104 protein-coding genes and 2 pseudogenes (1 of these 106 running past the window's edge) are annotated in these 107,246 nt (G+C 73.2%); 63 read left to right on the top strand and 43 right to left on the bottom strand.

Translation table 11 applies throughout. The features are described from left to right. Positions 1–197: 197 nt before the first annotated feature. The 3 genes from ACZ7LY_RS21945 to ACZ7LY_RS21935 form a co-directional block, all read right to left on the bottom strand. Positions 198–1,517, bottom strand: coding sequence for a S28 family serine protease (locus ACZ7LY_RS21945; RefSeq protein WP_471626337.1), 1,320 nt, complete (start codon positions 1,515–1,517; stop codon positions 198–200). Positions 1,518–1,695: 178 nt separating this feature from the next. Next, entirely contained in the window at positions 1,696–2,187 is a 492-nt protein-coding gene (locus tag ACZ7LY_RS21940; protein ID WP_471626336.1) for a peptidylprolyl isomerase, read from the bottom strand. Between the two features lie 111 nt (positions 2,188–2,298). After that, the gene (locus ACZ7LY_RS21935) at positions 2,299–2,760 is read right to left on the bottom strand and encodes a DUF4188 domain-containing protein (protein WP_471626346.1); all 462 of its coding nucleotides are present in this window, start codon (positions 2,758–2,760) and stop codon (positions 2,299–2,301) included. A gap of 87 nt (positions 2,761–2,847) precedes the next feature. On the opposite strand from ACZ7LY_RS21935, the gene ACZ7LY_RS21930 reads away from it, so the two are divergent. The 6 genes from ACZ7LY_RS21930 (at position 2,848) to ACZ7LY_RS21905 (ending at position 8,584) form a co-directional block, all read left to right on the top strand. After that, on the top strand, positions 2,848–3,489 hold the full coding sequence (locus tag ACZ7LY_RS21930; RefSeq protein WP_471626335.1) for a MerR family transcriptional regulator: 642 nt from the start codon (positions 2,848–2,850) through the stop codon (positions 3,487–3,489). A gap of 659 nt (positions 3,490–4,148) precedes the next feature. Further along, the gene (locus ACZ7LY_RS21925) at positions 4,149–5,846 is read left to right on the top strand and encodes a sensor histidine kinase (RefSeq protein WP_471626334.1); all 1,698 of its coding nucleotides are present in this window, start codon (positions 4,149–4,151) and stop codon (positions 5,844–5,846) included. Positions 5,847–5,960: 114 nt separating this feature from the next. Further along, positions 5,961–6,380 carry a roadblock/LC7 domain-containing protein gene (locus ACZ7LY_RS21920; protein WP_471626333.1) on the top strand — a complete coding sequence of 140 codons (420 nt, stop codon included), beginning with the start codon at positions 5,961–5,963 and terminating at the stop codon, positions 6,378–6,380. Next, positions 6,377–6,739, top strand: a complete 363-nt coding sequence (locus ACZ7LY_RS21915) for a DUF742 domain-containing protein (protein ID WP_471626332.1) — start codon at positions 6,377–6,379, stop codon at positions 6,737–6,739. Before ACZ7LY_RS21920 ends, ACZ7LY_RS21915 begins: the two co-directional genes overlap by 4 nt. Beyond that, positions 6,720–7,337 (top strand): GTP-binding protein, encoded by a 618-nt coding sequence (locus ACZ7LY_RS21910; protein WP_471626331.1) that lies wholly within the window; start codon positions 6,720–6,722, stop codon positions 7,335–7,337. The genes ACZ7LY_RS21915 and ACZ7LY_RS21910 overlap by 20 nt, the downstream gene beginning before the upstream one ends. 8 nt (positions 7,338–7,345) lie before the next feature. Next, positions 7,346–8,584, top strand: coding sequence for a cytochrome P450 (locus tag ACZ7LY_RS21905; protein WP_471626345.1), 1,239 nt, complete (start codon positions 7,346–7,348; stop codon positions 8,582–8,584). 42 nt (positions 8,585–8,626) lie between these two features. Here the strand turns inward: ACZ7LY_RS21905 and trpS are convergent, their stop codons facing one another. The 3 genes from trpS to ACZ7LY_RS21890 form a co-directional block, all read right to left on the bottom strand. Continuing rightward, positions 8,627–9,763 (bottom strand): tryptophan--tRNA ligase, encoded by a 1,137-nt coding sequence (gene trpS, locus ACZ7LY_RS21900; protein WP_471626330.1) that lies wholly within the window; start codon positions 9,761–9,763, stop codon positions 8,627–8,629. A 190-nt stretch (positions 9,764–9,953) separates the two neighbouring features. Next, complete coding sequence (locus ACZ7LY_RS21895) at positions 9,954–11,177, bottom strand: cytochrome P450 (protein ID WP_471626329.1); 1,224 nt, start codon at positions 11,175–11,177, stop codon at positions 9,954–9,956. 135 nt (positions 11,178–11,312) lie between these two features. Next, complete coding sequence (locus ACZ7LY_RS21890) at positions 11,313–12,353, bottom strand: NAD(P)-dependent alcohol dehydrogenase (protein ID WP_471626328.1); 1,041 nt, start codon at positions 12,351–12,353, stop codon at positions 11,313–11,315. Positions 12,354–12,659: 306 nt separating this feature from the next. On the opposite strand from ACZ7LY_RS21890, the gene ACZ7LY_RS21885 reads away from it, so the two are divergent. The 4 genes from ACZ7LY_RS21885 (at position 12,660) to ACZ7LY_RS21870 (ending at position 16,220) form a co-directional block, all read left to right on the top strand. Further along, positions 12,660–13,646: a Dyp-type peroxidase gene (locus ACZ7LY_RS21885; RefSeq protein WP_471626327.1), complete on the top strand. Its 987-nt coding sequence runs from the start codon at positions 12,660–12,662 to the stop codon at positions 13,644–13,646. Positions 13,647–13,651: 5 nt separating this feature from the next. Next, complete coding sequence (locus ACZ7LY_RS21880) at positions 13,652–14,452, top strand: family 1 encapsulin nanocompartment shell protein (RefSeq protein ID WP_471626326.1); 801 nt, start codon at positions 13,652–13,654, stop codon at positions 14,450–14,452. A gap of 268 nt (positions 14,453–14,720) precedes the next feature. Continuing rightward, positions 14,721–15,989, top strand: coding sequence for a cytochrome P450 (locus tag ACZ7LY_RS21875; RefSeq protein ID WP_471626325.1), 1,269 nt, complete (start codon positions 14,721–14,723; stop codon positions 15,987–15,989). 33 nt (positions 15,990–16,022) lie between these two features. After that, positions 16,023–16,220 carry a ferredoxin gene (locus tag ACZ7LY_RS21870; RefSeq protein WP_471626324.1) on the top strand — a complete coding sequence of 66 codons (198 nt, stop codon included), beginning with the start codon at positions 16,023–16,025 and terminating at the stop codon, positions 16,218–16,220. Positions 16,221–16,229: 9 nt separating this feature from the next. Here the strand turns inward: ACZ7LY_RS21870 and ACZ7LY_RS21865 are convergent, their stop codons facing one another. Together ACZ7LY_RS21865 and ACZ7LY_RS21860 are read right to left on the bottom strand one after the other, a co-directional pair. After that, entirely contained in the window at positions 16,230–17,102 is an 873-nt protein-coding gene (locus ACZ7LY_RS21865) for a universal stress protein (protein WP_471626323.1), read from the bottom strand. 49 nt (positions 17,103–17,151) lie between these two features. Beyond that, positions 17,152–18,429: a polysaccharide deacetylase family protein gene (locus ACZ7LY_RS21860; RefSeq protein ID WP_471626322.1), complete on the bottom strand. Its 1,278-nt coding sequence runs from the start codon at positions 18,427–18,429 to the stop codon at positions 17,152–17,154. A gap of 389 nt (positions 18,430–18,818) precedes the next feature. On the opposite strand from ACZ7LY_RS21860, the gene ACZ7LY_RS21855 reads away from it, so the two are divergent. Beyond that, positions 18,819–19,679 (top strand): RNA polymerase sigma factor SigF, encoded by an 861-nt coding sequence (locus tag ACZ7LY_RS21855; protein ID WP_471626344.1) that lies wholly within the window; start codon positions 18,819–18,821, stop codon positions 19,677–19,679. 46 nt (positions 19,680–19,725) lie between these two features. On the opposite strand, the gene ACZ7LY_RS21850 is transcribed toward ACZ7LY_RS21855, so the two are convergent. After that, positions 19,726–20,178 (bottom strand): ATP-binding protein, encoded by a 453-nt coding sequence (locus ACZ7LY_RS21850; RefSeq protein WP_471626321.1) that lies wholly within the window; start codon positions 20,176–20,178, stop codon positions 19,726–19,728. A 165-nt stretch (positions 20,179–20,343) separates the two neighbouring features. Between ACZ7LY_RS21850 and ACZ7LY_RS21845 the strand changes: the two genes are divergently transcribed. The 3 genes from ACZ7LY_RS21845 to ACZ7LY_RS21835 all read left to right on the top strand — a co-directional run bounded on the left by ACZ7LY_RS21845 (position 20,344) and on the right by ACZ7LY_RS21835 (position 24,735). Further along, entirely contained in the window at positions 20,344–21,891 is a 1,548-nt protein-coding gene (locus tag ACZ7LY_RS21845; RefSeq protein ID WP_471626320.1) for an SDR family oxidoreductase, read from the top strand. 95 nt (positions 21,892–21,986) lie between these two features. Further along, complete coding sequence (locus ACZ7LY_RS21840; RefSeq protein ID WP_471626319.1) at positions 21,987–23,402, top strand: cryptochrome/photolyase family protein; 1,416 nt, start codon at positions 21,987–21,989, stop codon at positions 23,400–23,402. A gap of 100 nt (positions 23,403–23,502) precedes the next feature. Continuing rightward, positions 23,503–24,735, top strand: coding sequence for a GNAT family N-acetyltransferase (locus tag ACZ7LY_RS21835; protein ID WP_471626318.1), 1,233 nt, complete (start codon positions 23,503–23,505; stop codon positions 24,733–24,735). Positions 24,736–24,880: 145 nt separating this feature from the next. Here ACZ7LY_RS21835 and ACZ7LY_RS21830 read toward each other — a convergent pair whose 3' ends face one another. Then, positions 24,881–25,300 (bottom strand): hypothetical protein, encoded by a 420-nt coding sequence (locus tag ACZ7LY_RS21830; protein ID WP_471626317.1) that lies wholly within the window; start codon positions 25,298–25,300, stop codon positions 24,881–24,883. Positions 25,301–25,556: 256 nt separating this feature from the next. Here ACZ7LY_RS21830 and ACZ7LY_RS21825 point away from each other — a divergent pair, with 256 nt between their 5' ends. Then, on the top strand, positions 25,557–26,057 hold the full coding sequence (locus ACZ7LY_RS21825) for a mycothiol transferase (RefSeq protein ID WP_471626316.1): 501 nt from the start codon (positions 25,557–25,559) through the stop codon (positions 26,055–26,057). 16 nt (positions 26,058–26,073) lie between these two features. Here ACZ7LY_RS21825 and ACZ7LY_RS21820 read toward each other — a convergent pair whose 3' ends face one another. Beyond that, complete coding sequence (locus ACZ7LY_RS21820; RefSeq protein ID WP_471626315.1) at positions 26,074–26,370, bottom strand: DUF1905 domain-containing protein; 297 nt, start codon at positions 26,368–26,370, stop codon at positions 26,074–26,076. 230 nt (positions 26,371–26,600) lie between these two features. Between ACZ7LY_RS21820 and ACZ7LY_RS21815 the strand changes: the two genes are divergently transcribed. Beyond that, positions 26,601–28,316, top strand: coding sequence for a chitinase (locus tag ACZ7LY_RS21815; protein ID WP_471626314.1), 1,716 nt, complete (start codon positions 26,601–26,603; stop codon positions 28,314–28,316). A 63-nt stretch (positions 28,317–28,379) separates the two neighbouring features. Here the strand turns inward: ACZ7LY_RS21815 and ACZ7LY_RS21810 are convergent, their stop codons facing one another. Together ACZ7LY_RS21810 and ACZ7LY_RS21805 are read right to left on the bottom strand one after the other, a co-directional pair. Beyond that, positions 28,380–28,820, bottom strand: a complete 441-nt coding sequence (locus tag ACZ7LY_RS21810) for an OsmC family protein (RefSeq protein WP_471626313.1) — start codon at positions 28,818–28,820, stop codon at positions 28,380–28,382. Positions 28,821–28,909: 89 nt separating this feature from the next. Continuing rightward, positions 28,910–29,401, bottom strand: coding sequence for a cupin domain-containing protein (locus tag ACZ7LY_RS21805; RefSeq protein WP_471626312.1), 492 nt, complete (start codon positions 29,399–29,401; stop codon positions 28,910–28,912). 239 nt (positions 29,402–29,640) lie between these two features. On the opposite strand from ACZ7LY_RS21805, the gene ACZ7LY_RS21800 reads away from it, so the two are divergent. From ACZ7LY_RS21800 to pgm, 3 genes are all read left to right on the top strand, one after another. Further along, positions 29,641–30,675 carry an aldo/keto reductase gene (locus ACZ7LY_RS21800; protein WP_471626311.1) on the top strand — a complete coding sequence of 345 codons (1,035 nt, stop codon included), beginning with the start codon at positions 29,641–29,643 and terminating at the stop codon, positions 30,673–30,675. A gap of 75 nt (positions 30,676–30,750) precedes the next feature. Beyond that, positions 30,751–31,485, top strand: a complete 735-nt coding sequence (locus ACZ7LY_RS21795; protein WP_471626310.1) for a Clp protease N-terminal domain-containing protein — start codon at positions 30,751–30,753, stop codon at positions 31,483–31,485. Positions 31,486–31,638: 153 nt separating this feature from the next. After that, a complete protein-coding gene (gene pgm / locus ACZ7LY_RS21790; RefSeq protein WP_471626309.1) occupies positions 31,639–33,258 on the top strand; it encodes a phosphoglucomutase (alpha-D-glucose-1,6-bisphosphate-dependent) in 1,620 nt (539 codons plus the stop codon). Here pgm and ACZ7LY_RS21785 read toward each other — a convergent pair. Both ACZ7LY_RS21785 and ACZ7LY_RS21780 read right to left on the bottom strand, forming a co-directional pair. Continuing rightward, on the bottom strand, positions 33,251–33,946 hold the full coding sequence (locus tag ACZ7LY_RS21785; protein WP_471626308.1) for a phosphonatase-like hydrolase: 696 nt from the start codon (positions 33,944–33,946) through the stop codon (positions 33,251–33,253). The two genes, pgm and ACZ7LY_RS21785, sit on opposite strands and share 8 nt — an antisense overlap. After that, positions 33,943–34,746: a GntR family transcriptional regulator gene (locus ACZ7LY_RS21780; protein ID WP_471626307.1), complete on the bottom strand. Its 804-nt coding sequence runs from the start codon at positions 34,744–34,746 to the stop codon at positions 33,943–33,945. The genes ACZ7LY_RS21785 and ACZ7LY_RS21780 overlap by 4 nt, the downstream gene beginning before the upstream one ends. 126 nt (positions 34,747–34,872) lie before the next feature. Between ACZ7LY_RS21780 and ACZ7LY_RS21775 the strand changes: the two genes are divergently transcribed. Further along, a complete protein-coding gene (locus ACZ7LY_RS21775; RefSeq protein ID WP_471626306.1) occupies positions 34,873–36,048 on the top strand; it encodes a TIGR03364 family FAD-dependent oxidoreductase in 1,176 nt (391 codons plus the stop codon). 104 nt (positions 36,049–36,152) lie between these two features. Here ACZ7LY_RS21775 and ACZ7LY_RS21770 read toward each other — a convergent pair whose 3' ends face one another. From ACZ7LY_RS21770 to ACZ7LY_RS21760, 3 genes are all read right to left on the bottom strand, one after another. Continuing rightward, the gene (locus ACZ7LY_RS21770; RefSeq protein ID WP_471626305.1) at positions 36,153–36,500 is read right to left on the bottom strand and encodes a VOC family protein; all 348 of its coding nucleotides are present in this window, start codon (positions 36,498–36,500) and stop codon (positions 36,153–36,155) included. 120 nt (positions 36,501–36,620) lie between these two features. Continuing rightward, positions 36,621–36,854, bottom strand: coding sequence for a hypothetical protein (locus tag ACZ7LY_RS21765; RefSeq protein WP_471626304.1), 234 nt, complete (start codon positions 36,852–36,854; stop codon positions 36,621–36,623). A 191-nt stretch (positions 36,855–37,045) separates the two neighbouring features. Then, on the bottom strand, positions 37,046–37,582 hold the full coding sequence (locus ACZ7LY_RS21760; protein ID WP_471626303.1) for an SRPBCC family protein: 537 nt from the start codon (positions 37,580–37,582) through the stop codon (positions 37,046–37,048). 169 nt (positions 37,583–37,751) lie between these two features. Between ACZ7LY_RS21760 and ACZ7LY_RS21755 the strand changes: the two genes are divergently transcribed. From ACZ7LY_RS21755 to ACZ7LY_RS21740, 4 genes are all read left to right on the top strand, one after another. Beyond that, positions 37,752–38,723, top strand: coding sequence for a glutathione S-transferase family protein (locus tag ACZ7LY_RS21755; RefSeq protein WP_471626302.1), 972 nt, complete (start codon positions 37,752–37,754; stop codon positions 38,721–38,723). A gap of 37 nt (positions 38,724–38,760) precedes the next feature. Next, a complete protein-coding gene (locus tag ACZ7LY_RS21750; RefSeq protein WP_471626301.1) occupies positions 38,761–39,927 on the top strand; it encodes a dihydrofolate reductase family protein in 1,167 nt (388 codons plus the stop codon). Further along, positions 39,924–40,373, top strand: a complete 450-nt coding sequence (locus tag ACZ7LY_RS21745) for a protein-tyrosine phosphatase family protein (protein ID WP_471626300.1) — start codon at positions 39,924–39,926, stop codon at positions 40,371–40,373. The genes ACZ7LY_RS21750 and ACZ7LY_RS21745 overlap by 4 nt, the downstream gene beginning before the upstream one ends. 158 nt (positions 40,374–40,531) lie before the next feature. After that, complete coding sequence (locus tag ACZ7LY_RS21740) at positions 40,532–41,179, top strand: DUF4230 domain-containing protein (protein ID WP_471626299.1); 648 nt, start codon at positions 40,532–40,534, stop codon at positions 41,177–41,179. Between the two features lie 50 nt (positions 41,180–41,229). Here the strand turns inward: ACZ7LY_RS21740 and ACZ7LY_RS21735 are convergent, their stop codons facing one another. Next, complete coding sequence (locus ACZ7LY_RS21735; RefSeq protein WP_471626298.1) at positions 41,230–41,613, bottom strand: hypothetical protein; 384 nt, start codon at positions 41,611–41,613, stop codon at positions 41,230–41,232. 168 nt (positions 41,614–41,781) lie between these two features. Further along, the gene (locus ACZ7LY_RS21730; RefSeq protein ID WP_471626297.1) at positions 41,782–42,588 is read right to left on the bottom strand and encodes a putative protein N(5)-glutamine methyltransferase; all 807 of its coding nucleotides are present in this window, start codon (positions 42,586–42,588) and stop codon (positions 41,782–41,784) included. 310 nt (positions 42,589–42,898) lie between these two features. Between ACZ7LY_RS21730 and ACZ7LY_RS21725 the strand changes: the two genes are divergently transcribed. After that, a complete protein-coding gene (locus ACZ7LY_RS21725) occupies positions 42,899–43,906 on the top strand; it encodes a slipin family protein (RefSeq protein ID WP_471626296.1) in 1,008 nt (335 codons plus the stop codon). 170 nt (positions 43,907–44,076) lie between these two features. Then, positions 44,077–44,796 carry a dienelactone hydrolase family protein gene (locus tag ACZ7LY_RS21720; RefSeq protein WP_471626295.1) on the top strand — a complete coding sequence of 240 codons (720 nt, stop codon included), beginning with the start codon at positions 44,077–44,079 and terminating at the stop codon, positions 44,794–44,796. A gap of 19 nt (positions 44,797–44,815) precedes the next feature. Here the strand turns inward: ACZ7LY_RS21720 and ACZ7LY_RS21715 are convergent, their stop codons facing one another. From ACZ7LY_RS21715 to ACZ7LY_RS21705, 3 genes are read right to left on the bottom strand one after another with little or no spacing between them, the layout of a single operon-like run. Further along, positions 44,816–46,282 carry an MFS transporter gene (locus tag ACZ7LY_RS21715; RefSeq protein ID WP_471626294.1) on the bottom strand — a complete coding sequence of 489 codons (1,467 nt, stop codon included), beginning with the start codon at positions 46,280–46,282 and terminating at the stop codon, positions 44,816–44,818. Next, positions 46,279–46,734, bottom strand: a complete 456-nt coding sequence (locus ACZ7LY_RS21710; RefSeq protein WP_471626293.1) for a MarR family winged helix-turn-helix transcriptional regulator — start codon at positions 46,732–46,734, stop codon at positions 46,279–46,281. Before ACZ7LY_RS21710 ends, ACZ7LY_RS21715 begins: the two co-directional genes overlap by 4 nt. Positions 46,735–46,776: 42 nt before the next feature. Then, positions 46,777–47,427, bottom strand: a complete 651-nt coding sequence (locus tag ACZ7LY_RS21705) for a TetR/AcrR family transcriptional regulator (protein WP_471626292.1) — start codon at positions 47,425–47,427, stop codon at positions 46,777–46,779. Between the two features lie 132 nt (positions 47,428–47,559). On the opposite strand from ACZ7LY_RS21705, the gene ACZ7LY_RS21700 reads away from it, so the two are divergent. Then, positions 47,560–49,023, top strand: coding sequence for a cytochrome P450 (locus ACZ7LY_RS21700; protein WP_471626291.1), 1,464 nt, complete (start codon positions 47,560–47,562; stop codon positions 49,021–49,023). A 39-nt stretch (positions 49,024–49,062) separates the two neighbouring features. Here ACZ7LY_RS21700 and ACZ7LY_RS21695 read toward each other — a convergent pair whose 3' ends face one another. Then, complete coding sequence (locus ACZ7LY_RS21695; protein ID WP_471626290.1) at positions 49,063–49,809, bottom strand: MgtC/SapB family protein; 747 nt, start codon at positions 49,807–49,809, stop codon at positions 49,063–49,065. A 94-nt stretch (positions 49,810–49,903) separates the two neighbouring features. Here ACZ7LY_RS21695 and ACZ7LY_RS21690 point away from each other — a divergent pair, with 94 nt between their 5' ends. The 3 genes from ACZ7LY_RS21690 (at position 49,904) to ACZ7LY_RS21680 (ending at position 52,457) form a co-directional block, all read left to right on the top strand. Next, complete coding sequence (locus tag ACZ7LY_RS21690) at positions 49,904–50,161, top strand: hypothetical protein (protein ID WP_471626289.1); 258 nt, start codon at positions 49,904–49,906, stop codon at positions 50,159–50,161. Between the two features lie 326 nt (positions 50,162–50,487). Further along, positions 50,488–51,672, top strand: coding sequence for a cytochrome P450 family protein (locus tag ACZ7LY_RS21685; protein ID WP_471626343.1), 1,185 nt, complete (start codon positions 50,488–50,490; stop codon positions 51,670–51,672). Between the two features lie 5 nt (positions 51,673–51,677). Next, positions 51,678–52,457, top strand: a complete 780-nt coding sequence (locus ACZ7LY_RS21680; protein ID WP_471626288.1) for an arylamine N-acetyltransferase family protein — start codon at positions 51,678–51,680, stop codon at positions 52,455–52,457. Positions 52,458–52,567: 110 nt separating this feature from the next. Here ACZ7LY_RS21680 and ACZ7LY_RS21675 read toward each other — a convergent pair whose 3' ends face one another. Together ACZ7LY_RS21675 and ACZ7LY_RS21670 are read right to left on the bottom strand one after the other, a co-directional pair. Then, on the bottom strand, positions 52,568–53,152 hold the full coding sequence (locus ACZ7LY_RS21675; protein ID WP_471626287.1) for a TetR/AcrR family transcriptional regulator: 585 nt from the start codon (positions 53,150–53,152) through the stop codon (positions 52,568–52,570). Next, positions 53,149–54,642, bottom strand: a complete 1,494-nt coding sequence (locus tag ACZ7LY_RS21670) for an MFS transporter (RefSeq protein WP_471626286.1) — start codon at positions 54,640–54,642, stop codon at positions 53,149–53,151. Before ACZ7LY_RS21670 ends, ACZ7LY_RS21675 begins: the two co-directional genes overlap by 4 nt. A gap of 256 nt (positions 54,643–54,898) precedes the next feature. On the opposite strand from ACZ7LY_RS21670, the gene ACZ7LY_RS21665 reads away from it, so the two are divergent. From ACZ7LY_RS21665 to ACZ7LY_RS21620, 10 genes are all read left to right on the top strand, one after another. Continuing rightward, entirely contained in the window at positions 54,899–55,828 is a 930-nt protein-coding gene (locus ACZ7LY_RS21665; protein WP_471626285.1) for a Gfo/Idh/MocA family protein, read from the top strand. An 804-nt stretch (positions 55,829–56,632) separates the two neighbouring features. Then, on the top strand, positions 56,633–57,454 hold the full coding sequence (locus ACZ7LY_RS21660; RefSeq protein WP_471626284.1) for an MmyB family transcriptional regulator: 822 nt from the start codon (positions 56,633–56,635) through the stop codon (positions 57,452–57,454). A 143-nt stretch (positions 57,455–57,597) separates the two neighbouring features. After that, on the top strand, positions 57,598–58,638 hold the full coding sequence (locus ACZ7LY_RS21655) for a type III polyketide synthase (protein ID WP_471626283.1): 1,041 nt from the start codon (positions 57,598–57,600) through the stop codon (positions 58,636–58,638). A gap of 70 nt (positions 58,639–58,708) precedes the next feature. Then, positions 58,709–59,404: a TetR/AcrR family transcriptional regulator gene (locus ACZ7LY_RS21650; protein WP_471626282.1), complete on the top strand. Its 696-nt coding sequence runs from the start codon at positions 58,709–58,711 to the stop codon at positions 59,402–59,404. After that, complete coding sequence (locus ACZ7LY_RS21645) at positions 59,401–60,222, top strand: SDR family NAD(P)-dependent oxidoreductase (RefSeq protein ID WP_471626281.1); 822 nt, start codon at positions 59,401–59,403, stop codon at positions 60,220–60,222. Before ACZ7LY_RS21650 ends, ACZ7LY_RS21645 begins: the two co-directional genes overlap by 4 nt. A 130-nt stretch (positions 60,223–60,352) precedes the next feature. Next, positions 60,353–61,447 (top strand): acyltransferase family protein, encoded by a 1,095-nt coding sequence (locus ACZ7LY_RS21640; RefSeq protein ID WP_471626280.1) that lies wholly within the window; start codon positions 60,353–60,355, stop codon positions 61,445–61,447. A 183-nt stretch (positions 61,448–61,630) separates the two neighbouring features. Continuing rightward, a complete protein-coding gene (locus ACZ7LY_RS21635) occupies positions 61,631–63,208 on the top strand; it encodes an FMN-binding glutamate synthase family protein (protein WP_471626279.1) in 1,578 nt (525 codons plus the stop codon). An 89-nt stretch (positions 63,209–63,297) separates the two neighbouring features. Beyond that, positions 63,298–63,585 carry a hypothetical protein gene (locus ACZ7LY_RS21630; RefSeq protein ID WP_471626278.1) on the top strand — a complete coding sequence of 96 codons (288 nt, stop codon included), beginning with the start codon at positions 63,298–63,300 and terminating at the stop codon, positions 63,583–63,585. Positions 63,586–63,681: 96 nt separating this feature from the next. Then, positions 63,682–64,464: a VanZ family protein gene (locus ACZ7LY_RS21625; protein WP_471626277.1), complete on the top strand. Its 783-nt coding sequence runs from the start codon at positions 63,682–63,684 to the stop codon at positions 64,462–64,464. A 4-nt stretch (positions 64,465–64,468) separates the two neighbouring features. After that, positions 64,469–64,873, top strand: coding sequence for an ATP-binding protein (locus ACZ7LY_RS21620; protein ID WP_471626276.1), 405 nt, complete (start codon positions 64,469–64,471; stop codon positions 64,871–64,873). A gap of 144 nt (positions 64,874–65,017) precedes the next feature. Here ACZ7LY_RS21620 and ACZ7LY_RS21615 read toward each other — a convergent pair whose 3' ends face one another. Both ACZ7LY_RS21615 and ACZ7LY_RS21610 read right to left on the bottom strand, forming a co-directional pair. Further along, the gene (locus ACZ7LY_RS21615) at positions 65,018–65,677 is read right to left on the bottom strand and encodes an MBL fold metallo-hydrolase (protein ID WP_471626275.1); all 660 of its coding nucleotides are present in this window, start codon (positions 65,675–65,677) and stop codon (positions 65,018–65,020) included. Continuing rightward, a complete protein-coding gene (locus ACZ7LY_RS21610; RefSeq protein WP_471626274.1) occupies positions 65,677–66,762 on the bottom strand; it encodes an S-(hydroxymethyl)mycothiol dehydrogenase in 1,086 nt (361 codons plus the stop codon). The genes ACZ7LY_RS21615 and ACZ7LY_RS21610 overlap by 1 nt, the downstream gene beginning before the upstream one ends. Before the next feature lie 178 nt (positions 66,763–66,940). Here ACZ7LY_RS21610 and ACZ7LY_RS21605 point away from each other — a divergent pair, with 178 nt between their 5' ends. Next, positions 66,941–67,732 (top strand): ABC transporter permease, encoded by a 792-nt coding sequence (locus tag ACZ7LY_RS21605; RefSeq protein WP_471626273.1) that lies wholly within the window; start codon positions 66,941–66,943, stop codon positions 67,730–67,732. 25 nt (positions 67,733–67,757) lie between these two features. Next, entirely contained in the window at positions 67,758–68,252 is a 495-nt protein-coding gene (locus ACZ7LY_RS21600) for a glutathione peroxidase (RefSeq protein WP_471626272.1), read from the top strand. 118 nt (positions 68,253–68,370) lie between these two features. On the opposite strand, the gene ACZ7LY_RS21595 is transcribed toward ACZ7LY_RS21600, so the two are convergent. Then, positions 68,371–68,826 (bottom strand): SsgA family sporulation/cell division regulator, encoded by a 456-nt coding sequence (locus ACZ7LY_RS21595; protein WP_471626271.1) that lies wholly within the window; start codon positions 68,824–68,826, stop codon positions 68,371–68,373. A gap of 240 nt (positions 68,827–69,066) precedes the next feature. Between ACZ7LY_RS21595 and ACZ7LY_RS21590 the strand changes: the two genes are divergently transcribed. From ACZ7LY_RS21590 to ACZ7LY_RS21550, 9 genes and pseudogenes are all read left to right on the top strand, one after another. Then, a complete protein-coding gene (locus tag ACZ7LY_RS21590; RefSeq protein WP_471626270.1) occupies positions 69,067–70,707 on the top strand; it encodes a sigma factor in 1,641 nt (546 codons plus the stop codon). 94 nt (positions 70,708–70,801) lie between these two features. After that, positions 70,802–72,352 (top strand): annotated as a pseudogene (locus ACZ7LY_RS21585) (ATP-dependent DNA ligase); the annotation flags it as partial. A 239-nt stretch (positions 72,353–72,591) separates the two neighbouring features. Beyond that, positions 72,592–73,077: a cation:proton antiporter regulatory subunit gene (locus tag ACZ7LY_RS21580; protein WP_471626269.1), complete on the top strand. Its 486-nt coding sequence runs from the start codon at positions 72,592–72,594 to the stop codon at positions 73,075–73,077. 4 nt (positions 73,078–73,081) lie between these two features. Further along, on the top strand, positions 73,082–74,341 hold the full coding sequence (locus tag ACZ7LY_RS21575; protein WP_471626268.1) for a cation:proton antiporter: 1,260 nt from the start codon (positions 73,082–73,084) through the stop codon (positions 74,339–74,341). Between the two features lie 151 nt (positions 74,342–74,492). Then, a complete protein-coding gene (locus ACZ7LY_RS21570; protein WP_471626267.1) occupies positions 74,493–76,025 on the top strand; it encodes an MFS transporter in 1,533 nt (510 codons plus the stop codon). 72 nt (positions 76,026–76,097) lie between these two features. After that, positions 76,098–76,574 (top strand): NUDIX hydrolase, encoded by a 477-nt coding sequence (locus ACZ7LY_RS21565; protein ID WP_471626266.1) that lies wholly within the window; start codon positions 76,098–76,100, stop codon positions 76,572–76,574. Between the two features lie 124 nt (positions 76,575–76,698). Further along, positions 76,699–78,093, top strand: a complete 1,395-nt coding sequence (locus ACZ7LY_RS21560) for an NADP-dependent succinic semialdehyde dehydrogenase (protein ID WP_471626265.1) — start codon at positions 76,699–76,701, stop codon at positions 78,091–78,093. Positions 78,094–78,277: 184 nt separating this feature from the next. Then, positions 78,278–80,779 (top strand): polysaccharide lyase 8 family protein, encoded by a 2,502-nt coding sequence (locus ACZ7LY_RS21555; protein WP_471626264.1) that lies wholly within the window; start codon positions 78,278–78,280, stop codon positions 80,777–80,779. Positions 80,780–81,325: 546 nt separating this feature from the next. After that, positions 81,326–82,675 carry an esterase-like activity of phytase family protein gene (locus ACZ7LY_RS21550; RefSeq protein ID WP_471626263.1) on the top strand — a complete coding sequence of 450 codons (1,350 nt, stop codon included), beginning with the start codon at positions 81,326–81,328 and terminating at the stop codon, positions 82,673–82,675. A gap of 51 nt (positions 82,676–82,726) precedes the next feature. Here the strand turns inward: ACZ7LY_RS21550 and ACZ7LY_RS21545 are convergent, their stop codons facing one another. Then, a complete protein-coding gene (locus ACZ7LY_RS21545; protein ID WP_471626262.1) occupies positions 82,727–83,209 on the bottom strand; it encodes a hypothetical protein in 483 nt (160 codons plus the stop codon). A 284-nt stretch (positions 83,210–83,493) separates the two neighbouring features. Here ACZ7LY_RS21545 and ACZ7LY_RS21540 point away from each other — a divergent pair, with 284 nt between their 5' ends. The 5 genes from ACZ7LY_RS21540 to exaC all read left to right on the top strand — a co-directional run bounded on the left by ACZ7LY_RS21540 (position 83,494) and on the right by exaC (position 89,961). Then, positions 83,494–85,023, top strand: coding sequence for an APC family permease (locus ACZ7LY_RS21540; protein ID WP_471626261.1), 1,530 nt, complete (start codon positions 83,494–83,496; stop codon positions 85,021–85,023). 136 nt (positions 85,024–85,159) lie between these two features. Continuing rightward, complete coding sequence (locus ACZ7LY_RS21535; RefSeq protein ID WP_471626260.1) at positions 85,160–86,182, top strand: acetamidase/formamidase family protein; 1,023 nt, start codon at positions 85,160–85,162, stop codon at positions 86,180–86,182. Positions 86,183–86,295: 113 nt separating this feature from the next. Further along, positions 86,296–86,892: an N-acetylmuramoyl-L-alanine amidase gene (locus ACZ7LY_RS21530; protein WP_471626259.1), complete on the top strand. Its 597-nt coding sequence runs from the start codon at positions 86,296–86,298 to the stop codon at positions 86,890–86,892. Between the two features lie 168 nt (positions 86,893–87,060). Continuing rightward, positions 87,061–88,353 (top strand): GAF domain-containing protein, encoded by a 1,293-nt coding sequence (locus ACZ7LY_RS21525; protein ID WP_471626258.1) that lies wholly within the window; start codon positions 87,061–87,063, stop codon positions 88,351–88,353. Positions 88,354–88,437: 84 nt separating this feature from the next. Beyond that, on the top strand, positions 88,438–89,961 hold the full coding sequence (gene exaC / locus ACZ7LY_RS21520; RefSeq protein ID WP_471626257.1) for an acetaldehyde dehydrogenase ExaC: 1,524 nt from the start codon (positions 88,438–88,440) through the stop codon (positions 89,959–89,961). Positions 89,962–90,123: 162 nt separating this feature from the next. On the opposite strand, the gene ACZ7LY_RS21515 is transcribed toward exaC, so the two are convergent. Further along, positions 90,124–90,333 (bottom strand): hypothetical protein, encoded by a 210-nt coding sequence (locus ACZ7LY_RS21515; RefSeq protein ID WP_471626256.1) that lies wholly within the window; start codon positions 90,331–90,333, stop codon positions 90,124–90,126. Positions 90,334–90,611: 278 nt separating this feature from the next. Here ACZ7LY_RS21515 and ACZ7LY_RS21510 point away from each other — a divergent pair, with 278 nt between their 5' ends. Further along, a complete protein-coding gene (locus ACZ7LY_RS21510; RefSeq protein ID WP_471626255.1) occupies positions 90,612–91,436 on the top strand; it encodes an MBL fold metallo-hydrolase in 825 nt (274 codons plus the stop codon). 156 nt (positions 91,437–91,592) lie between these two features. Here the strand turns inward: ACZ7LY_RS21510 and ACZ7LY_RS21505 are convergent, their stop codons facing one another. The 4 genes from ACZ7LY_RS21505 to ACZ7LY_RS21490 all read right to left on the bottom strand — a co-directional run bounded on the left by ACZ7LY_RS21505 (position 91,593) and on the right by ACZ7LY_RS21490 (position 93,728). Beyond that, positions 91,593–92,057 (bottom strand): proline dehydrogenase, encoded by a 465-nt coding sequence (locus ACZ7LY_RS21505; RefSeq protein WP_471626342.1) that lies wholly within the window; start codon positions 92,055–92,057, stop codon positions 91,593–91,595. Next, entirely contained in the window at positions 91,984–92,589 is a 606-nt protein-coding gene (locus ACZ7LY_RS21500; protein WP_471626254.1) for a transposase family protein, read from the bottom strand. The genes ACZ7LY_RS21505 and ACZ7LY_RS21500 overlap by 74 nt, the downstream gene beginning before the upstream one ends. Before the next feature lie 29 nt (positions 92,590–92,618). Further along, positions 92,619–93,092, bottom strand: coding sequence for an aminoglycoside 6'-N-acetyltransferase (gene aac(6'), locus ACZ7LY_RS21495; RefSeq protein WP_471626253.1), 474 nt, complete (start codon positions 93,090–93,092; stop codon positions 92,619–92,621). Between the two features lie 297 nt (positions 93,093–93,389). Beyond that, positions 93,390–93,728, bottom strand: coding sequence for a helix-turn-helix domain-containing protein (locus ACZ7LY_RS21490; RefSeq protein WP_471626252.1), 339 nt, complete (start codon positions 93,726–93,728; stop codon positions 93,390–93,392). A 91-nt stretch (positions 93,729–93,819) separates the two neighbouring features. Between ACZ7LY_RS21490 and ACZ7LY_RS21485 the strand changes: the two genes are divergently transcribed. Further along, positions 93,820–94,557 (top strand): YoaK family protein, encoded by a 738-nt coding sequence (locus ACZ7LY_RS21485; protein WP_471626251.1) that lies wholly within the window; start codon positions 93,820–93,822, stop codon positions 94,555–94,557. A gap of 45 nt (positions 94,558–94,602) precedes the next feature. Here the strand turns inward: ACZ7LY_RS21485 and ACZ7LY_RS21480 are convergent, their stop codons facing one another. Then, on the bottom strand, positions 94,603–94,665 hold the full coding sequence (locus ACZ7LY_RS21480; protein ID WP_471626341.1) for a hypothetical protein: 63 nt from the start codon (positions 94,663–94,665) through the stop codon (positions 94,603–94,605). Positions 94,666–94,681: 16 nt separating this feature from the next. Between ACZ7LY_RS21480 and ACZ7LY_RS21475 the strand changes: the two are divergent. Beyond that, positions 94,682–94,978: pseudogene (locus tag ACZ7LY_RS21475) on the top strand (alpha/beta fold hydrolase); the annotation flags it as partial. A gap of 35 nt (positions 94,979–95,013) precedes the next feature. Here ACZ7LY_RS21475 and ACZ7LY_RS21470 read toward each other — a convergent pair. Together ACZ7LY_RS21470 and ACZ7LY_RS21465 are read right to left on the bottom strand one after the other, a co-directional pair. After that, entirely contained in the window at positions 95,014–96,015 is a 1,002-nt protein-coding gene (locus ACZ7LY_RS21470; RefSeq protein ID WP_471626250.1) for a dihydroorotate dehydrogenase, read from the bottom strand. Positions 96,016–96,038: 23 nt separating this feature from the next. Beyond that, positions 96,039–96,902, bottom strand: a complete 864-nt coding sequence (locus ACZ7LY_RS21465; protein WP_471626249.1) for a dihydroorotate dehydrogenase electron transfer subunit — start codon at positions 96,900–96,902, stop codon at positions 96,039–96,041. A gap of 204 nt (positions 96,903–97,106) precedes the next feature. Between ACZ7LY_RS21465 and ACZ7LY_RS21460 the strand changes: the two genes are divergently transcribed. Then, positions 97,107–97,748, top strand: coding sequence for a carbonic anhydrase (locus tag ACZ7LY_RS21460; protein ID WP_471626248.1), 642 nt, complete (start codon positions 97,107–97,109; stop codon positions 97,746–97,748). A 181-nt stretch (positions 97,749–97,929) separates the two neighbouring features. Here ACZ7LY_RS21460 and ACZ7LY_RS21455 read toward each other — a convergent pair whose 3' ends face one another. Together ACZ7LY_RS21455 and ACZ7LY_RS21450 are read right to left on the bottom strand one after the other, a co-directional pair. Beyond that, entirely contained in the window at positions 97,930–98,928 is a 999-nt protein-coding gene (locus ACZ7LY_RS21455; RefSeq protein ID WP_471626247.1) for an L-threonylcarbamoyladenylate synthase, read from the bottom strand. A 10-nt stretch (positions 98,929–98,938) separates the two neighbouring features. Continuing rightward, complete coding sequence (locus ACZ7LY_RS21450) at positions 98,939–99,556, bottom strand: GNAT family N-acetyltransferase (protein WP_471626246.1); 618 nt, start codon at positions 99,554–99,556, stop codon at positions 98,939–98,941. A 224-nt stretch (positions 99,557–99,780) separates the two neighbouring features. Between ACZ7LY_RS21450 and thpR the strand changes: the two genes are divergently transcribed. Next, positions 99,781–100,392, top strand: a complete 612-nt coding sequence (gene thpR / locus ACZ7LY_RS21445; RefSeq protein ID WP_471626245.1) for an RNA 2',3'-cyclic phosphodiesterase — start codon at positions 99,781–99,783, stop codon at positions 100,390–100,392. Positions 100,393–100,455: 63 nt separating this feature from the next. Here thpR and ACZ7LY_RS21440 read toward each other — a convergent pair whose 3' ends face one another. From ACZ7LY_RS21440 to ACZ7LY_RS21430, 3 genes are all read right to left on the bottom strand, one after another. Beyond that, a complete protein-coding gene (locus ACZ7LY_RS21440) occupies positions 100,456–101,352 on the bottom strand; it encodes a geranyl diphosphate 2-C-methyltransferase (RefSeq protein ID WP_471626244.1) in 897 nt (298 codons plus the stop codon). 4 nt (positions 101,353–101,356) lie between these two features. Continuing rightward, complete coding sequence (locus ACZ7LY_RS21435) at positions 101,357–102,940, bottom strand: family 2 encapsulin nanocompartment cargo protein terpene cyclase (RefSeq protein ID WP_471626243.1); 1,584 nt, start codon at positions 102,938–102,940, stop codon at positions 101,357–101,359. Between the two features lie 107 nt (positions 102,941–103,047). Beyond that, entirely contained in the window at positions 103,048–104,460 is a 1,413-nt protein-coding gene (locus ACZ7LY_RS21430) for a family 2B encapsulin nanocompartment shell protein (protein WP_471626242.1), read from the bottom strand. Positions 104,461–105,381: 921 nt separating this feature from the next. On the opposite strand from ACZ7LY_RS21430, the gene ACZ7LY_RS21425 reads away from it, so the two are divergent. Together ACZ7LY_RS21425 and scpA are read left to right on the top strand one after the other, a co-directional pair. Further along, positions 105,382–107,193, top strand: a complete 1,812-nt coding sequence (locus ACZ7LY_RS21425) for a methylmalonyl-CoA mutase family protein (RefSeq protein ID WP_471626241.1) — start codon at positions 105,382–105,384, stop codon at positions 107,191–107,193. Then, on the top strand, positions 107,193–107,246 hold the 5' portion of the coding sequence (gene scpA / locus ACZ7LY_RS21420; RefSeq protein WP_471626240.1) for a methylmalonyl-CoA mutase. The gene runs 2,139 nt beyond the window's last position; 54 of the gene's 2,193 nt are visible here — the first part of the coding sequence; its start codon is at positions 107,193–107,195; its stop codon lies off the right edge, out of view. Before ACZ7LY_RS21425 ends, scpA begins: the two co-directional genes overlap by 1 nt.

Below are 107,246 nucleotides of genomic sequence, written 5' to 3'. Positions count from 1 at the left end.
GTCTGGTGCGTGCTCTCGGCGTGCCGGGTGCAAGGCCTCGTACTGGATGTACTTGGCCTTACGCCCGGTGCGGCGAGAGTGCGTGCCAGGCGTCGTGGGGCAGGCGGGACTTTGCGGACACGCCCTAGGGACCGGCCCCTGGCATCCGGCCCGCCGCCTCGCGGGGCGGCGGGCCGAGTACTGGTGCTACCCCGGTCCTACTGTCCGGCCCACCGCTTCAAGGTCGCCGTCGCGGCGTCCTTCTGGTCGGCGGGCAGGGCGGCGATGCGCGCGTTGTGGTTCGACTTCGGCACGACGTACTTGTACGAGTCGTTCTTGCTCGGCGTGAACTGCTCGGCGCTCCACGGGTCGTTCTGCCCGTACACGAACAGCATGCGCCGCGCGTCCTTGCGGACCCACTTGTCGACGCCCTTGACGACGGCGCCGTCGTAGGTGGTGCGCATGTCGGCGGGGAGCACGGAGTTCGGCTGGTACAGGCCGGGGTAGTGGCGTACGCCCTTGAGGTTCTTGAACTTCAGGTCGGCCCAGCCCAGTTGGGCGGCGGCCTGGCGGTAGTAGGGGCCGCTGCCGTTGGCGCCGAGGGTGGAGTCCTCGTAGACGGACAGGCCGTGGTCGAGGGACCACCGGTAGAGGTCGTCGTCGGAGACGGTCCGCGCGTCGGGGACGGTGGGGCAGTTGTCGACGGAGCCGGTCTGCCAGAAGTTCCACACCTGGTCGAGGACGGCGAACTCGTAGGCGCGGTCGGTGGTGCCGAGGGTGTTCGTGAAGGTGTAGCCGGCGTCCTTCGCGGTCTTCTCGAACTTGGGCAGCAGCGCCTCGCGGCGGGCCAGCATCTCGCGCTGAACGGCGGCGAGCGCGTCGCGGCACTCCTTGGTGCCGACGTTCTCGAAGAAGTCCTCGTAGCCGCTGTCGTCGTTGTTGTTCGCGTCGTTCGGGGCGACGTAGGCGACGACGCCGTCGTAGTCGCGCGGGTAGAAGCGGTAGTGGTAGGTGGCGGTCATACCGCCCTTCGAGCCGCCGGTGGCGAGCCACTTGGAGGTCTTGTCGTACAGCGGTCTGACGGCCTCGACGATGCCGTGCTCGTCGGCGGCCTCCTGCTGGATCGTCATCTTGTCCCAGGGCGTGCCGCCGGCCGGGACGGAGGGGCCGAAGAAGCGGTGCTCGACGCTGAGCTGGTTCGCGTCGAGGATCGTGGTGGGTTCGCGGGTCGAGGACGAGAGTCCGTAACCGCCGGTGTAGAGGACGACGGGCTTGGCGGTGGACTTGTGCCAGAGCGTGAACCGCTGCTGGAACGTGCCGCGTTCGGGGTGGTCATGGTCGACGGGCTGGGCGATGGACAGGGAGTAGAGGGGGTGTCCCTCCTTGTCCGTCACGCCGGTGACCGTGACCCCGGGTATCGCGCGCAGCCGGTCCTCGAAGGACGCGGTGGCGGCGCTCGCGGGGGCGGCGGTCGCGGCGAGGGCGCCGGCCGTCAGGGCGGCGGAGAGCAGCAGCGTGGGCAGGGTGCGCAGGCGCACGGGGCCTCCCGGGTCGGGGAGGAGCGTGTGGTGGATCACTCCTCCGGATGACCGAGACCTTAACCCGGGGCGCGCGAGGGGCTGTTGGGGTCGCCGGAGCGTCCGCCGGAGACGGCAGGAGCCGGGAGGCGGCCCGTGGGGGCTGCCTCCCGGCTCCGTACGCGGTGCGCGGGCGGGCTCAGAGCTGGCCGGACTCCGCGATGGTGATCTTGGCCTTCGGGGTGCCGCTCTGCGAGCCGAGGGACTCGATCTTCTTCACGAGGTCCATGCCGTCCTCGACCTCGCCGAAGACGACGTGCTTGCCGTCGAGCCAGCCCGTGACGACCGTCGTGATGAAGAACTGCGAGCCGTTGGTGTTCGGGCCGGCGTTCGCCATCGAGAGCAGACCCGGGCGGGTGTGCTTGCGCTCGAAGTTCTCGTCGGCGAACTTCTCGCCGTAGATGGACTTGCCGCCGGTGCCGTTGCCGGCGGTGAAGTCACCGCCCTGGAGCATGAACTCCGGGATGACGCGGTGGAAGGAGGAGCCGGCGTAGCCGAAGCCCTTCTCGCCGGTGCACAGGGCGCGGAAGTTCTCCGCGGTCTTCGGGACGACGTCGTCGTACAGGTTGAACGTGATCCGCCCGGCGGGCTCGTCGTTGATCGTGATGTCGAAGTAGGTCTTGATTGCCATGGCGCAATCCTGTCATCACGAAGCGCCGAATGCCGATTCGGCCCCGCGGAACGGCTCGTTTCACCACGCTGCGCACTGATGCATACACCCGGGGTGACGGTGCGTACGGGCTCAGACGTCGAGGCGGTCCGCGGCCTGGACGCCGTCGCGCAGCGGGCGCGTGCCGTACGCCTTGCCGAGCCCGTAGGGCGGCATGTCGCCGTAGATGGCCTCGTAGCGGCCCGCGGGGACGACGTACGTCTCGTGCCACAGGCCGACGTGTCCGGCGCTGCGGCGCGCGTACCGGTTGATCCGGGCCCACCAGGGGCGGTGGCGCTTGTCGGGCCGGGCCGCGTAGGTGAGGAGCTTGTCCTTCGACTCCCAGTACTGCACGACGTAGTACTCGCGCGGCCCGGCGGTGCCGAGCATGCGGTGGAGCAGGCCGAGGGAGCGGTCGCGGCTCAGTTCCCTGAGCATCAGCGGCATCGCGCAGAAGACGGGGAGCCAGCGGTGGAGCGCCCAGAAATGGTTGATGCGCATGCCGATGAGGAAGACGACGACCTCCCCGTCGACGGCTGCGGTCGTGCGGCCCATGTGCGGTGTCGTGGACACGTTTCTCCCCCGGTCCCTCGCCCTGCGATGTGATTGGATAGTGGCACTTTCCAAGGAGGGGCACAAGGGATGCGCCTGAGCGAACTGAGCGAGCGCAGCGGTGTGCCGGTGGGCACGATCAAGTACTACTTGCGCGAGGGTCTGCTGCCGCCGGGCCGCCGGGTGAGCGCGACGCAGGCCGCGTACGAGGAGGCCCATCTACGGCGCCTCTCGCTCGTGCGGGCGCTGATCCAGGTGGGGCGGGTGCCGGTGGCGACGGCGCGCGAAGTGCTCGGGCACATCGACGACGAGGCGCTGGGCACGACGTTCCGGGTGGGCGCCGCGCTGTGGGCGCTGCCGCAGCCGCCGGACGCCGACGCGGACGATCCGGAGGTGCGGCGGGTCGCCGCCGACGTCGACCGGCTCCTCGCGGATCTCGGCTGGGAGCACGCGCGCGAGATCGGCGCCCTCTCCCCCAGCCACCGCGCGCTGGTCAGCACGGTCGCCACGCTCACCCGGCTCGGGTACGCGTGCGGGCCCGACGTGCTCGCCGGCTACGCGCGGCGCATGGAGGAGGTCGCCCGCCTCGACCTGGACCGGCTCGACACGTACGAGGACACGGCCGAGAAGGCGGAGGCGGCGGTCGCGGCGGCCGTCCTGTTCGAGCCGGTGCTGCTCGCGCTGCGGCGGCTCGCGCAGGAGGAGCACAGCACCCGGCGCTACGGCCTGTGACACGGCTGCGGACTTACGACAAGACGGCCCCGCCGCTTCCAGGGGGGAGAGGAAGCGACGGGGCCAAACGCTTCAGCGCCCGGGGGGGGGTGGGGCTGCGTGAAGCTGTCTCTTACGAGCGACTGCCCGGGATCACCGCGCACATGCGCACCTCTTCAAAAAAAGTTCCGGGCGCCCGAAGACCGCCACGCTCCGCCGCCGCCCGGCACCCTCCGGCGGCAGGCGCGCAGACCCCGGACACTCATGTCGTTCCTGCTCGCCGGGCGGACGGGATGACCGTACGACGATCACCTCATCGCCACGAGGTTGGCTGAAAACGTTCGCTACGGCGTGCGGCCCGGGCGGTGGTGCCCGGCACCTTACGGGGGCGCGCGCCGGGTGTGCGCCCGCCCGGGCCCGAGACCTCCGCCTTCGAGGGGTGCGCGCGGGTGTGCGACCTCTATCACGGGCGGGGCGGCCGAGGACGACTTCACGACGAACTCCCGCGACAGGCGGACTGCCCGTCTTGTCCGGCCTGTTGGCCGCCTGTGATGACTAGCATGAACGCACAAACGGTCCGGAAGATCGGCGTCCTCTTCGGTGGCCGCTGCCCGGACCCGCAGCCGACTCGACCGGTCGGCTCGTCGCTTCCCGCACTCAAGGACCGAGGGACCCGCGCAATGTCAGTGCCTGCTCCTCCCCGCCCGCGCGCGATAGCCAGGCCGGGGCGCTCCTCGCTCGGCACCGGGGCGGTCGTGCTCGTGGTGGCGGCCGCGGCGGCCGGCGCCGCGGCGGCGCTCGCCCCGGACGCCGCCCGCACCTGGGCGGTGACGACGGCCGCGGTCGCCTGGGTGTGCCTCGCCGCCGTCGTGCTCGCCTACGGCGCGCTGCTCGACCGCTCGCGGCGCGCGGCGGCCCGGGCGCGGGAGGAACTCTCGCAGGCGCAGGGCACGTTGACCCGGCAGGCGGCCGAGGCCGCGCAGCTCGTGCACGCGACGCTGCCGGGCGTCGCGCAGCGGCTGCGCTCCGGTGAGGGCGTGGCGTCGCTGCCCACCCCGCCCTCCGACCCCCAACTGCGGCGGGTGCTCGACCAGTTCACGGTCGGCGTCGAGCAGGCGGTGCGGGAGGCCCAGCGGGCCGCCGCCGACCGGGACGCGATGCGCGCCGAAGTGGAGCGCGGCACCGCCGAGTTGGACCATCTGACGAAGGTGACGTTCCCTGCGGCCGTGGCGCGGCTGCGCGAGGGGGCCTCCGCCGACACCGTGCTCGCCGAGCTGAGCTGGCCGGACAACCCGCTGCTGCGGGTGCCCGTCGAGGCGTTCCTGCGCGAGCTGGCGCTGAGCGAGCGGCGCGGCGCCGCCGCCCAGGCCGCCTCCGCGAAGGCGCTCAGCCGCGTCCAGGCCAAGGCCGTCAGCATGCTCGCCGACCTGCGCGGTATGCAGGAGCGGCACGGCGAGGAGGTCTTCGGCGACCTGCTGCGCCTCGACCACTCCACCTCGCAGCTCGGCCTGATGACCGACCGTCTCGCCCTGCTCATGGGCGGCCGCTCCAGCCGCGCCTGGAACAAGCCGATCGTGATGGAGAGCGTGCTGCGCGGCGCCGTCGGCCGCATCGCCGCCTACCAGCGCGTCCGCCTGCACTGCGCGACGAACGCGGCGGTCGCCGGGTTCGCGGCCGAGGGCGTCATGCACCTGCTGGCCGAGCTGATGGACAACGCGGCGAACTTCTCGCCGCCCATCGACGAGGTCCACGTCTACGTCGAGGAGCGCGCCGCCGGACTCGTCGTCACCATCGAGGACAGCGGCCTGAAGATGGCCGACGCCGCGATGCGCCGCGCCGAGGAAGCGGTGTCGGGACAGGTCACCGACCTGGCCTCGCTCCAGGGCACCCGGCTCGGCCTCGCCGTGGTGGGCCGGCTCGCCGCGAAGTACCGCATCGACGTCAACTTCCGGCCGTCCTCGCGCGGCGGCACCGGAGTCGTCGTCCTGCTCCCGCCGCAGTTGCTCGCCCAGCAGCGCGAGCCGCTGCACGAGCAGGCGCTCATCGCCCCGCGCCCCGCGCTCGACCGCCCCGCCGGCGGCGGCGACACTTTCGGCGCCGGCCTCGCCCTGTCCGACGGCGCGGGCTCCCTCCCGTACGAGACCCACGAGCGGGCGCACGGCGTGCCCGAGCCGCGCCCGGCGCAGCCCGCGGCCTCGACGCCGGGCGGGCTGCCGGTGCGCCCGCCGGGGCGGACCATGGCCGCCGCCGACAAGGAGCGCGAGCGCCCCGCGGCCCCCGCGCGCGAGACGAAGCCCGGCCGGGACGCCGGCTCCCGCTTCGGCGCCTTCCACCGCGCCCGCAACAAGGCCAGGGACGGCGAGCCCGACGCCGAGTAGCGCGCGGCCCGCACGGGCCCGCAGGACCATCCACCAGCCCCCGCCCCACACCGTGAGATTGGAGGAACGGGCGGTGTCCGGCACTGTCCGGACCGCTGACCGCCCGACCCCGCCATGCAGACGACTGACACCAGCCTGACCTGGCTCCTGGAGAGCCTTCTGGAGCGCACCCCCGGCACCCGGCACGCCCTGGTGCTCTCCCGCGACGGCCTGAAGCTGTGCTGGAGCGAGCATCTGACGCTGGACCAGGCCGACCAGCTCGCCGCGATCTGCTCGGGCATCCAGGCGCTCGCGCAGGGCGCGTCGGTGGAGTTCGGCGACGGCAGCGGCGGCGTACGCCACTCGATGACGGAGTTCCACGGCGGGCTGCTGTTCATCGTGGACGCGGGCGAGGGCGCGCACCTCGCGGTCGTCGCGGCCGAGGACGCCGACCCGGGCGTCGTCGGCCACCAGATGACGGAGCTGGTCGAGCAGATCGGGGAGCATCTGCGCGCCGAGCCGCGCCAGGCCACCACCCCCAGCGGCACCGCGTGACCCCGCGCCGGCCCGTCGACATCGGCGCCCCCGACCGGCTCTACACGGTCACGGGCGGCAGGACCCGCGCCGACGACACCTCCTTCGACCTGGTGACGCTGGTGGTCAGCGAGTGCGAGCCGGCCGCCGGGATGCAGTCGGAACACGTCCGCATCCTGGAGCTGTGCCGGCACCCCACGGCGGTCGTGGAGCTGGCCGCCGAGCTGCAGCTGCCCATCACGGTGGTGCGCATCCTGCTCGGCGACCTGCTGGCGACCGGCAAGATCACCGCACGGCATCCGCGGTCGGCCGCCGCCGTCGCCGAACTCCCCGATTCCGACCTTCTCAAGGAGGTGCTCCATGGGCTCCGCAACCTCTGAGCTGCCCGCGCACCGCACACCGCTCGGCGCCGCGGCGGACACCGGCCTGAAGATCGTCGTCGTGGGCGGGTTCGGCGTCGGCAAGACCACGCTGGTGCGCTCGGTGAGCGAGATCCGCCCGCTCAACACCGAGGAGGTCATGACGCAGGCCGGGGTCGGCGTCGACTCCACGGCGGGCGTCGCGGCGAAGACGACGACCACGGTCGCCTTCGACTTCGGTCGTATCAGCCTCAACGAGCGCATGGTCCTGTACTTGTTCGGCGCGCCCGGGCAGGAACGGTTCTGGTTCCTGTGGGACCGGCTGTTCTCGGGCACGCTCGGCGCGGTCGTGCTCGTGGACACCCGGCGCATGGACGAGTCCTGGTACGCCATCGACCGTCTTGAGCACCACGGCACGCCGTTCGTGGTCGCGGTCAACCGGTTCGACGACGAGCCGGTGCGGCACTCCCTCGACGAGATCCGCCAGGCGCTCGCGCTGCCCGCGCACGTGCCGATGATCGACTGCGACGCGCGGGTCAGATCGTCCGGCAAGGACGTGCTGATCACCCTCGTGGACCACCTCTACGAACTGGCCATGGCCCAGGAGACGACACCGTGACCGAGCAGATGCCTTCCCCGCCGCCCGGCTGCCCCGCGCACGCGGGCGCCGTGCCGCTGAGCGGCCTGGAGTACCAGCAGACGCCCTCGCAGCTCTACCGGGCGCTGCGCAGGGAGCACGGGCCGGTCGCGCCGGTGCTGCTGGACGGCGGGATCCCGGCGTGGCTGGTGCTCGGCTACTCCGAGGTCAGCTATGTGACCGCGCACGACGAGCTGTTCGCCCGTGACTCGCGCCGCTGGAACCAGTGGGAGCACATCCCCGCGGACTGGCCGCTGCTGCCGTTCGTCGGCTACCAGCCGTCCGTGCTGTTCACCGAGGGCGAGGAGCACCGGCGCCGGGCCGGGGTGATCACGCACGCGCTCGAACAGGTCGACCAGTTCGAACTGGGGCGGGACTGCGGGCACATCGCGGACCGGCTCATCGCCCGGTTCGCGGGCAGCGGGCAGGCCGAACTGATGACGGCGTACGCGCACGCCCTGCCGATGCTCGCGGTGGTGCAGCTGTGCGGGATGCCCGAACTGGGCGCCGACACCCAGGACTTCGTCGACGATCTGCGGATCTCGCTGGACGCGGCCGAGGGCGACGACCCGGTCGCCGCGTACACGCGGGTCGGGGAGCGGCTCCAGCAGCTCGTGAAGGAGAAGCGGGAGCGGCCGGGTCCTGACGTGACGTCCCGGATGATCCACCACCCGGCGGGGCTGAGCGACGAGGAGGTCATCCAGGACCTGATCTCGGTGATCGCCGCCGCGCAACAGCCGACGGCCAACTGGATCTGCAACGCGCTGCGCCTGCTGCTGACCGACGAGCGGTTCGCGCTGAACGTCTCGGGCGGCCGGCTCAGCGTCGGCGAGGCCCTCAACGAGGTGCTGTGGCTGGACACGCCGACGCAGAACTTCATCGGCCGCTGGGCGGTACGGGACACGCAGCTCGGCGGGCGGCAGATCCGCGCCGGCGACTGCGTGGTGCTGGGGCTCGCCGCGGCCAACACGGACCCGCAGATCTGGCCCGAGTCGCATGTGGGCGCGGAGAACGCGGCGCATCTGTCGTTCAGCAACGGCGAGCACCGCTGCCCCTACCCGGCGCCGCTGCTGGCGGACGTGATGGCGCGGACGGCGGTGGAGACGCTGCTGGACCGGCTGCCGGACATCGTGCTGGCGGTGGAGCCGGAGGAGCTGACGTGGCGGCCGTCGATCTGGATGCGGGGCCTGACCTCGCTGCCGGTGAGCTTCACGCCCGTCGTGCAGTGAGCGGCCGCCCCTGACGCGTCGCCGGGGCGGCCCGCCCCCTGTTCAGTAGTGGGCGTTCATCGCGGCGCGGACCTCCGCGAGGGTGGTCTCGGCGATCTCGTTGGCGCGGGCGTTCCCGGCGCGCAGCACGTCGTGGACGACGGCGCGGTCCCGGGCGTAGGCGGCGCGGCGGGCGCGGATCGGCGCGAAGCGTTCGTTGACGGCGTCGGTGACGCGGCGCTTGAGGGCGGCGCCGCCGCCGTCGCCGAGTTCGGCGGCGATCTCGTGCGGGTCGCGTTCCTCGCACAGCGCGGCGAGCAGGACGAGCGAGGAGACCTCGGGGCGGGTGTCCGGGTCGTAGGTGATGCGCCGGTCGGCGTCGGTGCGGGCGCCGCGCAGCAGGCGGGCCGTCTCGTCGGCGGTGGCGGACAGGGCGACGGCGTTGCCGCGGCTCTTGCTCATCTTGGTGCCGTCGGTGCCGAGCAGCAGCGGCGCCCTGGAGAGCAGCGGTTCGGGTTCGGGGAAGACCGGGGTGCCGTGTCCGTAGCGGTCGTTGAAGCGGCGGGCGATGGTGCGGGTGAGTTCCAGGTGGGGCAGCTGGTCCTGGCCGACGGGGACGAGGTCGGCATGGCAGAAGAGGATGTCGGCGGCCTGGTGGGCGGGGTAGGTGAACATCAGGCCGCTGACGGCGGACTGCCGGGAGTGGGCGATCTCGTCCTTGACGGTGGGGTTGCGGCCGAGTTCGGCGACGGAGACGAGGCTGAGGAACGGCAGCAGCAACTGGTTGAGGGCCGGGACCGCGCTGTGCGTGAAGATCGTGGAGCGCTCGGGGTCGATGCCGACGGCGAGATGGTCGAGGACCAGTTCCTCGACGTGTCCGGTGAGGTTCTCGGCGATGTCGCGGTCGGTGAGGACCTGGTAGTCGGCGACGAGGACCATGGTCTGGACGCCGAGGTCCTGGAGTCTGACGCGGTTGTGCAGGGTGCCGAAGTAGTGCCCGAGGTGGAGGCGGCCGGTGGGCCGGTCGCCGGTCAGGACGCGGAACCGGCCGGGCTCCTCGGCGACGCGGCGCTCCAGCGCGGCGCTGCGGGCCCGCGCGCCGGAGAGGTCGAGGGCGGCGGAAGCGCCGGCGGTTCCGACAGTGCCAGTCGATTCGACGGTGCCGTGGGCGTCGGTGGCGGGGGCTTCGGTGGTGCTCATGGGTCTCTCCCGGGGTCAGAAGGTCATGGCCGCTCTCGGGACGGCATGGCTTCCGGTGGGAAGAGAAAAGGGCCGTCCGGGGACGGCCCTTGTACGTGCGTGAGTGTGGCCGCCTCTATGTGAGGCGCCACCAGTTCAGGCACGAGGAAGAACGCATGCGGCAAGCGTACACCCCTGCCGGGGCCGCGCCTCAGGCCGTCACGGGCGTGAAGCGGACGGGCAGCGACTGCGGGCCGCGGGTGAAGACGCCCTGCTCGACCGGGTCGAAGCCGTCGGCGAGGCGGACGTCGGGCATGGCGTCGAGGAGCTGGCCCACGCCGATCTCGACCTCGGCCTTGGCGAGCAGCGCGCCGACGCAGAAGTGCCGGCCGAGGGCGAAGGCGAGGTGGTCGGCGGCGGCGGAGAACGCGGTGGTGGCCGTCAGGTCCTCGCGGAAGATGTCGAAGCGGTCGGGCTCCTTGTAGCGGTTCTCGTCGCGGTTGGCCGAGCCGATGAGGCAGGTGACGGTGGCGCCCGCGGGCACGGTACCGCCGCTCAGTTCCACGTCCACAGCCGTCTGCCGCATGATCATGTGGACGGGCGGGGTGAAGCGCAGGGTCTCGGCGAAGGCGCGCGGGATGAGGGAGCGGTCGGCGCGGACGGCGGCCAGTTGCTCGGGGTGGGTGAGCAGGTTGGCGAAGATGCTGGCGATGGCCTTGTCGGTGGTCTCGCCGCCGGCGGCGAGGAGCAGGCTGCAGAACGCCTTGATGTCCTCGTCGCTCATGCGGACGCCGTCGACCTCGGCGGCGCACAGCGTGGAGAGCAGGTCGTCGCCGAGGTTCTCGCGGCGGGCGCGGATGATCGGGATCATGTACTCGGCGAACTCGACGCGGGTACGCTCCCCCGCCGCCGCGACCTCGGGGTCGCCCGCGAGGTTGCCGAGGAAGGCGATGACGGCGGTGTACCAGCCGTGGAAGCGGGCGTGGTCGGCCTTGTCGAGCCCGAGCATGTCCGCGATGACGTTCACGGGGAAGCGGGTCGCATAGTCACCGACGAGGTCGGCGGAGCCGGTGGCGCGGAAGGAGTCGATCAGCTCGCGGGAGTTGGCCTCGATGACGGGCAGGAACTTCTCCTGGAGGTCGCTGCCGCGGAAGGCCGGGGCGACCAGCGCCCGGCGCACGGCGTGCTCACGGCCGCTGAGCTGGAGGATGGTCCTGCCGTGGACGGGCTCGATCTGCCAGTCGTAGTTGTCGGTGGTGAACTGCCCTTCCCTGTCCTTGAAGACGCGCTCCACGTCCGCGTACCGCGAGATGATCCAGCTCTGCGTCGCCTCGTGCCAGATGAGGGGCGCGGACTCGCGCATCGCGCGGTAGGCGGGGTAGGGGTTCTCGGCGAACTCCGGCGAGAGGATGTCGGGTATCTGCGCGGTGGACATGGGGCTCCCTGAGCTGGGTGACGGGCGGTCACGCTCAGGTTATTGATCACCCGTCACCTGGAACAGGCCCCTCCACGCCGACAGTTGAGCGCTGCACCACTTGCGTGGCCGAAAACCGACGCTCTCCGGCTGGTCTCAGCCGTTGGGGAGGATGACCGCGCGCCCGTTGATCTTGCCGTCGTGCAGCCGGGCGTACGCCTCGGGGGCGTCGTCGAGGGAGTAGGTCTCGGTGTGCACGGAGACGGCCCCGGCGCGGGCGAGGTCGAGGACCTCGATCAGCTCGGAGCGGCTGCCCCAGTACGGGGCGGTGACGCTGACCTCGAAGTTCGTCGCTCCGAAGCCGACGGGCAGCAGACCGCCGCCGATGCCGACGAGGGTGACGTCGCCCTCGATCGCGGCGACCGCGCCCGCGGTCTCGACGGTGGGCTGGACGCCGACGAAGTCGAAGACGGCCTCGGCGCCGCGCCCGCCGGTCAGCTCCTTGACCTTCCCGGCCGCCTCGGCGTCCGAGAGGATCGCCTCGTGGGCGCCGACCGTCCGGGCGAGGGCGAGCTTGTCCTCGGAGACGTCGAGGGCGATGACGCGGGCGGCGGTCATGGCGCGCAGCAGCTGGATGGCGACGTGACCGAGGCCGCCGGTGCCGATGACGACGGCGGTGGAGCCGGGTACGAGCTTGGGCAGCGAGCGCTTGATCGCGTGGTACGGGGTGAGGCCGGCGTCGGTGAGCGGCACGGTGGCGACGGGGTCGAGGCCGTCGATGGGCACGAGGTGGCGCGGGTCGTCGACGAGCATGTACTCGGCCATCGAGCCGGGGGCGCCGAGTCCGGGCGGGCGGATGCCCAGTTCCTCCGCGCGCAGGCAGTAGTTCTCCTTGCCCTGCGCGCAGTTGGCGCAGGCGCCGCAGCCCCAGGGCCCGTACACGGCGACGGAGTCGCCCTCGGCCAGTCCGGTGACACCGGCGCCGAGCGCGGCGACCGTGCCGACGCCCTCATGGCCGAGGGTGAGGGGAAGCTCGTACGGGAAGGTCTCGGCAGGCCAGCTCATGACGGCGATGTCGGAGTGGCACACGCCCGCGGCGGTGACCTCGAGGAGCACCTGGCCGGGGCCGGGCGCCGGGTCGGGGACGGTGACGACCTCGGGGGCTGACCCGACGGTCCGGTACTGAAGCGCCTTCATGACTCGACTCCTTCGTCGTTCTCGCTCTCCCCCGCCTCTCCACCGTACCTCTCTGACGTCTCAATGGGACACGTGTCCCGATGGGACATGTGTCACGGGACAAAAAAGGACCCCGACCGTACGGGGGAGAACGGTCGGGGCCTGCTTCGAAGGCTAACAGCGAACCGGCCGCGACGGACACCCAAGGCCGCCCCGAGTGGGGTGAGGTCGGACACACCGGCGCATCAGCCGCACATGCCGCGTTCCGCGTCGGCCTCTAAGGTGACGAAGGTCAGCCCTGTGCCGCCACTCCTGCCGGGAGCGCCTGTGCTCGATCCGCAGTCCGTCCTGACGCCTCCCGCGAGGGCCGCCCTGTTCCTCGTGGCCACGGTCTCCCCCGGCGGGGAGGGAGCCGTGCGCGAGACGCTGGGCGATCTGGCCGCGCTCCAGCGCTCCGTCGCGTTCCGCTCACCCGACGACAACCTGGGCTGCCTCGCCGGGGTCGGCTCGATGGCCTGGGACCGGCTGTTCTCGGGCCCGCGCCCGCGCGAGCTGCACCCCTTCCAGGCGCTCGCCGGGCCGCGCCACATGGCCCCGGCGACCCCCGGTGACCTGCTGTTCCATCTGCGGGCGCGGCGCATGGACCTCTGCTTCGAGCTGGCCCGTCTGATCGTCGGGCGGCTCGGGGCGGCCGTCCGGGTGGTCGACGAGGTGCACGGCTTCACCTACTTCGACGAGCGGGACCTGCTCGGCTTCGTCGACGGCACGGAGAACCCGACGGGCCCGGACGCCGACGCGGCCGTCCTGATCGGCGACGAGGACCCGCCGTTCACGGGCGGCTCGTACGTCATCGTGCAGAAGTACCTGCACGACATGGCGGCCTGGGAGGCGCTCGGCGCGGACGAGCAGGAGAAGGTCATCGGGCGCACCAAGTCCACCAATGTGGAGCTGCCCGACGACGTGAAGCCGTCGAACTCGCACGTCGCGCTGAACACGATCGTGGACGAGGACGGCACCGAGCGGAAGATCGTGCGCGAGAACATGCCGTTCGGAACGCTCGGCGACGGCGAGTTCGGCACGTACTTCATCGGCTACGCGCGCACGCCGGACGTCACCGAGCGGATGCTGCGCAACATGTTCCTCGGCGACCCGCCGGGCAACCACGACCGCATCCTCGACTTCTCCACGGCGGTGACCGGCGGCCTGTTCCACGTGCCGAGCGCCGCGTTCCTCGACGACCTGCCCGACCCGCCGCCCGCGCCCTCCCCCGGAGCGGGCGGTTCGCTGGGCATCGGCAGCCTCAAAGGAGCCTGAGCACCATGACGACGAACCTGCACCGGGAACTCGCGCCGATCACGCCCGCCGCCTGGGCCGAGATCGAGGAGGAGGCGCGGCGCACGTTCCAGCGCCATGTGGCGGGGCGCCGCGTCGTGGACGTGACCGGCCCTGAGGGGCCCGAGCTGGCGGCCGTGGGCACCGGGCACCTGGCCGACGTCACCCCGCCGACGCCGGGCGTGTCGGCGCGGCTGCGCGGGGTGCGGCCGCTGGTGGAGCTGCGGGCGCCGTTCACGGTGAGCCGGGCCGCGGTGGACGACGTGGAGCGCGGCTCACGGGACTCCGACTGGCAGCCGGTGAAGGACGCGGCGCGGGCCATGGCGTTCGCCGAGGACCAGGCCGTCTTCGACGGGTACGCGGCGGCCGGCATCCAGGGCCTGCGCGAGCGCACCTCGAACCCGGTGCTGAGCCTGCCGGCCGAGCCGCGCGACTACCCCGACACCATCAGCCGGGCGCTGACCGCGCTGCGCCTCGCGGGCGTCGACGGGCCGTACACGCTGCTGCTCGGCGCCGACGCGTACACGGCCGTCAGCGAGACCTCCGACCACGGCTACCCCGTCGCCAACCACCTCCGGCGCATCCTCGACGGCGAGCTGATCTGGGCGCCCGCGCTCGACGGGGCGTTCGTCCTGTCCACGCGCGGCGGCGACTTCGAGCTGCGGCTCGGCGAGGATCTGGCGATCGGCTACACGGCGCACGACGCGACCGGGATCGAGCTGTACTTCCATCAGACGCTGACGTTCCTGCCGTACACCGACGAGGCGGTCGTCGCGCTCAAGGCATGACGCGGCGGGGGCGCGTTTTCCGGTCGCGCCGGCGCCGTGATCCGGCCGCGCGCGTAAGGGCCGGGCGGGCGGCGCGGGCGCGGGCGGGCCGTGCGAGCTGAGGGAACGCGGTGCGGTCCGCACGCGTACGAAAAGGCCCGGCCAGTTCCGGGCCGCGGAGAACTGGCCGGTCTTCCCGTCGACCAGATAGATGCCCGAGGCATCCAATTGGGAAAGGAGCGCGGAACCTCCCGCTCCACCTGACCGACCCTGCGAGGCGATCCGATCCATGCCCGAGTCCACGACGGAACCGGCCCGCCACACCCCCACCGCGACCACCTCCACCATGACCACCCCCTCCCCCGGACCGGCCCCCGAGGAGGTCCGCTTCCCGCAGGACCGGGGCTGCCCCTACCAGCCGCCCGCCGGGTACGCGCCGCTGCGCTCCGGCCGGCCGCTCCAGCGCGTCACGCTGTTCGACGGGCGCCGCGTCCATCTCGTCACCGGACACGCGCTCGCCCGGACGCTGCTCGCCGACCCGCGCCTGTCCAGCGACCGGAAGCGGCCCGACTTCCCCGCGCCGACCGAGCGCATCGCCCGCGCCGCCGCCCGCAAGGTCGCGCTGCTCGGCGAGGACGACCCCGAGCACAACGCCCAGCGCAGGCTGCTCATCCCGAGCTTCTCCGTGAAGCGGATCGCCGCGCTGCGGCCGGGCGTCCAGCGGACCGTGGACGCCCTCCTCGAAGCCGTCGAGCGCGAGGGGCCGCCCGCCGAGCTGGTCGGCTCGTTCGCGCTGCCCGTGCCGTCCATGGTCATCTGCTCCCTGCTCGGCGTGCCCTACGCCGACCACGAGTTCTTCGAGGGCTGCTCGCGCCGCCTGCTGCGCGGACCGCGCGCCGAGGACGTCGAAGAGGCCCGCCTCGCGCTGGAGGGCTACCTCGGTGACCTGATCGACCGCAAGCGCGCCGACCCGGGCGAGGGCCTGCTCGACGAGCTGATCCACCGCGACACCCCCGGCGGCCCGCTGACCCGCGAGCAGCTCGTCGCCTTCGCGGTGATCCTGCTGGTCGCGGGGCACGAGACGACCGCGAACATGATCTCGCTCGGTACGTTCACGCTGCTGCGCCACCCCGACCGGCTCGCGGCGCTGCGCGCGGGAGAGACGACCACGGCGAACGTCGTGGAGGAGCTGCTGCGCTATCTGTCCATCGCGGACGGCCTGTTCCGGGTCGCCGACGCCGACATCGAGGCCGACGGGGTGACGATCCGGGCCGGTGAGGGCGTCGCGTTCTCCACGGCGCTGATCAACCGGGACCCGGCCGCGTTCCCGGAGCCGGACGCCCTCGACTGGGACCGGTCCGCGCGCCACCACGTGGCGTTCGGCTTCGGCGTCCACCAGTGCCTGGGCCAGAACCTGGCGCGGGCCGAGCTGGACATCGCGCTGACCTCGCTGTTCGCCCGCTTCCCCGGGCTGCGGCTCGCGGCGCCCGCCGAGGAGATCCCGTTCAAGCCGGGCGACACGATCCAGGGCATGCTCGAACTGCCCGTCGCCTGGTGACCCGCCATCCGTGAACTGCCCGCAGGAGGAACCGTGCGGATCGAGATCGACAAGGACCGCTGTGTCGGCGCCGGGATGTGCGCGCTGACCGCGCCGGACGTCTTCACGCAGGACGACGACGGGTTCAGCGAGCTGCTGCCCGGCCACGAGGACGCGGCCGGGCGGCAGCCCATGGTGAGGGAGGCGGTACGGGCCTGCCCGGTGGGCGCGGTGTCCGTCACCGGCGACTGAGCCGCCGGCTCACGCGTGCGGCACCACCGCGACCGGGCACGGCGCGTGGTGCAGCACGGCGTGGGCGACCGAGCCGATGCGGGCGCCGACGGCGGTGCGCCGGGCGCGGCGCCCGACGACGAGGAGCTGGGCCTCGGGCGCGACGGACAGCAGGACCTGCCCGGCGCTGCCGATCTCGACGTGTTCGACGACGTCCACCTCGGGGAAGCGGTCCCGCCACGGCGCGAGCGCGTCGCCGAGCGCCTTCCTCTCGTACGGCTCCAGGCCGCCCGACTCATCGAGGAGTTGCAGGGAGGCCGGGCTGTAGGCGAAGACCGGCGGCAGGCTCCAGGCGCGGACCGCCCGCACCCGCGCGCCGCGCGCGGACGCCGTACGGAACGCGAACTCCAGGGCGCCCGCGCTGTCCTCGGGGTCGCCCTCCTGGCCGACGACGACATCGCGCCCCGCGGCCTCGGCGCTCGCCGCGTCGTCGGAGCGGACGAGGACGACGGGCCGCTCGGCCTGCGCGATGACCTGCTGCCCGACCGAGCCGAGCAGGAAGCCGACGAGCGGGCCGTGGCCGCGCGAGCCGAGCGCGAGGAGTTCGGCATCCTCGGTGAGCGCGCTCAGCGTCCGGGCCGCGCCCTCCTCCAGGACGTCCGCGGTGATGGGGAGCCCCGGGTGGCGTGCGGCGAGCCGCTGCTCGGTCTCACTCAGCAGGTCGCGCGCCCAGCGCAGTTGGGCGTCCTCCTCGGCGAGCGCCGCGAGCGCGTCGGGCAGCGGCTGCCCCACGTGCACCAGGCGCAGCGGCAGGTCGCGCCGCACCGCCTCGCGGGCCGCCCACGCGGCGGCCGCCGCGCTCTCGTCCGATCCGTCGACCCCCGCGGTGATCGGCCTGCTCATCGCTCCGCCTCTCGTCATGGCGCACCTGTCCGTCGTACTCGATCTTGCCCTATCGGGCGGTCCTGCCCGCGGTGGCCTTGTCCTTCGCGGGGCGCAGGAAGGCGGACCAGCCGCCCGCGGGACGCTCCCCCACGCCGAGTTCGCGCAGTCGGGCGAGGACGGCGGGGTCCTGCGCGTCGAGCCAGTCGACGAACTGCCTGAAGGACACCAGGCGCACGTCCGGCTTGTCCGCGATGTGCTTGAGGGCGGCCTCGACGGCGTCCATGTAGATGCCGCCGTTCCACTCCTCGAAGTGGTTGCCGATGAAGAAGGGCACCCGGTTCGTCTCGTAGGCGCGGTGGAACCCGGCGAGGTAGGACTCGGTGGCCTGGCGGCGCCAGCCGGGGTAGTTGTGGGCGGGGGCGCGGGTGGTGTTGCGCGACTGGTTGGCGAGGATGTTGTAGTCCATCGACAGGACCTCGAAGCGGTGCCCGGGGAAGGGGATGCCCTGGAGCGGCAGGTCCCAGACGCCGTGGCGCTTGTCGGGCCAGCGCTGGACGCCGCCGGGCGAGGAGGCGTCGTAGCGCCAGCCGAGTTCGCGGGCGACGGGCAGCAGGTTGTCCTGGCCGAGGAGGCAGGGGGTGCGGCCGCCGATGAGTTCCTTGTCGTAGTCGAAGGGCAGGGCGGGGTGGTCGTGCCAGCCGGTGTTGGTGCGCCAGGTCTTGACGAACGTGCGGGCCTGCTCGATCTCGCTGCGCCACTGGGCCGGGGTCCAGCGGGCGACGGAGCCGGAGCCGGAGCAGAAGTGGCCGTTGAAGTGCGTGCCGATCTCGTGCCCGTCGTTCCACGCCTGGTGGACGTAGGTCAGGGTCTCCTTGACGTGGGCGTCGGTGAGGTAGCCGATGTCGGAGGCGCCGACGGGGTTGTTGGGCGGGTCGTACAGGCGCTTCTTCGACTCCGGCAGGAGGTAGATGCCGGACAGGAAGAACGTCATATGGGCGCCGTGCTGCCGGGCGAGTTCGAGGAAGCGCGGGAAGAGGCCGTTGCCGACCTCGCCGGCGCCGTCCCAGGAGAACACGACGAACTGCGGGGGCTTCTGCCCCGGTTCGAGGCGGACGGGCGCGGCGGGCTGGCGCGGCTGCTTGCCGGTGTACGAGGTGGAGCCGTCGCCGATGAGGCGGGGCGCCGCCTGCCGGGGGCGGGCCGCGTGATCGGGGCGGCGGCCTGGCCCCGCGGGCGGCTGGTCCTCGTGGGGGGTGCCGCCGCATCCGGCGACCGTGGCGGCGGCGGCTCCGAGGCCGAGACCGAGGCCCAGCCGGGCCGCGCCTCTGCGGCTGATTCCACTCATGGGCATCCCAACCCGCGCCCGGCGGGGGCGCGTCGCGCGTCCCCCCGCCTACGGACACTGACCCGGGCACCGTAGAGCCGATAAACGGACAAATCGGGCATTTACCGGGGTGGGGCGGCGTGGCGCGCGGCGTTCGGGTGGCACCCCCCGGGCCGGACTCGCGGGCCGCCCACTCGACATCGGGGTCCTCGCGCGCGTCCGGCCGGGCGGGGCGGCGCCGGTTCGTCCGCGATGTCCGCCATGCCCGCCATGGCCGTCATGGCCGTCGTATCGGTGACGTACCTTCCCAACTCGCTTGCATGAGCGCCCTCTTCGGGGGTATCCGCCGGTACACCATGATGGAGCACGGAAACGCGCAGCTCGGCGCGGGAGGGACGGTGGACCCCACCATGAGCGGGACGGACGTCAAGGCGGCCACGGCGCGGGCCACGGTGAGTGGGCCGGCTCCGCACGACATACCGGACCCGAGCCGGGTGGCACCCCGGGACGCGCGGGACCTGTCCCGGCACTTCTTCCGGCGGCTCGCGGAACTGGAGGAGGGTACCGAGGAGTACCAGTACACCCGCAACACCCTCATCGAGATGAACATGTCGCTCGTGCGGTTCGCGGCGGGACGCTTCCGCAACCGCGCCGACGACATGGAGGACATCGTCCAGGTCGGCATGATCGGGCTCATCAAGGCGATCGACCGGTTCGAGATCTCGCGCGAGGTCGAGTTCACGACGTTCGTGCTGCCGTACATCACGGGTGAGATCAAGCGCTTCTTCCGCGACACCACGTGGGCGGTGCACGTGCCGCGCCGGCTCCAGGAGCTGCGCATCGAGCTGGCCAAGGCGCGCGAGGAGCTGTGCACGCGGCTCGACCGCCGGCCGACCACCGCCGAGCTGGCGGCGCTGATGGATCTGTCGGAGCCGGAGGTCGTGCAGGCGCAGCTCGCGTCGAACGGCTACACGTCGGCGTCCCTGGACGCGGCGCTGACCGGCGACGGCGAGGAGGGCGAGTCGGTGCTCGCCGACTTCATCGGGGTCGAGGACGAGGCGATGGAGCTGGTGGAGGACTTCCACGCGCTGGCCCCGCTGGTGGCGGAGCTGCCCGAGCGGGATCGCAGGCTGCTGCATCTGCGGTTCGTGGAGGAGCTGACGCAGGCCGAGATCGGCCAGCGGCTCGGCTGCTCGCAGATGCACGTCTCCCGGCTGATCAAGCAGCTCGTGGCCCGGCTGCGGACGGGGATGCTGGCCGACACGCTCTGAGCGTCCGCCCCGGACCTCCCGGCCGCCCGCGTGCGTCGCGTACGCGTCAGGCGACCGGGAGGCTCAGGACGGCACGCACGCGCTTGCCGACCGGTATCCGTTCCACGGTGACGTCGGCGAGCGCGTCCACGATCTCCAGTCCGTGGCCGCCGACGCGCGCCGGGTCCCTCGGATAGCGCAGTGGGACCGTCCCGCTGCTGTCGTACACGGACACGGTGATGCTGCGCGTCGTGCCCTCCAGCTCCAGGACGTACGGGCCGAGGCTGTGCCGGTCCGCGTTGGTGACGAGTTCGCTGACGACCAGCAGGACCTCGCCGTCGGTCCTGCGGTCGACGTCGACGCACCACTCCTGCCGCAGTTGCGTCAAGAACGCCTCGGCGAACTCGCGGGCGTGCGCGATACAGCCCTCCTCGCCGGAGTAGTGCGTCACCCGTCGCAGCGGCTCGACGGGTGTGTCGAAGCCAGTTGGGATCACAGTCCCGTCCAAGTAATCGGTCATACGCGTCTCTCCCACTGGGCGCCCACCTGCGCTGGGGCCCGCAGGCAGCTGATACCCCGAAGGACGCGGACCAGTCCTGCTGATCCCGTCGTGCTGATGCGGGAGCGGCTCGCGGGGCACACGGTGGAAGGAGCGGGGCGACAACGCCCTGGTGGAGGAGGTGTCATGAGCGGCGAGGACGAGGCGCGGCAGCGCGTTCTGGTGACCGGGGCGAGCGGCTACATCGGCGGCCGGCTGGTCCCCGGGCTGCTGGCGGCGGGGTACCGGGTGCGGTGCCTGGCCCGTACCCCGGGCAAGCTGCGGGACCACCCGTGGGCGGGCGAGGTGGAGACGGTGCGCGGGGACGTGACGGACGCCGACTCGCTGGCGGCGGCGCTGCGGGACGTCGACGTGGCGTACTACCTGGTCCACGCGCTCGGCACTGGCAAGGACTTCGAGCACACCGACCGGGCGGCGGCGCTGACCTTCGCCGAGCAGGCACGGATCGCCGGGGTACGGCGGATCGTCTACCTGGGCGGCCTGACACCGGCGGACGTGCCCGAGCAGGAGCTGTCGCCGCATCTGCGCTCGCGGGCCGAGGTCGGCCGGATCCTGCTGGCGAGCGGGGTGCCGACGACGGTGCTGCGGGCGGCGGTGATCATCGGCTCGGGCTCGGCGTCGTTCGAGATGCTGCGCTATCTGACGGAGCGGCTGCCGGTGATGGTGACGCCGAGCTGGGTGCGGACCCGGATCCAGCCGGTGGCGGTGCGCGATGTGCTGCGGGCGCTGGTGGCGAGCGCGTCGATGCCGGACGACGTCTCCCGCACGTTCGACGTGGGCGGCCCGGACGTCCTCACGTACCGGGACATGATGGTGCGCTACGCGCGCGTGGCCGGGCTGCCCAAGCGGCTGGTGCTCGGGGTGCCGATGCTGAGCCCGGGCCTGTCGAGCCACTGGGTGGGGCTCGTGACGCCGGTGCCCGCGTCGATCGCCCGCCCGCTGACGGAGTCGCTGCGGCACGAGGTGGTCTGCCACGAGCACGACATCGACCGGTGGGTGACCGACCCGCCGGCCGCGCCGACCGGCTTCGACGAGGCGCTGCGGCTCGCGCTGCGCCGGGTGCAGGAGGCGAAGGTCGCCACGCGCTGGTCGTCGGCGGCGCTGCCGGGCGTGCCGAGCGACCCGCTGCCGACGGACCCGGACTGGGCGGGCGGCAGCCTGTACCGGGACGAGCGCGAGACCGTCGTGGACGCGCCGCCCGAGCGGCTGTGGGAGGTCGTGGAGGGGATCGGCGGGGAGAACGGCTGGTACTCGTTCCCGATGGCGTGGGCGGTGCGCGGCTGGCTGGACCGGCTGGTCGGCGGGGTGGGCCTGCGCCGGGGCCGCCGGGACGCGGCCCGGCTGCGGGCGGGCGACTCGCTGGACTTCTGGCGGGTGGAGGAGATCGAGCCGGGCCGGCTGCTGCGGCTGCGCGCGGAGATGCGGGTGCCGGGGCTCGCGTGGCTGGAGCTGCGGGTGGAGCCGGCGGGGCCGGGCCGCTCCCGCTACCGGCAGCGGGCGCTGTTCCATCCCCACGGGCTGGCCGGGCAGGTCTACTGGTGGAGCGTGGCGCCGTTCCACGCGGCGGTGTTCGGCGGCATGGCCCGCAACATCGCCTCGGCGGCCCTGCGCGCGGGCGACGACGCCGGCGGGCCCGCGGTGCATCCGCGCGGGGCGCGGGCCGCGAAGGAGTGACGGGGGCCGCCGTACGCCCCAGGACACACCGGACGGCGGCCCCCGCCCGCCCCTCCCCCGAGCCCTGTTCCCGCCGCACCTCCCAGGAGCCGCACGTGCCCTCCCGTACCTCCGCCTCCGCCGCTCCCGCCGCACCCGAGCGGGTCCGTGTCGTGCTGTTCACCTCCGATCTGCGCGTGCACGACCATCCGCCGCTGCGGGCCGCCGCCGACGCCTCCGACGCCGTCGTCCCGCTGTTCGTACGGGACGAGGGGATCGCCGCCGCCGGGTTCCGCACCCCGAACCGGGAGGCGTTCCTCGCGGACTGCCTGCGCGATCTGGACGCGGGGCTGCGGGAGCGCGGCGGGCGGCTCGTGGTGCGTACGGGGGCCGTGGTGGAGGAGGTGCTGAAGGTCGTCGCCGAGACCGGCGCCCAGGCCGTGCACCTCAGCGCGGGCGTGAGCGCCTACGCGCGCGGCCGGGAGGACGGGCTGCGGGCGGCGCTGGAGGACGCCGGGTGCGCCCTGGTGGTGCACGACGCGGTGCTGACGTGCGTGCCGCCGGGCGCGGCCGTGCCCTCGGGCCGCGACCACTTCGCCGTGTTCACGCCCTACCACCGGCGGTGGGCCGCGCACGGCACGCGGGCGGTGCTGCGGGCGCCGCACGCGCTGCGCGTGCCGGACGGCGTGGGCTCGGAGCCCCTGCCCGCGCGGGAGGAGGTGAGCGGGACCTCGCCGGGGCTCGCGTCGGGCGGTGAGCGGGAGGGCCGGGCGCGGCTCACAGCATGGCTGCGCTCGGGTGTCGACCGCTACGAGGAACTCCACGACGATCTCGCGGGCGACGCCACCTCCCGCCTCTCCCCCTATCTGCACTTCGGGGCGGTGAGCCCGGTGGAGGCCGTCTCGCGGGCGCGGGCCGCGGGCGGCCCCGGCGCGGAGGCGTTCGTACGGCAGCTCGCCTGGCGGGACTTCCACCATCAGGTCCTCGCCGCGCGCCCGGCCGCCGCCCACGCCGACTACCGCTCGCAGCGCGACCGCTGGCGTACGGAGGCGACGGCGGGCGCGGAGATCGAGGCGTGGCGGGAGGGGCGCACGGGCTATCCGGTGGTGGACGCGGCGATGCGCCAGTTGCGCCACGAGGGCTGGATGCACAACCGGGGGCGGCTGCTGACGGCGAGTTTCCTCACGAAGACGCTGTACGTCGACTGGCGGATCGGCGCCCGGCACTTCCTGGAGCTGCTGGTGGACGGCGACCTGGCGAACAACCAGTTGAACTGGCAGTGGATGGCGGGCACGGGCACCGACAGCCGCCCCAACCGCGTCCTCAACCCGCTGGCGCAGGCCAAGCGGTACGACCCGGACGGCGCGTACGTCCGGCGCTGGGTGCCGGAGCTGGCCGGGGTGGCGGGCGGGGCGGTGCACGAGCCGTGGAAGGTGAAGGGCCTGGACCGGGCGGCCCTCGACTACCCGGAGCCGCTGCTCGACCTGGCCGAAGGACTCGACCGGTTCAAGCGGGCGCGCGGGCTGCGCTGAGTACGGGGGCGAGCGCCCCGGGGGGGGCGGGCTTGGGCGGGACGCCCGTCGCCGGGCCCCCACGGGCACACGGGCGCGGCCCCGGCTAGTGTTTGTGATCATGAATGCCCCTTCCGTCCAGATCCGTGAGCTTCCCGAATCCGATCTCGACCGGGCCCTCGCGCTCGCTTACCTCGTCTTCCACGAGAAACCCGAGGAGGCGGTCCGCGCCCGGCACCGCGCGCTGCTGACCGGCACCTCCCGTATCGGCGCGTACGACGGCGGTGACCTGGTGGGCTTCGCCGCCGCCCTGCCGTTCACCCTTTCGGTGCCGGGCGGCGCCGAACTGCCGTGTCCCGGGCTGACGTTCGTGTCGGTGGCGCCGACGCACCGCAGGCGCGGGGTGCTGTCGGGGATGATCGCCGAGCTGTTCTCCCGGTGCGCGGCGCAGGGCGCGCCGCTCGTGGCGCTGTGGGCGTCGGAGGCGTCGATCTACGGCCGGTTCGGGTTCGGGCCCGGCACGTACGGGGCGACCGTGGAGATCGACTCGCGGCGCCCGCTGGCCCTGCGGATCGCGCCCGACTCCCGCCCGCTGCGCCTGGTCGACGCGGCGGACGCGCCCGCGCTGCTCGCCCCGTACTTCGAGAGCACGCGCGCGAGGCGGGCCGGGCGGCAGGCCCGTACCGAGGACTGGTGGCGCGAGGAGTGGCTGACCGAGAAGGACGAGGACGACGAGGCGCTGTCGCCGCCCCGCGTCGTCGTGCTCGGCGATCCGGTCGCCGGGTACGCGCTGTACCGCACGAAGTCGGGCGACGAGGACGCGAACACGCCGGGCGTGGTGCGCGTGGACGACCTGGAGGCGGACACCGCCGAGGGCGCGGCGGCGCTGTGGAGCTATCTGACGGCGATCGACCTGACCGGCAAGGTGCGTGCGTGGGGCCGGCCGCTGGACGATCCGCTGCTGTTGTTCGCGGCGGACCGCGACCAGGTCAGGGTGACGGAGTCGTATCCGTCGCTGTGGGTGCGCCTGGTGGACGTACGGGCGGCCTTCGCGGCGCGGACCTGGGCGGCGCCGGTGGACGTGGTGCTGGCCGTACGGGACGCGGGGGTCCCCGCGAACGACGGCTCGTTCCGGCTGATCGCGTCGCCGGACGGCTTCTCGTACGCGCCGACGGAGGACGCGCCCGACCTGTCCGTCGAGGCCCGTGACCTGGCGACGGTGTACATGGGCGCGACGCGGATGGGGGCGCTGGTGCGGGCGGGGCTCGCGGCCGAGCACACGCCGAACGCGGCGGCGATGCTCGACGCGGCGCTGGCCACGGATCTGCTGCCGCACACGGTCGACGGCTTCTGACGGGGGGCGGCCGGGCGCGTGCGCCGGCATGGCCAGAACCGCAGCCTGCCGCCTGCCGCCTGCCGCCTGCCGCCTGCCGCCGAGTGTCGGGCGCTGAGTGTGTGCGCCCGCTGAGGCTCCCGCGCCCGCTTCGCTCCCGCGCCCCTCAGGCGTAGAGCGGGGCGGGCGCGGCCGTGTGGGGCAGCGTGCGGGCCATGCGCAGGGCGTCCACGGACTCGGCGAGCAGTTCGTACTCGGTGGTGTCGTCGCGGGTGGCGACCCGGACGAGCATGCCGCCCGCGAGCTGTTCCGCGACCCGCTCCTGCTGGGCGTCGTCGGCGCACCAGGCCCGCAGCAGCGCGGGCACGTCCGGGGCGTCGCCCGCGACCGGCATCAGGGCGCCCTCGGGCAGATGCGCGAGCCCCGGGCGCGGGTCGAGGCGTTCGGCGATCCAGGTGGCGCGGTCGCGCAGCCACCACAGGGCCAGCGGCAGGGTGGGGGCGCGGTAGGTGCCGAGCGGAACGCCCACGCGCCGACCGCCGCAGATTCCGTACGCGGTGACGTGGCACAGGAATTCGTCGTGCACGATCTCCCCCACTACCCGGCATTGCCCGGCGCCTTTGCGGGGCGTCCGGTCGGCAATTGATCAGCGTTCGGCGAGGACAGGGAGAACGATCAAGGGAATTGCCCGGCGGTGCGCCGCCCTCGAACAATGTTCAACCGTCTCATCCGTCGAGTATCGGCACTCCGCACGCGGTGTCACCACGGTTTTCACGCCAGTCTCCTGGCATATTCCGTGTTCCCGTTGGCCGAAATACGCACGGTGGACAAGACTGCTGCCCATGCGCTCACATGACGTACTGATCGAAGGTTACGGACGTATTCGAGAAGTGGTGCACGCGGTCGTCGACGGGCTTTCCGTGGATGATCTCCATGCCCGCCCGACAGAGGACGCCAATTCGATCGCCTGGCTCGTCTGGCACCTCACGCGCGTGCAGGACGACCATGTCGCGGACGCGGCGGGGCACGGGCAGGTGTGGCACGAGGACGGCTGGGCGGCGCGGTTCGCGCTGCCGCTCGCGGAGTCGGACACCGGCTACGGGCACACCCCGGAGCAGGCCGGGCAGGTCAGGGTCGGCTCAGGCGAGCTGCTGACCGGGTACTACGACGGCGTGCACGCGCGGTCGCTGGAGTTCCTGCGGGGCCTCGACGACGGGGCGCTCGACCGGGTGGTCGACGAGAACTGGACACCTGCAGTGACCCTCGGGGTGCGGCTGGTGAGCGTCCTCGCGGACGACCTCCAGCACGCGGGCCAGGCGGCGTATCTGCGCGGACTGCTCTGAGGCGCGGCGTCCCGGATCAGGCGAGCCTTTCCGCCAGGCGGACGGTGACCGTGTCGCCGGCCTCCTTGCCGATGGCGCGGCGCACGTCGACTTTCACCGGGAGTTTGTGGCGGCCGTCGCCGAGGGCCATGAACGAGCTGCGGAAGGGCACACCGTCGATCGTGCCGCGCACCTTCACGAGCCCGCGCGTGCCGAAGAACTCCGCGGCGCGCGGCCAGACGACATAGGTCCAGCCGCCCGGGTTCGGGCTTTTCTCCAGGACGGCGCTGAACTCCTCGTTCAGCGCCGTCCCCGTGTGGGGGCGAGTGGACATGACGGCCTCCGGGGGCGTGACGCGGGTCGGGGCCGGGGCCCCGCTCATGGGGGCAGACCGGGCGAACCGGCAGAACTCATCGGCGGCCGGTCGCCGTCCGGCCGGCCGACGGGTTCTCGCCGTGCCAGAGGTCTTGACAACGCGATTGGTCTGGACCAGCTTTGGCGCACAACAGCGGTGGCCACCGTCGTTCGGATCCGTCCCCCACCTCTTCCCCCGGAGGCATCCCCGTGGACCGTTCACGTCATCGCAGACCGGCAGTCCGGCGACGGCTCGCCACCGCCCTCGCCACCGGCGCGGCCGCGGCGCTCGGCGTCACCGCGCTCGCCGCTCCCGCGCAGGCCGCCGACATCAACGTCGCCAAGAACGCCGGGTTCGAGTCGGACCTCAGCAACTGGACCTGCGCCGCCGGCAGCGGCGCCATCGTCTCCTCCCCCGTCCACGGCGGCGCCAAGGCGCTCAAGGCCACCCCAGCGGGCCAGGACACCGCGCAGTGCAGCCAGATCGTCTCCGTGAAGCCCAACTCGACGTACAAGCTGAGCAGTTGGGTGCAGGGCAGCTATGTGTACCTGGGTGCGAGCGGCACCGGGACGACGGACGTGTCGACGTGGACGCCGGGCGCGTCCTCCTGGCAGCAGCTCTCGACGAGCTTCACGACCGGCCCGAACACGACGTCGGTGACGGTCTACACGCACGGCTGGTACGGGCAGGGCGCCTACTACGTGGACGACGTGTCCGTCCTCGGGCCCGACGGGGGCGGCGGCAGCGACCCGGTCGTCGTGCCCGCGGTGCCCGCGGGTCTCGCGGCGGGGGCGACGACCTCCTCGTCCGTGGACCTGTCGTGGACGCCGGTGTCGAACGCGACGGGCTACAACGTCTACCGGGACGGCACGAAGGTCGCCTCGGTGAGCGGCGCCTCCACGACGGTGAGCGGACTGAGCGCCGACACCTCGTACGGGTTCCAGGTCAGCGCGGTCAACGCGGCGGGTGAGTCGGCCCGCTCGGCGACCGTGACCGCCCGCACCGCTCCTTCGGGCGGCGGGAACCCCGGCGGCGGCGGCTCGGTGCCCAAGCACGCGGTGACCGGGTACTGGCAGAACTTCGACAACGGCGCGACCGTGCAGAAGCTGCGGGACGTGCCCGCGCAGTACGACATCATCGCGGTGTCCTTCGCGGACGCCACGACGACGCCGGGCGCGATCTCCTTCACGCTCGACCCGGCGGTCGGCTACGCATCGGCGGCCGACTTCAAGGCGGACATCGCGGCGAAGCACGCGGCGGGCAAGTCCGTGGTGCTCTCGGTGGGCGGTGAGAAGGGCAGCATCTCCGTCAACAGCGACGCCTCCGCGACCGCGTTCGCCACCAGCGCGTACGCGCTCATGCAGGAGTACGGCTTCGACGGTGTCGACATCGACCTGGAGAACGGCCTCAACTCGACGTACATGACGAAGGCGCTGCGCCAGCTCGCGGCGAAGGCGGGCTCGAAGCTGGTGCTGACGATGGCGCCGCAGACCATCGACATGCAGTCGACGTCGGCCGAGTACTTCAAGACGGCGCTGAACGTGAAGGACATCCTGACCGTCGTCAACACCCAGTACTACAACAGCGGTTCGATGCTGGGCTGTGACGGCAAGGTCTACAGCCAGGGTTCGGTCGACTTCCTCACCGCGCTCGCCTGCATTCAGCTGGAGGGCGGTCTCGACCCGTCGCAGGTCGGGCTCGGCGTCCCGGCGTCCACGCGCGGCGCGGGCAGCGGTTACGTCGCCCCGTCCGTGGTGAACAACGCGCTGGACTGCCTGACGCGGGGCACCTCCTGCGGCACGTTCAAGCCCGCGAAGACCTACCCGGGGCTGCGCGGCGCCATGACGTGGTCGACGAACTGGGACGCGACCGCGGGCAACGCGTGGTCGAACACGGTCGGCCCGAAGGTCCACTCCCTGCCGTAGGGCCTACGGTCACGGCGCCCCGTCGGTGTTCCTCCCGGCGGGGCGCCGCGCCGTGTGCGGGGGTCAGCCCGCGAGGAAGAGCATCGTGCCGTCGGGTCCGGTGACCTCCACGCGGGCGCCGTGCTCGACGGTGCGGCTGACGGTGCAGTACTTCTCGTGCGTGAGGCGGATGCCGCGCTCCAGCGTCCCGTCGCTCTCGGCGGCGCCCTCGGGCAGGGGCAGCTCGTACGAGACGCGGATCGCGCCGACGCGCCCGTCGTCCTCGGGCCGGGACACAGACTCGACGACGATGCGCAGGTCGTCGTGGTCGACGGTGCGGGCGGTGCGGTCCACGACGAGGCCGCCGCAGCCGCCGAACGCGGCGAGCAGCAGTTCGACGGGGGTGAAGGAGGGCTGGGACCCGGCGGCGTCGGCGGGGGCGATACGGACCTCGGCGCCCCGGTCGTTGCGGGCGGTCCAGTCCCGGTCGCCGTTGCGGACGGTTTCGATGCGGTAGTCGGCCATGGCGGAACGGTAACCAGGCGCGGGCGGCGCGCCGCGCAGGCCGCACCGCCGTCGCGTGTCCGGCGCCCGTCCCCCGGCGCGCCCGCCGGTCACCGCTCGGGCAACGGCTCGCCGCAGCGGGCGCAGTAGCGGGCGTCGGCTTCCTCGCTGACCCGGTCGCAGGCGGCGCACACGCGCGGCAGCAGACAGGGCGCCTCGCCGCCCTCGGCCGGTGCGGCGCGTACGGCGGCGGGGGCGCGGCCGATGGTCATGCCGGGGCGCCTGCGGTGGGCGGTGAGATAGGCGAGCCCGCCCTCGCCGGCGCTGACGGCGCGCTGCTGACCGCGCGGCAGGAAGACGAGGGTGCCGGGCGCGAGGCGCGTCTCGGCGCCCGCAAGTCGCAGGGTGCCGGCGCCCTCCACGACGACGAGCAGGACGTCGAGGTCGTGCTCGGTGTACGGCTCGCCGCAGGTGCCGGGGCGCAGCCGGACGAGGTTCGCGTCGAGCTGGCGGGCGGCCCCACCGAGCCGCCACAGGGCACCGGCCGCGCCGGGCGCCGCCGCGTGCAGCACGTCCGCGAGCAGGACTTGGGCAGCGGGCATGGCGATCACACCTCCGATTCAGCTTCAGTTCGTGCGCAGCCTACGCATCCCCCGACGGGGCCCGGGGCGGGAGTCGTGGAGGGCGCCGAGCAGCTCCCGTACGACGGGCGACCCACTCCACTAAAGGAACCGGGGTTCCTTTACGGGCCGCGCCCTGCTACGGTCGCCGTACGCCTTAATGGAACTGGCGCCCCTTTTGGCGGGGCGGGTCGTGGGGCGCTCACGGTGAGGGGATCGACATGGAGTACCGGCAGTTGGGGGCGTCCGGGCTGAAGGTGCCGGCGCTGAGTTTCGGGGCCGGGACGTTCGGCGGGCGCGGGCCGCTGTTCTCGGAGTGGGGCTCGGCCGGCGTCGAGGAGGCACGCCGGATGGTGGACATGAGCCTGGACGCGGGGGTGACCCTCTTCGACACCGCCGACGTCTACTCGGACGGGGCGTCGGAGGAGGTGCTGGGCGCGGCACTCAAGGGGCGCAGGGACCGGGCGCTGATCTCCACCAAGGCGGCCCTGCCCACCGGCGAGGACCCGGGCGACGCGGGCGTCTCGCGCTCCCGCCTGATCCGGTCCGTCGAGGCCGCGCTGCGCCGCCTGGACACGGACCACATCGACCTCTTCCAGTTGCACGCGTACGACGCGTCCACCCCCGTCGAGGAGGTCGTCGGCACGCTGGACGACCTGGTGCGGGCGGGCAAGATCCGCTACACGGGCGTCTCCAACTACGCGGGCTGGCAGCTCATGAAGGGGCTCGCCGAGGCGGACCGGCACGGGCGGACACGGTTCACCGCGCACCAGGTGTACTACTCGCTGGCCGGCCGGGACTACGAGTGGGAGCTGATGCCGCTCGCCGCCGACCAGGGCGTCGGCGCCCTGGTGTGGAGTCCGCTGGGATGGGGGCGGCTGACCGGCCGCGTCCGGCGCGGGCAGCCGCTGCCCGCCGGAAGCCGGCTGCACCGCACGGCACGGTTCGGGCCGCCGATCGAGGACGAGCACCTGTACCGGGTCGTGGACGCGCTGGACGAGATCGCGCGGGAGACCGGGCGGGCCGTGCCGCAGATCGCCATCAACTGGCTGCTGCGCCGCCCCACGGTGTCATCCGTGCTGATCGGCGCGCGCACCGAGGAGCAGTTGCGGCAGAACCTCGGCGCCGTCGGCTGGGAACTGACGCCGGAGCAGGTGGCGCGGCTCGACGCGGCGAGCGAGGCGCAGGCCCCGTACCCGTACTACCCGTACCGCCTCCAGGACGGCTTCCGGCAGCTCAACCCGCCACTGGTGTGACCCCGCACGGACGAACACCCGCCGACTGTCAACTGACGGTTGACACCCGCTCGACTGTCAACCTAGGGTTGCGTCATGGCGAATCCACACACCCCGCAGGTGCGCCTCGACGATCTGATCGAGGCGATCAAGAAGGTCCACACCGACGCGCTCGACCAGCTCCAGGACGCCGTGCTCGCGGCGGACCACCTCGGCGACGTGGCCGACCATCTGATCGGCCACTTCGTCGACCAGGCCCGCCGCTCGGGCGCCTCCTGGACCGACATCGGCAAGAGCATGGGCGTCACCCGGCAGGCCGCCCAGAAGCGTTTCGTGCCCAAGGGCGACGGCACGGACCTCGACGCGAGCCAGGGCTTCAACCGCTACACGGACCGCGCGCGCAACGTCGTGGTCGCCTCCCAGAACGAGGCCCGTACGGCGACCAACGCGCACATCGGCACCGCCCACCTCGTGCTCGGCCTGCTCGGCGACCCGGACTCGCTGGCCGTACGCACGATCGGCGCCCTCGGCGTACCGCTGGAGCGGGTGCGCGAGGCGGCGAGCGCCGAACTGCCCGGCCCGGCCTCGGACATGCCGGCGCTCGTGCCCTTCGACGCGGACGCCAAGAAGGCGCTGGAGCTGACGTTCCGCGAGGCGCTGCGCCTCGGGCACAACTACGTGGGCACCGAGCACATCCTGCTCGCGCTGCTGGAGCAGGAGAACGGCAGCGGCCCGCTGGCCGCGTCCGGGCTCACCAAGGACGCGGTGGAGGAGCAGGTCGTCGCCGCGCTCGACAAGATCCGGCAGAGCCTGGAGGACCGAGAGGGCTGAGAGAACCGAGTGGACCGAGTGGGCTGAGGGGCTCGGCGGGCGGCCGGGGCTCGGGGCCTTCCCTTCGGATCAGCCCGCGACCCTGGCGTGATCCGAAGGACAGGCCTTAAGTCCCGGCTGTCCCGGGGCCCGCCGGATGGGAAACTGCTGGGTATGACTGACCGCTCAGGAACCCCCGCCCGGCCCGAGGACCTCGTCGACGTCGACGAGCTGATCGACGCCTACTACACGAGGGTGCCGGACGTCGCGCGCGCCGAGCAGCGCGTCGTCTTCGGCACGAGTGGCCATCGCGGCTCCAGCCTCGACGGCGCCTTCAACGAGAAGCACATCGCCGCCATCACCCAGGCCATCGTGGAACACCGCGCGGCCGAGGGCATCACGGGCCCGCTGTTCATCGGCCCGGACACGCACGCCCTGTCGGCGCCCGCGCTGAAGACCGCGCTCGGTGTGCTCGCCGGGCACGGCGTGCGCGTCCTCGCCGACGCGCGCGAGGACGTCGTGCCGACGCCCGCGCTCAGCCACGCCATCCTGCGCCACAACCGCACCGGAGAGAGCGGCCGCGCCGACGGCATCGTCATCACACCCAGCCACAACCCGCCCCGCGACGGCGGCTTCAAGTACAACCCGCCGCACGGCGGCCCCGCCGACTCCACGACCACCTCCTGGATCGCCGAGCGCGCCAACGAGCTGCTGGCCGACCCGGACTGGCGCCCCCGTACGGCGCAGGCGGCCTGGGAGCCGTACGACTTCCGGGAGGTGTACGTCGAGGACCTGCGCACGATCGTCGACGTGGACGCGATCCGGGCGGCCGGGGTGCGCGTCGGCGCGGACCCGCTGGGCGGGGCGAGCGTGCGCTACTGGGCGCGGATCGCCGAGATGTACGGCCTGGACCTCACCGTCGTGAACCCCGAGACCGACCCGACCTGGCGGTTCATGACGCTGGACTGGGACGGCAAGATCCGGATGGACCCCTCGTCGGCGCCCGCGATGGCCTCCGTGCTCGCCCGCCGCGCCGACTTCGACCTGCTGACCGGCAACGACGCGGACGCCGACCGGCACGGCATCGTCACCCCGGACGCGGGCCTGATGAACCCCAACCACTATCTGGCCGTGGCCATCGACTACCTGTACACGCACCGGCCCGACTGGCCGGCGTCGGCGGCCGTCGGCAAGACGCTCGTGTCGAGCGCGGTCATCGACCGGGTCGCCGCCTCGCTCGGCCGTGAACTCGTCGAGGTGCCGGTCGGGTTCAAGTGGTTCGTGCCCGGACTCGTCGACGGCACGGTCGCGTTCGGCGGCGAGGAGAGCGCCGGCGCGAGCTTCGTGCGCAAGGACGGCAGCGTGTGGACCACCGACAAGGACGGCATCCTCCTCGCGCTGCTCGCCGCCGAGATCACCGCCGTCACCGGCAAGTCGCCTTCGGTGTACTACGCGGAACTCGCCGAGCGGCACGGCGCGTCGCAGGCCGCTTACGCGCGCGTGGACGCGAAGGCGACCAAGGAGCAGAAGGCGCGCCTGGCGAAGCTGTCCGGCGACGCGGTCACCGCCGACACCCTCGCCGGTGAGCCGATCACGGCCCGCCTGTCCAAGGCGCCGGGCAACGGGGCGGCGATCGGCGGCCTCAAGGTGACCACCGAGAACGCCTGGTTCGCGGCCCGGCCCAGCGGCACGGAGGACGTCTACAAGATCTACGCCGAGTCCTTCCTCGGGGCCGAGCACCTCGCCCGGGTGCAGAGCGAGGCACAGGCCATCGTGGACGCGGCGCTCAGCTGACCGGACGGTGCCCGGTCTCCGGCAGGCCGGGCACCTCCGCGACGCTCGCCAGGATGTGGCTGTGCGGGCGGGCCGCGAGGGCGTCCCGGTCCAGCTGGCCGGTCAGGACGCCGACGACGACCCCGGCACCCGCGTTCGTCCCGGCCTCCAGGTCGACGACGGTGTCGCCCGCGACGAGGACCCGGCGCACGTCCACGACGCCCGTCTTCTCCATCGCGCGGTGGATCATGTACGGGGCCGGGCGGCCGCGCGGGACCTCGTCGGAGGTGACGACGGCGTCGAGCAGTCCGTCCGGGCCGACGCCCCAGCCGAGCGTCTCCAGCAGGGGCAGCGCCACGTCGTCGCTGAACCCGGTGGTCAGCGCCACCTTGATGCCCCGGTCGCGCAGCCGGGCCAGCGCCTTGTCGGCCTCGGCGATGGGCTGCGGCGGCACCTGCGCGTACCGCTCCTGGAGGAAGGCGCGGAAGACGCCGTACTGGCGCTCGACCAGGTCGGCGCCGGGCGTGCCACCGCCGATGCGGACGAGGGCGGCGATGGCCTCGCGCTTGTCGGTGCCCATCCAGGTCTGGAGGTCGGCGGGGGCGACGGCGGCGCCCGTGGACTCGACGGCGTGGCGCAGCGCCTCGTAGACGGCGCCGTGCTCCTCGATCGTCGTCCCTGCCATGTCGAAGACGGCGAGCTCGATCACTGTGTGTCCTTAACTGTGGGGCGGGAGCGGGGGCCCGCCGAGGGCTCGGGCGAGCCCTCGCGGCCGGCGACGGTGCGGCCCCCGACGGTGTTCTCGATGGTGAAGGTGGCCATGTCGGGCAGATAGCGGTCGTCCGCGTACTCGACGGGGGTGCCGTCGCCGGTGAACGCGAGCCGGCGCACCCGCAGCAGGGGGCGGCCCGCGGCCACGCCGAGCAGTTCGGCGTCCTGCGCGTCGGCGGCGACGGCGTCGATGGTGTGCCGGGCGTGGTGCAGGTCGACGCCCCGGGAGGTCAGCGCCTCGTAGACGGAGCCCGCGTCGGGGTCCACCGCGAACAGGTGGTGGCCCGCGTCGAGCACGAACGTGGAGCGTTCGATCATCGCGGGGACGCCGTCGAGGTGCCGCAGCCGTACGAGGTCGACGACCGGGGCGCCCTCGTCGAGCCCGAGCCGGGCCGCGGCCTCAGGGGAAGCACGGCGGCGGGCGACCTCGACGGTGAGCTGGCCCGGGACGCGCCCGATGGAGCGCGCCCACTGGGTGAACGACATCAGGGAGGCGAACGGCTGCGAGGGCGTCACCTTGCGGGCGACGGGCGGCTTGCCGCGCCCCCCGACGAGGTGGCCCTCGGCGCGCAACTGGGCGAGGGCCTGCCGGATCGGGCCCCGCGAGGTGCCGAACTCCTCGCACAACTGCGCCTCGCTCGGGACGGGCCGGCCCTCGGGCCACTCCCCCGTCTCGATGCGCCGCCGGAACTCCGCGGAGAGCCGCTGATGCAGCGGCCCGCTCTCACTTGTCTTCACAAGTGAAGTTTCTCAGCCGTCGAGCCAGGGAAGCAAGGCGGGCCCGGACGTCCATCTGGTAAACAACGCGAAAACTTGTATACACAAGTCTTGCCGGTGGCGGAGGTCGCTCCGCAGGGTGGCGGTATGGACATCACCACCGCACCCTCAGAGCCCCTCCACCGCTCGCGCGGCCGCAGCGACCTCGTCGTCGTGGGCGCCGGCATCGTCGGCCTCGCGCACGCCGTCGAGGCGGTGAAGCGCGGGCTGACCGTGACGATCGTGGAGCGCGACCGCCGCCCGGTCGGCGCCTCCGTACGCAACTTCGGCCACTGCTGCGTCACCGCGCAGCGCGGGCGGTTGCTGGACCTCGCGGCCCGCTCGCGCGAGGGCTGGCTGGACGCCGCCGAGCGCGCGGGCCTGTGGGCGCCGCGCGCCGGGGCGCTGGTCGTGGCCCGCTCGGCGACGGAGCTGGCGGTCCTGGAGGAACTGCGCGACGAACGCGGCGCGGACGTGGTGCGGCTGCGCACCCGCGACGAGATCGCGGACGCCCTCGGCCGCTCCCCCGACGGCCGCGACGACCTCGTCGGCGGCGCCCATCTCCCGCTCGACCTGCGCGTCAACCCGCGCGAGGCGGCGCCGAAGCTCGCCGCGTGGCTGGCCGGGCAGCCCGGCGTCGAGATCCTGTGGGGCACGAACGTGCTCGGCGTCGAGAGCGGCACCGTGCACACGGCGCGCGGCCCGGTCCACGGCGATCAGGTGCTGCTCTGCGTCGGGCACGACCTCGACCGGCTGTACCCGGTGGAGGCGGAGGAGCACGGCATCGAGCGGTGCCGCCTGTCGATGGCACGGATAACGGCGCCGGCCGCGTTCACCACCGACGCGGCCGTGCTGACCGCCACGTCGATGCTGCGCTACGACGGTTTCACGGCGATGCCCTCGGCGACCGCGCTGCGCGCCGAGGTCACCGGCCACAGCAAGGAGTTGCTGGACGTCGTGGCGAACGTGATGTTCACCCGGCTGCCCGACGGTTCGGTCCTGGTCGGCGACTCGCACCACTACGACGTCACGGAGATCCCGTTCCAGGACGAGTCCACGGCGAAGCTGCTGCTGCGCGAGGCGGCCCGGGTGCTCGGCGTCGAGCGGGTCACGGTCACCGAGCGCTGGCAGGGCGTCTACGCGAGCAGCGCGCGCGGCCCGCTGTGCGTGCGGGACCTCGCCGAGGGCGTGCGCGCCCTGTCGGTGACGTCCGGCATCGGCATGACCCTCTCCTTCGGCCTGGCGGCGGCCACCTTCGAGGGAGCCCTCACGGCGACGGCCTGATACCGCGACACCCGGAGGCGGGGACGGCCTGACGCGGCCAAGACCCGACCAGAGCGGCGCCGGCCCCGGGGGGGGGGGGGGGGCGGCCGGCGCGCCGGTGCGGCTCAGGCGTCCTGGAGGACCCCGAAGACGTTGCCGTCGGCGTCCTTGAGGCGGGCGATCCTGCGCCCCGGGCCCACCTCGGTGACCTCCTGCACGATCTCGGCGCCCTCGGAGGTGAGCTGCCGTACCGTCGCGTCGATGTCGTCGACGTGAAAGTAGCCGACCGGGGTCGTCATCCCGCTCTTGTGCCCGTTCGGATCGAGCCCAAAGTGCTGCCCCGCGACGTCGAATCCGACGTAGTAGGGCGCGTCCGCGCTCGGCTCCACGCCCAGCAGCGCGGTGTAGAGGCGCTTGGCGGCGTCGAGGTCGCGGACGGGGGTGATGACGGTCTTCATGCCCGTGGTGGTCACGGCTCTCTCCTCGTTCGGTACGGGTGGGTCGGTGCGGGGACGGTCACGTGAGGGGACGTCAAGGGCGGCGCCCCTGCGCGCGGGGCCCGGCGGGCTGCACCCGGCCGGTCCGGCGGGGCGTCAGAAGTCGGTGAGGTGCAGGAAGAGGAAGACCGACCCCACGATCAGGGACGCGCCGCCGAGCGAGGCCAGCGCAAGCGCCGTACGGCGGGCCGGACGGCAGACCAGTTCGGCCTCCTCCTGCCGGACGCTCGCCGCGCAGGGAAGCGCCGCAAGGCCGTAGGTCACCAGGCCGGCCGTGCCGAGTGTCAGGCCGAGTCCCAGCCACGTCACGCTCGCGGACAGAAAGGACATAGCTCTGATTCTGGGCCGGGATCGTGGATCGCGCTATTCCAGAGCGACGACCCCGTCACTGCCTGTACCGGGTGCGCCCCGGGTCCCACAACGACAGGCGCCGACGTACGCCGTGGTGCGGAGGGTGCCGGAGCGCTGGCTGGGCGCCGACATGGGCGCGGCCTGACGGCGCCCCGGGCCCGGCGAGCCCCTCAGCCCGCGTCGTCCATGCCGGGGACGGGCGCGCCGGAGGGGAAGCCGGCGTCGACGTAGGACGCGTACAGCTCGGTCCACTGCGCGCTCGGGCCGCCGGTCGGCGCGGGCGTCGCCTCGCCCCGGTCGGCGGCGTCGAGGGCGCCGAGGCAGACCTCCCAGCCGGCGGCGTTGCGGGCGGCGGAGTCGGGGCGCTCCAGGACGTTGGTGAGGGTGAGCCGGGCCGCGTCGGCGCCGGCCGCCTCGATGTCGTAGTGGAGTTCGTCGCCGCCCCAGCGGAAGGAGAGGTGGCGCGGGGCGTCGGCGGCGAGGACGGTGCCGGTGGACTGCGGGCCGTTCGGGTCGCCGGTGAAGCGGATCGTGGCGCCGGGGACCAGCTCGTCCACGGCGAACGCGGACGGGAACCAGCGGGCCAGCGCGTCCGGGTCGCTGACGTAGCGCCACACGCGTTCCCGCGAGCGGGCGTAGGTGCGGGTGAAGCGGACGGCGGGGCGGCCGTCGTCCAGCATCAGATACGTGCCGGTGGTCGTGGTCATGTCCTGCCCTTCCGGTGGTACTCGCTGCGGTGCCGCTCGATCGAGCCTGCCATCGCGCGGTCCGGCGCGCTCGCGTCCCCGTGGTGCGCGGCGCGCCGCGGCCGGGCAGGCTCGTGGGCAGCGACGCCCTCGGACGGCGACAGGGAAGACGACATGGAAGGAGCCGCGCGTGGACGGCAACGCCTCGTACGGCAAGAAGGGTTTCAAGCGCTCCCGCAGCCATTTCGCCGACCGGATCACGGCGGACGGGCGGGATGGCTGGCCGGTGGAGGCGGGCCGCTACCGGCTCGTCGTCAGCTACGCCTGCCCGTGGGCGAGCCGGGCCCTCGTGGTGCGCCGCCTCCTTGGCCTTGAGGACGCGCTCTCGCTCGCGGTCGCCGACCCGATCCAGGACGACCGGAGCTGGCGGTTCACGCTCGACCCGGACGGCAAGGACCCGGTGCTCGGCATCCGCCATCTGAGTGAGGCGTACGACGCCCGCGAGAAGGACTATCCGGGCGGGGTGAGCGTGCCCGCGATCGTGGACGTGCCCTCGGGCAAGCTCGTCACGAACGACTTCCAGCAGATCACCCTCGACCTGGAGACCGAGTGGCGCGACCTGCACCGGCCCGGCGCCCCCGATCTCTACCCCGAGGCGCTGCGCCCGGAGATCGACGAGGTGATGGAGGGCGTCTACCGGGACGTCAACAACGGCGTGTACCGCGCCGGGTTCGCCACGACGCAGGAGGAGTACGAGACCGCGTACCGCGATGTGTTCCGCCATCTGGACAGCGTGTCGCGGCGCCTCGCCGGGCAGCGCTTCCTGGTCGGGGACACGATCACGGAGGCGGACGTCCGGCTGTTCACGACGCTGGTGCGGTTCGACGCGGTCTACCACGGCCACTTCAAGTGCAACCGCAACAAGCTGACCGAGGACCCGGTGCTGTGGGCGTACGCGCGGGACCTCTTCCAGACGCCCGGGTTCGGGGACACGGCCGACTTCGACCACATCAAACGGCACTACTACCAGGTCCACTCGGGCATCAACCCGACCCGGATCGTGCCGCTCGGACCCGACCTGTCGGGCTGGCACACCCCGCACGGGCGTGAGGCGCTGGGCGGGCGCCCGTTCGGCGACGGGACGCCGCCGGCCGCTCGGTAGGGTCGGGGCGTACGGTCCACGCGTCCCCGGAGTCGCCATGCCCCGCCCCCATGTGTTGCTGTCCGCCGCGGTCTCGCTCGACGGCTGCCTCGACGACGCCGGCCCCGGGCGGCTGCTGCTGTCGGGTCCTGAGGACTTCGAGCAGGTGGACGCGGTGCGCGCGGCCAGCGACGCGCTGCTCGTCGGCGCGGGCACGCTGCGTGCGGACCGGCCCCGGCTGCTGGTGAACTCGGCGCGGCGGCGCGAGAAGCGGGTCGCGGACGGGCGGGACGCCTATCCGCTGAAGGTGACGGTGACCGGGAGCGGTGACCTCGCGGCGGGCGATCCGTTCTGGACGACGGGCGGGGCGCGGGTCGTCTACACGACGGACGCCGGCGCGGTCCTCGCCCGGGAGCGGGTCGGGACGGTCGCGGACGTGGTCGCTCTCGGACCCGCGATCTCCTGGCCGGCGCTCCTCGACGACCTGGGCGCGCGCGGGGTGCGGCGCCTGATGGTGGAGGGCGGGGCGCGGGTGCACACGCAGTTGCTGCGGCTCGGTCTCGCGGACGAACTGCGCCTCGCGCTCGCGCCGCTGGTCGTGGGCGAGCCGGACGCGCCGCGCCTGTTCGGCCCCGGCGCCTATCCGGGCGGGCCGCGCAGCCGGATGCGGGTCCTGGACAGCGAGCGGGTCGGTGACGTCGTCGTGACGCGGTACGCGCCGACGGTCCCGGGCACGGGCGCGCAGGCGACGGCGGCGGACCGGCACTGGCTGCGGCTCGCCTGCGATCTGGCGCAGGAGTGCCCGCCCTCGCGGACCGCGTTCAGTGTGGGCGCGGTGGTGGTCGCCGCCGACGGTACGGAACTGGCGCGCGGACATTCGCGGGAGGCCGGCGACCCCGTGGCGCACGCGGAGGAGGCGGCGCTGGCCAAGCTGTCGGCCGCGTTCGCGCCGGGCGACGAGCGGCTGGCGACGGCGACCGTGTACAGCAGCCTGGAGCCGTGCGCCCACCGCGCGTCCCGGCCGAAGCCCTGTGCGCGGCTGATCGTGGACGCGGGGGTGCGGCGGGTGGTGACGGCGTGGCGGGAGCCGGACACGTTCGTGGCGGGCGCCGACGGCATCGGCCTGCTGGCCGGGGCGGGCGTCGTCGTCGCGGAGGTGCCTGAGCTGGCCGACGCGGCGCGCGAGCCCAACGCGCATCTGCTGACGGGAGGGGCGCGGCGATGACGGGGGCGACGGTGACCTGGGACGCGGGGGCCGCCGGGGTGCTGCGGCTGCCGTCGGGGCGGCTGGTGCGCGGGCGCGGTCTGCGTGCGCCGCTGCCCGAGGGCGAGTTGCCGGCGTACGGCGTGTATCTGCTGGGCTCCCCGCCGCCGCCCGTGGCGTGGGAGTCGGCGTGGCTGCGCTGGCCGGACTTCCGGCTGCCCGCCGACCGCGAGCGGGCCCGCGCGGTCCTCACGGACGTCTGGGAGCGGTGCGCGCGGGAGCGGGTCGAGGTGGCGTGCGCGGGCGGCAAGGGCCGCACCGGCACCGCCCTCGCGTGCCTGGCGGTCCTGGACGGCGTCCCGCCCGGGGAGGCGGTCGCGTACGTACGGGAGCGCTACCGGCGCGAAGCCGTGGAGACGCCCTGGCAGAAGCGGTACGTACGGAAGTTCGCGCCGCACGGGAAGTGAGGGGCGCCCGGGGCCCTCGCGTACGGACGGGGTGAGGGCGCCTCAACCGGGCGTCAACCAGGCGCGCTCCAGGGCGAGTTCGGAGGGTATCCGGAGGGCGGGAGGCGTGGGCCGCGCGTTCGGTGGCACCCGACCGTCAGGGAAGGAGGTCTCCTGACATGAGGCCGAGGGCTGTGAGGGCACTACCCCCGTGGGCGAAGACGGTCATCGCGCTCGTCGTCGTCCTGGCGCTGGTCTTCTTCGGGCTGCGGCTCGTGGACCGGCTGAGCGGCGTGTTCGGCACGCAGACGCACGACCGTTCGGGCCCGGCTCTGCTGAAGTCCGTGCGGGACATGAGCCGTTACGACGCGGCGTCGGGCAACTTCCAGGTCGTCGTCGATCTGGAGAAGGACACGAAGTACCTGCCGGATGCCGTGCGCGGCACCCGCACCCTGTACATCGGGGCGGGGACCGTCGAGGCGTACGTGGACCTCGGGAACCTGGACCCAGGGGACGTGAAGGTCGACAAGGACCGGACGACGGCGACCCTGCGCCTGCCGCACGCGAAGCTCGGCACCCCCTCCTTGGACACCAAGCGCTCCTACGCGGTGTCCAAGCAGCGCGGGCTGCTCGACCGGCTCGGGGACCTGTTCTCCGACAACCCGAACGACGAGCACGCGGTACGCGAACTCGCCGCGCGGCACATCGGGGAGGCGGCGCGCGACAGCGGCCTGAAGGCCCGCGCCGAGCGGAACACGACGGACATGCTGCGCGGCCTGCTCACCTCCCTCGGCTTCGACACCGTGCACGTGGGCTACGGGGCGTGAGCCGGGCCGGGCCCCAGGGCTCCGGGCCCCGTCTTTTTTGCGCTCCGGGGTCAGGAGGTCTTTCCGCCGGTCAGCGTGAGGGTGAGGGCGTGTTCCTGGTCGCCGGCGGCGGCGTGCGGCGCGTCGGCGGTGAACGCGGACTCCAGTGTGGCGCGCAGCCTGGCCAGCGCCTCGTGGCCGCCTTGCAGTTCGGCGGTGACCGAGGCGCCGAGGCGGGCGGGTGAGGCGAGGTGCGGTCCGGTGTCGGCGTCCACGGTCGTCGTCCAGACGGTCGCGTCGGGCGAGGGCCGCTGTCCCGGCTCGCGGTCGGTGGAGTAGGCGCCGCACAGCACCCCGAGGACGGTGGCGGCGTCCTCGGGCGTGCACTCGCTCAGCGTGACGCCCACGGAGTGCGGGCCGTAGCCGTGGACCGGGGTGTTCTCGTTGGTGTCCATGGGGCCCGGGTACCGGGCCGGGGCGGCGGTGAAACCCCTTGTCAGCGCCTCGCCCGCCGGATGGCCGCGTCCGGCCCGCCGGATGGACGCGACCGGCCTACCGGATGGCCGTGCCTGGCCCCACCCCCGCCGGGTACGCGGGCCCCGGCGGGGACGCGGCGGCGGGGCTCAGCCGCGGGGCCGGGTGCCGATGACGACGGTGGCGTACAGGTCGTCGTCGGTCTCGACGCGGGCGGTGAGTCCGGCGCCGCGCACGGCGGCCTCGGCGGCATCCGCCTGCCGTTCGCTGGTCTCGACGAGGAGCCGGCCGCCGGGTGCGAGCCAGCGCGGGGCGCCGGCCGCGACGCGGCGCAGGACGTCGAGGCCGTCGGCGCCGCCGTCGAGGGCCATGCGGCGCTCGTGGTCGCGGGCCTCGGGCGGCAGCAGGGGCACGTCATCGGTGGGGACGTAGGGGCCGTTGGCGACGAGGGTGTCGATACGGCCGGCGAGGTCGGCGGGGAGGGCGTCGTAGAGGTCCCCCTCGTGGACGTGGCCGCCGTGCGGGGCGATGTTGCGCCGGGCGCAGGCGACAGCGGCCGGGTCGAGGTCGGCGGCGTGCAGCCGGGCGGGGGCGCGGGCGGCGAGGACGGCGGCGACCGCCCCGGTGCCGCAGCACAGGTCGACGACGACGGCGCCGGGCGGGGTCAGCCGCTCGGCGGTGCGGGCGAGGTACTCGGTGCGGCGGCGCGGCACGAAGACGCCGGGGTCGACGGCGACGCGCAGGCCGCAGAACTCGGCCCAGCCGACGACGTGCTCAAGGGGCAGTCCTGCGGCGCGGCGGCGGACCATGGCGGCGAGTTCGGCGGCGTCGCGGGCGGAGGCGAGCAGGATGCGGGCCTCGTCCTCGGCGAAGACGCAGCCGGCGGCGCGCAGCGCGGTGACGACGGCGGCCGGGTCGTACGGGGGCGGGGTGAGCGAGGGCTCGGTGAGCGGCATGGGTGGTGGGTGACCTCTCGGCGATCCGACGGGGCTCCCCCGCGTCGGTGCGCGCCGTGCTCAGACGCCGTGAACCGGGCGTCCCGCGAGGCGCTCGACCGAGGTGGAGAGCTCCTGACCTGCATGTGCGTAGATCGGACTCACCTCCTCTTTCCCTCGCGGCCTGTCGTGGCCCGGTCACCTTATCGCACGGCGGGTGACGGGACCGGGCATGCGCACGGATACGGAGGGGGCAGAACCCTCGACCGGGCGCCGGAGCGGGCCTATCGTGGAGGTACTGGGGCGCATCGGACACCTTGGGGGTGTCGCCATGGTGCAGGAACTCGTCATCGCGGTGGTGGTCGCGGCAGCGGCGGCGCTGCTGTACGCGTCGGCGGCGGCGCGGGTCGTCAAGCAGTACGAGCGGGGCGTGGTGCTGCGCCTCGGGCGGCTGGCCGGCGGGGTGCGCGAGCCGGGGCTCACGATGATCCTTCCCGGCGTCGACCGGCTGCGCAAAGTCAACATGCAGATCGTGACCATGCCGGTCCCGGCGCAGGAGGGCATCACCCGGGACAACGTGACGGTGCGGGTCGACGCGGTCGTCTACTTCAAGGTCGTGGACCCGGCGAACGCGGTGATCCAGGTCGAGGACTACCGCTTCGCGGTCTCGCAGATGGCGCAGACCTCGCTGCGTTCGATCATCGGCAAGAGCGATCTGGACGATCTGCTGTCCGACCGCGAGAAGCTGAACCAGGGGCTGGAGCTGATGATCGACAGCCCGGCCGTGGGCTGGGGCGTGCAGATCGACCGCGTGGAGATCAAGGACGTGTCGCTGCCGGAGAGCATGAAGCGGTCGATGGCACGGCAGGCGGAGGCCGACCGGGAGCGCCGGGCCCGGGTCATCAACGCCGACGCCGAACTCCAGGCGTCGAAGAAGCTGGCGCAGGCGGCCGGGGTCATGTCGGAGCAGCCGGCGGCGCTTCAACTGCGGCTGTTGCAGACGGTGGTGGCGGTCGCCGCCGAGAAGAACTCCACCCTCGTGCTCCCGTTCCCGGTGGAGATGCTGCGCTTCCTCGACCGTGCCGCACAGCAGACCCCGGCGCCGCCCGCGCCCGCCGCACCGCCCGCCCAGGCGGAGCCCGGCGCGGAGGGGGCGGAGCCCGGCGCGGAGGCGGAGGTGCCCGCCGGCCGGACGGTCCCCGGCGACGATCTGCCGACCGCACCACTCGGATCGCTGCCGGACACGGACGGCCTGCCGCCCGCTTTTGACGAACCGGCTCCCGACGAGCCCGCTCCCGAGAAGCCCGCTCCTGACGAGCCCGCACCGAACACCTTCTGAGCGGGCGGGACTTGGGGCCGTACTGTCCGGCGTTGCACGGGGGCCGGGCGGCCATCTACGGTCGTCGGTGCCGCATCGCCGCTGCCGTGCGCGGTGGTGCCGTCACGTCGAGAGTGACGCGCGGGGTGCGGCGGACCGAGGAAGGAAGAGACCCCATTCCCACCGAGACGGTGCAGATCCCCACCCCCGACGGCCCGGCCGACGCCCTGGCCGTCTTCCCCGACGACGGCGAGCGGCATCCGGCCGTGCTGATGTACGCGGACGCCTTCGGGCTGCGGCCCGCCGTGCACGACATGGCCCGCGACCTGGCCGGGCACGGTTACGCCGTGCTCGTCCCGCACTTCTTCCACCGCCAGGGCCCGCCGCCGCTGCTCGACCTGCCCGCGCTGATCGACGGCCAGGCCCGCGAGGGTCTTATCGCGCAGGTCATGCCGTGGATCGCGGCGCTCACGCCGGAGCGGGTGCGCGCCGACGCGAAGGCGTATCTGACGTACCTGGCCGAACGCCCCGAGGTGGCGCCGGGGCCCGTGGCGGTCACCGGGTACTGCATCGGCGGGCTGCTGGCGCTGCGCACGGCGGTGGCACAGCCGGGGGCGGTCGCGGCGCTGGCCGCGTTCCACGCGCCGGTCGCCGCGGACGGGCCCGAGGCGCTGCGGCAGCTGACCGCGCAGGTGCACTTCGGGCACGCGGAGTCGGACATGACGCCGCAGTCAGTGGCGGAGATCGACGAGGCACTGACGGCGGCGGGTGTCCCGTACACCTCCGAGGTGTATCCGGGGACCGCGCACGGCTTCACGATGCGCGACACGGACGTGTACAGCGCCGAGGGCGACCGGCTGCACCGGGAGCGGCTGCTCGACCTGCTGAAACGTTCCCTGCACCAGGGCTGAGCCACCGGGCGGGGCGCCGTCAGCGCGTGGCGCGGCGCAGCGCCCCGTCCGTCACGGTGAGCGCGACGAGCAGCACGCCGAGGCCGAGGGACGTGTACGCCATGAGGTGCAGTCCCCCGTCGTCGGCGCGCTGCCCGTAGGCGAGGGCGATGAGGCTGGACGCCGTGATCGCCCCGATGTACTGGGCGGTGCGCTGGAGTCCGGCGGCGGAGCCGATCTCGGCGGCGGGCGCGTACTCCTGGACGGCGGCCTGGTTGCTGGTGCCGATCAGCCCCTGCGGTACGCCGAAGCAGGCGCAGGCGAGGAGCAGTACGGCGAGCGGGGTGTCGCCGCCGACGAGGGTGAGCAGGCCCGCGCCCGCCGTGAGCAGGACGGCGGCGACGGTGAGCGGGGCGCGGATGCCCTTGGTGCGGGCGCCGAGCAGGGAGCAGACCAGCGCGGCGAGCGACATCGGCAGCATCAGCAGCCCGGTGTGCCCGGAGGAGAACCCACGCCCTTCTTCGAGCCACTGCGTGAACCCGTACATGACGACGTAGATCAGCAGGTAGCTGACGCCGTGGCGCAGGTAGGTGCGGGCGAGCGGCCCGTTCCCGGCGAGCATCCGTACGTCGATGAACGGGGCCGGGCAGCGCAGTTGCCACCACAGGAGCGCGGCGCCGAGCGCGGCGAACGGGACGAGCAGCCACCACTGCGGGTGCGCGAGGTCGAGCAGGAACAGGACGAGCACGGTCAGGGCGGTGGCGAACAGGCCGATGCCGAGCGGGTCGATGCCGAGCTCGGGCGCGGGCCCGCCGGCCCGCCGTTCGGCGCGCGGCGGGTCGGCGGGGATCCAGACGAGGGCGCAGCCGAGGGCGATGAGGGCGACCGGCACGTTGACGGCGAAGATGCCGCGCCAGCCGACGACGGTGACGAGCAGTCCGCCGAGGGTCGGGCCGACGGCGGCGCTGCCGAGCGCGGCGAAGGAGAGCCGGGCCAGCACGGGCCGGGGCGGCCTGCGCCCCACGCGCCGCCCTTCGTCGCGCAGGACGGCCATGGCGGCGGGGTAGGCGGCGGAGGTGCCGATGCCGAGCAGGAGGCGGGAGACGACGAGCCAGCCGAACTCGGGCGCGAGGGCGCCGACGAGCCCGGAGGCGCAGACCACGACGAGGCCGGTGAGGAAGACGCGGCGGGGGCCGAGGGCGTCGGCGAGCTTGCCGAGGACGGGCTGGGCGACGGCGCTCGCCAGGTAGAGCACGGAGATCAGCCACGCGGTGTCGGCGGAGCCGATGCCGAAGTGGTGCCCGATCGCCACCAGCGCGGTGGAGATCATGGTGGTGTTGAGCGGGTTGAGGACCGAGCCGAGCAGCAGCGGGGCGGTGAGCCGGGCCCGGAAGCCGCGCTCCGGAGAGGCGGGAGCGGCGGGGATGGAGGGGGCGGCGGGCGCGGCGCCCGTGACCGGGGCGCTGGCGGGGGTTTCGCCGGCGAGTATGCCGCCCTCTTCGCTCATGCGCCGGCCAGGCGTTCGAGCAGGGCGGTGGCCTCGGCGAGCGTCCGCCGCTCGTCCGCGTCGAGGGCGCCGTCGAGCGTCTGGGCCAGCCAGTTGTGCTTCGCGGCGCGTACGGCGGCCAGGGTGGCGCGGCCCTCGTCGGTGATCGCCATGACGGACTGCCTGCCGTCACTGGGGTCCGGGGAGCGGCTGACGAATCCGCGCTCCTCCAGCGCGCCGAGGGTGAGCCGCATGGACTGCGGGCGTACGTACTCGGAGCGGGCCAGGGCGGCGGTGGTGGCGGGTCCGTCCAGGTCGAGCCGGGCGAGGACGGTGCGCTGCGTCGGCGTGAGGAGGCTGTCGGGGGAGGCGGTGCGCAGCCGGCGCGAGAGCCGCCCGACGACGGTGGCGAGATCGGCGGCGAGCCGCTCGGTGGGCGGCTCGTGGGCCGCGGGTCCCTGCGTACCTGACATGCCTCCACCGTAGATAAAGACAGGCTGCCTTGCAAGTTTCCCTTACGAGGCCGGGGGTGCCGCCGTCGCGTCGGCGAGGGCGCCGAGGAGGGCCCCGGCGCACAGGTCGCGGACGCGGGAGCGGGGCAGTTCGGGCTCGTCCAGCCAGTCGAGGCAGACGGCGACCAGGAAGGCGAGCCAGCCGCGTACGGCGAGGCGGAGCGCGGCGGGTTCGGGGAGCCGGCCCTCGATCTGCGGGTCGGCGGCGAGCGCGGCCATGATCTGCGCCTCGTGCGCGGCGAGCCCGTCGCGGTAGACGGCGCGCACGGTCGGGTCGCCGGCCGCCTCCGCGCGGTGGAAGGCGCGAAAACCCTGGGCGTGCGAGGCGACGTAGGACAGGAAGGTGTCGAGGCCGGTGCCGATCTGGTCGCGCACCGGCACGCCGGGCACGGCGGCGGTCAGCCGCAGCATCCGCTCGCTCTCGCGGCGCACGACGGCCGCGAAGAAGTCCCGCTTGGTCGGGAAGTAGTGGTAGAGCAGGCCGCGCGAGACTCCGGCGATCTCGGCGACCTGCTCGATCCACACGTCGTCGTACGGGCTCTGCGCGAACAGGCGGGCGCCCGCGGACAGCAGTTCCTCGCGCCGTTCCTCGCTGCTCAGCCTGCGCCGGCCCCGCTCCCCCGCCGGACGGGCCCCGCCTCGCTCTGCGTTCATGCGGGCACCTTACTGGCCCTCCGCCCGCTTACTTGACGTGAGTTCAACAACAGGATCAGACTGAGGCGCACTATTGAATCCACGTCTAACAAAGCTCCGGGGCGGGTCCGACGGGCGCGTGCGGCAAGGGAGATGGGCACAGTGGCGCAGGTGACACAGAGGGCGGCCGAGGCGCTGCCGCGGGGCTTTCGCAGTGCCGAGCAGGGCTGGCCGCGCCTGGAGCGCATCCCGCATCCGCCGCGCCGGGTGCCGGTGATCGGGGACGTGGTCGGGGCCAACGTCCGTACGCCGCTCCAGGACTCGATGCGGCACGCGCGGCAGCTCGGGCCGATCTTCCGCCGCAAGGGGTTCGGCAAGGAGATCGTGTTCGTGTGGGGCGCGGACCTCGCGGCGGAGCTGGCCGACGAGTCCCGGTTCGCCAAGCATGTCGGGCTCGGTGTGGCGAACCTGCGGCCCATGGCGGGCGACGGTCTGTTCACCGCGTACAACCACGAGCCGAACTGGCAGTTGGCGCACGACATCCTCGCGCCCGGCTTCAACCGGGAGGCGATGGAGGGCTATCACCCGCTGATGCTGGACGTGGCCGGGCAGTTGACGGCGGCGTGGGACGCGAGCGAGGCCGCGGGGCGCACGGTGGACGTGCCCGGCGACATGACGAAGCTGACGCTGGAGACGATCGCGCGGACCGGCTTCGGCTACGACTTCGGCTCGTTCGAGCGGGACTTCGACAAGGAAGGCCCGCATCCGTTCGTGACGGCGATGGTGGGCGCGCTGTCCTTCGCGCAGCGCCGCAACGTGGTGCCGCCGCTGCTGTCGTCGCTGCTGCGCGGCGCGGAGCGGCGCAACGCGGCGGACCGCGCCTATCTCAACCGCACGGTCGACGAGGTGATCGCGGCGCGGCGGGCGAGCGGCGGCGGTCCCGGCGACCTGCTCGACCGGATGCTGGAGGTCGCGCATCCGGAGACGGGCGAGCGGCTGACCCCGGAGAACATCCGGCGGCAGGTCATCACGTTCCTGGTGGCGGGCCACGAGACGACGTCGGGCGCGCTGTCGTTCGCCCTGCACTATCTGGCGCAGCATCAGGACGTGCTCGCCAAGGCGCGCGAAGAGGTGGACCGGGTCTGGGGCGACGCGGACGTGCCCGCGTACGAGCAGGTCGCCAAGTTGCGCTATCTGCGCCGGGTGCTGGACGAGTCGCTGCGGCTGTGGCCGACCGCTCCCGCGTTCGCCCGGGAGGCCGTCGTCGACACCACGCTCGGCGGGGTGCATCCGATGCGGCGCGGGGCGTGGGCGCTGGTGCTGACGACGATGCTGCACCGCGACCCGACGGCATGGGGCGACTCGCCCGAGACCTTCGACCCGGAGCGGTTCACGCCGGCGGCGGTCCGGGCCAGGCCCGCACACGTCTTCAAGCCGTTCGGCACGGGCGCGCGGGCCTGCATCGGCCGCCAGTTCGCGCTGCACGAGGCGACGCTGGTCCTCGGCCTGCTCCTGCGCCGCTACGACCTGGCGCCCGAGCCGGATTACCGGCTCCGCATCACCGAACGTCTCACGCTGATGCCGAAGGATCTGCGGCTGCGCCTGACCCGTCGCTGACCGGCGCGCCACGGGCCTGCGGGGCGTCCGCCGCTACTCCTACTCGTCCGTGCTGCCGCTCTCCAGGGAGGCCACCTCGGAGACGCCGTCGAGTTCGGAGAGGGTCGCCACCAGCGACGGGACGTCCGCCGCGCCCTCCAGCTCCATGCGGACCGCTATCGCCGCGTGTCTGGCCGGCGCCTCGTCCCAGTCGGCGCGGTCGGTGCGCACCTCCACGACCCGGAAGCCCCGCCGGGTGCACTCCTCCAGGACGCGGGTCAGCACACTGCTGCCGACCCGGTACGACAGATGCAGGCCGGTGCGGCGGTCGGCGGCCAGGGCGGGCAGCCGCCGCGTCACCCATGGATAGCCGCGCACGACGAGGAAATGGCAGGCGGTCGCGGCGAGCGCGAGCAGCGGGAGGCCGCCCCCGCAGGCCATGCCGATCGCACAGGTCAGCCAGATCGTGGCGGCGGTGGTCAGACCGCGCACGGCGTCCCGCCGGACGAAGATCAGGCCGCCGCCGATGAACCCGATGCCGGACACGATCTGCGCGGCGACCCGCGAGGGGTCGAACGAGACGCTGTCCAGGCCGAGTACGGAGTTGAAGCCGTGCTGGGAGACCTCCATGAACAGGGCGCTGCCCACACCGACGAGCGTGTGGGTGCGCAGCCCGGCGCTCTTCTGCCGTACGGCGCGCTCGGCGCCGATGAGCGTGGACAGCACCAGGGCGAGCCCCAACTCGGCGAGCTGACGGACTCCTTGCCCGGCCGCGGGGTCGAACAGCGGCAGTGCGGACGAGGTCACGAACGATCACTTCCCTTCGCCGTCCGACCCTACTGCGGCCCACCGACAACGCGTCCGGGGCCGGATTGTCAGACCCGTGCGCAAGAGTGGGGACATGAACGGGACCAGGAACACCGGGCAGCAGAGTCAGCAGACGTTCGCGCACGACCGGGCGGCGGCCCAGGCGTTACTGCGGTTGACGCGCACGGCGCGCGCCGCGTTCGGCTCCGGCGAGCCGGTCGGCACGGCCGCCGTCCTCGCCGGGCCGCTCGCGGAGGCCGACGAGGCGCTGCGCAGAGCGGGCCTCGCGGGGAACGAGCGGTGGCTGCTGGAGCGGATCTACGACCTGGGGCTCGACGCCGAAGCGCCGTAGGATCGCGTCAAGTCCGTCCGGCTCGGGGGGAGATGACGGCCGAGAGCGTGCGGGCGCGTGTCCTCCGGGCCGGCGTCCCCTGCCGACAGGAGTCCGTCGTGCCCCTCTCCCCCGACGCCGTCGACCCGGCCGAACCTGACCTCCCGGCCGCGTCAGTTTCGGCCACACCGGAGCCGTCCGCCCCGGAGCCGGTCGCCCCGGCCGCCGTGTCCGAGGGGCCCGGTGCGCCCGGCGCCCTCGACGCGCCCGCGAGACCCGCCGTCCGGCCGCCCGCGCACCGCCTCGACCCGGCCGGCGGCTGCCCCCACGCGCTCAACGCGCGGCTGATGGCCGAGGGCCCGGTGGCGTCCGTCGTGCTGCCCGGAGACGTGCCCGGCATGGTCGTCCTCGGGCACGACGCGCTGCGGGAGTTCCTCGGGCACCCCGATGTCGCCAAGGACGCCCGGCACTTCACGGCGCTGGCCGAGGGCCGCATACCCGAGGGCTGGCCGCTGCGCACGTTCGCCACGGTGCGCGGCATGACGACGGCGGACGGCGCCGACCACCGGCGGCTGCGCTCCCTGGTGTCGCGCGCGTTCACCGCGCGCCGCGTCGAGGCGCTGCGCCCGCGCGTCGAGCGGCTGACGGACGCCCTGCTCGACGAGGTCGCCGCGCGGGCCGCCGCCGACCCGGACGGGATCGTGGAGCTGCGCCGGCATTTCGCGCTGCCGCTGCCGATGGCGGTGATCTGCGAACTGTTCGGCGTGGACGAGGAGTTCCGGGCCCGCCTGCACCTCCTGTCCAGCCGGATCGTGGCGACCGACACGCCTCCCGGGGACGCCGTCGCCGCCAACCGCGAGATGATCGAGGTGCTGGCCCGGATCGTCGCGGCGCGCACCGCCGCGCCCGGTGACGATCTGACGAGCGCGCTGATCGCCGCCCGCGACGAGGACGGCGACCGGCTCGCCCAGGAGGAGCTGATCGGCACCCTCCTGCTGTTCGTGATCGCCGGTCATGAGACGACGATGAACCTGATCACGAACGCCGTACGGGCGCTGTGCACGCACCCTGAGCAGCTCGCCCTGGTCCGCGCGGGCGCGGCCGGCTGGGGCGATGTGGTGGAGGAGACGCTGCGCTGGGACAGCCCGGTCAGCTACTTCCCGTTCCGCTACCCGACCCGCGATCTCGTCGTCGGGGGCACCCTCGTACCGCAGGGCACGCCCGTGCTCGCCGGGTACTCCGGGGCCGGGCGGGACCGCGCCGCGCACGGGCCCGACGCCGACCGCTTCGACCTGGCCCGCCCCGGCGGGCCCCGGCATCTCTCGCTCGGGCACGGCGCGCACTACTGCCTGGGCGCGCCGCTCGCCCGGCTGGAGGCGACGGTGGCCCTGGAGCGCCTGTTCGCCCGCTTCCCCGCGCCTGCGCTCGCGGTGCCGGACGCGGAGCTGCCCGCGCACGCCGGGTTCGTCGGCAACAGCGTACGGAGCCTGCCCCTGCGGCTCGGCCCCGGAGCGGCGCATCAGCGAGACTGACGGACATGGACCAGCACCGAACCGCCGCCTACCTCGCCCGGATCGGCGTCGCGCGGCCGGCCGCGCCGAGCGCCGACGCCCTGCGCGAGCTGCACCTCGCCCATCTGCGGACCGTGCCGTTCGAGAACCTGTCGGTGCATCTGGGCGAGGACATCGCCTTGGACACCGACCGGCTCGTGGACAAGCTCGTGGAGCGCCGGCGCGGCGGATTCTGCTACGAACTCAACGGCGCGTTCGCCGGGCTGCTGGACGCGCTCGGCTTCGAGGTGGCCCTGCTGCAAGCGCGGGTGACCGACGAGGCGGGCCGGCCCGGCATCCCGTACGACCATCTGGCGCTGCGGGTGCGGACCGAGGACGGCGGGGACTGGCTCGCCGACGTCGGCTTCGGCACGCACACCCAGCTCCCGCTCGCGTTCGACGAGCGCGGCGAGCAGAACGACCCGGGCGGGGTGTTCCGCGTCGAGGAGGCGCCGGGCGGCGACCTCGCCGTGCTGCGGGACGGCAGGCCGCAGTACCTGCTGGAGCGCAGGCCGCGCGAGCTGGCCGACTTCCGTGCCGGGGCCTGGTACCACCGCACGAGCCCCGACTCGCACTTCACGCGCTCCCTGGTGTGTTCCCTGCTGACCCGCGACGGCCGGATCACGCTCAGCGGGCGCACCCTCAAACGGACCGCGGGCGCCGAGCGGACCGTCACCGAACTGGCGACGGACGCCGAGGTGCTGGCCGCGTACGAGGAGCACTTCGGGATCGTCCTCGACCGGCTGCCCCCTCAGCCGAGCGCCTGACCGCGCGCGCCCGGGGCGGCCCGGGCGGACGGCGGGCGCGGGTCCCGACAGCCGGCCAGGAGGCGCGGTCCCGACAGCAGGTCAGGCGGCGGGCGCGGTTCCGTAGCCGGTCACGGAGCGGGCGTCAGATGGGCCTGGACGGCGGGTCCGTACCGCTCGACCACACCGTCGAGGTCGGCGGCGCGCAGGTGCGGGCCGCGCACGATGCCGTACAGGGCGCCGAGGCCGAGCAGCAGGGCCACGGCGAGTTCGGCGCGCAGACCCGCGTCCGGGCCGGGCAGGCGCGCGGCGAGCCGTTCGCAGACCTGGGCGCGGAAGTCGGCGCGCAGGGTGTCGCCGCGCTCACCGTGCAGCGGCGCGAAGACGATGCGCAGGAGCGGGTCGGCGCCGCGCCGGGACTGGCCGGTGAGCACCTGGCGGACCATGTGCCGGCCCAGGTCGTCGAGGGGCGCGTCGAGCAGGGCCGTCATGTCCTCGTCGAAGTTCATGACGCGGGCGAACAGGGTGTCCTTGTTGCCGAAGTACTTCACGACGAGCGGCGGGCTGACCCCCGCCCGGTCGGCGACGGCCTTGAGGGTGATGTCGCTGTGCGCGTGCCGGGCCAGCAGATGGCGGGTGGCGCGCACGATCGCCGCGCGGGTCGCCTCGGCGTCACGGCGCGCGCCGCCCTGGCCGCCTGCGGTCCGCCCGGTCACGGCCTGCTGCCCTCGGCGACCCCGCCCGGCACGCTCGCCCCGGTGCCGGGGCCGGGGCCGGTGCCGGGGCCGCGCCGGGCGGGGTCACGGGGCACGGTGAGGGCGATGGTCATGGCGAGCAGGGCGACCGCGCCGGCCAGGGCGAAGGCGAGCCGGTAGCCGTTCAGGGTCGGGAGGTCGGCGCCCGCGACGCGGCTCGTGTGGTGGACGAGGATCGTGGCGACGGCGGCGCTGGAGACGGCCTGCCCGATGGTGCGCATGAGGACGTTGACGCCGTTGGCGGAGGCGGTGGCGCCGGGCGGGACCGAACGCAGGATGAGGGTGGGCAGCGCCGAGTAGGCGAGGGTGGTGCCGACGGAGACGACGGCCGCGCCCACGATGACGACCCACAGCCGGGTGCTGTCCGCGATGCGCACGGCGTAGCCGAGGGCGAGGACGAGACCGCCTAGCGCGAGCGTGACGCGGGGTCCGCGCGCGGCGGAGACCCGCGCGGAGACCTGGGAGAACAGCAGCATGACGAGGCCGCCGGGCAGCAGGCACAGGCCGGTGGCGACGATGGACAGACCGAGCCCGTACCCGGTAGCGGGGGGCGCCTGCACGAGCTGCGCGGTGACGAGGGAGTTGGCGTAGAACGCGAACCCGGTGAACAGCGCGGCCAGATGCGGCAGTCCGACGCGCCGCCCGAGCGCGAGGCGCAGGTCCACCAGGGGTTCCGGGCAGCGCAGTTGGTGCCAGGCCCACAGGGCGAGGACGGCGGCGGCGCCCGCGAACAGGGCGAGGACCGGCCCGCTGCCCCACCCCCACTGGCCGCCCTGGGAGACGCCGAGGAGCAGGCAGACGAGGCCGGCGGCGAGCCCGAGCGTGCCGAGCACGTCGAAGCGGCCCGGGGAGCGCAGGGGCGACTCCCGCACCGCCCACCAGGCGAGGGCGGTGCCGAGGGCGCCGAGCGCGGCGGTCGCCCAGAACATGACGTGCCAGTTCGCGTACTGGACGACGAGCGCGGCGAGCGGCAGCCCGAGGGCGGCGCCGATGCCGACGGTCGAACTCATCAGGGCGACGGCCGATCCGGTGCGCTGCGGCGGCAGTTCGTCGCGCAGGATGCTGATGGACAGCGGGACGACGGCCGCCGCCGCGCCCTGCAACGCGCGCGCGGCGATGAGCAGGCGGATGTCTGAGGTCAGCGCGCACAGCACCGATCCGGCGGTCATCAGGGCGAGCGCGCCGAGCAGCACGCGCCGCTTGCCGTACATGTCGCCCGCGCGGCCGAGGACGGGGGTGAGGACCGCGCCGGTGAGCAGGGTCGCCGTCACCATCCACGCCACGGCGGCCGGGGAGGCGCCGGTCAGGCGCGGCAGATCGGGCAGGAGGGGGACGACGACGGTCTGCATGACGGCCATGAGGATGCCGCCGAACGCGAGCACCGGCACGGTCAGCCGCTCCCGCAGAGCGCGACGGGGGCCGGCGGGCGGGGGTATCGGGGCGGGGTCCATGGCTCTCCTGGTCGGGGCGGACGGCCGGACGCGCACCGGCGGTGAGGCACCGGACGCGCACCGGGCCGTGGGGCGCCGGGCGGTGCGCGCCTGACGGTGCGGCGGACGTGTGCCGGGCGGTGGGGCGCCGGCGAGGGACAGGCCCTCGGTGAATGCCGATTCACCCGGTGGTGAATGAGTATTCACCACCGGCCGCCCGCTGTCTGCCGCCTGCGCGGGGCGCGTGGGACGGGTGGGGCGAGTGATACTGGCGGGCATGACCTCCACTCCTGATGTCCTGCGGTTCGGGCTCGTCGGCACGGGTTCCTGGGCCGACCGCACGTACGCCCCGACCCTCCAGGCCCATGACCGTGTCCGTTTCGCCGGGGTGTGGGGACGCCGCCCCGAGGCCGCCGCCGACCTCGCGGCCTCGTACGAGACGACGGCGTACGAGGAAGTCGACGCGCTGTTCGCGGCGTGCGACGCGGTGGCGTTCGCGGTGCCGCCGGACGTGCAGGCGCCGTTGGCGGCGCGGGCCGCCGCCGCGGGCTGCCATCTCCTCCTGGACAAGCCGCTGGCGACGCGGCCCGAGCAGGCCCGCGCGGTGGTGGACGCGGTGGCGGCGAGCGGGGTGGCGTCGGCGGTGTTCTGTACGTTGCGCTACGCCCCGGCGACGGCCGCGTGGATCGCCGAACAGGCCGCCTCGGACGGCTGGTTCACGGGCCGCGCGGACTGGTTCGGCGCGCTGTACACGCCGGGTGACGACGCGGAGGCGCGGGCGCGGACGCCGTGGCGGGTGGACAAGGGCGCCCTGTGGGACGTGGGGCCGCACGCCCTGTCGGTGCTGCTGCCGGTGCTCGGCGAGGTGACGCGGGTCGCGGCGGTGCCCGGCCCCGGCGACACGGTCCATCTGACGCTGCGGCACACGTCCGGCGCGTCGAGCACGGCGACCCTGACGCTGACCGCTCCCCCGGCGGCGGGCGGTATCGCGGTGGAGGTGCGCGGGCAGGCGGGCGTGTCGGTGATGCCGAGGGCGGGCAGCGCGCGGGAGTCCCTGGCGGTCGCCGTGGACGCCCTGATCGCGGCCGCCCGGACGGGGGCGCCGGTGCCGTGCGACGCGCGGTTCGGGCTGCGGCTGACGCGGATCCTGGTGGCGGCGGAGACGGCTCTGGCGTCAGGCCGCGCCGAACCGGTGCCGGGCGAGTGAGGCGAGGTCCAGCCGGTCCATGAGGAGGTGGTGCCAGCCGTCTTCGGCGCCGGTGCCGGCGGCCCCGACGCGCGTCGGCGAACCGCTCCGGTCGGGCGTCGGGCAGGCCGAGTTCACGGCACAGGGCGCGGACGCCGGGGCGCAGCAGAGTGTCGTCGCGGACGGCGCGGGACGCCTGGGCGGTGTCGCGGACTTCGGGCAGCACAGGGCGACGGCACCGGGGTGGGGCGCAGGGCCCGACTTGTTCTGGGCCAAGCGCGCCCGTACCGGAGGGCGTGGGGCCGGGTGCCGTACGGGGGCCGTATCTCGGCCATTTCGGCGCGCGGGAGGGTGTCGGAGCGGCTGCCGGAGCAGTGGTCGGGGACTCCCGGGCGCGGGGCCAGTGTACCGGGCGCGGCCGGTGCCGTGGCCGCTACGTAATGGCGAGTGACGGCACCGACCGCAGCCAGTGACCCCGGTGGTCGCTCGGGGACGAGCGCCGGACGTGCGTCACGCAACGCATTTTCCGGCCACATCGAACAAATTGGTGGCCCGGTCCCGCTCTCTTCCCTGAACAACCCCAAGGGGCTCGTGGGTTACCTGCCACCGGGAAATTTCCGCCATTTTCGAGCGGCCCGGCACGAGTGCCCCATCACCCTGTACACAGGCGCACAGACGATGAAACCGGCAGGTGAGCAACCCCGCACCGCCCATCATGGCGGATCGTCTGATCGTTTTCTTCGGGCAATGTTTATGACCAAAGACGTTGTGAGTATTTAGACTGCTCACGCTCAACTCGGCGTGTACGAAGAGGGATTACCCACCATGAACAAGAAGGCGCTCCGCGCCCTGCTCCGTGAACGGCGCGCCCTCATAGCCCCCGAGTCCCATGGCTTCACCCGCCCCACGGGCCAGGGCCGGCGCGCCCCTGGCCTGTCCCAGCACCAGGTGGACCAACTGCTGCACCGCACGCTCGGCACATACCACCGCCTGGAGTCGGGCAGTTACCCGAACGCGCCGACGGAACTGCTGCGGGACGTGGCCCATCTCTTCGGGCTCAACGAGCAGGAGTGGGTTCTGCTGTGCCGCTACGCACTGCTCCAGGACCCGCCGGGCCCGCTGCACCTGTCCTCGGGCAAGGAGGTGCCGGGGGTGTGGCAGGAGGCGGTGGACAGCATCACGCACATGGCGTACGTGACGGACGCCTCGTGGGATCTGCTGGCCTGGAACGAGCAGTTCAGCGCGTTGTTCCCGGCCGGGCGGATGCCGGCGAACACGATGCGCTGGATGCTGCTCGACACCGAGGCGCGCGGCATCCTGACGGACTGGCACACGGCGTGGGCGCCGCTGGTCATGCCGCAGTTGCGGGCGGCGCTGGCCTCGCGCCCCGACGACGACACGCTGCTCCAGATCGAGAAGGAGGTCCTGGCGGATCCGGAGACGGCGCGGATCTACGAGGCGGGCGGCACGTCGATCCATCCGGACGGCGACGAGCGGCCGTTGCTGCACGCGCGGCACGGCGCGGGCTGGGTGACGACGTGCGCGGCGCAGCCGCTGACCGCGCCGGGCTCCCGGCTGATCATCCTGGTGTTCCATCCGGGGGCCCGCCGTTCCCATCTGCGGACCCCGAGCCTGAGAGCCGGCTGACAGATCGACGGGCTGACGGCTGACGGCTGACGGCTGACGGCTGACGGCTGACGGCTGACGGCTGACGGTCGAACAGGTCCTACCGTGAAGTACGTTGAGCGGCACCCCCCACGCCCGAAACCCCGACCAGTGGGAGTCGCCCCGTGCCCGTCTACGTCAGCAGACCCCGGACCGTCCTCGGTGCCCACAAGATAAGCACCGACGAGATCACCGACGACATCCGCTCCCACCACCCCGACCACCCGCGTCTCGCGGCGATCCTGCGCATCGTCGGCAACTGCGGTGTGCGCACCCGTTACTTCGCCCGCCCGCTGGACTCCCCCACGGTGTCCGGTTCGACGGACGTCGAGGAGCGGGCCCGTACGACCTTCATGGACGCGCTGGAGCTGGCCGATTCCGCCGCGCGGGCCGCGCTGGACTCGGCGCGCCTGGCGCCCGGCGACATCGACGCCGTGATCACCACGCACGCGACGGGCTGGGCCGTGCCCAACCTGGACGTGCATCTCGTGGAGCGCCTGGGGCTGCGTCCGACGGCCTCCCGACTCGCCCTGACCACGCTGGCCTGCGCGGGCGGCACGCTCGCCCTGATCCGCGCCGCCGACTTCGTGCGCGCCCGGCCCGGCGCCCGGGTCCTCGTGGTGGCCGCCGAGGCCATCTCGGGGGTGTACCACCACAGCGACACCAGCGTGCAGTCGATGATCTACAAGGCGTTGTTCGGCGACTCGGCGGCCGCCGCGGTCGTCACGGACGAGCCGCTGGGGCCGGGGCTCGCCGTCGAGGACACCTTCGAGTACCTGCTGCCGGAGAGCCTCGACCGCTACAGCGGCCGGATCGCCCCCGACGGCCTGCACTTCGACTCGACGAAGCAGGCCCTCACCGCCGCCGACGACGTGCTGCCCGCGCTGACGGCGTGGCTGGCCGGGCGGCGCAGCGACTTCCCCGTGATCCACCCGGGCAGTCCGCGCATCATCACCGACACGGCGACCGCGCTCGGCCTCGCCGAGGCGGACGCCCGGCACTCGGTGGACACCCTGGCCGACGAGGGCAACCTCGGCGGTCCGAGCGTGCTGCGCGTCCTGGAGCGCACGCACGACGAGCCGCCGGCTCCGGGCGCGCGGGGCACGATGGTGGCGTACGGGCCGGGCTTCACGACGGCGGCGCTGCACGGCCACTGGCACGCCTGACCGCCCCGGCCCCACACATGTCTCGACGGGACACATGTCCCATCGGGACATCAAGGTGTACCCTGAGGGCATGAAGGCGAACGAGCAGGGCCGACAGGGCGGACCCACCGGCACGGGCCCCGAGGACCGCCGCGCGGTCAAGGCGCGGCGGACCCGGGAGGCCCTGGCGGAAGCGGCCGTGGAGCTGGTGCTCGCGCACGGGCTCGCGGACGTCACCGTCGAGGCCATCGCCGAGCGCGCGGACGTCACGCGCCGCACCTTCAGCCGGCACTTCACCGGCAAGGAGGACGCGGCGCTGGACTTCACCCGCGCCGACGGCGCCCGGATCAACGCGGCGCTGCGCGAGCGCCCCGCCGCCGAGCCGCCGCTGCTGGCCTATCGCCGGGCCGTCACGGAGTGGCTGGCCGACCGGGAGACCCCGAGCTGGCACCACCGCCCGCGGCTGCGCGCGCTGTACGCGGCCGTGGACGCCGAGCCCGCGCTCTTCGCCGCGTACGAACGCATCCGGGTCGACGCCCAGGACGAGTCCGTCCGCATCATCGCCGACCGGCTCGGCACCGACCCGGCCCGGGACCCTCGTCCCGGAGTCGTGGTCGGGGCCGCCGCCGGTGTGCTGACCGCCGCGCTGCGCACCTGGGCGCGCGGCACCGGCACGGACGCCGAAGACCTCGCCGATCTGGTGGCAGGGGCCTACGACGCCCTCTTCGAAGAGGCCGCCCACGCGACGGCCTCGGCACCGCGACCAGAAAGTGACACCGCACCATGAGCACCACCAGCACCACCGGCACCACCAGCACCACCCCCGCCGCTTCCTCCGCCTCCTCCGCGTCCTTCGCGGACGAGTTCGCCGGGCAGACCGCCCTCGTGACCGGCGCCGCCTCCGGCATCGGCCTCGCCACCGCCCGCCGGCTCGCGCGGGGCGGCGCCCGCGTCGTCATCGCCGACTTCAACGAGCAGGGCGCGAAGGACGCCGCCGAGACCCTGAAGGCGGAGGGCTTCGAGGCCGCCGCCGTCGCGGTGGACGTCACGCGCCCGGAGTCCGTCGAGGCGGCCGTGGCGTACGCCGTCGAGACGTTCGGCCGGCTCGATCTCGCGGTCAACAACGCGGGCATCGGCGGCCCGAGCGCCCCGACCGGCGCCTACGACATCGACGCGTACAACCGCGTCGTCCGCACCAACCTCGACGGCGTCTTCTACTCCCTGCGCTACGAGATCCCGGCCATGGAGGCCGCGGGCGGCGGCGCGATCGTCAACGTCGCCTCGATCCTCGGCTCGGTCGGCTTCGCCGGTTCTCCCGCGTACGTGGCCGCCAAGCACGGTGTCGTGGGCCTGACGAAGACGGCGGCCGCCGAGTACGCCGCCAAGGGCATCCGCGTCAACGCGGTCGGCCCGGGCTTCATCGACACGCCGCTGCTCAAGGACATGGACAAGGCCGCCTACGACGGTCTGGTGGCGCTGCACCCGGCGGGCCGGCTCGGGCACGCCGACGAGGTCGCCGAACTGATCGCGTTCCTGCTCTCCGGCCGCGCCTCGTTCGTCGCGGGCAGCTACCACCTGGTGGACGGCGGATACACCGCCGTCTGAGCCGAGCGGGCCGCGCCGAGCGCCACCGGCCCCGCCCTGTCCGCACCCGTCTTCCGTTTCTTGTCATGGAACGGGCGGCGCGGGGCAGGCGCGGGGCTGGATCCGGTACGAGGAGGGGCGCGGCACCACCATGCGACAGCAGTCCGCACAGGCGACATCCGCGGGAGGCGCGGCGCGGGAGTCGTACTTCGACAACGTGAAGTTCCTGACGATCGTGCTCGTGGCGTGCGGTCACGCGTGGGAGCCGCTGACCTACGGCTCCCACGCCGTGAGCGCGCTCTACCTGACGGTGTACGCGTTCCACATGCCGGCGTTCGCGCTGGTCTCCGGGTACTTCTCCCGCAGTTTCGACATGGCCCCGCGCCGGCTCAAGCGGCTGGTGAGCGGGGTCGTCGTGCCGTACGTCGTCTTCGAGGTGGCGTACACGCTGTTCTACCGGTGGGCGCAGGACGATCCGGGCTATCCGATCAGCCTGCTCGACCCCTGGTATCTGATGTGGTTCCTCGTCGCGCTGTTCATCTGGCGGCTGTCGACGCCGCTGTGGCTGCAACTGCGCCATCCCGTGCCTGCCGCGCTGGCGATCGGCACGGCCGTGTCGATGTGGCCTAGCGCGGGCGACGACCTGGCACTTCAGCGGGTATTGCAGTTCCTGCCGTTCTTCGTGGTGGGCCTCGTGCTGCGGCCCGAGCACTTCTCGCGGCTGCGCACCTGGCGGGTGCGGTGGGTGGCGCTCGGGGTGTTCGCGGTGGCGGTGGTGAGCGCGTACGCGGTGGCGCCCTGGTTCGACGCGGGCTGGTTCTACCACCGGGGCAGTGTCGTGGGGCGTGGGGTGCCGGCGTGGGCGGGCCTGATCGCCACGCCTGCGCTGTTCGTGCTGGCGCTGGTGCTGACGGCCTGCTTCCTCGCGTGGGTGCCGGGGCGCAGGCTGTGGGTGACGGCGCTCGGCACGGGGACGATCTACGCGTATCTGCTGCACGGTTTCGTCATCAAGTCGGCCCGCTTCTGGGACTGGTACGACCATCCTTGGCTGCACACCCCGCTCGGTGAGGTCGCGGTGACGCTGGTGGCGGTGGCCGGGATCACGCTGCTGTGCACGGAGCCGGTGCGCCGCGTCTTCCGCGTGGTGGTGGAGCCCCGGATGGACTGGGCGTTCCGCCGGCCGGCGAAGCGGACGCGGGAGGCGGCGGGCGCCGAGCGCGAGAAGGTCACCGCCGCCGGCGGCTGACCTCGGCGGCCGACGCCGGCAGGCACCGCACGCGTTCGCCGAGGGCGGTGACGTCGTCGGCCGGGCTGCGGAAGGGCACGCGGACGTCGCCTTGCCTGACTTATGGGGTCGGGGTGGCGGTCCAGCCCGCGCGGTCCGTGTCGGGGGTGCCCGGCGGCGCCCGGAGTGCGGTTGACTTCCCCTGTGCGCCGATATCTCTTCCTCCTCGCTGTCATCGCCGGTACGGCCGGCGCGCTCGTCCTCGCGCTCGGGGTCTCCGCCTGGTGGTGGTGCGCGGCCGGCCCGCTGCTCGCGCTCACCGCGCTGGGCGGCTGGGACCTCGTACAGCCGCACCACTCCGTGCTGCGCAACTACCCGCTCGTCGGGCACCTGCGTTTCCTGATGGAGGCCCTGCGCCCGGAGTTGCAGCAGTACTTCATCGAGCGCAACTACGACGGGCGGCCCTACGACCGGGACATCCGTTCCATCGTCTACGAGCGGGCCAAGGGCGTGGAGGCCGAGGAGCCCTTCGGCACCGAGCGGGACGTGTACGAGGTCGGGCACGAGTACCTGGTCCCGTCCATGCACCCGGTGGACCCGCCCAGCAGCGCTCCGAGCGTGCGGATCGGCGGCCCGGACTGCAAGCAGCCGTACGACATGGCCCTGTTGAACGTGTCGGCGATGAGCTTCGGCTCGCTGTCCTCCAACGCCATCCGCGCCCTCAACAAGGGGGCGGCGCTCGGCGGGTTCGCACACGACACGGGCGAGGGCGGCCTGTCCGAGTACCACCGCGAACACGGCGGCGACCTCGTCTGGGAGATCGGTACGGGCTACTTCGGCTGCCGTACCTCCGGCGGGCGCTTCGACCGCGCGGAGTTCACCGACAAGGCCGCGATCGACCAGATCAAGTGCATCTCGGTGAAGCTGTCCCAGGGCGCGAAGCCCGGCATCGGCGGGGTGCTGCCCGGCGGCAAGGTCAACGCGGAGATCGCGCGGGTGCGCGAGGTGCCCGAGGGCGAGACCGTGGTGTCGCCGCCCTACCACCGGGAGTTCTCGACGCCGCGTCAGATGATGCTGTTCCTGGCGGAGTTGCGGGAGATGTCTGGCGGCAAGCCGGTCGGGTTCAAGCTGTGCGTCGGCTCGCGGATCCAGTTCCTCGCCGTGTGCAAGGCCATGCTCGCCGAGGGCATCACGCCGGACTTCGTGATCGTGGACGGCTCGGAGGGCGGCACCGGCGCCGCTCCCCTGGAGTTCGCCGACCACCTCGGCACCCCGCTCACCGAGGGCCTGATCACCGTGCACAACGCGCTGGTCGGCGCCGGGCTGCGGGAGCACGTCCGGATCGGGGCGAGCGGCAAGGTGGCCACCGGCACGGACATGGTCAAGCGGCTCCTCCAGGGCGCCGACTACACGAACGCGGCCCGCGCGATGATGTTCGCCGTCGGCTGCATCCAGGCGCAGCGCTGCCACACCAACACCTGCCCGGTCGGCGTGACCACGCAGGACCCGCGCCGGGTGCGGGCGCTCGACGTGGAGGACAAGGCCGTACGCGTACAGAAGTTCCAGGCGGCGACCGTGCGCGGCGCCGGGCAGATCATGGCCGCGATGGGCGTGCGCTCGGCGCGGGAGCTGCGCCCGGAGATGCTGATGCGGCGCACGGCACCGCACGGGCTGCGCTCGTACGCGCGTCTGCACGAGTGGCTGGAGCCGGGGGCCCTGGTCTCCGGGCCGCCGCCGGGCTGGGCGGAGGACTGGGCCGCCGCGCGCCCCGACCGCTTCTGAGCGCCACCCCATGCTCCCGCTCCACGCGAACGAGCGGTGAACGCGGCCGCACGTCCGCGTGTCGGCCCGGGCGACGGCATCATGCGGCCATGGACGGTAGCGCGCTCCTGCGGGAGCTGTTCACGCCTGACGAGTACGAAGCGGTCCGCAGCCACGCGGACCATCTGGGCGTGACCGTGGTCGAGTACGTGCACGGCACGGTCGTCGAACGGGCCCTGGAGCGGCGGCAGCTCGCCCAGGCGACCCAGGCGCAGGCCCTGCACCTGGGCAAGCCGGCGGTGCCGCAGGTGGAGCGGCCGCGCGGCGGCGACGGCTTGGCCGCCCCGGCCCTGGAGCGGTTCCTCGACACCCTGGCCCACCCCACGGAGCCCGTCTGACCCACCCGTCACAGCCTGGCGGCCACCCGTGTGACAGCGGGCCAGAAGCGCGGTTTCCGGTTGTCTGATCGCCGCCATCGCGGGCATCCGGCAGACATGGCTACGGTGACGGCACGTCAGGGGAAGGTCGGAAAGCGCGGCGCGGGCGACGAGCGGCAGAGCGCCCGGGACCGCCCCGAGCGGCGCTGGTGGCACGGGGTCGCGCGGGCGGTGATCGCCGTCGTGGCGTTCCTGGCGCTGGTGGCGTTCTCGGCGGTGCTGGCCCGGATCACGCTGACGCCCTCCCCCGCGTCGGACGGGATCGCGGGGGCCAATCTGCGGCCCGGTTCGAGCCTGCGGCAGTACGCGCAGTCGTACACCTTCCTCGCCGCGTGCAAGCAGATCGGCGGAAACCTGTTGCTCGGCATGCCGTTCGGGGTGCTGCTCCCGGTGCTCGTGGGGCGCCGGATGCGGATGGTGCAGGTGCTCGCGCTCACCACTGTGGTCATGGTGCTGGTGGAGTTGGCGCAGGGCGCGATGGTGGAGGGCCGCGCCTTCGACATCGACGACATCCTGCTCAACACGGGTGGCGCGCTGATCGCGTACGCGCTCGTGGGCCGCCGGATCGGCCATCGGTACCACGCCATGGCCACTCCGGAGCGGTCCGGCCGCTTGAAGGGGCGGTTCACGGGGAAAGGGCCTTCACGTCGACAGGAGCGGTCCCCGGAGGGATCGCCTCGCACACGCCCGCTGCGGGCGCGCCTGCTCGGTCGGGACCGGGAGGGCGTAGAGGCCCGCGAGAACCGTACGGGTGACACGAGCCGTACGGACCGCACGAACCGCATATCCCGCATGACCCGCAAGAAGCTGTTCCAGGCAGGAGTACGCGAGAGGGAGTGATGACATGCGTGCGTTCAGGGGCGCCGCTCGGCGTGCCGCACGCGTGGAGTATCTGATGCCACGGGGCTCGGGGGCCGCCCGCTGGGCCCGCCGGCTGACCCGGTCGTTCCTCGAGGGACGCCCGCCGGACGCGGCGTCCGACGCGGAGCTGGTCGTCTCGGAGCTGGTGACGAACGCGACCCGGGCCCCGGACGCCCGCTGCCGGATGAGTCTGCGGCTGGACACCGCCGGGGAGTTGACGGTGGAGGTCCACGACGACGCGCCCGGCATGCCGCATCTGCGGGGCGCGTCACCGACCGCCGAGTCGGGGCGCGGGATCGCGCTGGTGCACGCGCTGTCGCGCCGCTGGTGCGTCGAGCCGGACCGGCACGGCGGCAAGACCGTACGCGCGGTCCTCGCCGCGTCCTGAGACTCCTCCCCCTGAGTCTCTTCCCCCGGAGGCCCCTCTTCCGCGCGGGGCGGCCGGGACCGGCCCGCGCGGGAGGCGCCTCGGGATGCGCCCTCGGGATGCGCCTCGGGATGCGCCCTCGGGATGCGCCTCGGGTGGCGGGCCTCAGTGGCCGCGGGCGATCCATTCGTCGAGGTGCGGGGCCTCCGCGCCGATCGTCGTGGAGTCGCCGTGCCCGGTGCGGACGACCGTCTCGGGCGGCAGCGTCAGCAGCCGCTCGCGGATCGAGTCGATGATCGTGGGGAAGTCGCTGAACGTGCGGCCCGTGGCGCCCGGCCCGCCCTGGAACAGGGTGTCGCCGGTGAACACCGTGCCGAGCGCGGGCGCGTACAGGCTGACCGCGCCGTGGCAGTGGCCCGGGGTGTGCAGGACCGTCAGTTCGACGCCGGCGACGGTGAGGCGCCGGCCGTCTGCCAGTTCGCCGTCGGGGGCGCGGTCGGGATGCGTGCGCTTCCACAGCTCGGTGTCGGCGGGATGCAGCAGGATCGGCGCGCCGGTGCGGGCGGCGAGCGCGGGCGCCGCGTCGATGTGGTCGTCGTGGGCGTGCGTGCACACGATGGCGACGAGGCGCCGCTCGCCCAGGGCGGTGGCGATGGCGTCGGCGTCGTGGGCCGCGTCGATGACGACGGCCTCCTCGTCGTCGCCGACGATCCAGACGTTGTTGTCGACGTCCCAGGTGCCGCCGTCGAGCGAGAACGTGCCCGAGGTGACGAGGTGGTCGACGCGGGCGCCGGGCGCGGGCGTGGCCGCGGGGGTGGCCGTCATCAGAAGATCACCACCGAGCGCAGCACGTCGCCGTGGTGCATCCGCTCGAACGCCTTCTCCACGTCGGTCAGTTCGATGGTCTCGGTGACGAACGCGTCGAGGTCGAGGCGGTTCTGCATGTAGAGGTCGATGAGCATCGGGAAGTCGCGCGAGGGCAGGCAGTCGCCGTACCAGGACGACTTCAGGGAGCCGCCGCGGCCGAACACGTCGAGCAGCGGCAGGTCGATGCGCATCTCGGGCGTGGGGACGCCGACGAGGACGACGGTGCCGGCGAGGTCGCGGGCGTAGAAGGCCTGTTCGTACGTCTCGGGGCGGCCGACTGCCTCGATGACGACGTCGGCGCCGAAGCCGCCGGTGAGCTTGCGGACGGCCTCGACGACGTCGGCGGAGCGGGAGTTGACGGTGTGGGTGGCGCCGAGCGAGCGGGCCTTCTCCAGCTTCTTGTCGTCGATGTCGACGGCGATGATCTTCCCGGCACCGGCGAGGCGGGCGCCGACGACGGCCGCGTTGCCGACGCCGCCGCAGCCGATGACGGCGACGGAGTCGCCTCGGGTGACCTCGCCGGTGTTGATGGCGGCGCCGAGCCCCGCCATGACGCCGCAGCCGAGCAGCCCGGCGGCGGCCGGGGACGCGGCCGGGTCGACCTTGGTGCACTGGCCCGCGGCGACGAGGGTCTTCTCGGCGAACGCGCCGATGCCGAGCGCGGGCGTCAACTCCGTGCCGTCGGCGAGCGTCATGCGCTGACGGGCGTTGTGCGTGGCGAAGCAGTACTGGGGGCGTCCGCGCATACAGGCGCGGCACTGGCCGCACACCGCGCGCCAGTTGAGGATGACGAAGTCGCCGGGCTCGACCTCGGTGACGCCGCCGCCGACCGACTCGACGACGCCGGCCGCCTCGTGGCCGAGGAGGAACGGGAACTCGTCGTTGATGCCGCCCTCCCGGTAGTGCAGGTCGGTGTGGCAGACACCGCACGCCTGGATCTTCACGACGGCCTCGCCCGGGCCCGGGTCCGGCACGGTGATCGTCTCGATGGATACCGGGGCACCCTTCGCCCGCGCGATCACGCCCTGCACCTGCTGTGCCATGAAGGTCAGCCCTCTTTCTCTCCGCGTCGTGCCTGTCGGTGCGTCACCGTCCGTCGCGCGCTGGGCGCCCCGCACGTGCCGCGTGCCCATCGTCGCGCACGGGCCGGGTACGGGACAGCACCGGGCCCGGGCGGCGCCGCCCCGGCACGACCCGAAGGACAGACCTTAGGCTGCCGGGATGCGTGGTGTGAGGGTGGCGGCGGCCACGTTGTTTCCGGTGGGCGGGGCGCTGGCGGCGGCCCTCGTCGTGCTGCTGCTCGCGGCGGTAGCGGTGGCGGCGGTGTTCCGGCTCGCGCCCGACGGGTCGTGGCGGCGGGGCCGGGACGTCGCGGTGGCGGGGGTGCGGGCGGCGGCGCAGTTGGCGGTCGTGTCGCTGCTCATCGGGTGGGTGGTGCGGCATGGGCCGGCGCTCGCGGCCTTCCTGCTGCTGATGTTCGCGGTGGCGGTGCGCACGGCCGGGCGGCGCGTCACAGCGGGCCCGGGCTGGTGGTGGGCGGCGGTGCCGATCGGGCTGCCGGTGCTGCCGGTGGTGGGCGCGCTGACGGGGTGCGGTCTGCTGCCGGCGCGGGGCATCACGCTCATCCCGGTGACGGGGATCCTGATCGGCGGGGCGCTGACGGCGACGGTGCTCGCGGGCCGCCGCGCCCTCGACGAGCTGACCGTGCGCAGGGGCGAGGTCGAGGCGGCGCTCGCGCTCGGGCTGCTCCCCCACGAGGCCCGTCTGGAGATCGCCCGCCCGGCGGCGTCGGACGCACTCCTGCCGGGGCTCGACCAGACGCGCACGGTGGGGCTCGTGACGCTGCCCGGAGCGTTCGTCGGCATGCTGCTCGGCGGGGCGTCCCCGGTGGCGGCGGGCGCGGTGCAACTGTTCGTGCTGGTGGCGCTGTTGGCGGTGCAGGCCGTCGCGGTGGCGGCGACGGTGGAGCTGGTGGCGCGGGGCCTGCTGCGCCGCCCCGGGACGGGGCCGTGAGCGGCGGTCGGCGTACGCTCCGTCCATGACCGTTTTTGACGCAGTGGAGATCGACCGGTTGCAGGGCGGCGCGCTCGACCTGGCCGGGTTCGAGGGCAAGGCCGTACTCATCGTCAACGTCGCTTCCAAGTGCGGCCTCACCCCGCAGTACGAGGCCCTGGAGCGGCTGCACGAGCAGTACGCGGCGCGCGGGTTCAGCGTGCTCGGCGTGCCGTGCAACCAGTTCATGGGCCAGGAGCCCGGCTCGGCCGAGGAGATCGCCGAGTTCTGTTCGGCGACGTACGGGGTGACGTTCCCCATGACGGAGAAGGTGGACGTCAACGGCGCGGACCGGCACCCGCTGTACGCGCGGCTCGTCGAGAGCGCCGACGACGAGGGGCACACCGGGGACATCCGCTGGAACTTCGAGAAGTTCCTGATCAGCGGCGCGGGCGAGGTCGTGGCCCGGTTCTCGCCGCAGACCACGCCGGACGACCCGCGCGTGGTCGCCGCGATCGAGAAGCAGCTTCCGGCGGCCTGACCGGCCGGCGCCGGGCGGTTCCCGGCCCCGCGCTCGACCGGGGCCGGGACGGTCCGCAGCGCCCCGCGCCGTCCTGCCGCCGGTCCGGGCCCGCGCGACGCGCCCGGGCCTGGGGCCGTCAGTCACGGTCGCCCCGGCCCTCGCCGTGCGGGCCGAAGAGGTCGTCGAGGGCGCGGTCCACGACCCCCGCCAGGTCCTCGGCGCCCGCGGGGACGAGCGCGTAGGAGCGGCGCAGGAAGCGGCGCAGCGCCGACGTGTCGAACTGGACGACGGCCATCCCCTCCGGCGCGTGCAGTTCGATGACGGTACGGGCCCTGCCGCACGGCCAGACATGGACATCACCGGTGCCGGTCGGGGCGCGCAGGCCGTCGTCGAGCAGGGTGCGGGCGAAGGCCCAGGTGACCTCGGTGCCCGCGAGCGTGGCCTCGGCGGGGAACGCGAGCCGCAGCGCGAGCGGGTCGGCGCTCACGTAGCGCAGGGTGACGTCGAGGGCGCGCTCCGGTCCCGTTCCGTCGGCGGTGACCAGGCAGGCACGCACGTGCTGTTCGAGGGTGACGGGCAGAGTGGCGGGCATGGCGGGCTCCCTTTCGCTTCGGCGCGGATATGTGGTGCTGCCCGTTCGACGCGGGAGCGGGGCCGCGTATTACGGCGTTTTCGACAACGACCTTTGTGACCTGCGCCACTCACCCCTCCATAATCCGACATTTCCGAAGTAGCGTTGCAAACCGCCGGACGCGCAGACCGGCCCGCAGCACGACCGCCGCCCGATCCGCCGTCGGGCGTTCCTGCCGATGCCCTACGGATGTGTCCTGTCATGACCGACGGCCCCGCCGCCGCTCCGATATCCGCCGCCGCCCCGGAAGGCGGCCTGAGCCCTGCCGCGTACGCCCGGATCTACGAGGCCGAGCAGCCGCGCCTGGTCGCCTACGCGCGCTCCCTGACCGGCAACCCGTGGCTCGCCGACGATCTGGTCGCCGAGGCCCACTTCCGTGTCTGGCGGCGGCTTTCCGCAGGTCACGAGGTGGAGAACGTCGCCGCGTACCTGACCACCACCGTCCGTCACCTCGCCGCCACGGCGGGACGCGGCGCGGCCCGCGACACGCCGATCGACCCGCACGCGGGCGTCGAGCCGGTACCGGCCGGCGGCGCGGACGAGGACCCGGCGGCGCACACGTCGTCGGTGGACCTGCTGCGGCGGGTCCTCGCCGACCTGCCCGAGCGCTGGGTCAAGGCGCTGTGGCTCGCGGAGGCGGAGGGCCAGCCGCTGGAGGCGGTCGGGCGGCGCATCGGCGCGGGCAGCGGGGCGACGGCCGTGCTGCTGCACCGCGCGCGGGAAGGCATGCGGCAGGCGTTCCTGCGCGGCCACCCGGGGCGCCCGCTCAGCGCGGAGTGCCAGGGGTTCTGGGACCGGATGCCCGCGCATGTGCGGGGTGCGGCGAGCGCCCGGCAGTCGGAGCGGCTGCTCGCGCACACCGACGGCTGCGACGACTGCCGTGCCCGGCTCGCCGTGCTGCTGCGCGCCAACGACCGGCTGCCCGCGCTGGTGGGCCCGGCTCTCCTGGTGTTCGCGCTCGGCGGCGCGGGCAAGTTCCTGCTGCCGCCGGCGGCGGGCGCGGGCGCGGGTGCGGCGGCCGGTCACGGGGCGTCGTCCTCGTCGGGCGTGTCCCACGGCGTACGTCACCTGCTGACCGGCGGCGCGAAGGCCCCGGCGGCGGTCGCGGGCGTCCTCGGCGTCACGGTGGCGGGGGCCGCGGTCGCGGCGGGGCTCGTGCTCAGCGGCTCGGACGGCGGGGCTCCGGCCCATCGGGACACGGCGGCGGTGGCCGACGCGCCGACCGAGCGGGGAACGGGCCGGCCTTCGGCTCCTTCCGGGCCTTCGACTCCTTCCGCGTCTCCGGAGGCCGGCGGGTCTGCGGGGGCGGGTGGGGCTTCGGAGGCCAGTGGGTCTGCGGGTGCCGGTGGTTCTGCGGAGGCCGGTGAGCCTGCGGGGGCGGAACCCTCCGCCGCCGCGACACCTTCGACTCCCGGGGCTTCGCCCACCTCGTCCCCGTCCGCTCCCTCCACAGCGCCGTCGCCCGGCACGCCCTCGGCGGCTCCCTCGCGCGGGCCCGCGTCACCGGCTCCCCGGGAGGGCACGCCCTCGACGGCACCCGTGACCCCGAAGGCTCCGGCGGTCCCCGCGCCCCGGACGGCCACCCCGGCGCCGAGCACGTCACCGACGACGGTCCCCACATCCCCCGCGCTCCCCGAGCCCCGGGTCCTGACGCCCCCGCCGCCCACACCGACGCCGACCGGCACTCCCCCGCCGACCCCGACCACCACTCCCCCGACCACGGCGCCCACCCCGACGCCGACGGTCACGCCCACCCCGACTGCCACACCCACACCCACGCCCACCCCCACCTGCCACCACTGGCACGGCCCGATCTACATCTGCCACGTCGACGGCGGCTGACCGCTCCGGAAGGCCCGCGCGGGCGCCCGGGCGCGGACACGCGGGCCCGGCGTCCGGCCGTGCACGCGCGCGCCCCGCGTAGCACCATGGCTGCATGCTGTTCTCCCGGCTCGCCCAGGTGTCCCAGGAAGTCGCCGCCACCTCCGCGCGGTCCCGGAAGATCGCGCTGCTCGCGGAGCTCTTCGCGGACGCGGCGCCGGAGGACGTGCCGATCGTCATCCCGTATCTGGCGGGACGCCTCCCGCAAGGGCGCCTCGGCATCGGCTGGCGGGTGCTGAGCGAACGCGTCCCGCCGGCCGCCGAACCCCGCCTGAGCGTGCAGGACGTGGACGCGGCGCTGACCGATCTCGGCGATGTGTCGGGCGCCGGTTCGCAGGCGGAACGGCGGCGGCTCGTCGGGGAGTTGATGGGCGCGGCGACCGAGGAGGAGCAGCGGTTCCTGTTCGGGCTCGTGACCGGCGAGGTACGGCAGGGCGCGCTCGACGCGGTCGCCCTCGAAGGGCTCGCGCGGGCCACCGACGCTCCCCCGGCGGACGTGCGGCGCGCGGTGATGCTGGCGGGCGGGCTGCAACCGGTGGCGCGGGCGCTGCTCGCGCGCGGGCCCGCCGCCCTGGAGGAGTTCCGGCTCACGGTCGGGAACCCGGTGCAGCCGATGCTGGCGCACGCGGCCGGTTCGGTCGGTGAGGCGCTGGACAAGCTGGGCGCCTGCGTCGTCGAGGAGAAGCTGGACGGCATCCGCGTACAGGTGCACCGGGACGGGGACGAGGTGCGGGTGTTCACGCGCACGCTCGACGACATCACCGACCGGCTGCCCGAAGTGACGGCGGCCGCGCGGGAGTTGCCCGGTGAGCACTTCATCCTGGACGGCGAGGTCATCGCGTTCGACGCGTCGGGCAGGCCCCGGGCGTTCCAGGACGTGGCGGGGCGGGTCGGGTCGCGGGTGGACGTGGCGAGCGCGGCGCGGGCGCTGCCCGTCTCGCCGGTCTTCTTCGACGTGCTGTACGCGGGTGAGGACGGCGGCGATCTCTTGGAGACGCCGTTCGCGCGGCGGCACGAGCGGCTGGCGCGTCTCGTGCCCGAGCCGATGCGGGTGCGGCGCGCGGTCGTGGACGACGCGTCGGACGCGGGGCAGCGGGCCGCCGCCGAGGCGTTCTTCGCGGCGACGCTGGAGCGCGGGCACGAGGGCGTGGTGGTCAAGGGGCAGGAGGCGGGGTACAGCGCCGGGCGGCGCGGGGCGTCCTGGCTGAAGGTGAAGCCGGTGCACACGCTGGACCTGGTGGTGCTCGCGGCGGAGTGGGGACACGGCCGGCGCACGGGCAAGCTGTCGAACCTGCATCTGGGCGCCCGGCGCGAGGACGGCTCGTTCGCCATGCTCGGCAAGACGTTCAAGGGGATGACGGACGCGGACCTCGCCTGGCAGACCGAACGCCTCGGCGAGCTGGCCGTCGAGGACGACGGCCATGTCGTACAGGTGCGGCCCGAGCTGGTCGTGGAGATCGCCTACGACGGGTTGCAGCGCTCGACGCGCTACCCGGCCGGGGTCACGCTGCGCTTCGCGCGCGTGGTGCGCTACCGGGAGGACAAGACCGCCGATCAGGCGGACACGGTGGAGACGGTGCTGGCCTCGGCTCCCGAGGCGCGGCCGGAGCCCCGGGGCGACGCGGGACCCGGGAGCGGCGGCGGGCCCCAGGACGATGACGCACCCCAAGACGGCGACGGGCCCCAGGACGGCGGCCGACCCCAGGGCGACCGCTGACCGTTTCTTTGCCAAAACATGAGGCGTATAGGGTGACCCCCGCACCGAAAGGTGCAACCGCCACCTATAGGCGGCCGGCTGTCTCGGCCGGACCCACGCACGGACCAAGGGGAGATGAGGGGATCACCGTGCCCGCTTCACGCCTGAGCAGGACACCATTGCCGGGGATCGGCTACCGCTACGACCTGACCACCCGCGAACAGCGCCAGCTGTCGGTCGTCGCGCACCGGGACGGGGGCCGCACGCTCAGCGCGTACGGGGCCGACGACCCGGACGCCTGCGCCCTGTCGCTGAAGCTGACGTCGGGCGAGGCCGCGTACCTCATCGACGCGCTGATGCCCTCGCACCACAGCCCGAACCTGCTGCACACCACCGACCTCGGGCTGGTGGCCGAGCGGATCGAGATCCCCGCGACCTCGTACTGGAACGGCCGGCTGCTCGGTGAGACGCAGATGCGGACCGAGACCGGCGCCTCCATCGTGGCCGTGCTGCGCCGCGCCGACGCGACCCCCTCCCCCACGCCCGACTTCCGGCTCGCGGGCGGCGACACGGTCATCGTCATCGGCACCCGTGAGGGCGTCGAGGCCGCCGCCGACATCCTGGGCCGGGAGTGATCGGATGCATTCCGCTGTCTTCCTGATCGAGTTCGGTGCCATCATCCTGGCGCTCGGCCTCCTCGGCCGTCTCGCCGGCCGGCTGCGCTTCTCGCCGATCCCGCTGTATCTGCTGGCGGGGCTCGCGTTCGGCGAGGGCGGTCTGCTGCCGCTCGGGGCGAGCGGGGAGTTCGTCGCCATCGGCGCCGAGATCGGCGTGATCCTGCTCTTGTTGATGCTGGGCCTGGAGTACACGGCCAGCGACCTCGTCAGCAATCTGAAGACCCAGTATCCGGCGGGGCTCGTCGACATGACGTTCAACGCGCTGCCGGGTGCCGTCGCCGCGCTGCTCATGGGCTGGGGCCCGGTCGCGGCCGTCGTCCTCGCGGGCGTCACCTGGATCTCCTCGTCCGGCGTCATCGCCAAGGTCCTCGGGGACCTCGGGCGGCTCGGCAACCGTGAGACGCCGGTGATCCTGTCCATCCTGGTCCTGGAGGACCTGGCGATGGCGGTCTACCTGCCGATCATCACGGCCCTGCTCGCGGGCGTCGGCTGGGCGGCCGGCGGTCTCACCCTCGCCATCGCGCTCGGCGCCGCCGGGCTCGTGCTGTTCATCGCGGTGCGCTTCGGGCGGCACATCTCGCGGTTCGTCTCCAGCGACGACCCGGAGAAGCTGCTCCTGGTCGTGCTCGGCCTGACCATCCTGGTCGCCGGGCTCGCGCAGCAGTTGCAGGTGTCGGCGGCGGTCGGCGCGTTCCTCGTCGGCATCGCGCTGTCGGGCGAGGTCGCGGAGGGCACGCACACGCTGCTCTCGCCCCTGCGGGACCTGTTCGCCGCCGTCTTCTTCGTCTTCTTCGGCCTGCACACCGACCCGGCGAGCATCCCGCCGGTCCTGCTTCCCGCGCTGCTGCTCGCGGTGGTCACGGCGTGCACGAAGATCTTCACCGGCTGGTGGGCCGCGCGGCGCGCCGGGGTGTCCGTGAAGGGCCGCTGGCGGGCGGGCGGCGCGCTGGTGGCGCGCGGCGAGTTCTCCATCGTCATCGCGGGGCTCGCCGTCACCTCCGGCATCGAGCCGCGTCTCGGCCCGCTGGCGACGGCGTACGTGCTGATCCTCGTCGTCGTGGGCCCGCTGACCGCCCGCTACACCGAGCCGCTCGCGCAGCGCCTGTTCGGCCGCTTCATGGGGCCGGCCGCGACCGTGAACGGCGTGCCGGGGCCGCGCGCCCCGCAGGACGGCACCGACGCCGCCTCCGCGCTCGACGCCCGGGAGGCCCACCGCCCCTGAGCGGCGGGCGAGCCTCCCCGTACGCCCCGGCCGTGGCCCGGCGACCCCCTGGTGAACGCCCGCGTTCCCTCCCGGTCGCCGTCCACGGCCGGGGCGTCTAGCGTGGTGAAGGGGTTGTCCCGGGGGGTGTCGGGGTCTCCAGGAGGTCGCCATGGACCGCTCGCGTGACGCCGCCGAGGCCACCGGCGGACCCGCCTCCCCCGCCGCTCCGCCTGGCGCGGCCGTGCCGTACCACGGGGGCGGGCGGCACGAGCACCGCTGGCTCATCCTCGCCGTCATCGGCATCGCCCAGCTCATGGTCGTCCTCGACGCGACGATCGTGAACATCGCGCTGCCTTCGGCCCAGCACGATCTGGGGTTCAGCGACGGCAACCGGCAGTGGATCGTGACCGCGTACGCGCTGGCGTTCGGCAGTCTGCTGCTGCTCGGCGGGCGCATCGCGGACCTCGTGGGCCGCAAGACGGTCTTCATCGCCGGCCTGATCGGCTTCGCGGTGGCGTCGGCGCTCGGCGGCGCGGCGACCGGCTTCGGGATGCTGGTCTTCGCGCGGGCGCTCCAGGGCGTGTTCGGCGCGCTGCTGGCGCCGGCGGCGCTGTCGCTGCTGACGACGACGTTCACCGACCCGCGCGAACGCGCCAAGGCGTTCGGCATCTACGGCGCCATCGCGGGCGCGGGCGGCGCGGTCGGCCTGCTCCTCGGCGGCGTCCTCACGGAGTATCTGAACTGGCGCTGGTGCCTGTACGTGAACCTGCTGTTCGCCGTCGTCGCCATCCTCGGCGGCTCCCGGCTGCTGCACGGCGGGCGCCCGGCGGACCGCCCGAAGCTGGACGTGCCGGGCACGCTGCTGGTGTCGGTGGGCCTGTTCTGCATCGTCTACGGCTTCTCGAACGCGGAGACGCACTCCTGGGGCGACGTGCAGACCTGGGGGTTCCTGGTGGTGGGCGCGGCACTGATCGTGGCGTTCGCCTGGTGGGAGCGGCGGGCGGCGCATCCGCTGCTGCCGCTGCGGGTGGTCCTGCACCGCGACCGGGGCGCGTCCTACCTCGCCATGTTCATCTCCGGCGCGGGCATGTTCGGCGTGTTCCTGTTCCTCACGTACTACTTGCAGCAGATTCTCGGGTACTCGCCCGTCATCACGGGTGTGGCGTTCCTGCCGATGGTGGCGTGCATGGTCCTGTCGTCGGTCGTCACGACGAACTACCTGGTGCCGAGGCTCGGGCCGAAACCGATCGTGCCGCTGGGCATGGCGATGGCGGCGGGCGGCATGGCGTGGCTGACCGCGCTCGATCTGACCAGCACCTACGCGGCGCATGTGCTGCCGCCGCTGCTGGTGGCGGGACTCGGGCTCGGCCTCGTGTTCGCCACGGCGATGAACCTCGCCACATCCGGGATCGCCGCGCACGACGCGGGGGTGGCCTCCGCGATGGTCAACACCAGCCAGCAGGTCGGCGGCTCGATCGGCACGGCCCTGCTGAACACGCTCGCCACCAGCGCCGCCACCGACTATCTGGCCACACGCAGGCCGACGCCGCTGGTGCGGGCGCAGGCGGCGATGGAGAGCTACTCGACGGCGTTCTGGTGGTCGGCGCTGTTCTTCGCCATCGGCTTCGTCGTGACGCTGCTGCTGTACCGGCCGGGCGCGCCGAAGGCGGTCGCGGGGGACGAGCCGGCCGTGCACGTGTGAGCCGCCTCGCGCGCCGCTCCCGAGGGCACGTGTCGCCGGGCGGCGCGCGTCGCGGGCGTCGACACTGGCCGCATGGCTGAGGAGAGCAAACGCACCCGTACGAGCGCGGGGCTGCTGGTGTTCCGGCGTGTCCCGGGCGGCTTCGAGGTGCTGCTCGGGCATATGGGCGGCCCCTTGTGGGCCCGCAAGGACGCCCGGGCGTGGACCGTTCCCAAGGGCGAGTACGCCGACGACGAGGCGCCGCTGGACGCCGCGCGCCGTGAGTTCCGCGAGGAGTTGGGGCTCGCGCCGCCGGACGGGGAGCCGCTGCCGCTCGGGCAGACCGTGCAGGCGGGCGGCAAGCGCGTCACCGTATGGGCGCTGGAGGGCGACCTGGATCCGGCGGACGTGGTGCCGGGCACGTTCACCATGCGGTGGCCGCCCCGGTCTGGCAGGACCGCCGAGTTCCCCGAGCTGGACCGGGTGGCGTGGTGGGCGTTGGACGAGGCCCGTACGCGGCTGGTCGCGGCGCAGGCCGTGTTCGTCGACCGGCTCGCCGACCTGCTGTGACGCGGGACCTTCGGGGCGCGTGAGGCGCGTGAGGCGCGTGGTGCCGGGTACCCGACGGGCCCGCGTTGCGGCGTCCGGCGTGGCGCGGGAAGGTCGAGGAAACGGTATCCAGGAGGTCTCCCCCATGCCCATCGCGACGGTCAATCCCGCGAACGGCGAGACGCTGAAGACGTACGACGTCCTGTCCGACGAGGACATCGAGCGCAAGCTCGCGCTGGCGGCGGAGACGTTCGAGTCGTACCGCACGTCGTCCTTCTTCGACCGGGCCCGGCTGCTTCAGCAGGCCGCCGATCTGCTGGACGCGGACACCCCGGACATCGCCAAGGTGATGACGACGGAGATGGGCAAGCCCGTCGCGGCGGCCCGTGCCGAGGCGGCGAAGTGCGCGAAGACGATGCGCTGGTACGCCGATCACGCGCAGGAACTGCTCGCCGACGAGCATCCGGCGCAGGCGGACGTGGAGGACTCGGGGGCGGCGCGCGCCCTGGTGCGCTACCGGCCGCTCGGGCCTGTGCTCGCGGTGATGCCGTGGAACTTCCCGCTGTGGCAGGTGGTCCGGTTCGCGGCGCCCGCGCTGATGGCCGGCAACGTCGGCCTGCTCAAGCATGCCTCGAACGTTCCGCAGACCGCCCTCTACCTGGAGGATCTGTTCCGCCGGGCCGGGTTCCCCGAGGGGTGTTTCCAGACCCTGCTGATCGGTTCGAAGGCCGTGGAGTCCATCCTGCGCGACGAGCGGGTCGTCGCGGCGACCCTCACCGGCAGCGAGCCGGCGGGCCGGGCGGTGGCGTCGGTCGCGGGCGACGAGGTGAAGAAGACGGTCCTGGAACTGGGCGGCAGCGATCCGTACGTGGTCATGCCGTCGGCGGACGTGGAGAAGGCGGCGAAGGTCGCGGTGACGGCCCGGGTGCAGAACAACGGGCAGTCGTGCATCGCGGCGAAGCGGTTCATCGTGCACGAGGACGTGTTCGACCGGTTCCGGGACGCGTTCGTGGCGGGCATGCGGGCGCTGCGCGTCGGTGACCCGCTCGACGAGGAGACCGACGTCGGCCCGCTCTCCAGCGAACAGGGCCGCGCGGACCTGGAGGAGCTGGTGGACGACGCGGTGGAGAACGGCGCGAGCGTGCTGTGCGGCGGGCAGCGGCCCAAGGAGTTCGCGGACCGGGGCTGGTTCTACGAGCCGACGGTCCTCGCCGACATCACGCCCGAGATGCGTATCCACCGCGAGGAGACCTTCGGTCCGGTCGCCACGCTGTACCGGGTCGCTGACCTGGACGAGGCGGTCCGCGTCGCCAACGACACGCCGTTCGGGCTGAGCTCGAACCTGTGGACCGGCGACGAGGACGAGATCGAGCGGTTCGTACGGGACAGCGGCGCGGGCGGTGTCTTCGTCAACGGCATGACGGCCTCGCACCCGGCGCTGCCGTTCGGCGGCGCCAAGCGGTCCGGGTACGGGCGGGAGCTGGCGGGCCACGGCATCAAGGAGTTCTGCAACATCACGACGGTGTGGATCGCCGGCTGACGTGACCGCGGGCGCCTGCGGGTTCTCCCCCGGGCGCCCGCTTGCTCCATGGGCGCCCGCAGTCCGTAGGGGCGCCCGCCCTGAACGATCGCAACGCTCATCTTGGTCGTTTCTCTTGAGCGTTGGGAGCGCCAGGTGCTAGAAACCGCTTACTCCCAGCGGTTCCGAGCACCCGGAGCTTCCCATGACTTCGCCCCGTCCCGCCCCCTGGTCCCGCCGTGCCCTCCTCGCCACCGGCGCCGCAGCGGGCACCGCGTTCGCCGTCGGCGCGGCGCACCCCGCCCGCGCCGCGACCTCCGCGCCGCCCCTTTCCGCGGCCTCCGCCGCTTCCGGCACGGCCGCGACCGCCTCGGCTGACGAGTTCGCCCAACTGCGCGCGCGATGGCGGTCGTTGTACCTCGGCGAGGGTTTCAGCCCCACCGCCGAGCCGTTCCGTACGAAGCTCGCCTCGCTCGGCACGCAGGCCCGCGCCTGGCGCGACGCGATGGCCCCGGCCGACGGATCTCTGTGGCCCGACGCGGTGTTCGGCGACCCGGACCCCGACACGGACACGGAGTCGTTCGGCTACTCCGAGCGCCTCCAGACCAGCTACGAGCGGGCCCGCGTGATGGCCGAGGCGTTCTGCCAGCCCGGCACCGGGGTGACCGGCGACGCCGCCCTCAAGGACGCGGTCCTCACCGCGGTCGATCACCTCGGCACCCAGGTCTACAACAAGACGCAGGCCCAGTACGGCAATTGGTACAACTTCCAGATCGGCGTCCCGCAGCGGCTGCTCGACATCGCCGTCCTCATGTACGACCACCTGGGCGCGGCCCGGATCACGGCGGCCGTCGAGGCGATCGACCACTTCGTGCCCGACTCGCTGGTCGCCAAGTACACCGGCACGAGCACCGGGGCGAACCGCATCGACCTGTGCCGGGTCCTCGCGCTGCGCGGCCTCCTCGACGGCACGGCGGCGAAGGTGGCGCTGGCCCGGGACGCGATCTCGCCCGTCTTCCCGTACGTCACCTCGGGGGACGGCCTGTACGCGGACGGCTCGCTGATCCAGCACACGTACGTGCCCTACACCGGTTCGTACGGCGCGGTGCTCATCGACGGGCTCAGCAAGCTGTTCGCGCTGCTCGGCGGCTCGTCGTGGGCGATCACCGACAGCGGGCGGCAGATCTTCCTCGACTCGGTGGAGCGCTCGTACGCGCCGTTCCTGCACGACGGGCTGGTCATCGACAACGTCTCCGGGCGGGCGATCAGCCGGGGTCTCGTCGCGGGCGACACGCTCAAGGTGCAGCAGAACGACCACACGCGCGGGCACGCGATCATCGCCTCGATCCTGCTGCTCGGGCAGGGCGCGAGCAGCGCGGAGAACGCCCGGTGGCGGGCGCTCGCCAAGGGCTGGTACAGCCGCGACACCTACGGTGACGTGCGTGCCGGGCGCGGCCTCGGGGTGGCGGCGCTGTCCCGGGTGACGGCGCTGCTCGACGACGCGGCGGTGAAGGCGGCGGTCGAGCCGGCCGGGCACCGCCAGTTCCCGGCGATGGCGCGTGCGACGCACCGCTCGAAGCTGTACACGGCGTCGGTGTCGATGTCGTCGAAGGCGATCACGTTCTACGAGAACGGCAACGGCGAGAACGGCCGTGGCTGGCACACCGGTTCGGGGATGCTGTACTGGTGGGCGGCGGGCGACGACGCGGGCGGCGGCCAGTACAGCGACGGCTTCTGGCCGACCGTCGACCCCTACCGCCTGCCGGGCACGACGGTCTCGCGCAAGCCGCTCGCGGACGCGGCGGGCGGCGCGTGGGGCGCGCCCCGGCCGGACACGACATGGGTGGGCGGCGCGACGGACGGCACGTACGGGACGCTCGCGCAGGACGTGCGGGGCCTGTCGTCCACGCTGCGCGGCAGGAAAGCCTGGTTCTTCCTCGATGACGCGGTCGTCTGTCTCGGCGCCGGCATCACGGCGACGGACGGCAGCGGCGTGGAGAGCGTCGTCGACAACCGCTGCCTCGGCGCGTCCGGCACGGCCCGCCTGACCGTCGACGGGCACACCCAGGCGGCGGCCCTGCCGTCCGACGCGGCGTTCCCGAGCGCGCGCTGGGCCCATGTCGCCGGGCACGCCGGGTACGTCTTCCCCGGCGGCGCGGCGCTCCGGGCACTGCGTGAGGAGCGCACGGGGACGTGGCACGACATCAACGGCGGCGGCGCGACGGACCCGGTGACGCGCCGCTACCTCACCCTGTTGGCGGACCACGGCAAGGACCCGGCCGACGCCTCCTACGCGTACGTCGTGATGCCGGGCGCGAGCGCGACCCGTACGGCGGAGCGCGCGGCGGCCCGTGATTGGCTGGAGGTCACCGCCAACTCGGGTGCCGGCCAGGGTGTCCGGGTGCCCTCGCTCGGTTTCACGGGGGCGGTGTTCTGGCAGGCGGGGACGGTCGGCAAGGTGACGGTGGACGCGCCGCTGGTCGTGCAGGCCCGCGAGCGCCGGGACGGCACGGCGACGGTGTCCGTCAGCGACCCGAACCGCTCGGTGCGCTCGGCGACGCTGACGTGGCGGCGCCCGGTGAAGTCGGTGACGTCGAAGCCGTCATCGGTCGTCGAGGCCCGCACCGGGCGGGAGTTGACGCTGACGTTCGGCGACCTGAGCGGCGCGGGCGGCCTGTCGCAGACGGTGACGGTCACGACGGCTTGACGTATCCGCGCGGCCCCGTCAGTTCGCTGTGACCGGCGCGCCGCAGGAGGCGCGGATCCTCAACTCCGGGAGGATGTCGAGGTGTTGTCCCGGCTCGCGGGTACCTGACGGCCTCGTGAGCCGGGACAACAGCAGAGCGGCGGCGCGTCGCCCCACGTCGGTCAACGCTCGGCTTCGCCGTCGGCGGGCGGCGCGGGCGCCGGTTCCGGGCCGCTGCGCAGGCGGAGGGCGGCGACGCGGACCATGCTCCGTCCCCGGAGCGGTTCGAGGAGGCGTGCGTGGCGCCGGTCGACGTGCAGCCGCATGATCCCGGCGCCCCCGTCGCTGAGCGCGCGACGACCGGACCTCCGTCGCCGACCGCGTCATCGTATCGAGCGTGATCGCTCATGACGATCAGTCGAGACGGTGGACCGGGGCCGGGCTGCCCGAGGCCACTCGCCGCCCGCCGTCCCCGCGTTCACCGGCATTCACCGTGCCGTCACCGGGAGTTCGGCACGGCAGCGGACCGTGTGCGCAGCTCACCGTTCGCACGCCTCAGGAGGCACCATGTCCCCGCACGTCCCCGGCAAGCGCCGCGTCCGCAGAACCGTCGCCGCGGGTGTGCCGCTCGCCGCGCTGGCCGCGCTCGCCGTCGCCGGGACCGCGACGGGCGCCCCGGCCGTCTCCGGCCGGGCCGAGGTCGTCGGCAGCGCGACGCTGCCCGACATCCCGCTCGGCACGTTCAGCGACTCCCTGCTGCCGGGCACCGTCGCCGACGACCGGGGCGTCGACCTCGGCGGCATCGGCTCGGACCTCTATCCGGCGGGCCGCGACGGCGAGTTCTGGACGGTCACCGATCGCGGGCCGAACGGCCAGATGAAGGTGGACGGCACCAAGCGCCGCACGTTCCCGGTGCCCGGTTTCGACCCGGCGATCGTCAAGATCCGCGTGGCCGGCGACCGGGTGAAGGTGCTCGACGCCCTCCCCCTCACCACGGCCTCCGGCAAGCCGGTCACGGGCCTGCCGAACCAGGAGAGCCGCGACGAGAAGCCGTACACGTACGACGCGCGCACCCCGCTGCCCGTGAACCCGAACGGGCTCGACACGGAGGGGATCGTGCGGGCCGACGACGGGACGTTCTGGCTGGTCGACGAGTACGGCCCCTCGCTGGTGCACGTCTCCGCGCGCGGGCGCGTGCTCGCCCGGCACGTGCCGAAGGGCCTGGCGCTGAAGGGCGCCGACTACCCGGTCGTCGAGTCGCTGCCCTCGGTCCTGCTGCACCGCAAGGTCAACCGCGGTTTCGAAGGACTCGCGCAGCTCCCGAACGGCGATCTGGTGCTCGCGGTGCAGAGCCCGCTGTCGCTGCCGGACAAGGACGCGGGCGAGTCCTCGCGCACGACGCGTCTGCTGCGGTTCTCCCCGAAGAAGCAGCGGGTGACGGCGGAGTACGCGTACCGCTTCGACCCGGTCGGTGTCGTGGACCCGGGCGAGGACGACACCTCCGAGCTGAAGATCTCCTCCGTCGTCGCCATCGGCGGCAACCGGCTGCTCGTCGAGGAGCGCACCGACAAGGCCGCCCGCCTCCAGGCGGTCGAACTGACGCCGCGCGCGGACATCCTGGGCGGGCGCTGGGACGCGGAGGCCACGTCGCCCTCGCTGGAGCAGTTGCCCGATCCGGCGGCGGCCGGCGTGCCCGTGCTGAAGAAGCGCCTGGTCGTGGACCTGCACACGCTGAACGGTGTCCCCGACAAGATCGAGGGCGTCGCGCTCGCGGGCCGCGACACGCTGGCGCTCATCAATGACAACGACTTCGGCATGACCGACGGCCCCGAGGCGTTCGACGCGCGGGGGCGGCTCGTGGACAGCGGCATCGAGACGAAGGTGACGTACGTGAGGCTGCCGAAGCACGCCCTCTGACGTCTGGTCAATCGCCGGATTCCATGGGTGAGTTCATGGCGTCCGGCATGGTCAGGGCGCCGGCGTGCCGGGGACGGGGACGGGCACGCGCTTCGGCACGTGGCGTCGTGCCGCGTCGTTCCGCAGCAGCCCGCTGGGGAGCCCACTCGGGAACGCGCTGCGCAACTCACTGGGGAGCGCGCTGCGCAGCCCGCCGGGAAGGCCGCTCGGCAGCACACTGGGCAGCTTGCTGGGGAGGCCGCTCGGGGGCTCACTGGGCAGCTCGCTCGGGACTTCGCTCGGGACTTCGCTCGGCAAGGTGCTGGGGGCCTTGGTGCTCGAAGCGCCGGTCGTGGGCGGCGACTTGTCGTCGCCGCCGTCCGAGCCGCGCCGGTTGAACACCAGCAGGACCGCCGCGACGATGACGACGACCGCCACGACGACGGCGATCACCAGGAACGGTCCGCCTCCCCCGCGCCGCGCCCCGGACGGTGGCGGTGGCGGCGGACCCGGCATCGGCGGGGGCTGCGGCGGCATGGGCGGGGGCGTCGTCATGCCGTCCAGGATCGCCGCTGTAGCTCGAACACGCGAGCCCACCGCCAGAGTTACGGCGTTGACGCACCTCCCGGCGCCGGGCCGGGCCCCGTACGGCGTCGCTCGCGTCAACCGCCAGAGGTGCGTACCTCTGACGTGCGGTTATGCACAACCGGTCAGTTATCCACAGATGTCCCGCGCCCTCTTCCGCCTCAACCGGCGCGGCCCGTACCGTACTTCACGCGGATCGCCGCACCCCCCGCCCCTTCCGGCGGCCGGCGGCGTGCGCACGGGAGGGGGAGCCTGTGTCGGGGGACGTGGGGAACACCGGGCATGCCGCGGGCGCGCGCACCGGGCCGGACAGCGGGACGCCGGCGGGGCCGGGGCTGCGCCGTGAGGCCATCGGGCTGCGCGAGGTGCTGTTCCAGAGCGTGACGGCGATGGCGCCGGCCGCGGCCATCGCCGCGTCGATCCCGTCGGGCGCCGCGTTCGCGGGCGGGAGCCTGCCGCTGTCGGTGCTGATCGCGCTGGTGGCCTGCCTGTTCACGGCGTCCTGCGTGGCGGAGCTGGCCCGGCGGATACCGGCGGCCGGGTCGGTGGCGACGTACACCGCGCAGGGGCTGCATCCGGCGGCCGGTTTCCTCGTCGGCTGGGGCTATGTGTTCGTCGAGGCGCTGGTGCCGCCGCTGCTGCTGCTCCAGCTCGGGTTCACGACGGCCGGCACCCTGCATGAGCAGTGGGCGTCCTTCCCCGGCGACCTGTGGTGGCCCTGGTCGCTGGCGGGGGCGGTCGTCATCGCCGTGACCGGCTACTTCGGCGTGCGGGCCTCGGCGCGCTTCGGGACCGTCCTCGGCGTCTTCGAAGTGCTGGTCTTCCTCGTCTTCGCGGTGCTCCTGGTGGTGAAGGCCGGCGACGGGAACACGCTGTCGGTCTTCGGCACCTCGCACACCGCGCACGGCTACTCCGGGGTCGGCGGCGTGTTCGCGGGCTCGGTGTACACGGTCCTGGCGTTCGCGGGCTTCGAGGCGGCGGCTCCGCTCGCCGAGGAGACCAAGGACCCGCGGCGCACCATGCACCGGGCGGTCCTCGGCGCGGCCCTCGCCATCGGGCTCGTCTACGTGGTGACGACGTACGCCATGTCGGTGTACGTCGGCCCGGACCGCTTCTCCGGGTTCTCCGGCTCCGGCGCGGCGTCCTGGGAGGGCGTGGCGCGGGCCTCGTTCGGGCTGTTCTGGGTGCTGGTGTTCCTGGCCGTCGTCAACTCCACGGTGGCGAACGCCAACGCCTGCGCGACGGTGTCCACGCGGACCGCGTTCGCGCTGGGGCGCATCGGGGTCTTCCCGGGGGCGTTCGCGCGGGTGCATCCGGTGCGCCGTTCCCCGGTGACCGGCGTGGTGGTGCAGTTCGCCGTCGCGGTGGCGGTCATGCTCGGACTCGGTCTCGGGTACGACCCGGTGACCGCGTTCCTGCTGCTCGCCACCGTGATCGTCACGGTCATCATCGGGGTGTACATCGTCGTGAACGTCGCCTGCATGGGGTATTTCCTGCGCCGCGCCCGAGCGGATCTGCGTCCGGTACGGCATCTCGTGTTCCCGGTGCTCGGCATCGCGGCGTTCGTCCCCGCGCTGCTGACCGCCGCCGGCATACCGGCCTTCTCCTTCGTCTCCGAGCTGACGGCGCCCGTGTCGTACGCGGGCCCCGTCGTCGGCGTCTGGCTCGCGCTCGGCGTGCTGGTGCTGGTCGTGCTGATGCGGCGGCACCCCGAGCGGGTGGCGCGGACGGCCCATGTACACCTCGACGACGACCCGCCGCCGGAGCCACCCACCACGCCCTGAACCGGCACCGCCCCCACGCCCTGAACTGGCACCCCCGTACCCCGGAAACCTCGTACCGCCCGTACCGCGCAGCCCGTACCCCGCACGCCCCGTACCCCGCACCCGCCCCTCCGCACCGAAACGGAGCACCCTCGTCATGAGCGACCCGCAGTGGCTGACCGTCCGGCCCGAGCCCGACGAGTACGCCTGGACGTTCGGCGGGGCGCCGCCCGTGGCCCGGATCGCGCCGGGCACCGTGCTCGACCTGTACACCGAGGACTGCTTCGCGGGCCGGGTCCGTTCCGAGAAGGACCTCGTCTCGCAGGTGTGCGAGTTCCCGTACCTCAATCCGCAGACGGGCCCCTTCCATATCGAGGGCGCCGAGCCGGGTGACACGGTCGCGGTGCACTTCGTGTCCGTCGAACCGGCCCGCGACTGGGCGGCGTCCACGACCGTGCCGCTGTTCGGGGCGCTGACCTCGACGCACACGACGGCGACGCTCCAGCCTCCGCTGCCGGAGGCGGTGTGGATCTGGCAGCTCGACCGCGAGCGGCGCACCGCCCGCTTCACCGCGCGCGACGGTGACCACTCGGTGGACCTGCCGATGGACCCGATGCACGGCACGGTCGGCGTCGCCCCGGCCAACCTGGAGGTGCGGTCCGCGCTGGTGCCCGACGCGCACGGGGGCAACATGGACACGCCGGAGATGCGCGCGGGCGTCACCTGCTACCTCGGGGTCAACGTCGAGGGCGCCCTGCTGAGCCTCGGCGACGGGCACGCCCGGCAGGGCGAGGGCGAGACGTGCGGTGTCGCGGTGGAGTGCGCGATGCACACGGTCGTCGTCGTGGAACTGCTCAAGGGCGTCACGACACCCTGGCCGAGGATCGAGTCCGACACGCACATCATCTCGACAGGTTCGGCGCGCCCCCTGGAGGACGCGTTCCGGATCTCCCAGCTCGATCTGGTGCAGTGGCTCGTACGGGACTACGCGTTCAGCGAGTTGGACGCGTACCAGTTCGCCACGCAGACGGTCGAGTCGCCGCTGGCGAACGTCTGCGACACGAACTACACGTGCGTGGCGAAGCTCCGCAAGGAGTGGCTGCCCGCGCGCGAGACGCACCGCGGTCTCCACGCCCATCTGCGTGAGCTGGCCGCCGCGCTCCCCCGCCCCGCCCTCTGAACCCCCGGCGCCCCTCCGGGACCCCACGCCCCACACGCACCACCTCGTACCGCACGCACCACCCGGGTTCTCCCCCCCCCCACCGTCCCAGCCAACCGAGAGGCAGGACCGTCATGGACCGAGCAGGACACCTCCCCCGCCGCCGTCTGCTCCAGGCCGGCGCGCTGGCCGCCGTACCCGGCGTGCTGTTGCCCGCGGGCCGGGCCGCGGCCGGCGCGCAGGCCGTCGACTACCCCGGCGCCGAGTCCGTGCCCGCGAGCACGTCCAACTACACGGTGGCGAACCGCCCGGCGACGTACGCCATCGACCGGGTCATCATCCACGTCACGCAGGAGACGTACGCGGACGCGCTCGCCATCTTCAAGAACCCGGCGAAGGCGGTGTCGGCGCACTACGTGGTGCGTTCGGCGGACGGGCACATCGCGCAGTGCGTGCGCGAGAAGAACGTGGCCTGGCACGCGGGCAACTGGTCGTACAACACGCGCAGCGTCGGCATCGAGCACGAGGGCTGGGTCGACAAGCCGGAGTACTTCACCGACGCCATGTACGCGCAGTCGGCGGCGCTGACCGCGTCGATCTGCGCGCGGTACGGCATTCCGCGCGACCGGGCGCACATCCTCGCGCACTCCGAGGTCCCGGGCACCGATCACACCGACCCGGGCCCGTACTGGGACTGGACCCGCTACATCAGAATGGTCAACTTCGCCTGACGCCCTGCCCCGCTGCCCCGTCGCACGCCGGATCGGCGTCTCCGCGAGCCGATCCGTCGTGCCGGGATCCTTGTCGCCCCGCGTCACGGGGGTGACGATGTCCTGGACGCGACGGAGGAAGCCGTCCCCGGCGCGGCGTGCAGCCGAACCACCGTCAGGGAGGCCGAGTTGACCGATCCGTGGGTCGCCCTGGAGCCGGGCGCCGATGTGTCCGAGCGGGTACGGGCCCTGCGCCGCGCCCATGACCGGTTCACCGCGGCGGGCACGGTCGCCCGCCCGGTGCGTCCGGTGGTCGCGGCGTCCTGGCGCCGCTCGGCGGGCGCGCACGTCAGCCCGGACGCGTCGGCGTCGGTCGAGTTGTCGGACGGTGACCTCGGAGCGTACCGGGCGGAGCACCCGCTCGCGCGCGTGATGCCGCTGTTCCGGGAGCTGTTGGGCACGTTCGCCGCCGACGGCGAGCATCTGCTCGCCGTGTGCGACGCGCAGGGACGGCTGCTGTGGGTGGAGGGCCACCCGGCGACGCGCCGCAAGGCGGGCGGCATGAACTTCGTGCCCGGGGCGCGCTGGTCGGAGTCGGCGATGGGGACGAACGCGCCGGGCACGGCGGTCGCCGTGGACCGCCCGGTGCAGGTGTTCGCCGCGGAGCACTTCATCCGCGCGGTGCAGCCGTGGACGTGCGCGGCGGCACCGGTGCACGATCCGCGCTCGGGGCGGCTGCTCGGTGCGGTCGACATCACGGGCGGCGACGGACTCGCGCACCCGCACAGCCTGGGGTTCGTGCAGGCGGTGGCCCGCGCCGCCGAGTCCCAACTCGCGCTCCTCGCACCGCCGTCGGCGCCCCCGACGGGCCTGCGGCTGTGGGTGCTGGGCAGGGACGAGGCGCTGCTGCTCACCCCGGCGGGCCACAAGCTCCGGCTGAGCCGCCGCCACAGCGAACTGCTCGTGCTGCTCGCCCTGCACCCGGAGGGCCTGACCGGCGACGAACTCCTGTGCTCGCTCTACGAGGACGAGTCGGTGACCCCGGTGACGCTGCGCGCCGAACTGGCGCGGCTGCGCCGCGTGGTGGGCCAGGACGTCCTGACGTCCCGCCCGTACCGGCTGGCGCTGCCGGTCGAGTCGGACCTGGAGACCGTCCGCAGACGGCTCGGTTCCGGCGCGGTCACCGCGGCGGCGTCGGCGTACGCGGGCCCGCTCCTTCCGGCGTCGCAGGCCCCGGCCGTCGCCCGGGTGCGGCAGCGGCTCGCGGACGAGTTGCGGGCGGCGCTCGTCGCCCGCGGCGACCCGGACCTGCTCGCCGACTGGGCGTACGCACCGTGGGGCGAGGACGACCTGGAGGTGTGGCGCGCGCTCGCGGCGGCACGCCCGACACCGCAGAACCTGGCCCGCGTCGCGGCGCTGGACGAGGAGCAGGGCTTCCCACGCCCGGGCGCCCCGCACCCCGCGTCCTCGTACGCAACGTAGCTGCAACGTCGCGGCGCCTAGCCTCCCGGCGAACCCGGCGACAGCTGCCCGAGGGCGGGCAGCGTGCACAGGAGGCCAGCCACGATGACCCGTTACGCGAACCCCAACACCGAGGGCTCCGTCGTCTCCTACCAGCCCCGCTACGACCACTTCATCGGCGGCGCGTACGTGCCGCCGGCGCGCGGCCAGTACTTCGAGAACCCGAGCCCGGTGAACGGACAGCCGTTCACCGAGGTCGCCCGGGGCACCACCGAGGACGTCGAGCGCGCCCTCGACGCCGCGCACGCCGCCGCGCCGGCCTGGGGCCGCACCTCCCCGGGGGCGCGCGGCGACATCCTGCTGAAGATCGCCGACCGCATGGAGCAGAACCTCGAAGTGCTCGCGGTCGCCGAGAGCTGGGAGAACGGCAAGCCGGTGCGCGAGACGCTGGCCGCCGACATCCCGCTCGCCATCGACCACTTCCGCTACTTCGCGGGCGCGGTCCGTGCGCAGGAGGGCAGCCTCTCCGAGATCGACGACGACACGATCGCGTACCACTTCCACGAGCCGCTGGGCGTCGTCGCGCAGATCATCCCGTGGAACTTCCCGATCCTGATGGCTACGTGGAAGCTCGCGCCGGCGCTGGCGGCGGGCAACGCGGTCGTCATCAAGCCGGCGGAGCAGACGCCGGCCTCCATCCACGTATGGCTGGATCTCGTCAAGGATCTGCTGCCGCCGGGTGTGGTCAACATCGTCAACGGTTTCGGCGTGGAGGCGGGCAAGCCGCTCGCGTCGTCGGCGCGGGTCGCCAAGGTCGCGTTCACGGGCGAGACGACGACGGGCCGGCTGATCATGCAGTACGCGTCGGAGAACATCAAGCCGGTCACGCTCGAACTCGGCGGCAAGAGCCCGAACATCTTCTTCGACGACGTGTGGGCGAAGGACGACGACTTCCGCGACAAGGCCCTCGAAGGCTTCACGATGTTCGCCCTCAACCAGGGCGAGGTGTGCACGTGCCCGTCGCGGGCGCTGATCCAGCAGGGCCACTACAGCGAGTTCCTCGACGCGGCCGTCGCCCGCACCGAGGCGATCAAGGCGGGCCACCCGCTGGACACGGACACGATGATCGGCGCGCAGGCGTCCAACGACCAGCTCCAGAAGATCCTCTCGTACCTGGACATCGGCCAGCAGGAAGGCGCGAAGGTCCTCACGGGCGGGCAACGCCTGGAGTACGAAGGCGAGTTGGCGGGCGGCTACTACGTCCAGCCCACGATCTTCGAGGGCAGCAACCGCATGCGGATCTTCCAGGAGGAGATCTTCGGCCCGGTCGTCTCGGTCGCGTCCTTCGCCGACTACGACGACGCCATCAAGATCGCCAACGACACGCTGTACGGCCTCGGCGCGGGCGTCTGGACCCGCGACATCAACACCGCGTACCGCGCGGGCCGGGCGATCCAGGCGGGCCGCGTCTGGACGAACTGCTACCACGCATACCCCGCGCACGCGGCGTTCGGCGGCTACAAGCAGTCGGGCATCGGCCGCGAGAACCACAAAATGATGCTGGACCACTACCAGCAGACGAAGAACCTCCTGGTGTCCTACTCCCCGAAGAAGCTGGGCTTCTTCTAGACACCCACGAGAAGGCGCCTGACCTGGGTCTCCCCTGTCAGGCGCCTTCCGCTGGGCTTGTTCAGAGCGGGGCACGATATACGTGGTATCTCCCGGTTACTCCCTCCGGTATCCCGCACCTCACCAGCTCTTCCGGACCAGTCACGGACCAAGACCCACGGTTCACCCCTCTGGCACTGCGCCCCGGCTCACACGGTCCCACTCTTCCGTCGACTGCTCAATGAGGCGGTCGGCCTGCTCCTGCGTGATGCCATACGCAGATGCGTCGACGTAGTTGCCCGCCTGGTTCCGGAACAGCCGTTCGTCCGGCGCCACGCCGAACCGTTCGATGTGTGCTCGGAGGATGCGCACGAACTGCGGCGGGATGGGCACCGGCCCGAGTCCATGTCGCTGTGGGGAAGGGCCGTTGTATCCGCGACAGAGCGCCCAGCCCGGCGGCGGCGGACACGAATGTACGCATGACAGTCCCCCTTGATCGGGTCATCGTTCGGCAGAAGTGCCGTCTCGGGGTCCTCAGCTGACACCGGCTGGCCCGTGCAGAAGCCTCCGTGGACGATCCACCGCCCAGTCGCCATCACGCGCCCCGTGGGGTTGTGTTGATGTGTGCCAGCCCCTCTGTCAGGGTGCGGACATCAAACGGGGAGGGACCCATGCTGAAGCGAGTCGCCGAGGGCGTGCTGATCCACCAGAGTGAGTTGCTCGAGAACAACACCGTCGTCGTACAGGGCAGGGACGGCGTGCTGGTCGTAGACGCCGGGATCACCGGTGCCGAGATGACCTGCCTGGCACACGACCTTCGACAGCTGGGCCAGCCGGTGGTGGCAGGGTTCTCGACGCATCCTGACTGGGATCACGTGCTCTGGCACGCCGATCTCGGCGAAGCGCCTCGTTACGGCACAGCCCGCTGCGCGGACTTCATGCAGGATGTGCTGTCGAACGCGGACTGGAAGGCCGGCGTCACCGACGGGCTGCCACCGGAAATCGCCGAGGACACACCCCTCGACCTGTACGGCCTGATCACTGGTCTGCCAGCAGAAACTACGCGGCTTCCCTGGGACGGCCCCAAGGTGCGGATCATCGAGCATCCGGCGCATGCCCAGGGCCACGCGGCCCTGCTGATCGAAGAACGCCGCGTTCTCATCGCCGGCGACATGCTCTCCGACGTCTTCGTTCCCATGCTCGACGACACCGTTGAGCCGATTGAGGACTACCTGGTCGGGCTGGGGCTGCTCGAGGGCGTAGCGGACGACGTCGATGTCGTCATTCCCGGACATGGCTCCCTCGCCAGGGATGAGGAGGTACGCGCCAGGATCAACCTGGATCGCGCGTACGTGGAGGACCTACGTGACGCCCGGGTGTCCAGCGACCCGCGGGTCGTGTCGCCCAAACCCGGCTGGGAATGGGCAAGCGACATCCACGAAGGACAGGCCCGACACCTCGCCCGCCGAAGCGAGCGCGACGGGACACCTGGCTAGTGCCGCATCAGGCAACGTTCGCCCCGACGTGACGTATCGTCTGGTGGCCGTGTTGGGCGGTAGCGATCTGTCGACCGAACTGCGTCAGGCCACACCGCGATGAGGCGTGTCGCCTTGGTGGTGCATCAGCAGATTGGTGGTGCATCGGCAGAGTGGTCAGTAGGCGTTGCCGAGGACATCGCCGGCTGCTGCGCGGAAGTTCTTCACGGCCTGGTAGAGGGCGTGCTCTCGCTCGGCAGCAAGAGCGGTGTCCGCCTCCTTCTGGGAGGAGTCCCCTGCATGGGCGTGTTCCACCATCCGGCCTATCACGCTGGACAGGTCACCGGATGCCCGCGCCACACGGTCGGCTGATTCCACCGTGGAAAGCGGTCCTTCAAGGATGACGACTTCCGCGGCCCGGTGGACCTCCCGAGCCAGTGTGACGAAACGGTGAACCTTCTCGTCCACATCCCGCAGGTCGGGAGTCTCCGGCCGGAGTGCACCCAACACCGCGTCCATAGCGATGTCTCGGTCGTGAAGAGCACCGAGGTAGGTCGCGTAGGCGTCCCTACGGTGTTGCCTGCGCCACTGCTCGAACTGCGAGCGTGCCGTAGCACGCCCGTTCACCCACGCCGCGCCGATGGTGGTGAGGGAACCTACGGCGGCGCCGACCAGTGCGGCGAGTCCGGCATCCATGATCCCCATTCTGCCTTGGAAATTCGGCTGGTGGGTGAGTCAGCGGGCCGTCGTGCCGACGAGCACGAGTTCGGTGCTCGGTAGGACTGGCGGCGTCGCTGCTCACGCCAGGCGTACCGCCTGCCCAGTGGGGCTTCGGCTTCTTCGGCGGGGCGCTGATCTGGTCGGGGAACTCGTTGGCCAGGCCCCGGCAGCCCTCGTCGACCTCGGCTTTCACCATCGGGTGCAGCCGGAGCTGCTCGACGATTCCCTCCGTGCGCATCGCGGTCTCATCGTGCATGCGGCCAGGCCGGTCGGCTCCGGACCACGGGGTGCGGCCCTGGCGGTCACCGATCGTGGTGGTCTTCATGGTGTTCTGCTTCTTCTTGCCGGAGACGAACGCGCAGCGGCCGGACCGATGCGCCTTCGGGCGGCGGACCTGCGTCTCGGTGCCGTCGATCCGCAGCTTGATTCCCGCCGCGGCCGCGTAGGCGAACACGTCGGCCAGGGTCCGCAGCCGCAGACCGGTCAGATCAGCTCCTCGGCAAGCAGATCCATAAGCAGTCCGTCCTGCCAGGTACCCGACTGGTGGTCGCGCCAGTAGGCCCGCATGATCCCCACGGGCTTGAACCCGACCTTGCCGTAACTGCGTATCGCCGTGGTGTTGGCCGCGGCCGGGTCAATGGTCAGCCGATGATGGCCGCGTTCGTGCACCAGCCACCGGGCCAGGGTGCGTACGGCGTCGGTGCCGAGTCCCTTCCCGTGATGCCGCGCCGTCAAGAAGATGTCGAGGCTGGCATGCCGGAATTCGGGATCGGCTTCTTCCTCGAACTGGATCGCTCCGATGACCTCGCCCTCGAAGACGACGGCGATCATGCCCTCGAAGCCGTCCGGCAGCGACCACCACGCTGCGACTTCCGGCTCCCGCACGATCCTGTCAAGGACCTCCCCATCGCCGACGGCTATCGACCGCAGTACCACCTTGTCCCCGCGTAGCTCCATGCCCCTCAGTATCCCCGAGAGAGGGAAGCGCGCTCGGAAGCCATGACGCGCTCGGTAGCCGACCACGTCGTCAGGCCCGGTCAGCCGCAGCAGGGCTCGGTTCCACGACGACAGATGGGGCGGCCGACTCATGCCTGGGCCCGCAGCGCCGCTCCGCCGTCTCCTCCCCTCCCCCGGCCTCCGTCGCCCGGCCCGCTCCGGCGCAGTGCCAGTGCTGGGAGCGGCGGACTCCAGCCGGCCGTGAACCTGCGTTTCTGATCACGCAGATCTGTAGCGGTTTCCGCGAGTCACTGCGAGTCACTGCGAACCTGCGGCCACCAGGGTCGCGGTGATGGGTTCGAGGTTGGTGACCAGTTCGTCGAGTTCGGCTGGGGACAGGACCTCATACGGCGGGATGGCGAGTTCGTCAGTGAGGGTTTCGATGCGCTGTTTGGTCGCACGGCCTGCGTCGGTGAAGTGGCCGTCGATGTCGACGAGTCCGCGTTCGCGCATGCCGCCCATGACCGCGGCCAAGCGCTCTCTCGGCAGGTGATGGATGCGTCCGAACGACTCCGGGGGGTGGATGCCCTGCTCCACAGCGGAGAGCACGTGGGCCTCCGTGCCGCCGATGCGCGGACTGCTCACGACCTCGGCCACGGGGTGTCCGACAGCGTGTCCGGCCCGGTGAGACGTCTTCCCTCGCGTGCGGTGCTGCACGATGCGTCCGACGGACAGGAAGGGAAGCAGCATGCGCGAACTGCTCAGTGACGCGGCCTCCACACTCGTACCGCCCCGACAGGACCGGCACGGCCCGCTGCCGCCGCTGCTGCTCACGTTGACGGTGGTCACCGGAGTGGTGGACGCGGTGAGTTATCTCGCCCTCGGGCACGTCTTCGTCGCCAACATGACCGGCAACGTCGTCTTCCTGGGGTTCGCCCTGGCCGGCGCGGCGAACCTGTCGGCGCTCGCCTCCGTCGTCGCGCTGGTGGCGTTCCTCGGCGGCGCGCTCACCGGGGGCGGGCTCGGCACCCGCTTCGCGGCGCACCGCGGAAGGCTGCTGGCGACGGCGACCGCCGTGCAGTCCGTGCTGGTCGCCGTCACCGTGGCCGCCGCCGCGGTGACCGGCGGCCGGATCACCCCGGCCGTCCAGTACACGCTGATCGTGTTCCTCGGGCTCGCCATGGGGCTGCAGAACGCGGTGGCCCGGCGCCTCGGCGTCCCGGACCTCACCACGACCGTGCTGACCCTGACCCTGACGGGTCTCGCCGCGGACTCCGGCCCGGCAGGCGGCGCGGCCCCGCGGCCCGGTCGGCGGATGCTGTCCGTGCTGGCGATGTTCGCCGGCGCGTACGCCGGCGCCCAACTGGTGCTGCGTGGCCATCTCGTGCTCGCCCTGGGCCTGGCGCTGCCGCTCCTCGCGCTCACGTCGGTGGCCGCGCACCGGCTGTCGTCGGGGGACCCGGCCTGGACGAAGCCACTGTCCTGACGCCATCGGAGAGTGCGGCACGCCCGCAGCTCCGGTCCCCGCCGTTCACCCGAGTCGCCCCTGCGACTGCCACTCCCGGGGCGAGATGCCGTACGTCGCGCGGAACACCCGGCTGAAGTGGCCCGAGGAGGCCGTGCGCAACAGTGGGAACGTGGCCGCGAGCGGCGGCTTCTTCGCTGCGGCCGCCGCGCCCGCGACCTGGTGCACGGACTTCCGCGGCGACATCCCGGCCATCGACGTGCCCGCGTTGATCCTGCACGGCACGGGCGACCGGGTCCTGCCCGTCGAGGGGACGGCACGGCCGTTCCACAAGGCCCTGCCGTCCGCCGACTACGTGGAGATCGAGGGCGCCCCGCACGGCCTGCTGTGGACCCACGCGGAGGAGGTCAACGCCGCTCTCCTCGCCTTCCTGCGGAAGTGACCTCGACGTAGGGCCGACTCCCCCGCGCGGAGCGGTCAGTCCCGGTGCGCCGCCCCCACCAGCCCCTCCAGGGAGTCCATCCCCCGGGCGGCGAGTTCCTCGGTCAGGTCGCGGAGGATACGGGTGGGGGCGCTCGGGTCGTTGAAGACGGCCGTGCCGACGGCCACCGTGTCCGCGCCGGCCGCGAGGAACTGCAACACGTCCCGTGCCGTACGGATACCGCCTATGCCGCAGATCGGGACGCGCCGCACGGAGCCGGCGCGCATCGCGGCGTGGATCTGGTGGACGCAGCGCACGGCGACGGGCCGGATCGCCGGGCCGGACAGGCCCCCGGTCGCCCCGGCGAGCACCGGGCGCAGCGTGTCCGGGTCGATGACCATGCCGAGCAGGGTGTTGACGCAGGCGAGCCCGTCGGCGCCGGCCTCGACGCAGGCGGCGGCCATGTCGGTGATGGAGGTGACGTCGGGCGAGAGCTTCGCGTAGACGGGCTGGGCGGGGTCGGCGGCGGCGCGCACCGCTTCGACGATGGCGTACGAGGCGTCGGCGTTGCAGGCGAAGACGGCGCCTCGGTCGGCGACGTTGGGGCAGGAGATGTTGACTTCGAGGCCGACGACGCCGGGCTGCCCGGCAAGGCGCGCGGCGCACTCGGCGTACTCCTGCGCGTCGCGCCCCGCGATGGAGACGACGGTGCGGGCTCCTTGCTCATGCAGCCACGGCAGTTCGCGGTCCACGAAGGTGTCGAGGCCGCCGCCTTGCAGGCCGATGGAGTTGAGCATGCCGCTCGGCGTCTCCGCCATGCGCGGGGTGGCGCGGCCCGAACGGGCGTACGGCATCACGGTCTTGGTGACGAGCGCGCCGAGCGAGGCGAGCGGAAGGAAGCGGGCGATCTCGCGCCCGTAGCCGCCGCAGCCGGAGGCGATGAGGACGGGGTTGGGCAGGGTGCCGCCGCCGTAGCGGGCAGTGAGGTCGGGGGCGACAGGGCGGTCGGGGGTCCCGGGCCCGTCGCCCTGATCGTGTGTGGCGGCCGTCGAACGCATGTCCGTGAACTCCCTCGGGGTTGTCAGTGCAGGCCCATCGCGGCGGCGCCTTCGATGTCCTCGGGCAGCGAACCGACGTCGCTCCAGCGGACCTTGGCGCCGTCGAAGCAGGGGCCGTCGACGCAGGCGCGCACGAAGCGGGACACGCCGTCGGCGCCCTCGACGGGCAGCACGCAGCTCATGCAGGCGCCGATGCCGCAGGCCATCGCCTCCTCGACCGCCGTCCAGGCGCGGGCGCCGCGGGCCGCTGCGGCCTCGGTGACGGCGCGCAGCATGCCCATGGGGCCGCAGGCGTAGACGTCGGTGGCGGCGACGGCGTCCAGTTGGGCGGGCAGCGCGTCGGTGACCAGGCCGCGCGTCCCGGCGGAACCGTCGTCGGTGGTCACGGTGACGCGGCCGGTGAGGTGCCGGGCCATCTCGACGCCGAACAGGCGGTCGGCGCTCGCCGCCCCGACGACGAACGCGACCTCGGGCGCCCCCGCGTCGAGCAGGGCGCGGGCGAGCGGGAGCAGCGGAGCGCTGCCGTAGCCGCCGCCCACCAGGACGGCGGGCCCCGGGTGCTCGGCGACGGGGAACGGGGTGCCGAGCGGCGCCACCACATCCAGCACGTCACCGGGAGCGAGCCGCGCCAGCTCCTTCGTACCGGCGCCGCGCTCGGCGAAGACGATCTCGATGAGGCCGCGTGCCGGGTCGGCGTGGTGGAGGGAGAACGCCCGGCGCAGCAGCAGCGCGGAGGACTCCGGCCGGCCGATGGCGACGGCCACGAAGTGACCCGGCCGCACATGCTCGGCGACGCCCTCGACCGCCAGCGTCAGCCGGTGGTAGGCCCCGCAGGGGATGCGCGATACGACGCGCGCGGTCGTCTGCCGGGGCGGGGCCAGTGCCATGGGTGCGCTCTCTTCGTCCGGTGTCATACGCGTCGTCCGGTGCCTACGCGACCGAGGCTAGGCCGGGCAAATCACCCCGGCTATGGACGAAAGCCCCTGTTCAGACGGGCTACCGGCACCGGTACGGGGGCGCGCGGCCGTCGCCGGGCCCGTTCACCCGGGCCAGCGAGTGTGGCGGTGGGGGCCGCCTCGTAGGCTGCGCCTATGACCGATACCCAGAACCTGACGCCCCGCGAGGCCTTCGAGCTGCTGCTCGCCGGTAACCAGCGCTTCGTCGCCGGCAGCCCCGAGCACCCCAATCAGGACGCCGCCCGCCGCACGGAGACCGCGCCCTCCCAGCAGCCCTTCGCGGTGCTGTTCGGGTGTTCCGACTCCCGGCTGGCCGCCGAGATCATCTTCGACCGCGGCCTCGGCGACCTGTTCGTGGTCCGTACGGCGGGGCATGTCGCCGGTACGGAGGTCCTCGGGTCCATCGAGTTCGGTGTGAGCGTGCTGAACGCGCCGCTGGTCGTCGTGCTCGGCCATGACTCGTGCGGGGCCGTCGGCGCCGCCTGCGCGGCGCTCGAGAACGGGCAGACTCCGGGCGGCTTCGTCCGTGACGTGGTCGAGCGCGTGACCCCGAGCGTGCTCGCGGCCCGCGCGGCCGGGCGCGACAAGCCCGACGAGATCCTCGCCGAGCACATCGAGAACACCGTGGACCTGCTGCTTGACCGCTCCCGCGTGCTGGCCGACGCGGTCGAGGCCGGCCGCCTCGGCGTGGTCGGCCTCTCCTACCGGCTCGCCGACGGCAGCGCCCAGCTCGTGGCGACCCGCGGCCTCGACGCCCCGGCGACCGCCGCGTCCTGACGGCGGCGGTACGGGTTTCGTACGGCGGTCGCACGGTCTCCGTACGGCCGCCGTCCTGCCGGTACGGGCTCCGTTTTGACGGAGTGGCCTCCGTACGGCCCGTACGACGTGTCCCGGCCCCCCGCTGTCACCGGCCCGGCCCCGCGCAGGCGGGCGGCAGCGGGCACGGCGGCCGGCCGGATCAGGCGGTGTCGCGGGGTCCGGCGGCGCGGCGCAGCCGGTTGGCGATGGCCAGTCCGAGCCCCTTCTCCTCCGGCAGCGACGCGATGACGAGGTCGCAGCCTCGCTCGTCGAACTCCCGGAGGAACCCGTACAGCTCGCGCGCGTACGCGGACATCGACTCCGGGACCGGCACCACGGCATGCGCCTTCACGCCGGCGTCGGCGCAGGCGGCGGGCAGCAGGACACCGACCCGGCCGTGCCCCGCCACCTGCGCCCGGGCCGCTTCGGCGGCGACCCGCTCGGGCTCCACGAGGACGACCCGGGCGCGCGGCGCGTAGTGGGAGGGGTGCTGGCCGGGCACGCGTACGGGGCTGGCCTCGGGGACGCCGACGGGCGCGCCCAGGACCGCTTCGAGGTCTTCGCGCGTGACGCCGCCGGGCCGCAGGATGGTCGGGATGTCGCCGGTGACGTCGACGATGGTGGACTCCACGCCGACCGCGCAGCGGCCGCCTTCGAGCACGAGGTCGACGGCGTCGCCCAGCTCGGCGCGTACGTCGTCGGGGCTGGTGGGGCTGACCTGCCCGAACCGGTTCGCGGACGGGGCGGTGACACCGCCGTCGAACGCGGCGAGCAGCGCGAGCGCCACGGGGTGGTCCGGCACCCGTACGGCCACCGTCTCCAGGCCGCCGGTCGCTTCGAGGGGGACCCGCTCCCCCCGGCGCAGCACCAGCGTGAGGGGGCCCGGCCAGAAGTGCTCCGCCAGCAGGCGGGCGGTGTCCGGAACGTCCCGCACCCATGCGTCCAGCCGGTCGGCGCCACCGATGTGCACGATCAGCGGGTGGGACGGCGGACGGCCCTTGACCTGGAAGATGCGCGAGACGGCGGCGGGGTTCTCGGCGTCGGCGGCCAGCCCGTAGACGGTCTCGGTCGGGAGCGCCACGAGGCCCCCGGCGCGCAGCACGCCGACCGCCCGCTCGATGTCACTGGTGCCTGCGTTGTCACTGGTTCCTGCGTTCACTCGGGCAATCCTAGGAGGCCGGGGACTCCCCCGCGGTCAGCGGCCCCGCCTCCGCCGGTGCCCCGGCCCGCCGCTCCCGTTCCCACGCGGTACGGGTGAGCGCGTACTCCACTTCTCCGTGCTCGGAGCCCTCGATCGCCACGGGCCAGTCCTCGGTGAAGTTCCGTACGAAGGTCAGGCCGGCCTTCTCCATGACGCGGCGGGAGCGAACGTTGACGGCCATCGTGTCCGCCGTGACCCGCTCCACGCCCAGCTCCGTGAACCCCTTGTGGATCAGGGCTCGGGCGCCTTCGGTGGCGTAGCCGCGCCCCCAGGCGGCGCGGTTCAGGCGGTAGCCGAGTTCGACCAGGGCGGGGCTGTGCTCGTCCAGCGGCCGGAACTCGAACCAGCCCAGGAACGCCCCGCCGGCCTTCTCCTGCGCGGCCCAGTAGCCGCGGGTCCCCCAGCAGGGGTGGTCGTACAGCATGCGCGGCAGGATGTGCGTCTCGACCGTCTCGCGGCAGACGGGACGGCCGTCGTCGAGATAGCGCATGACCTCGGGGTCGCTGTCCAGGGCGAGCAGATCATCGGCGTCGGCCGCCGTGAACGCGCGCAGCACAAGCCGCTCGGTCTCCAAGAACACAGACATCCCCCGATCCTCCCCGCGCCCGCCCCTGCGGGCCACCGGTTTTCAGCCGGGGCGGCACGGACTCATGCGTACGGAGACAGGCCGCCGTCGTCCGGGGCGCGGTGGCCGGGGCGAAGCGGCCCTCGCCGGAACTCCGCGAGTTCAGTGACGGGCTGGCCCGTGTCGCGCGGCGGCTCTGAGCCCCGGGCCGTCCCGCACCGCGGTCATGAGGTAAGAAGACGTGCGTGACCGAAGTGCCGGATGTCGATCTGTCCCGTCAGCGGGCGTTCATCGCCCTCGCGCCGCCCGACGACGCGAAGGGTGAGCTGGCCGCTGCCATGGAGCCGGTGTACGCCGGCTGGCCCGAGCTGCGGTGGAACCGGATCGAGGACTGGCACATCACCCTCGCGTTCCTGGGTGAGCTTCCGGTGCCGGTGGTGCAGGCGCTGCGCCCCCGCCTCGCCGAGCTGACGGCCGGCCGGAGTTCCCTGGAACTGCGGCTGGGCAGGGCCGGGCACTTCGACGAACGGGTGTTGTGGAGTGCGGTGGAGGGCGACCTCGCCGGGCTCCATGAGCTGGCCGGGGCGGTACGGGACCTCGTACGGGAGTGCGGTGTCGTGCTGGAGGACCGGCCGCTGCGCCCGCACCTCACCTTGGCCCGCGCCCGGCGCAACGACACCACGTCCGTCGTCGCGGCGGCCGCCCGCCTCGATGGTTTCGCCGGCCGCGCTTGGCGGGCCGAGCGGCTGCATCTCGTCGGCTCCACGCTCAACGGCCACAAGGGGCACCGGCGCTATCAGGACATCGACTCCTGGCCCCTGGCGCCCCTCACGTCACCGGGTGGATCCCGGGCGTGAGACGGCAGCGCTCCGGTCCGGGCCCGCCCTCGAAAGGACGGACCCGGACCGGAGCCGGAACCGTCAGACGCGGTCGGCGGCGATCAGCACGTACTGGAAGGAGCCGTCCTTGTACGAGTTGATGAACGCCTCCTCGATCCCCGTCACCAGGGACGACGTGGCCCGCAGCTCCCAGTAGGGCAGCGTGTCGGGCGTCAGGTCGATGACGGCCTGCGGCACGAGGCGGTTGTCCGCCATGGCCCGCAGGTACTCCCGGCGCGAGTGGATGTTGCACTCGAAGTGCGCGTTGATCTGGGAGACCCACTTCGAGGGCTGGCCGTAGCGCGGGTTCCAGCAGCCGGTGATGGTCACGTAGCGGCCGCCGACCTTGAGGATGCGGGAGTGCTCCGCGAACAGGTCCTGGAGGTCGACGTACATGCTCGACTCGTTGTTCCACGAGCCGGACGCCTGCCCGGTCTCGAACGGCATGTCGAGCATGTTGCACACGCGGGCACGCACGTGGTCCTGGATGCCCAGCTCACCGGCGCGCTGGTTGGCGAAGTCGGCCTGCTTGGCGGAGAGGGTGACGCCCTCGACCTGGCAGCCGAACCGCTGGTGCGCCATGACGAGCGAACCGCCGCGGCCACAGCCGGCGTCCACCAGCGTGTCGTCGCGGCCGATGGAGCCGAGGTTGTCCAGGAGGACGTCGGTCTGCGCCGACTCCAGGCGGTGCAGCTCGGCGATGAGCTTCTTCTCGCTCTCGCTGTCCTCGGGGTCCCCGAGCGCCGCGTGGTCGACCTCACCGATGCCGTAGTGGTGGTGGTAGAGACCGTCGACGTCGCCGAGGCGCAGGTTCACGGGCCGCGCCTCCCCGTCCCAGTAGCGGGCGATGTCGCCCTGGTACGGGGTCGCCGGGCCGGGGATGTTCAGGGAGGCGGCGGCGAGCTTGGTGCTGGTCGTGCTGGTCACAGATGAGTCCATTCTTCTACCAGAAGTCGGGCAGGCTGTAGCGATAGGTGTTGGTCTGGTGCCAGTGGTGGTTTCCGTCGACCCAGGCGGCCACGCCTCGCAGGAAGCGGTGGACGACCGGGATCGGGCAGTCCGCGGCGAGGGCCGCGGCGTTGGCCTCGAAGGCGTGCATGAGTTCGTTGTGGACCTCGACCGATTTCAGATAGGCGTCCCGGTCGGAGAGGCCCTCCCGTTCGGCGATCACGACGGGCAGGTTCAGATGGCGCCCGGGGGCGTCGAGTTCCTTCGTGTACGAGTACAGGTCGTTGACGATCGTCGTGGCGTTGCCCGCGAGCGCGATGACCTTCTGCATGGCGGCCTGGGCGTGCAGGTCCGCCGGCAGTTCGTAGCCGCCGACGGTGTCGGTGATGGTCGGGCAGGGGCGGAAGTTGTTGAACTGGCGCATCGCCAGGTACTCCCACACCTCCGGTACGCGGTCGATCTGCGCCCAGGCCGCTTCGGCGAGGTAGCCGAGGTGGAGCCGGGCCATGTCGTGCCGGTACCGGTCGCTCTGGGAGGGGCTCGCGGCCTGGTCGAAATAGGCCATGGCGGACTGGTACGCGCGCCGGGGCGCGTCCGAGTGCAGGGACTCGGCCCAGGGTTTCTGGTACTCCTCGGTCGTGTGGAGGGGGTCGAGCGCGGTGTGGGCGAGGAGCAGGCGCTCACCGAGGCCGTCCGGCGAGCCGCCGTGGTCCTCGCAGTAGCAGTCGTCGACGGCGTTCTCGGCGACCATCAGGCGGGTGGCGATCATGAGGTGCTCGATCGTGGGGGCGTCCGGGTGGCAGCCCACCATGTAGCGCCCCACGGAGAAGCCGTCGAACTGCTCCTCCCACTCCTCCGGATAGAGCGACACCTCGTCCAGGGCCCACGCCTTGATCCGCCGGCTGACCTCCTCGACCCGGGCCGGGTCCGGCTCGGGCACGGGGTGGTAGTAGAGGCCGGGGATGGGCGTGCCCACCGGCGCGGAATCCGGGGACGGCGGCTCCGCCACGACCGGTGCGACGGGAGTGACCGACACGGACGCGGCGCCCGGCACCGGCACGGTCCCCGGCAGCGAGGCCGCCGAAGGCGCTGACGGCAGCGAGGCCCCCGACGGAACCGACGGGACCGACGGACCTGACGGGGTCGGCGTGTGCGGCAGTTCGGGTGCGTCCGTCGAGGCGGGCACACTCGGCGGGGCCGGTGCGTCCGTCGAGGCGGGCACACTCGGCGGGGCCGGTGCGTCCGCTGGAGCCGACACCTCCGAGGGGGCCGGAAGCTCCGGAGCCGTAGAGGTCAGCCGCAGCCCCTCCGTGCCGAGCCCGGTCGGACCGCCGAGTACCCGCTCGGGGCCCGGAGTCGGTACGGCCGCTCCTGCCGCCGCCTCCGGGTCGGCGGCCCGCGGCGCCGGGACGACGGCGTCCGCGGGCGGCGCGGGCAGGGTCGGCGCACTGGACAGCTCGCCGGTGAGGGCCTTGATGTCGCGGGCGCGGGCGGCGACTTCGGCGAGGAAGTGCGCCGCGGAGTGGGCAGCGTCCGCCGGCAGGTTCGACGGTGGAGGTGTCGTCTCGGGCGCGGGCATCGATGGCTCCTTCAAGGGGTGGGCTGCTGTCCCGTGGCCGTCCGGCGGGTGCGGGGCGGGCCCGGACCGCTCCGGGCGCGCCGCACCTGTCGTCCGGGCCGGGTCCGCTACCTGGGCCAGCGGGAGATCTGCACGTTCTCCAGCACGCCGACCGCGTCGGGCACGAGGATCGCGGCGGAGTAGTAGGTGCTGACGAGGTAGGACGTGATGGCCTGCTCGTTGATGTTCATGAAGCGGACCGAGAGGCCGGGCTCGTACTCGTCCGGCAGGCCGGTCTGGTGCAGGCCGATGACGCCCTGGTTGTCCTCCCCGGTACGCATGCAGAGGATCGAGCTGGTCCTCTCCTTCGTGATCGGGATCTTGTTGCACGGCAGGATCGGCACGCCGCGCCAGGCGGGCACCTGCTGGCCGCCGAGGTCGACGTGGTCGGGGTACAGGCCGCGCGCGTTGAACTCGCGCCCGATCGCCGCGATGGTCTTGGGGTGCGCGAGGAAGAACTTCGAGCCGCGCCGGCGGGAGAGCAGTTCGTCCAGGTCGTCCGGCGTGGGCGTGCCCGCGTGCGGCTGGATGCGCTGCTTGAAGTCGGCGTTGTTGAGGAGGCCGAACTCCCTGTTGTTGATGAGCTCGTGCTCCTGGCGCTCGCGCAGGGCCTCGATGGTCAGACGGAGCTGTTCCTTCGTCTGGTTCATCGGCTCGTTGTACAGGTCGGCGACCCGGGTGTGGATGCGCAGGATGGTCTGGGCGACCGACAGTTCGTACTCGCGCGGGTTGAGTTCGTAGTCGACGAACGCGCCGGGCAGTTCGGCCTCGCCGGTGTGGCCGGCCGACATGGCGATCTCCGCCTCGCCGCGGTGGTTCTGCCGCTGGCGGGGCAGCGAGCGGAAGTTGTCGATGTGCTCGCGCAGGGAGGGCGCGTTGGCGAGGATCGACTGGAAGTCGGCGCGGGAGAGGGTGAGCAGGGTGCCGGAGGTCTCGGCGGTGGCGGTCTGGGACCAGGTGCCTTCCTCGTCGAGCAGCGCCTCGTCCCCGAAGCGGTCGCCGTCGGCGAGGATGCCCAGGGCCACCTCGTCGCCGTACTCGCCGACGGTGGTCTGGTTGATGCGGCCGTGCGCGATGAGGTGCAGCTTGTCGGCGCTCGTGCCGCGCTCGACGAGGGTCTCGCCGGCCTGGAAGTCGCGCTGGACGCAGCGGTCGGCGAGCGCGGTGAGCACGTCGACGTCGTCGAAGCCGCGCAGCAGGGCCAGTTCACCGAGTTCGCGGGGGATGACCCGGACGTTGCCGCCGTCCTGGATGAAGTCGACGCGGCCGTCGCCGACGGTGTAGGTCAGGCGGCGGTTCACCCGGTAGACACCGCCCTTGGTCTCCACCCACGGGAGCATCCGCAGCAGCCAGCGAGAGGTGATCTCCTGCATCTGCGGGGCGGACTTGGTGGTGGTGGCGAGGTTGCGCGCCGCCGCCGTACCGAGGCTTGTTTGCTGAGGTGACTCCGGCTGCGCTTCGGTGCTCGAGTCAACAGTCATCGGGGCGAGCTCTCCTTGTTCAGGGAGGTGAGGGCGGGTCTACGGGTGACAGGGGACGAGCACGGCGAGAACAGCGGGGCTGTGCGATCGGAAATCCGTTCAGGTCCGATCCGACGCTAGGGCGCTCGTGGCCCGCGGATCCAGGGAAAACGGGGGCGTTAACTCGATCCGTTGATCGTGGATTTCGGATGTTTGCCGGGGTACCGACTGCTTTCGGCCGCACTGCGCGTGGGGTGCGTACGGGGAGGAGCGCCCGCACGCGGTGCGGGGGCTTCCGGAGCGGTTGCGGGGACACGGGCCATGCCGGGGCGGCGGCGGGCCAAGCGCATGTCACGTGCCTCCGTGGCATGCCTCCGGCCCGGTTCGGCGGTGAGCGCGATAGCGTCGAATTCAGGCCACCGCGCGCTCGGTCCCCGGTCGGCGATGGGGGTGGGTTCGGATATACGCGGCCGAAAACCCCGGGAGGGGCGGAAGTGCACGCGCGGACGCGGACCAGGGGGGCAGGGCCGTTCCAGCGGGGTACGCACTAGCTCGCGCTCGGGGGTATGGAGTCGGCACCCGGCAGTTCCTGCCCGGCGTCGGGCTCGGGGCCGGAGCGGGGCTCGGGGCCAAAGGCAGTCGGCGGACACAACGGAGCCCCGTCGGGCAGGTGACCTTCCCAAGTCTCCTTCGCACAACGGGGCTTCGCTGTGCCCCGAGTCTGGCAGGAGCGAGGCGCCCACGGCGGCGTGGCGTCAACAGAGAGTGACCGGCCTCGCGTGCCGCCGCGTTGGCAGCGCTGGGCCGTCCGGCCTCGCGGCGCGCGGAACATCACCCCTTCGGGGCAGGGCTCGTAGGCGACGCGGGGGCGCGCGGCAAGGAGAACAAGGTCACACACATGTGCCCTGCTCAGGGCCTGCCGCGCTGCCCTAGCATCCGGGCATGACGGTCCTGCCAGACGACGGGCTCCCCTTGGCAGCCGAGTTCCCCGAAGCCACGCATGAGCAATGGCAGCACCTGATCGCGGGTGTCCTGCGCAAGTCGGGCAAGGATCTCTCGGCGGCGGAGGCGGAGGACGCCCTGTCCACCGCGTTCGAGGACGGGCTGCGCGCCCGCCCGCTGTACACCGCCCGTGACGAGGCGCCCGAGCCCGGCCTTCCCGGCTTCGCCCCGTTCGTGCGCGGCGCCCGCGCCGAGGGCAACGCCGTGGCCGGCTGGGACGTACGCCAGCGGCACGCGGTGCCGGACCCGGCCGCGGTCCTCGCCGACCTGGAGAACGGGGTCACGTCGCTGTGGCTGTCGGTGGGCGAGGCCACCGGGTTCCCCGTCTCCGCGCTGCCCGCCGCCCTCGACGGCGTCCACCTCGACCTCGCGCCGGTCGCCCTGGACGCTGGCGCCGAGACCGTCGCCGCCGCCACGGAACTGTTCGGCCTGTACGAACGGGCCGGCGTCGCCGACGACGCCGTCCGCGGCAACCTCGGCGCCGACCCGCTGGGCCACGAGGCCCGCACGGGAACCCCGTACGCCATGGGCCCGGTCGTCGAGCTGGCCCGGCGGTGCCTCGGCCGCCACCCCGGGGTGCGCGCGCTCACGGTGGACGCGCTGCCGTACCACGAGGCGGGCGGTTCGGCGGCGCAGGAGCTGGGCGCGTCACTGGCGACCGGCGTCGCGTATCTGCGGGCGCTGACCGAGGCGGGGCTGACGGCGGAACAGGCGCTCGGGCAACTGGAGTTCCGGTACGCGGCGAGCGCGGACCAGTTCCTGACCGTCGCCAAGTTCCGCGCGGCACGCAGGCTCTGGGCGCGCGTCGCCGAGGTGTGCGGGGTGCCTGAGGCGGGTGCGCAGCGGCAGCACGCGGTGACGTCGTCGGTGATGATGACGCGGCGCGATCCGTGGGTGAACATGCTGCGCACGACGATCGCCACGCTCGCCGCCGGGGTGGGCGGCGCCGACGCGGTGACGGTGCTGCCGTTCGACGAGGCGCTCGGGCTGCCGGACGCGTTCGCCCGGCGCATCGCCCGCAACACGTCCACGATCCTCATCGAGGAGTCGCATCTCGCCCGGGTCGTCGATCCGGCGGGCGGGTCCTGGTACGTGGAGCGGCTGACCGACGAACTCGCCCACGCGGCCTGGGAGTTCTTCCAGGTCGTCGAGCGGGCGGGCGGCCAGGCGGCCGCGCTCCGCTCCGGTCTCGTACGGGACCGCGTCGCCGAGACGTGGGCGGCGCGCTCCGCGCGGCTCGCCTCGCGGCGCGAACCCGTCACGGGTGTCAGCGAGTTCCCGCATCTGGCGGAGAAGCCGGTCGCGCGGGCCGCGGCGCCCGAGCCGCCGTCGGGCGGGCTGCCTCGGGTGCGGCGCGACGACGCGTTCGAGGCGCTGCGCGCGCGGTCGGACGCGCATCTCGCGGCGACGGGCGCCCGGCCGCGTGTCTTCCTGGCCGCGCTGGGCCCGGCCGCCGCGCACACGGCCCGGCTGACGTTCGCCGCCAATCTGTTCCAGGCGGGCGGCATCGAACCCGTCACGGACGGCAGGTTCGAGGAGAGCGGTGCGCGCGAGGCGTGCGTGTGCTCCAGCGATCAGCTCTACGAGGAGCAAGCGGCGGACGCCGTACGGGAGTTGCGCGCGGCCGGGGCCCGGCATGTGTTCCTCGCGGGGCGGCCGGGCGCGCCCGGTGACGCGGACGGCCACGTCCACGCCGGCTGCGACGCCGTCGCCCTGCTCTCCGCCACGCTCGACCGCATGGGAGTGTCCTGATGCCCGTCCCCGACTTCTCCGTGCCCGACTTCTCCGAGATCGGTCTCACCGCG

The organism is Streptomyces sp. NPDC107550 (genome assembly GCF_055639095.1).
The sequence above is the reverse complement of the archived record's forward strand: the minus strand, read 5'-3'. Positions and strand labels throughout refer to the sequence as shown.

Excerpts from the sequence above, each read along its gene's own strand:
- ACZ7LY_RS21810 (WP_471626313.1), bottom strand. The coding sequence starts at position 28,820 with ATGGCCGACTACCGCATCGAAACCGTCCGCAACGGCGACCGGGACTGG.
- ACZ7LY_RS21605 (WP_471626273.1), top strand. The coding sequence starts at position 66,941 with ATGCGTGGTGTGAGGGTGGCGGCGGCCACGTTGTTTCCGGTGGGCGGG.
- ACZ7LY_RS21600 (WP_471626272.1), top strand. The coding sequence starts at position 67,758 with ATGACCGTTTTTGACGCAGTGGAGATCGACCGGTTGCAGGGCGGCGCG.
- ACZ7LY_RS21800 (WP_471626311.1), top strand. The coding sequence starts at position 29,641 with ATGGAGTACCGGCAGTTGGGGGCGTCCGGGCTGAAGGTGCCGGCGCTG.
- ACZ7LY_RS21895 (WP_471626329.1), bottom strand. The coding sequence starts at position 11,177 with ATGTCCACCGCGCAGATACCCGACATCCTCTCGCCGGAGTTCGCCGAG.
- ACZ7LY_RS21650 (WP_471626282.1), top strand. The coding sequence starts at position 58,709 with ATGAAGGCGAACGAGCAGGGCCGACAGGGCGGACCCACCGGCACGGGC.
- ACZ7LY_RS21765 (WP_471626304.1), bottom strand. The coding sequence starts at position 36,854 with ATGTCCTTTCTGTCCGCGAGCGTGACGTGGCTGGGACTCGGCCTGACA.
- trpS (WP_471626330.1), bottom strand. The coding sequence starts at position 9,763 with ATGAGCACCACCGAAGCCCCCGCCACCGACGCCCACGGCACCGTCGAA.
- ACZ7LY_RS21875 (WP_471626325.1), top strand. The coding sequence starts at position 14,721 with ATGCCCGAGTCCACGACGGAACCGGCCCGCCACACCCCCACCGCGACC.
- ACZ7LY_RS21740 (WP_471626299.1), top strand. The coding sequence starts at position 40,532 with ATGAGGCCGAGGGCTGTGAGGGCACTACCCCCGTGGGCGAAGACGGTC.
- ACZ7LY_RS21920 (WP_471626333.1), top strand. The coding sequence starts at position 5,961 with ATGCAGACGACTGACACCAGCCTGACCTGGCTCCTGGAGAGCCTTCTG.
- exaC (WP_471626257.1), top strand. The coding sequence starts at position 88,438 with ATGACCCGTTACGCGAACCCCAACACCGAGGGCTCCGTCGTCTCCTAC.
- ACZ7LY_RS21935 (WP_471626346.1), bottom strand. The coding sequence starts at position 2,760 with ATGGGCCGCACGACCGCAGCCGTCGACGGGGAGGTCGTCGTCTTCCTC.
- ACZ7LY_RS21820 (WP_471626315.1), bottom strand. The coding sequence starts at position 26,370 with ATGTCCACTCGCCCCCACACGGGGACGGCGCTGAACGAGGAGTTCAGC.
- ACZ7LY_RS21850 (WP_471626321.1), bottom strand. The coding sequence starts at position 20,178 with ATGACCGATTACTTGGACGGGACTGTGATCCCAACTGGCTTCGACACA.
- ACZ7LY_RS21570 (WP_471626267.1), top strand. The coding sequence starts at position 74,493 with ATGGACCGCTCGCGTGACGCCGCCGAGGCCACCGGCGGACCCGCCTCC.
- ACZ7LY_RS21940 (WP_471626336.1), bottom strand. The coding sequence starts at position 2,187 with ATGGCAATCAAGACCTACTTCGACATCACGATCAACGACGAGCCCGCC.
- ACZ7LY_RS21625 (WP_471626277.1), top strand. The coding sequence starts at position 63,682 with ATGGCTACGGTGACGGCACGTCAGGGGAAGGTCGGAAAGCGCGGCGCG.
- ACZ7LY_RS21620 (WP_471626276.1), top strand. The coding sequence starts at position 64,469 with ATGCGTGCGTTCAGGGGCGCCGCTCGGCGTGCCGCACGCGTGGAGTAT.
- ACZ7LY_RS21665 (WP_471626285.1), top strand. The coding sequence starts at position 54,899 with ATGACCTCCACTCCTGATGTCCTGCGGTTCGGGCTCGTCGGCACGGGT.
- ACZ7LY_RS21550 (WP_471626263.1), top strand. The coding sequence starts at position 81,326 with ATGTCCCCGCACGTCCCCGGCAAGCGCCGCGTCCGCAGAACCGTCGCC.
- ACZ7LY_RS21700 (WP_471626291.1), top strand. The coding sequence starts at position 47,560 with ATGGGCACAGTGGCGCAGGTGACACAGAGGGCGGCCGAGGCGCTGCCG.
- ACZ7LY_RS21890 (WP_471626328.1), bottom strand. The coding sequence starts at position 12,353 with ATGAAGGCGCTTCAGTACCGGACCGTCGGGTCAGCCCCCGAGGTCGTC.
- ACZ7LY_RS21925 (WP_471626334.1), top strand. The coding sequence starts at position 4,149 with ATGTCAGTGCCTGCTCCTCCCCGCCCGCGCGCGATAGCCAGGCCGGGG.
- ACZ7LY_RS21855 (WP_471626344.1), top strand. The coding sequence starts at position 18,819 with ATGAGCGGGACGGACGTCAAGGCGGCCACGGCGCGGGCCACGGTGAGT.
- ACZ7LY_RS21440 (WP_471626244.1), bottom strand. The coding sequence starts at position 101,352 with ATGGACTCATCTGTGACCAGCACGACCAGCACCAAGCTCGCCGCCGCC.
- ACZ7LY_RS21735 (WP_471626298.1), bottom strand. The coding sequence starts at position 41,613 with ATGGACACCAACGAGAACACCCCGGTCCACGGCTACGGCCCGCACTCC.
- ACZ7LY_RS21705 (WP_471626292.1), bottom strand. The coding sequence starts at position 47,427 with ATGAACGCAGAGCGAGGCGGGGCCCGTCCGGCGGGGGAGCGGGGCCGG.
- pgm (WP_471626309.1), top strand. The coding sequence starts at position 31,639 with ATGACTGACCGCTCAGGAACCCCCGCCCGGCCCGAGGACCTCGTCGAC.
- ACZ7LY_RS21670 (WP_471626286.1), bottom strand. The coding sequence starts at position 54,642 with ATGGACCCCGCCCCGATACCCCCGCCCGCCGGCCCCCGTCGCGCTCTG.
- ACZ7LY_RS21430 (WP_471626242.1), bottom strand. The coding sequence starts at position 104,460 with ATGACTGTTGACTCGAGCACCGAAGCGCAGCCGGAGTCACCTCAGCAA.
- ACZ7LY_RS21640 (WP_471626280.1), top strand. The coding sequence starts at position 60,353 with ATGCGACAGCAGTCCGCACAGGCGACATCCGCGGGAGGCGCGGCGCGG.
- ACZ7LY_RS21725 (WP_471626296.1), top strand. The coding sequence starts at position 42,899 with ATGGTGCAGGAACTCGTCATCGCGGTGGTGGTCGCGGCAGCGGCGGCG.
- ACZ7LY_RS21865 (WP_471626323.1), bottom strand. The coding sequence starts at position 17,102 with ATGAGCAGGCCGATCACCGCGGGGGTCGACGGATCGGACGAGAGCGCG.
- ACZ7LY_RS21590 (WP_471626270.1), top strand. The coding sequence starts at position 69,067 with ATGACCGACGGCCCCGCCGCCGCTCCGATATCCGCCGCCGCCCCGGAA.
- ACZ7LY_RS21680 (WP_471626288.1), top strand. The coding sequence starts at position 51,678 with ATGGACCAGCACCGAACCGCCGCCTACCTCGCCCGGATCGGCGTCGCG.
- ACZ7LY_RS21425 (WP_471626241.1), top strand. The coding sequence starts at position 105,382 with ATGACGGTCCTGCCAGACGACGGGCTCCCCTTGGCAGCCGAGTTCCCC.
- ACZ7LY_RS21805 (WP_471626312.1), bottom strand. The coding sequence starts at position 29,401 with ATGCCCGCTGCCCAAGTCCTGCTCGCGGACGTGCTGCACGCGGCGGCG.
- ACZ7LY_RS21880 (WP_471626326.1), top strand. The coding sequence starts at position 13,652 with ATGACGACGAACCTGCACCGGGAACTCGCGCCGATCACGCCCGCCGCC.
- ACZ7LY_RS21710 (WP_471626293.1), bottom strand. The coding sequence starts at position 46,734 with ATGTCAGGTACGCAGGGACCCGCGGCCCACGAGCCGCCCACCGAGCGG.
- ACZ7LY_RS21615 (WP_471626275.1), bottom strand. The coding sequence starts at position 65,677 with ATGACGGCCACCCCCGCGGCCACGCCCGCGCCCGGCGCCCGCGTCGAC.
- ACZ7LY_RS21715 (WP_471626294.1), bottom strand. The coding sequence starts at position 46,282 with ATGAGCGAAGAGGGCGGCATACTCGCCGGCGAAACCCCCGCCAGCGCC.
- ACZ7LY_RS21450 (WP_471626246.1), bottom strand. The coding sequence starts at position 99,556 with ATGTCTGTGTTCTTGGAGACCGAGCGGCTTGTGCTGCGCGCGTTCACG.
- ACZ7LY_RS21630 (WP_471626278.1), top strand. The coding sequence starts at position 63,298 with ATGGACGGTAGCGCGCTCCTGCGGGAGCTGTTCACGCCTGACGAGTAC.
- ACZ7LY_RS21930 (WP_471626335.1), top strand. The coding sequence starts at position 2,848 with ATGCGCCTGAGCGAACTGAGCGAGCGCAGCGGTGTGCCGGTGGGCACG.
- ACZ7LY_RS21910 (WP_471626331.1), top strand. The coding sequence starts at position 6,720 with ATGGGCTCCGCAACCTCTGAGCTGCCCGCGCACCGCACACCGCTCGGC.
- ACZ7LY_RS21745 (WP_471626300.1), top strand. The coding sequence starts at position 39,924 with ATGACGGGGGCGACGGTGACCTGGGACGCGGGGGCCGCCGGGGTGCTG.
- ACZ7LY_RS21535 (WP_471626260.1), top strand. The coding sequence starts at position 85,160 with ATGAGCGACCCGCAGTGGCTGACCGTCCGGCCCGAGCCCGACGAGTAC.
- ACZ7LY_RS21835 (WP_471626318.1), top strand. The coding sequence starts at position 23,503 with ATGAATGCCCCTTCCGTCCAGATCCGTGAGCTTCCCGAATCCGATCTC.
- ACZ7LY_RS21685 (WP_471626343.1), top strand. The coding sequence starts at position 50,488 with ATGGCCGAGGGCCCGGTGGCGTCCGTCGTGCTGCCCGGAGACGTGCCC.
- ACZ7LY_RS21465 (WP_471626249.1), bottom strand. The coding sequence starts at position 96,902 with ATGGCACTGGCCCCGCCCCGGCAGACGACCGCGCGCGTCGTATCGCGC.
- ACZ7LY_RS21565 (WP_471626266.1), top strand. The coding sequence starts at position 76,098 with ATGGCTGAGGAGAGCAAACGCACCCGTACGAGCGCGGGGCTGCTGGTG.
- ACZ7LY_RS21905 (WP_471626345.1), top strand. The coding sequence starts at position 7,346 with ATGCCTTCCCCGCCGCCCGGCTGCCCCGCGCACGCGGGCGCCGTGCCG.
- ACZ7LY_RS21760 (WP_471626303.1), bottom strand. The coding sequence starts at position 37,582 with ATGACCACGACCACCGGCACGTATCTGATGCTGGACGACGGCCGCCCC.
- ACZ7LY_RS21730 (WP_471626297.1), bottom strand. The coding sequence starts at position 42,588 with ATGCCGCTCACCGAGCCCTCGCTCACCCCGCCCCCGTACGACCCGGCC.
- ACZ7LY_RS21645 (WP_471626281.1), top strand. The coding sequence starts at position 59,401 with ATGAGCACCACCAGCACCACCGGCACCACCAGCACCACCCCCGCCGCT.
- ACZ7LY_RS21545 (WP_471626262.1), bottom strand. The coding sequence starts at position 83,209 with ATGACGACGCCCCCGCCCATGCCGCCGCAGCCCCCGCCGATGCCGGGT.
- ACZ7LY_RS21660 (WP_471626284.1), top strand. The coding sequence starts at position 56,633 with ATGAACAAGAAGGCGCTCCGCGCCCTGCTCCGTGAACGGCGCGCCCTC.
- ACZ7LY_RS21460 (WP_471626248.1), top strand. The coding sequence starts at position 97,107 with ATGACCGATACCCAGAACCTGACGCCCCGCGAGGCCTTCGAGCTGCTG.
- ACZ7LY_RS21485 (WP_471626251.1), top strand. The coding sequence starts at position 93,820 with ATGCGCGAACTGCTCAGTGACGCGGCCTCCACACTCGTACCGCCCCGA.
- ACZ7LY_RS21825 (WP_471626316.1), top strand. The coding sequence starts at position 25,557 with ATGCGCTCACATGACGTACTGATCGAAGGTTACGGACGTATTCGAGAA.
- ACZ7LY_RS21510 (WP_471626255.1), top strand. The coding sequence starts at position 90,612 with ATGCTGAAGCGAGTCGCCGAGGGCGTGCTGATCCACCAGAGTGAGTTG.
- ACZ7LY_RS21845 (WP_471626320.1), top strand. The coding sequence starts at position 20,344 with ATGAGCGGCGAGGACGAGGCGCGGCAGCGCGTTCTGGTGACCGGGGCG.
- ACZ7LY_RS21610 (WP_471626274.1), bottom strand. The coding sequence starts at position 66,762 with ATGGCACAGCAGGTGCAGGGCGTGATCGCGCGGGCGAAGGGTGCCCCG.
- ACZ7LY_RS21690 (WP_471626289.1), top strand. The coding sequence starts at position 49,904 with ATGAACGGGACCAGGAACACCGGGCAGCAGAGTCAGCAGACGTTCGCG.
- ACZ7LY_RS21795 (WP_471626310.1), top strand. The coding sequence starts at position 30,751 with ATGGCGAATCCACACACCCCGCAGGTGCGCCTCGACGATCTGATCGAG.
- ACZ7LY_RS21555 (WP_471626264.1), top strand. The coding sequence starts at position 78,278 with ATGACTTCGCCCCGTCCCGCCCCCTGGTCCCGCCGTGCCCTCCTCGCC.
- ACZ7LY_RS21775 (WP_471626306.1), top strand. The coding sequence starts at position 34,873 with ATGGACATCACCACCGCACCCTCAGAGCCCCTCCACCGCTCGCGCGGC.
- ACZ7LY_RS21750 (WP_471626301.1), top strand. The coding sequence starts at position 38,761 with ATGCCCCGCCCCCATGTGTTGCTGTCCGCCGCGGTCTCGCTCGACGGC.
- ACZ7LY_RS21435 (WP_471626243.1), bottom strand. The coding sequence starts at position 102,940 with ATGCCCGCGCCCGAGACGACACCTCCACCGTCGAACCTGCCGGCGGAC.
- ACZ7LY_RS21575 (WP_471626268.1), top strand. The coding sequence starts at position 73,082 with ATGCATTCCGCTGTCTTCCTGATCGAGTTCGGTGCCATCATCCTGGCG.
- ACZ7LY_RS21530 (WP_471626259.1), top strand. The coding sequence starts at position 86,296 with ATGGACCGAGCAGGACACCTCCCCCGCCGCCGTCTGCTCCAGGCCGGC.
- ACZ7LY_RS21595 (WP_471626271.1), bottom strand. The coding sequence starts at position 68,826 with ATGCCCGCCACTCTGCCCGTCACCCTCGAACAGCACGTGCGTGCCTGC.
- ACZ7LY_RS21560 (WP_471626265.1), top strand. The coding sequence starts at position 76,699 with ATGCCCATCGCGACGGTCAATCCCGCGAACGGCGAGACGCTGAAGACG.
- ACZ7LY_RS21860 (WP_471626322.1), bottom strand. The coding sequence starts at position 18,429 with ATGAGTGGAATCAGCCGCAGAGGCGCGGCCCGGCTGGGCCTCGGTCTC.
- ACZ7LY_RS21470 (WP_471626250.1), bottom strand. The coding sequence starts at position 96,015 with ATGCGTTCGACGGCCGCCACACACGATCAGGGCGACGGGCCCGGGACC.